At 75.7% G+C, this 112,892-nt stretch carries 107 protein-coding genes, 1 tRNA gene and 1 riboswitch (1 of these 109 cut by a window edge); of the genes, 58 read left to right on the top strand and 50 right to left on the bottom strand.

From position 1 onward, the window contains the following. Window positions 1-3 precede the first annotated feature (3 nt). Genes ftsH through ACWIX6_RS21000 form a run of 6 tightly spaced genes read left to right on the top strand, consistent with a single transcriptional unit; the run spans window position 4 to window position 4,943 of the window. Complete coding sequence (gene ftsH, locus ACWIX6_RS21025; RefSeq protein ID WP_448614385.1) at window positions 4-2,001, top strand: ATP-dependent zinc metalloprotease FtsH; 1,998 nt, start codon at window positions 4-6, stop codon at window positions 1,999-2,001. Next, window positions 1,998-2,606, top strand: coding sequence for a GTP cyclohydrolase I FolE (folE, locus tag ACWIX6_RS21020; protein ID WP_448614384.1), 609 nt, complete (start codon window positions 1,998-2,000; stop codon window positions 2,604-2,606). Before ftsH ends, folE begins: the two co-directional genes overlap by 4 nt. After that, on the top strand, window positions 2,603-3,496 hold the full coding sequence (folP, locus tag ACWIX6_RS21015) for a dihydropteroate synthase (RefSeq protein ID WP_448614383.1): 894 nt from the start codon (window positions 2,603-2,605) through the stop codon (window positions 3,494-3,496). The genes folE and folP overlap by 4 nt, the downstream gene beginning before the upstream one ends. Beyond that, window positions 3,489-3,929, top strand: a complete 441-nt coding sequence (folB, locus tag ACWIX6_RS21010; protein WP_448614382.1) for a dihydroneopterin aldolase — start codon at window positions 3,489-3,491, stop codon at window positions 3,927-3,929. The genes folP and folB overlap by 8 nt, the downstream gene beginning before the upstream one ends. Further along, entirely contained in the window at window positions 3,926-4,429 is a 504-nt protein-coding gene (folK, locus tag ACWIX6_RS21005) for a 2-amino-4-hydroxy-6-hydroxymethyldihydropteridine diphosphokinase (RefSeq protein ID WP_448614381.1), read from the top strand. Before folB ends, folK begins: the two co-directional genes overlap by 4 nt. A gap of 10 nt (window positions 4,430-4,439) precedes the next feature. Then, window positions 4,440-4,943, top strand: coding sequence for a DUF3180 domain-containing protein (locus ACWIX6_RS21000; RefSeq protein ID WP_448614380.1), 504 nt, complete (start codon window positions 4,440-4,442; stop codon window positions 4,941-4,943). Between the two features lie 48 nt (window positions 4,944-4,991). Here the strand turns inward: ACWIX6_RS21000 and ACWIX6_RS20995 are convergent, their stop codons facing one another. The 4 genes from ACWIX6_RS20995 to ACWIX6_RS20980 all read right to left on the bottom strand — a co-directional run bounded on the left by ACWIX6_RS20995 (window position 4,992) and on the right by ACWIX6_RS20980 (window position 8,714). Further along, window positions 4,992-5,957 (bottom strand): glycine betaine ABC transporter substrate-binding protein, encoded by a 966-nt coding sequence (locus ACWIX6_RS20995; protein WP_448614379.1) that lies wholly within the window; start codon window positions 5,955-5,957, stop codon window positions 4,992-4,994. Window positions 5,958-6,043: 86 nt separating this feature from the next. Beyond that, window positions 6,044-6,892 carry an ABC transporter permease gene (locus ACWIX6_RS20990; protein WP_448614378.1) on the bottom strand — a complete coding sequence of 283 codons (849 nt, stop codon included), beginning with the start codon at window positions 6,890-6,892 and terminating at the stop codon, window positions 6,044-6,046. Beyond that, window positions 6,889-7,581, bottom strand: a complete 693-nt coding sequence (locus tag ACWIX6_RS20985; RefSeq protein WP_448614377.1) for an ABC transporter permease — start codon at window positions 7,579-7,581, stop codon at window positions 6,889-6,891. The genes ACWIX6_RS20990 and ACWIX6_RS20985 overlap by 4 nt, the downstream gene beginning before the upstream one ends. Further along, window positions 7,578-8,714, bottom strand: a complete 1,137-nt coding sequence (locus ACWIX6_RS20980) for an ABC transporter ATP-binding protein (protein ID WP_448614376.1) — start codon at window positions 8,712-8,714, stop codon at window positions 7,578-7,580. The genes ACWIX6_RS20985 and ACWIX6_RS20980 overlap by 4 nt, the downstream gene beginning before the upstream one ends. 367 nt (window positions 8,715-9,081) lie before the next feature. Here ACWIX6_RS20980 and ACWIX6_RS20975 point away from each other — a divergent pair, with 367 nt between their 5' ends. The 4 genes from ACWIX6_RS20975 (at window position 9,082) to ACWIX6_RS20960 (ending at window position 13,904) form a co-directional block, all read left to right on the top strand. Next, window positions 9,082-10,644, top strand: a complete 1,563-nt coding sequence (locus tag ACWIX6_RS20975) for a DUF6779 domain-containing protein (RefSeq protein ID WP_448614375.1) — start codon at window positions 9,082-9,084, stop codon at window positions 10,642-10,644. A gap of 147 nt (window positions 10,645-10,791) precedes the next feature. Continuing rightward, entirely contained in the window at window positions 10,792-11,505 is a 714-nt protein-coding gene (locus ACWIX6_RS20970; RefSeq protein WP_448614374.1) for a hypothetical protein, read from the top strand. Between the two features lie 88 nt (window positions 11,506-11,593). Further along, window positions 11,594-12,220 (top strand): signal peptidase I, encoded by a 627-nt coding sequence (locus ACWIX6_RS20965; protein WP_448614373.1) that lies wholly within the window; start codon window positions 11,594-11,596, stop codon window positions 12,218-12,220. Between the two features lies 1 nt (window position 12,221). Further along, window positions 12,222-13,904 carry a LamG domain-containing protein gene (locus tag ACWIX6_RS20960; RefSeq protein ID WP_448614372.1) on the top strand — a complete coding sequence of 561 codons (1,683 nt, stop codon included), beginning with the start codon at window positions 12,222-12,224 and terminating at the stop codon, window positions 13,902-13,904. A 60-nt stretch (window positions 13,905-13,964) separates the two neighbouring features. Here ACWIX6_RS20960 and ACWIX6_RS20955 read toward each other — a convergent pair whose 3' ends face one another. Continuing rightward, window positions 13,965-14,720, bottom strand: a complete 756-nt coding sequence (locus tag ACWIX6_RS20955) for an SDR family oxidoreductase (protein WP_448614371.1) — start codon at window positions 14,718-14,720, stop codon at window positions 13,965-13,967. 308 nt (window positions 14,721-15,028) lie between these two features. On the opposite strand from ACWIX6_RS20955, the gene ACWIX6_RS20950 reads away from it, so the two are divergent. Genes ACWIX6_RS20950 through lysS form a run of 7 tightly spaced genes read left to right on the top strand, consistent with a single transcriptional unit; the run spans window position 15,029 to window position 22,243 of the window. Further along, window positions 15,029-15,997, top strand: coding sequence for a Rossmann-like and DUF2520 domain-containing protein (locus ACWIX6_RS20950; protein WP_448614370.1), 969 nt, complete (start codon window positions 15,029-15,031; stop codon window positions 15,995-15,997). Continuing rightward, complete coding sequence (panC, locus tag ACWIX6_RS20945; protein ID WP_448614369.1) at window positions 15,994-16,866, top strand: pantoate--beta-alanine ligase; 873 nt, start codon at window positions 15,994-15,996, stop codon at window positions 16,864-16,866. The genes ACWIX6_RS20950 and panC overlap by 4 nt, the downstream gene beginning before the upstream one ends. Window positions 16,867-16,874: 8 nt before the next feature. After that, window positions 16,875-17,285: an aspartate 1-decarboxylase gene (gene panD / locus ACWIX6_RS20940; RefSeq protein ID WP_448614368.1), complete on the top strand. Its 411-nt coding sequence runs from the start codon at window positions 16,875-16,877 to the stop codon at window positions 17,283-17,285. Further along, window positions 17,282-18,955, top strand: coding sequence for an L-aspartate oxidase (locus ACWIX6_RS20935; protein ID WP_448614367.1), 1,674 nt, complete (start codon window positions 17,282-17,284; stop codon window positions 18,953-18,955). Before panD ends, ACWIX6_RS20935 begins: the two co-directional genes overlap by 4 nt. Window positions 18,956-18,978: 23 nt before the next feature. Further along, window positions 18,979-19,896 carry a carboxylating nicotinate-nucleotide diphosphorylase gene (gene nadC / locus ACWIX6_RS20930; protein WP_448614366.1) on the top strand — a complete coding sequence of 306 codons (918 nt, stop codon included), beginning with the start codon at window positions 18,979-18,981 and terminating at the stop codon, window positions 19,894-19,896. Window positions 19,897-19,898: 2 nt separating this feature from the next. Further along, window positions 19,899-20,726 (top strand): type III pantothenate kinase, encoded by an 828-nt coding sequence (locus ACWIX6_RS20925; protein WP_448614365.1) that lies wholly within the window; start codon window positions 19,899-19,901, stop codon window positions 20,724-20,726. An 11-nt stretch (window positions 20,727-20,737) separates the two neighbouring features. Next, on the top strand, window positions 20,738-22,243 hold the full coding sequence (gene lysS, locus ACWIX6_RS20920; RefSeq protein WP_448614364.1) for a lysine--tRNA ligase: 1,506 nt from the start codon (window positions 20,738-20,740) through the stop codon (window positions 22,241-22,243). A 19-nt stretch (window positions 22,244-22,262) separates the two neighbouring features. On the opposite strand, the gene ACWIX6_RS20915 is transcribed toward lysS, so the two are convergent. From ACWIX6_RS20915 to ACWIX6_RS20885, 7 genes are all read right to left on the bottom strand, one after another. Beyond that, window positions 22,263-22,964 carry a PIG-L deacetylase family protein gene (locus tag ACWIX6_RS20915; protein ID WP_448614363.1) on the bottom strand — a complete coding sequence of 234 codons (702 nt, stop codon included), beginning with the start codon at window positions 22,962-22,964 and terminating at the stop codon, window positions 22,263-22,265. Continuing rightward, complete coding sequence (locus tag ACWIX6_RS20910) at window positions 22,957-23,511, bottom strand: hypothetical protein (RefSeq protein WP_448614362.1); 555 nt, start codon at window positions 23,509-23,511, stop codon at window positions 22,957-22,959. The genes ACWIX6_RS20915 and ACWIX6_RS20910 overlap by 8 nt, the downstream gene beginning before the upstream one ends. 113 nt (window positions 23,512-23,624) lie before the next feature. Continuing rightward, window positions 23,625-24,353: an HAD family hydrolase gene (locus tag ACWIX6_RS20905; protein ID WP_448614361.1), complete on the bottom strand. Its 729-nt coding sequence runs from the start codon at window positions 24,351-24,353 to the stop codon at window positions 23,625-23,627. Beyond that, a complete protein-coding gene (wecB, locus tag ACWIX6_RS20900) occupies window positions 24,350-25,498 on the bottom strand; it encodes a non-hydrolyzing UDP-N-acetylglucosamine 2-epimerase (RefSeq protein ID WP_448614360.1) in 1,149 nt (382 codons plus the stop codon). The genes ACWIX6_RS20905 and wecB overlap by 4 nt, the downstream gene beginning before the upstream one ends. Beyond that, a complete protein-coding gene (locus ACWIX6_RS20895; protein WP_448614359.1) occupies window positions 25,495-26,556 on the bottom strand; it encodes an ATP-grasp domain-containing protein in 1,062 nt (353 codons plus the stop codon). The genes wecB and ACWIX6_RS20895 overlap by 4 nt, the downstream gene beginning before the upstream one ends. Further along, window positions 26,553-27,746, bottom strand: coding sequence for a hypothetical protein (locus tag ACWIX6_RS20890; protein WP_448614358.1), 1,194 nt, complete (start codon window positions 27,744-27,746; stop codon window positions 26,553-26,555). The genes ACWIX6_RS20895 and ACWIX6_RS20890 overlap by 4 nt, the downstream gene beginning before the upstream one ends. Beyond that, on the bottom strand, window positions 27,746-29,194 hold the full coding sequence (locus tag ACWIX6_RS20885; RefSeq protein WP_448614357.1) for a glycosyltransferase: 1,449 nt from the start codon (window positions 29,192-29,194) through the stop codon (window positions 27,746-27,748). Before ACWIX6_RS20885 ends, ACWIX6_RS20890 begins: the two co-directional genes overlap by 1 nt. A gap of 387 nt (window positions 29,195-29,581) precedes the next feature. Here ACWIX6_RS20885 and ACWIX6_RS20880 point away from each other — a divergent pair, with 387 nt between their 5' ends. Further along, window positions 29,582-29,935, top strand: a complete 354-nt coding sequence (locus ACWIX6_RS20880; RefSeq protein ID WP_448614356.1) for a histone-like nucleoid-structuring protein Lsr2 — start codon at window positions 29,582-29,584, stop codon at window positions 29,933-29,935. Between the two features lie 371 nt (window positions 29,936-30,306). Then, entirely contained in the window at window positions 30,307-32,850 is a 2,544-nt protein-coding gene (locus tag ACWIX6_RS20875; protein WP_448614355.1) for an ATP-dependent Clp protease ATP-binding subunit, read from the top strand. Between the two features lie 231 nt (window positions 32,851-33,081). Here ACWIX6_RS20875 and ACWIX6_RS20870 read toward each other — a convergent pair whose 3' ends face one another. After that, on the bottom strand, window positions 33,082-33,984 hold the full coding sequence (locus ACWIX6_RS20870; RefSeq protein WP_448614354.1) for an A/G-specific adenine glycosylase: 903 nt from the start codon (window positions 33,982-33,984) through the stop codon (window positions 33,082-33,084). A gap of 135 nt (window positions 33,985-34,119) precedes the next feature. Between ACWIX6_RS20870 and ACWIX6_RS20865 the strand changes: the two genes are divergently transcribed. Beyond that, window positions 34,120-34,821, top strand: coding sequence for a MucR family transcriptional regulator (locus ACWIX6_RS20865; RefSeq protein WP_448614353.1), 702 nt, complete (start codon window positions 34,120-34,122; stop codon window positions 34,819-34,821). 71 nt (window positions 34,822-34,892) lie between these two features. Here the strand turns inward: ACWIX6_RS20865 and disA are convergent, their stop codons facing one another. From disA to ACWIX6_RS20850, 3 genes are all read right to left on the bottom strand, one after another. Then, the gene (gene disA, locus ACWIX6_RS20860; protein ID WP_448614352.1) at window positions 34,893-35,972 is read right to left on the bottom strand and encodes a DNA integrity scanning diadenylate cyclase DisA; all 1,080 of its coding nucleotides are present in this window, start codon (window positions 35,970-35,972) and stop codon (window positions 34,893-34,895) included. A gap of 114 nt (window positions 35,973-36,086) precedes the next feature. After that, complete coding sequence (gene radA, locus ACWIX6_RS20855; RefSeq protein WP_448614351.1) at window positions 36,087-37,448, bottom strand: DNA repair protein RadA; 1,362 nt, start codon at window positions 37,446-37,448, stop codon at window positions 36,087-36,089. A 55-nt stretch (window positions 37,449-37,503) separates the two neighbouring features. Next, window positions 37,504-38,247, bottom strand: a complete 744-nt coding sequence (locus tag ACWIX6_RS20850) for a hypothetical protein (protein ID WP_448614350.1) — start codon at window positions 38,245-38,247, stop codon at window positions 37,504-37,506. Window positions 38,248-38,457: 210 nt separating this feature from the next. On the opposite strand from ACWIX6_RS20850, the gene ACWIX6_RS20845 reads away from it, so the two are divergent. Further along, complete coding sequence (locus ACWIX6_RS20845; RefSeq protein WP_448614349.1) at window positions 38,458-40,017, top strand: cryptochrome/photolyase family protein; 1,560 nt, start codon at window positions 38,458-38,460, stop codon at window positions 40,015-40,017. Window positions 40,018-40,047: 30 nt separating this feature from the next. Here ACWIX6_RS20845 and ACWIX6_RS20840 read toward each other — a convergent pair whose 3' ends face one another. Then, entirely contained in the window at window positions 40,048-40,884 is an 837-nt protein-coding gene (locus ACWIX6_RS20840; protein WP_448614348.1) for a UbiA family prenyltransferase, read from the bottom strand. A 154-nt stretch (window positions 40,885-41,038) separates the two neighbouring features. Here ACWIX6_RS20840 and ACWIX6_RS20835 point away from each other — a divergent pair, with 154 nt between their 5' ends. Genes ACWIX6_RS20835 through rlmB form a run of 5 tightly spaced genes read left to right on the top strand, consistent with a single transcriptional unit; the run spans window position 41,039 to window position 45,116 of the window. Next, window positions 41,039-41,521 (top strand): CarD family transcriptional regulator, encoded by a 483-nt coding sequence (locus ACWIX6_RS20835; RefSeq protein ID WP_179649379.1) that lies wholly within the window; start codon window positions 41,039-41,041, stop codon window positions 41,519-41,521. Window positions 41,522-41,574: 53 nt separating this feature from the next. After that, window positions 41,575-42,249 carry a 2-C-methyl-D-erythritol 4-phosphate cytidylyltransferase gene (gene ispD, locus ACWIX6_RS20830; RefSeq protein ID WP_448614347.1) on the top strand — a complete coding sequence of 225 codons (675 nt, stop codon included), beginning with the start codon at window positions 41,575-41,577 and terminating at the stop codon, window positions 42,247-42,249. Further along, window positions 42,246-42,740 (top strand): 2-C-methyl-D-erythritol 2,4-cyclodiphosphate synthase, encoded by a 495-nt coding sequence (gene ispF / locus ACWIX6_RS20825; protein ID WP_448614346.1) that lies wholly within the window; start codon window positions 42,246-42,248, stop codon window positions 42,738-42,740. Before ispD ends, ispF begins: the two co-directional genes overlap by 4 nt. 10 nt (window positions 42,741-42,750) lie before the next feature. Continuing rightward, window positions 42,751-44,154 carry a cysteine--tRNA ligase gene (gene cysS / locus ACWIX6_RS20820; RefSeq protein ID WP_448614345.1) on the top strand — a complete coding sequence of 468 codons (1,404 nt, stop codon included), beginning with the start codon at window positions 42,751-42,753 and terminating at the stop codon, window positions 44,152-44,154. Beyond that, on the top strand, window positions 44,136-45,116 hold the full coding sequence (gene rlmB, locus ACWIX6_RS20815; RefSeq protein ID WP_448614344.1) for a 23S rRNA (guanosine(2251)-2'-O)-methyltransferase RlmB: 981 nt from the start codon (window positions 44,136-44,138) through the stop codon (window positions 45,114-45,116). Before cysS ends, rlmB begins: the two co-directional genes overlap by 19 nt. 3 nt (window positions 45,117-45,119) lie before the next feature. On the opposite strand, the gene ACWIX6_RS20810 is transcribed toward rlmB, so the two are convergent. From ACWIX6_RS20810 to ACWIX6_RS20795, 4 genes are all read right to left on the bottom strand, one after another. Then, window positions 45,120-45,512: a RidA family protein gene (locus ACWIX6_RS20810; RefSeq protein WP_448614343.1), complete on the bottom strand. Its 393-nt coding sequence runs from the start codon at window positions 45,510-45,512 to the stop codon at window positions 45,120-45,122. A 33-nt stretch (window positions 45,513-45,545) separates the two neighbouring features. Beyond that, the gene (locus ACWIX6_RS20805) at window positions 45,546-46,826 is read right to left on the bottom strand and encodes a DUF445 domain-containing protein (RefSeq protein ID WP_448614342.1); all 1,281 of its coding nucleotides are present in this window, start codon (window positions 46,824-46,826) and stop codon (window positions 45,546-45,548) included. Window positions 46,827-46,911: 85 nt separating this feature from the next. Next, a complete protein-coding gene (locus ACWIX6_RS20800; protein WP_448614341.1) occupies window positions 46,912-48,348 on the bottom strand; it encodes a trypsin-like peptidase domain-containing protein in 1,437 nt (478 codons plus the stop codon). A gap of 119 nt (window positions 48,349-48,467) precedes the next feature. Continuing rightward, window positions 48,468-49,232, bottom strand: coding sequence for an ABC transporter permease (locus ACWIX6_RS20795; RefSeq protein ID WP_448614340.1), 765 nt, complete (start codon window positions 49,230-49,232; stop codon window positions 48,468-48,470). Window positions 49,233-49,388: 156 nt separating this feature from the next. Here ACWIX6_RS20795 and ACWIX6_RS20790 point away from each other — a divergent pair, with 156 nt between their 5' ends. From ACWIX6_RS20790 to ACWIX6_RS20780, 3 genes are all read left to right on the top strand, one after another. After that, window positions 49,389-49,919 carry a hypothetical protein gene (locus ACWIX6_RS20790; RefSeq protein ID WP_448614339.1) on the top strand — a complete coding sequence of 177 codons (531 nt, stop codon included), beginning with the start codon at window positions 49,389-49,391 and terminating at the stop codon, window positions 49,917-49,919. Between the two features lie 63 nt (window positions 49,920-49,982). Continuing rightward, a tRNA-Thr gene (locus ACWIX6_RS20785) sits at window positions 49,983-50,057 on the top strand. A 111-nt stretch (window positions 50,058-50,168) separates the two neighbouring features. Continuing rightward, window positions 50,169-50,375, top strand: a complete 207-nt coding sequence (locus ACWIX6_RS20780) for a dodecin (RefSeq protein WP_448614338.1) — start codon at window positions 50,169-50,171, stop codon at window positions 50,373-50,375. A gap of 93 nt (window positions 50,376-50,468) precedes the next feature. On the opposite strand, the gene ACWIX6_RS20775 is transcribed toward ACWIX6_RS20780, so the two are convergent. Both ACWIX6_RS20775 and ACWIX6_RS20770 read right to left on the bottom strand, forming a co-directional pair. Then, on the bottom strand, window positions 50,469-50,888 hold the full coding sequence (locus ACWIX6_RS20775; protein ID WP_448614337.1) for a Rieske (2Fe-2S) protein: 420 nt from the start codon (window positions 50,886-50,888) through the stop codon (window positions 50,469-50,471). 22 nt (window positions 50,889-50,910) lie between these two features. Continuing rightward, complete coding sequence (locus ACWIX6_RS20770; protein WP_448614336.1) at window positions 50,911-51,309, bottom strand: DUF5313 family protein; 399 nt, start codon at window positions 51,307-51,309, stop codon at window positions 50,911-50,913. A 117-nt stretch (window positions 51,310-51,426) separates the two neighbouring features. On the opposite strand from ACWIX6_RS20770, the gene ACWIX6_RS20765 reads away from it, so the two are divergent. From ACWIX6_RS20765 to ACWIX6_RS20745, 5 genes are all read left to right on the top strand, one after another. After that, window positions 51,427-51,864 (top strand): CBS domain-containing protein, encoded by a 438-nt coding sequence (locus ACWIX6_RS20765; protein WP_448614335.1) that lies wholly within the window; start codon window positions 51,427-51,429, stop codon window positions 51,862-51,864. Window positions 51,865-51,906: 42 nt separating this feature from the next. Continuing rightward, on the top strand, window positions 51,907-52,821 hold the full coding sequence (gene rarD / locus ACWIX6_RS20760) for an EamA family transporter RarD (protein WP_448614334.1): 915 nt from the start codon (window positions 51,907-51,909) through the stop codon (window positions 52,819-52,821). Window positions 52,822-53,191: 370 nt separating this feature from the next. Beyond that, window positions 53,192-54,781, top strand: a complete 1,590-nt coding sequence (locus tag ACWIX6_RS20755; RefSeq protein ID WP_448614333.1) for a LytR C-terminal domain-containing protein — start codon at window positions 53,192-53,194, stop codon at window positions 54,779-54,781. A gap of 56 nt (window positions 54,782-54,837) precedes the next feature. Continuing rightward, the gene (locus ACWIX6_RS20750; protein ID WP_448614332.1) at window positions 54,838-57,741 is read left to right on the top strand and encodes an alpha/beta fold hydrolase; all 2,904 of its coding nucleotides are present in this window, start codon (window positions 54,838-54,840) and stop codon (window positions 57,739-57,741) included. Then, complete coding sequence (locus ACWIX6_RS20745) at window positions 57,738-58,613, top strand: ABC transporter permease (RefSeq protein WP_448614331.1); 876 nt, start codon at window positions 57,738-57,740, stop codon at window positions 58,611-58,613. Before ACWIX6_RS20750 ends, ACWIX6_RS20745 begins: the two co-directional genes overlap by 4 nt. Window positions 58,614-58,703: 90 nt before the next feature. Here the strand turns inward: ACWIX6_RS20745 and ACWIX6_RS20740 are convergent, their stop codons facing one another. Continuing rightward, window positions 58,704-59,525 (bottom strand): HAD family hydrolase, encoded by an 822-nt coding sequence (locus ACWIX6_RS20740; protein WP_448614330.1) that lies wholly within the window; start codon window positions 59,523-59,525, stop codon window positions 58,704-58,706. Window positions 59,526-59,631: 106 nt separating this feature from the next. After that, window positions 59,632-59,759, top strand: a riboswitch (SAM riboswitch). Window positions 59,760-59,771: 12 nt separating this feature from the next. Here ACWIX6_RS20740 and thrC point away from each other — a divergent pair. From thrC to groL, 3 genes are all read left to right on the top strand, one after another. Beyond that, on the top strand, window positions 59,772-61,073 hold the full coding sequence (gene thrC, locus ACWIX6_RS20735) for a threonine synthase (protein ID WP_448614329.1): 1,302 nt from the start codon (window positions 59,772-59,774) through the stop codon (window positions 61,071-61,073). Window positions 61,074-61,301: 228 nt separating this feature from the next. Then, on the top strand, window positions 61,302-61,502 hold the full coding sequence (locus ACWIX6_RS20730) for a cold-shock protein (RefSeq protein WP_448614328.1): 201 nt from the start codon (window positions 61,302-61,304) through the stop codon (window positions 61,500-61,502). A 258-nt stretch (window positions 61,503-61,760) separates the two neighbouring features. Beyond that, on the top strand, window positions 61,761-63,392 hold the full coding sequence (groL, locus tag ACWIX6_RS20725; RefSeq protein ID WP_448614327.1) for a chaperonin GroEL: 1,632 nt from the start codon (window positions 61,761-61,763) through the stop codon (window positions 63,390-63,392). A gap of 225 nt (window positions 63,393-63,617) precedes the next feature. On the opposite strand, the gene ACWIX6_RS20720 is transcribed toward groL, so the two are convergent. Both ACWIX6_RS20720 and ACWIX6_RS20715 read right to left on the bottom strand, forming a co-directional pair. After that, window positions 63,618-63,884 carry a VOC family protein gene (locus tag ACWIX6_RS20720; protein WP_448614326.1) on the bottom strand — a complete coding sequence of 89 codons (267 nt, stop codon included), beginning with the start codon at window positions 63,882-63,884 and terminating at the stop codon, window positions 63,618-63,620. Between the two features lie 85 nt (window positions 63,885-63,969). Beyond that, a complete protein-coding gene (locus ACWIX6_RS20715) occupies window positions 63,970-66,015 on the bottom strand; it encodes a fibronectin type III domain-containing protein (RefSeq protein ID WP_448614325.1) in 2,046 nt (681 codons plus the stop codon). A 274-nt stretch (window positions 66,016-66,289) separates the two neighbouring features. On the opposite strand from ACWIX6_RS20715, the gene ACWIX6_RS20710 reads away from it, so the two are divergent. After that, window positions 66,290-67,129 (top strand): DUF72 domain-containing protein, encoded by an 840-nt coding sequence (locus ACWIX6_RS20710; protein ID WP_448614324.1) that lies wholly within the window; start codon window positions 66,290-66,292, stop codon window positions 67,127-67,129. On the opposite strand, the gene ACWIX6_RS20705 is transcribed toward ACWIX6_RS20710, so the two are convergent. Further along, a complete protein-coding gene (locus ACWIX6_RS20705; protein ID WP_448614323.1) occupies window positions 67,087-68,082 on the bottom strand; it encodes a Gfo/Idh/MocA family protein in 996 nt (331 codons plus the stop codon). The two genes, ACWIX6_RS20710 and ACWIX6_RS20705, sit on opposite strands and share 43 nt — an antisense overlap. 41 nt (window positions 68,083-68,123) lie before the next feature. Here ACWIX6_RS20705 and ACWIX6_RS20700 point away from each other — a divergent pair, with 41 nt between their 5' ends. Next, window positions 68,124-68,390, top strand: coding sequence for a DUF4031 domain-containing protein (locus ACWIX6_RS20700; protein ID WP_448614322.1), 267 nt, complete (start codon window positions 68,124-68,126; stop codon window positions 68,388-68,390). A 7-nt stretch (window positions 68,391-68,397) separates the two neighbouring features. Here the strand turns inward: ACWIX6_RS20700 and ACWIX6_RS20695 are convergent, their stop codons facing one another. The 4 genes from ACWIX6_RS20695 to ACWIX6_RS20680 form a co-directional block, all read right to left on the bottom strand. Next, a complete protein-coding gene (locus tag ACWIX6_RS20695; protein WP_448614321.1) occupies window positions 68,398-68,646 on the bottom strand; it encodes a DUF6458 family protein in 249 nt (82 codons plus the stop codon). A 141-nt stretch (window positions 68,647-68,787) separates the two neighbouring features. Then, window positions 68,788-69,429 carry an HD domain-containing protein gene (locus ACWIX6_RS20690; protein ID WP_448614320.1) on the bottom strand — a complete coding sequence of 214 codons (642 nt, stop codon included), beginning with the start codon at window positions 69,427-69,429 and terminating at the stop codon, window positions 68,788-68,790. Further along, a complete protein-coding gene (locus tag ACWIX6_RS20685; RefSeq protein ID WP_448614319.1) occupies window positions 69,429-70,697 on the bottom strand; it encodes an ArgE/DapE family deacylase in 1,269 nt (422 codons plus the stop codon). The genes ACWIX6_RS20690 and ACWIX6_RS20685 overlap by 1 nt, the downstream gene beginning before the upstream one ends. Before the next feature lie 255 nt (window positions 70,698-70,952). Continuing rightward, window positions 70,953-72,368, bottom strand: coding sequence for a glucose-6-phosphate dehydrogenase (locus ACWIX6_RS20680; protein WP_448614318.1), 1,416 nt, complete (start codon window positions 72,366-72,368; stop codon window positions 70,953-70,955). Between the two features lie 145 nt (window positions 72,369-72,513). On the opposite strand from ACWIX6_RS20680, the gene ACWIX6_RS20675 reads away from it, so the two are divergent. The 4 genes from ACWIX6_RS20675 (at window position 72,514) to ACWIX6_RS20660 (ending at window position 77,735) form a co-directional block, all read left to right on the top strand. Then, the gene (locus ACWIX6_RS20675) at window positions 72,514-73,050 is read left to right on the top strand and encodes a DUF7282 domain-containing protein (RefSeq protein ID WP_448614317.1); all 537 of its coding nucleotides are present in this window, start codon (window positions 72,514-72,516) and stop codon (window positions 73,048-73,050) included. Window positions 73,051-73,133: 83 nt separating this feature from the next. Then, window positions 73,134-74,432 carry an MFS transporter gene (locus tag ACWIX6_RS20670; RefSeq protein ID WP_448614316.1) on the top strand — a complete coding sequence of 433 codons (1,299 nt, stop codon included), beginning with the start codon at window positions 73,134-73,136 and terminating at the stop codon, window positions 74,430-74,432. A 128-nt stretch (window positions 74,433-74,560) separates the two neighbouring features. After that, the gene (locus tag ACWIX6_RS20665) at window positions 74,561-74,686 is read left to right on the top strand and encodes a hypothetical protein (protein WP_448614315.1); all 126 of its coding nucleotides are present in this window, start codon (window positions 74,561-74,563) and stop codon (window positions 74,684-74,686) included. Between the two features lie 55 nt (window positions 74,687-74,741). Next, window positions 74,742-77,735 carry a helix-turn-helix transcriptional regulator gene (locus ACWIX6_RS20660; protein WP_448614314.1) on the top strand — a complete coding sequence of 998 codons (2,994 nt, stop codon included), beginning with the start codon at window positions 74,742-74,744 and terminating at the stop codon, window positions 77,733-77,735. A gap of 69 nt (window positions 77,736-77,804) precedes the next feature. On the opposite strand, the gene ACWIX6_RS20655 is transcribed toward ACWIX6_RS20660, so the two are convergent. The 4 genes from ACWIX6_RS20655 to ACWIX6_RS20640 form a co-directional block, all read right to left on the bottom strand. Next, the gene (locus ACWIX6_RS20655; RefSeq protein WP_448614313.1) at window positions 77,805-78,149 is read right to left on the bottom strand and encodes a PspC domain-containing protein; all 345 of its coding nucleotides are present in this window, start codon (window positions 78,147-78,149) and stop codon (window positions 77,805-77,807) included. Window positions 78,150-78,577: 428 nt separating this feature from the next. Beyond that, on the bottom strand, window positions 78,578-80,368 hold the full coding sequence (locus ACWIX6_RS20650; protein WP_448614312.1) for a DEAD/DEAH box helicase: 1,791 nt from the start codon (window positions 80,366-80,368) through the stop codon (window positions 78,578-78,580). 193 nt (window positions 80,369-80,561) lie between these two features. Beyond that, window positions 80,562-81,434, bottom strand: coding sequence for a CPBP family glutamic-type intramembrane protease (locus ACWIX6_RS20645; RefSeq protein WP_448614311.1), 873 nt, complete (start codon window positions 81,432-81,434; stop codon window positions 80,562-80,564). Window position 81,435: 1 nt separating this feature from the next. Then, the gene (locus ACWIX6_RS20640; RefSeq protein ID WP_448614310.1) at window positions 81,436-81,759 is read right to left on the bottom strand and encodes a hypothetical protein; all 324 of its coding nucleotides are present in this window, start codon (window positions 81,757-81,759) and stop codon (window positions 81,436-81,438) included. Window positions 81,760-81,861: 102 nt separating this feature from the next. On the opposite strand from ACWIX6_RS20640, the gene ACWIX6_RS20635 reads away from it, so the two are divergent. Together ACWIX6_RS20635 and ACWIX6_RS20630 are read left to right on the top strand one after the other, a co-directional pair. Beyond that, window positions 81,862-84,192, top strand: coding sequence for an ATP-binding protein (locus ACWIX6_RS20635; RefSeq protein WP_448614309.1), 2,331 nt, complete (start codon window positions 81,862-81,864; stop codon window positions 84,190-84,192). Window positions 84,193-84,342: 150 nt separating this feature from the next. Next, window positions 84,343-84,741, top strand: coding sequence for a hypothetical protein (locus ACWIX6_RS20630; protein WP_448614308.1), 399 nt, complete (start codon window positions 84,343-84,345; stop codon window positions 84,739-84,741). Window positions 84,742-85,008: 267 nt separating this feature from the next. Here the strand turns inward: ACWIX6_RS20630 and ACWIX6_RS20625 are convergent, their stop codons facing one another. Beyond that, the gene (locus tag ACWIX6_RS20625; RefSeq protein WP_448614307.1) at window positions 85,009-86,694 is read right to left on the bottom strand and encodes a DNA repair helicase XPB; all 1,686 of its coding nucleotides are present in this window, start codon (window positions 86,692-86,694) and stop codon (window positions 85,009-85,011) included. A gap of 176 nt (window positions 86,695-86,870) precedes the next feature. Here ACWIX6_RS20625 and ACWIX6_RS20620 point away from each other — a divergent pair, with 176 nt between their 5' ends. Further along, complete coding sequence (locus ACWIX6_RS20620; RefSeq protein ID WP_448614306.1) at window positions 86,871-87,257, top strand: VOC family protein; 387 nt, start codon at window positions 86,871-86,873, stop codon at window positions 87,255-87,257. 33 nt (window positions 87,258-87,290) lie between these two features. On the opposite strand, the gene ACWIX6_RS20615 is transcribed toward ACWIX6_RS20620, so the two are convergent. After that, on the bottom strand, window positions 87,291-88,571 hold the full coding sequence (locus ACWIX6_RS20615) for a class I SAM-dependent methyltransferase (RefSeq protein WP_448614305.1): 1,281 nt from the start codon (window positions 88,569-88,571) through the stop codon (window positions 87,291-87,293). Window positions 88,572-88,703: 132 nt separating this feature from the next. After that, window positions 88,704-90,965, bottom strand: a complete 2,262-nt coding sequence (locus ACWIX6_RS20610) for a helicase-associated domain-containing protein (RefSeq protein WP_448614304.1) — start codon at window positions 90,963-90,965, stop codon at window positions 88,704-88,706. Window positions 90,966-91,042: 77 nt separating this feature from the next. On the opposite strand from ACWIX6_RS20610, the gene ACWIX6_RS20605 reads away from it, so the two are divergent. The 4 genes from ACWIX6_RS20605 (at window position 91,043) to ACWIX6_RS20590 (ending at window position 94,223) form a co-directional block, all read left to right on the top strand. After that, window positions 91,043-91,564 (top strand): hypothetical protein, encoded by a 522-nt coding sequence (locus tag ACWIX6_RS20605; RefSeq protein ID WP_448614303.1) that lies wholly within the window; start codon window positions 91,043-91,045, stop codon window positions 91,562-91,564. A 127-nt stretch (window positions 91,565-91,691) separates the two neighbouring features. Beyond that, window positions 91,692-91,907: a hypothetical protein gene (locus tag ACWIX6_RS20600; protein ID WP_448614302.1), complete on the top strand. Its 216-nt coding sequence runs from the start codon at window positions 91,692-91,694 to the stop codon at window positions 91,905-91,907. 74 nt (window positions 91,908-91,981) lie between these two features. Further along, window positions 91,982-93,637 (top strand): AMP-binding protein, encoded by a 1,656-nt coding sequence (locus tag ACWIX6_RS20595; RefSeq protein WP_448614301.1) that lies wholly within the window; start codon window positions 91,982-91,984, stop codon window positions 93,635-93,637. A 202-nt stretch (window positions 93,638-93,839) separates the two neighbouring features. Next, the gene (locus tag ACWIX6_RS20590) at window positions 93,840-94,223 is read left to right on the top strand and encodes a cold-shock protein (RefSeq protein ID WP_448614300.1); all 384 of its coding nucleotides are present in this window, start codon (window positions 93,840-93,842) and stop codon (window positions 94,221-94,223) included. A 63-nt stretch (window positions 94,224-94,286) separates the two neighbouring features. Here ACWIX6_RS20590 and ACWIX6_RS20585 read toward each other — a convergent pair whose 3' ends face one another. Together ACWIX6_RS20585 and ACWIX6_RS20580 are read right to left on the bottom strand one after the other, a co-directional pair. Further along, window positions 94,287-94,769, bottom strand: a complete 483-nt coding sequence (locus tag ACWIX6_RS20585) for a DUF2771 family protein (RefSeq protein WP_448614299.1) — start codon at window positions 94,767-94,769, stop codon at window positions 94,287-94,289. Then, window positions 94,766-96,331, bottom strand: coding sequence for an MFS transporter (locus tag ACWIX6_RS20580; RefSeq protein WP_448614298.1), 1,566 nt, complete (start codon window positions 96,329-96,331; stop codon window positions 94,766-94,768). The genes ACWIX6_RS20585 and ACWIX6_RS20580 overlap by 4 nt, the downstream gene beginning before the upstream one ends. Window positions 96,332-96,399: 68 nt before the next feature. Here ACWIX6_RS20580 and ACWIX6_RS20575 point away from each other — a divergent pair, with 68 nt between their 5' ends. Further along, complete coding sequence (locus tag ACWIX6_RS20575; protein WP_448614297.1) at window positions 96,400-97,221, top strand: DUF3027 domain-containing protein; 822 nt, start codon at window positions 96,400-96,402, stop codon at window positions 97,219-97,221. Next, entirely contained in the window at window positions 97,218-97,826 is a 609-nt protein-coding gene (locus ACWIX6_RS20570) for a GNAT family N-acetyltransferase (RefSeq protein ID WP_448614296.1), read from the top strand. Before ACWIX6_RS20575 ends, ACWIX6_RS20570 begins: the two co-directional genes overlap by 4 nt. Here the strand turns inward: ACWIX6_RS20570 and ACWIX6_RS20565 are convergent. Beyond that, window positions 97,762-98,010 carry a DUF2530 domain-containing protein gene (locus ACWIX6_RS20565; RefSeq protein WP_448614295.1) on the bottom strand — a complete coding sequence of 83 codons (249 nt, stop codon included), beginning with the start codon at window positions 98,008-98,010 and terminating at the stop codon, window positions 97,762-97,764. The genes ACWIX6_RS20570 and ACWIX6_RS20565 overlap by 65 nt on opposite strands. A 143-nt stretch (window positions 98,011-98,153) precedes the next feature. Between ACWIX6_RS20565 and ACWIX6_RS20560 the strand changes: the two genes are divergently transcribed. From ACWIX6_RS20560 to thpR, 5 genes are all read left to right on the top strand, one after another. Then, window positions 98,154-99,722 (top strand): NCS2 family permease, encoded by a 1,569-nt coding sequence (locus ACWIX6_RS20560; RefSeq protein ID WP_448614294.1) that lies wholly within the window; start codon window positions 98,154-98,156, stop codon window positions 99,720-99,722. A gap of 103 nt (window positions 99,723-99,825) precedes the next feature. Beyond that, window positions 99,826-100,260 carry a MarR family winged helix-turn-helix transcriptional regulator gene (locus tag ACWIX6_RS20555; RefSeq protein ID WP_448614293.1) on the top strand — a complete coding sequence of 145 codons (435 nt, stop codon included), beginning with the start codon at window positions 99,826-99,828 and terminating at the stop codon, window positions 100,258-100,260. A gap of 41 nt (window positions 100,261-100,301) precedes the next feature. Next, window positions 100,302-101,675, top strand: a complete 1,374-nt coding sequence (locus tag ACWIX6_RS20550; RefSeq protein WP_448614292.1) for an MFS transporter — start codon at window positions 100,302-100,304, stop codon at window positions 101,673-101,675. A gap of 61 nt (window positions 101,676-101,736) precedes the next feature. Then, window positions 101,737-102,189, top strand: coding sequence for a hypothetical protein (locus ACWIX6_RS20545; protein ID WP_448614291.1), 453 nt, complete (start codon window positions 101,737-101,739; stop codon window positions 102,187-102,189). Then, window positions 102,186-102,779, top strand: a complete 594-nt coding sequence (thpR, locus tag ACWIX6_RS20540; RefSeq protein ID WP_448617017.1) for an RNA 2',3'-cyclic phosphodiesterase — start codon at window positions 102,186-102,188, stop codon at window positions 102,777-102,779. The genes ACWIX6_RS20545 and thpR overlap by 4 nt, the downstream gene beginning before the upstream one ends. Window positions 102,780-102,911: 132 nt before the next feature. On the opposite strand, the gene ACWIX6_RS20535 is transcribed toward thpR, so the two are convergent. Further along, a complete protein-coding gene (locus ACWIX6_RS20535; RefSeq protein ID WP_448614290.1) occupies window positions 102,912-103,880 on the bottom strand; it encodes an aldo/keto reductase in 969 nt (322 codons plus the stop codon). A gap of 27 nt (window positions 103,881-103,907) precedes the next feature. Here ACWIX6_RS20535 and ACWIX6_RS20530 point away from each other — a divergent pair, with 27 nt between their 5' ends. Next, on the top strand, window positions 103,908-104,744 hold the full coding sequence (locus ACWIX6_RS20530; protein WP_448614289.1) for a thioesterase family protein: 837 nt from the start codon (window positions 103,908-103,910) through the stop codon (window positions 104,742-104,744). Window positions 104,745-104,785: 41 nt separating this feature from the next. Here ACWIX6_RS20530 and ACWIX6_RS20525 read toward each other — a convergent pair whose 3' ends face one another. The 8 genes from ACWIX6_RS20525 to ACWIX6_RS20490 all read right to left on the bottom strand — a co-directional run. Beyond that, on the bottom strand, window positions 104,786-105,595 hold the full coding sequence (locus ACWIX6_RS20525; protein ID WP_448614288.1) for a hypothetical protein: 810 nt from the start codon (window positions 105,593-105,595) through the stop codon (window positions 104,786-104,788). Window positions 105,596-105,687: 92 nt separating this feature from the next. Continuing rightward, window positions 105,688-108,366: a hypothetical protein gene (locus ACWIX6_RS20520; RefSeq protein WP_448614287.1), complete on the bottom strand. Its 2,679-nt coding sequence runs from the start codon at window positions 108,364-108,366 to the stop codon at window positions 105,688-105,690. 68 nt (window positions 108,367-108,434) lie between these two features. Then, window positions 108,435-109,115, bottom strand: a complete 681-nt coding sequence (locus ACWIX6_RS20515) for an ABC transporter ATP-binding protein (protein WP_448614286.1) — start codon at window positions 109,113-109,115, stop codon at window positions 108,435-108,437. Beyond that, the gene (locus ACWIX6_RS20510) at window positions 109,112-109,861 is read right to left on the bottom strand and encodes an ABC transporter ATP-binding protein (RefSeq protein ID WP_448614285.1); all 750 of its coding nucleotides are present in this window, start codon (window positions 109,859-109,861) and stop codon (window positions 109,112-109,114) included. The genes ACWIX6_RS20515 and ACWIX6_RS20510 overlap by 4 nt, the downstream gene beginning before the upstream one ends. Next, on the bottom strand, window positions 109,858-110,598 hold the full coding sequence (locus tag ACWIX6_RS20505; RefSeq protein WP_448614284.1) for a TetR/AcrR family transcriptional regulator: 741 nt from the start codon (window positions 110,596-110,598) through the stop codon (window positions 109,858-109,860). Before ACWIX6_RS20505 ends, ACWIX6_RS20510 begins: the two co-directional genes overlap by 4 nt. Beyond that, window positions 110,514-111,308, bottom strand: coding sequence for an ABC transporter permease (locus ACWIX6_RS20500; protein WP_448614283.1), 795 nt, complete (start codon window positions 111,306-111,308; stop codon window positions 110,514-110,516). Before ACWIX6_RS20500 ends, ACWIX6_RS20505 begins: the two co-directional genes overlap by 85 nt. After that, entirely contained in the window at window positions 111,305-112,108 is an 804-nt protein-coding gene (locus ACWIX6_RS20495) for an ABC transporter ATP-binding protein (protein WP_448614282.1), read from the bottom strand. The genes ACWIX6_RS20500 and ACWIX6_RS20495 overlap by 4 nt, the downstream gene beginning before the upstream one ends. An 86-nt stretch (window positions 112,109-112,194) precedes the next feature. Beyond that, window positions 112,195-112,892, bottom strand: partial view of an NAD(P)/FAD-dependent oxidoreductase gene (locus ACWIX6_RS20490; protein WP_448614281.1) — the 3' portion only. The gene runs 268 nt beyond the window's last position; only the last 698 of its 966 coding nucleotides appear in the window; the start codon falls outside the window, past its right edge — the gene reads right to left on this strand; its stop codon occupies window positions 112,195-112,197.

The raw sequence follows: 112,892 nt of genomic DNA, 5'->3' as shown, positions 1-112,892 counted from the left end.
TGTATGGAGCGTAAGAAGATCGTCCGCTCGGTCTGGTTCTGGGTCGCCATCGTCGTCGTGCTGATGTTCGTGGCGTCCAGCTTCTTCCGGGGCAACGGCGAGTACGACGAGGTCCCCACGTCCACGGCGCTGGCCCAGTTCGCCGACGGCAACGTCGACCGGGTCACGATCAACGACAAGGAACAGACGCTCGACCTCGACCTCCGGTCCCCGGTGGACGGCAGCACCCAGGTGACGGCCTCCTACCCCCTGGGGGCCTCCGAGCAGGTGTTCGACCTGGTCCGCGGCGAGGGTGACGGCGACAGCGTCGCCTTCGACACCAACGTCACCCAGGACAACCTCCTGGTCAGCGTGCTGGTCAGCTTCCTCCCGTTCGTGATCCTGCTGCTCCTGCTGTTCTGGCTGTTCAACTCCATGCAGGGCGGCGGCCGCGGCGTGATGGCCTTCGGCAAGTCCAAGGCCAAGGTCGTCAGCAAGGACACCCCGAAGACGACGTTCGCCGACGTGGCCGGTGCCGACGAGGCGATCGAGGAACTGCACGAGATCAAGGACTTCCTGCAGAACCCGGTCAAGTACCAGGCGATCGGCGCCAAGATCCCCAAGGGCGTGCTGCTGTTCGGCCCGCCCGGGACCGGCAAGACGCTGCTGGCCCGCGCCGTCGCCGGCGAGGCCGGGGTGCCCTTCTACTCGATCTCCGGCTCGGACTTCGTCGAGATGTTCGTCGGCGTGGGCGCCAGCCGGGTGCGCGACCTGTTCGAGCAGGCCAAGAACAACGCCCCGGCGATCATCTTCATCGACGAGATCGACGCCGTCGGCCGGCACCGTGGCGCCGGCATGGGCGGCGGCCACGACGAACGCGAGCAGACGCTGAACCAGATGCTCGTCGAGATGGACGGCTTCGACGTCCGCGGCGGCGTCATCATGATCGCCGCCACCAACCGGCCGGACATCCTGGACCCGGCGCTGCTGCGCCCGGGCCGCTTCGACCGGCAGATCGCCGTCGACCGCCCCGACCTCGAGGGCCGCAAGGCGGTGCTGCAGGTGCACGCCACCGGCAAGCCGCTGGCCCCCGACGTCGACCTGGGCACCGTCGCCCGGCGCACCCCCGGCTTCACCGGTGCGGACCTGGCCAACGTGCTCAACGAGGCGGCGCTGCTCACCGCCCGGCACGGCGGCACGGTGATCACCGACGCGAACCTCGAGGAGGCGATCGACCGGGTCGTCGCCGGCCCGGAGCGCAAGACGCGGGCGATGAGCGACAAGGAGAAGAAGGTCACCGCCTACCACGAGGGCGGGCACGCGCTGGTCGCGCACGCGCTGCCCAACCTGGACCCGGTGCACAAGGTGACGATCCTGCCGCGCGGCCGCTCGCTGGGGCACACGCTGGTGCTGCCGACCGAGGACAAGTACACCCAGACCCGCTCGGAGATGATCGACACCCTGGCCTACGCGCTGGGTGGCCGGGCCGCCGAGGAGCTGGTGTTCCACGAGCCGACCACCGGCGCCGGCAACGACATCGAGAAGGCCACGAGCATGGCCCGCGCGATGGTCACCCAGTACGGGATGAGCGCCAAGCTGGGCGCGGTCAAGTACGGCAGCACCGACTCCGAGCCCTTCCTGGGCCGGGACATGGGCTCCCGGCCGGACTACTCCGAGGCCGTCGCCGCCGACATCGACGGCGAGGTGCGCGCCCTCATCGAGGCCGCCCACGACGAGGCCTGGGAGATCCTGGTCGAGTACCGGGCGGTCCTGGACGCGCTCGTCCTCGAGCTGATCGAGAAGGAGACGCTGTCCAAGGACGACATCGCGCGGATCGCCGCCGGTGTCGGGAAGCGGCCCTCGCTGGCGCCCTACAACGGCTTCGGCAAGCGCACGCCGTCCGACCGGCCGCCGGTGCTCACCCCGGCCGAGCAGGCCGCGGGGGACGGCCACAGCAACGGGCACGTGCGGGGCGGGGCGACCGCGGTCGGCGACGTCGGCGCCCCCGCACCGGGCCGGTGACCGCGGCGGACGACGCCCGTCCCGCCGCTCGCGTCCAGGCCGTCGACACCGCCCGCGCCGCGGCGGCGGTGCGGGAGCTGCTGCTCGCGGTCGGGGAGGACCCGGACCGTCCCGGTCTCGTGGACACCCCGGCGCGGGTGGCCCGGGCCTACGCCGAGACCTTCGCCGGGCTGCAGCAGGACCCGCTGGAGGTGCTGGCCACCTCGTTCGAGGAGGACCACGACGAGCTGGTGCTGGTCCGCGACATCCCGCTGTACTCCACCTGCGAGCACCACCTGGTGCCCTTCCACGGGACGGCCCACGTCGGGTACGTCCCCGGTGCCGACGGCCGGGTGACGGGCCTGTCGAAGCTGGCCCGGCTGGTCGACGTCTACGCCCGCCGGCCGCAGGTGCAGGAGCGGATGACCCGCCAGATCGCCGACGCGCTGATGGAGGGGCTCAAGCCGCAGGGCGCCATCGTGGTGATCGAGGCCGAGCACCTGTGCATGGCCATGCGCGGGATCCGCAAGCCGGGCTCCCGGACGGTCACCTCCGCGGTGCGCGGGGTGTTCCGGGACCACGCGCCGACCCGCGCCGAGGCGATGAGCCTCATCCTGGGCCGGTGAGCGCCGGCCTGGGCACCCGTCCGGCGGCGCTCGCCCGGCCGGGGCGCTGTGTGGTGATGGGCGTCCTGAACGTCACGCCCGACTCCTTCTCCGACGGCGGCTGCTTCGCCGACACCGCGTCCGCGGTGGCGCACGGGCTGGCCCTGCACGCCGCCGGCGCCGACTACGTCGACGTCGGCGGGGAGTCCACCCGCCCCGGTGCCGACCGCGTGGACACCGACGAGGAGTGCCGCCGCGTCGTCCCGGTGGTAGCCGAGCTGGTCGCCGCCGGGGTGCGGGTCAGCGTGGACACCACCCGCGCCGAGGTCGCGGCCGCGGCGCTGCGGGCGGGCGCCCAGCTGGTCAACGACGTCAGCGGCGGTCTCGCCGACGCCGGCATGGCCCGGCTGGTCGCCGACGCCGGCGTGCCCTGGGTGCTCATGCACTGGCGGGGCCACAGCCGGGAGATGTACGCCGCGGCACGCTACGGCGACGTGGTCACCGAGGTGTCCGCCGAGCTGACCGCCCGGGTGGAGGACGTGGTCGCGGCGGGCGTCGCCCCCGAGCAGCTGGTGCTCGACCCGGGGCTGGGTTTTGCCAAGCGCGCCGAGCACAACTGGGCACTGCTGGCCGGGCTGGACCGGCTGGTGGGCCTGGGCCTGCCGGTGCTGGTGGGCGCCTCCCGCAAGTCCTTCCTCGGCCGGCTGCTGGCCGGGGCGGACGGCGCGGCCCGCCCCGCCGAGCTCCGGGACGCCGCGACCCTGGCCACCACGGTGCTGGCGGCGGAGGCAGGTGCCTGGGGGGTGCGGGTGCACGACGCCGGCGCCTCTGCCGACGCCGTGCGCACCGTCGCCGCGGTGGGTGCCGCACGCGGCGCCGGTCCGGCGGGGCACGGGAGCGGCCGTGCTTGACCGGATCACCATCCACGGCCTCACTGGCCACGGCCACCACGGTGTGTACGACGTCGAGCGCGAGCGGGGGCAGACCTTCCGGGTGGACGCCGTCCTCGAGCTGGACACCGCGCCGGCCGCCGCCCGGGACGACCTGGCCCTGACCGTGAACTACGCCGAGCTCTCGCAGCGGCTGCACGCGCTGGTCACCGGTGAGCCGGTCGACCTGATCGAGACCCTCGCCCAGCGGCTCGCCGACGTGTGCCTGGGCTATGAGCTCGTGCAGGCCGTGGAGATCACCGTGCACAAGCCGGACGCCGACCTCGGCGTGCCCGCCGCCGACGTCACGGTCGCCATCCGGCGCGAAAGGACCCAGCTCCCCCCACCCCTCGCACGCTCGCCGCGGGCCCCTGAGCTGGGCCGAGAAGCAGAATCGAACAGGTCCCCTCGGTGAGCCGGGCGGTGCTGTCCCTCGGCAGCAACCTCGGTGACCGGGTGGGGCACGTCCGCCGGGCGCTGGTGTCGCTCAGGGAGCACGGGCTGGTCGCCCGCTCGATGCTGTACGAGACCCCGCCCTGGGGGCCGGTCGAGCAGCCCCCGTTCCTGAACGCGGTCGCCGTCGTGCGCGCCGACCGGGACGCCGCCGGCTGGCTGGCGCTGGCCCACGAGCTCGAGCAGGCCGCCGGCCGGACCCGCGAGGTCCGGTTCGGCCCGCGGACCCTCGACGTCGACGTCATCACCGTCACCGCGGACGACGGCACCCCGGTGCTGTCCCAGGACCCCGGCCTCACCCTGCCGCACCCCCGGGCGGCGGAGCGGGCCTTCGTGCTGGTCCCGTGGCTGACCCTGGACCCCGGCGCGGTGCTGCCCGGGCACGGGCGGGTCGCCGACCTGGTCCGGGCGCTGCCCGCCGCGGACGTGGCCGGCGTCGTCCGGTGGGAACAGCTGGCGTGAGGGCGGACCCGTGACGCCGGTGCGCCGCCGCGACCTGCTGGTGGTCGTGGCCGGGCTGACCCTGGGGTCCTGGTTCCTGGTCCGGTCCGCCTACGGTGCGCTGCCCGGGATGGACTGGTGGCTGCCGGTCCCGCTGGGCGTGCTCGCCGTCGCGGAGGCGCTGGGTGCCCGGACACTGCGGGTCCGGCTGGCCGCGGAGCGGGACCGGCGTCCGCGCCCCGGCCGGGCCTCCGCGGCGGCCGCCGCCCGACCGGTCGAGCCGCTGCTGGTCGCCCGGGCGGCGGTGCTCGCCCAGGCCAGCGCCTACGTGGGAGCGGTGTTCGCCGGCTGCTGGGCCGGGCTGCTGCTGCACACGGTCCCCGCCCTGGGGCGGCTGTCGGCGGCCGCGGGGGACACCCTGACCGGCGTCCTGGGGGTGCTGCTGTCCGCGGCCCTGGTGGGCGCCGCGCTGTGGCTGGAGCACGAGTGCCGGGTCCCGGAGGACGGCGAGGACGCCGGCACGCCGTCGTCCTGACGGGCCGGCGCCGGACCCGGGGTGACCGGGCCGGCGCCGGCCCGGCGGTCAGGGCTGCTTCGCCAGGTCGGCGATCGAGGTCAGGCCGTACTCCTCGGCGGTCTCCCGGGTGACGGCGATCGCGTCCTTGTCCTCGGCCTCGGCCTGCGCCAGCACGGTCAGCCCCTCCGGGAGGGCGTCGGGCAGGGCGGCGTAGACGTCCTCGCCGCTGACCGCGGTCGCCTCCTCGTCGAAGTAGCTGAGCAGGGCGCCGCTGTACTCCGGGAACAGGTCGAGCGAACCGTCCTGCATGCCCTGCATGTAGGTCTCGCGGCTGCCGATGTTCAGCTGGGTGGTGACCGTGGCGCCCTGGGCCTGCAGCGCCTGGGCGTAGACGTTGGCCAGGATGACGTTTTCCTGGAAGTTCGCCGACCCGATGGTGAGGTCGGCGCCGGCGGCCTGGGTGCCCGCGGCGTCGAGGCCCTTCTCCGCCAGCCACTGCCCGGCCACCGCGGCCGGGTCCTGCTGGTCGATGATGACCTGCTCGTTGAGCTGGAGGAGGTCGTCGGTGGTCAGTTGCGCGGACACGGCGTCGAGCACCGCCCGCACACCGTCGGTGGCTGCCTCGGTGCTGATGAGCGGCAGCACCCGCTGCGCCCTGAACAGGTCCTCCGGGTCCTCCAGCACGACGAAGTCGTTGACCGAGATGCTCGGGTCGGTGGTGAAGATGTCGGCCGCGTCGATCTGGCCGTTCTTCAACGCGTTGATCGTCAGCGGACCCCCGGCGTCCAGGGCGCGGAACTCCCCGAAGGTGACCCCGTAGACCTCCTCGAGGCCGACGACCCCCTCCGGACGGGTCTCGAACTCCGGCGGCCCACCGAGCACCATGCCGGCGGCGATCGTGTCACCTCCCTCGGCGGGGCTGCTCCCGGAGGCGCTGCCACCCGCGCTGCTGCTCCCGGACTCCCCACACGCGGTCAGCGCGGTGAGCAGGACGGTCGCGCCGGTCAGCGCCGTGGCCATCGTGCGGTTCATTCATCTTCTCCTGAGGTCAGCCGCGGCGCGGTGCACCGGGTCGCCGGGGTACCGGGCGGCGGATGCCGCCCGCGATCGGGGACGGGTCACCCCGGAGGGCGCTCGCCGGAGGGTTCCAGCACGGCCGCCGGGGTGCTCGTCCGCGGGCTGTCGGGCGCGGTGCCCGCTCCGTCCGCGTCGGGGAGGGGACCGGCCAGCTCGGTCACCGCCGCGGTGCGGCTGTCGCCGCCGGCCGCCCGGCGGGAGAAGCGGCCGGACACGCCCCGCGACACGGTGGCCCGCTGGACGAGGGACAGGACCAGGTCGACGAGCACGGCCAGGGCGGCCACCAGCACCGCGCCGCCGGCCATCTGGCCGAACTGCCTGCTGGCCAGGCCGTCGTAGACGTAGCGGCCCAGCCCGTCGAGGCCGACGTAGGCCGCGATGGTCGCGGTGGCGATCACCTGCAGCGTCGCGCTGCGCAGGCCGGAGAACACCAGCGGCAGCGCGTTGGGCAGCTCCACCCGGAACAGCACCTGCCGCCCGGTCATCCCCATGCCCTGCGCGGCGTCGCGGACGGCGGGGGACACGTTCCGCATGCCGGCGTAGGTGTTGGCCAGGATCGCCGGCAGCGCGAGCAGCACCAGCACGATCTCCGTGGGCACCAGGTAGACGGCGTCACCGCGGCCGCTCATCAGCGGGGACACCATGACGTAGATGAGGATCAGCAGGCCCACCGTCGGGAGCGAGCGCAGACCGTTGGCCACCGAGACCAGCCAGCCCGCCCGGCCGCTGTGGCCCAGCACCAGGCCCAGTGGGAAGGCGATGAGCCCGGCGACCAGCACGGCCAGCGCCGTGTAGGCCAGGTGCGCCACGACCTGGTCGCCGATCCCGGGGGTGACCCGGGTGCCGGTCCAGTTCTGCGGGTCGTTGAGCCAGACGACGAGGTCGTTCACCGGGCGGCCACCGCCCGCTGCCAGGGGGTGACCAGCCGGGCGCCGAGGACGATCAGGCCGTCCAGCACCAGCGCGAGGGCGAGGCACAGCACGATGCCCAGCGTGATCGGCGGGTAGTAGGGCCCGCTGACCGACAGCTGGAAGCCGGTGATGAACAGCTGGCCCAGCTGCGGGATGCCGATCGTCGCTGCGATGGCGACCAGGCTGACGTTGGCCACCGTGGCCACCCGCAGGCCGGCGGCGATGACCGGGACGGCGAGGGGCAGCTCCACGCTGCGCAGCCGTTGCAGGGGCGTGAGGCCCATCGCGGTGGCCGACTGCAGCACGTCGTCCGGGACGGCGGCCAGTCCGTCGGCCACCACCCGGACCAGCAGCGCGACGGTGTAGACGGTCAGCGCGGCGACCACGTTGACCGGGTCGAGGACCCGGGTGCCCAGCAGGGTCGGCATGACGACGAAGAGCGCCAGCGACGGGATGGTGTAGAGCAGGCCGGTCACCGAGACCACCGGCGGGTACACCCAGCGGTAGCGGCGGGCCAGCCAGCCGATCGGCAGGGAGACCGCGAGGCCGATGACCACCGGGAGGACCGAGAGCCAGGTGTGCGACCAGAGCAGGTCGAGGACCTCGGCGCGGTGCTCGGCGAAGTAGCCGAACAGGTCCCACGGCGCCGACCCGGCCGCGGTGGTCATGCCCGGCCCCTCGCGGGGGCGTCCGCGGCGCGGGCGGAGACGTGCTCGAGGACGGTGCCGGCGTCCACCGAGCCGGCGAGCCGGCCGGTGTCGTCGACCACCACGCCCCGCCCGCTGGGGGAGGAGAGCGCGGCGTCCAGCGCCTCCCGCAGGGTGCCGCCGACCGGGGCCAGCGTGCCACCGAGGTTGAGCAGCTCCGGGCCGACCGCGTCGCCCGGCGCCGGGCCGGGCCCCCCGTCGGGATGGGCCCGCAGGTGCAGCCAGCCCTGGGGCCGCTCGTCGGCGTCCACGACCAGCACCCAGTCGTCGAGGGCGACGTCGCGGGCGCGGGCCACCGGTGAGCCAAGGGCCACGGTGGGTTCCGGGCGCACGGCCACCTCGGCGGAGACGAAGCCCAGTGCCCGGTAGCCGCGGTCGCGGCCGACGAAGCCGGCCACGAACGGGTCCGCGGGGGTGGCGAGCAGGTCCGCGGGGGTGGCCAGCTGGGCCAGCTTCCCGCCGACGGCCAGGACGGCGACGGTGTCCCCGAGCCGGATCGCCTCGTCGATGTCGTGGGTGACGAACACGATCGTCTTGCCCAGTTCCTCCTGCAGCCGGAGGAACTCCCGCTGCAGCTGGTCGCGGACCACCGGGTCGACGGCGCTGAACGGCTCGTCCATCAGCATCACCGGCGGGTCGGCCGCCAGAGCCCGGGCCACCCCGACCCGCTGCTGCTGCCCGCCGGAGAGCTGGGCGGGGTAGCGGTCGGCGAACGCGGCCGGCAGGCCGACCCGCTCCAGCAGCTCCAGGGCCCGGGCGCGCGCCTGCCGGCGACCGGTCCCGGTGAGCATCGGCACGGTGGCGACGTTGTCCACCACGGTGCGGTGCGGGAACAGGCCCGCGTGCTGGATGACGTAGCCGATGCCGCGGCGCAGCTCGGTGGCCGGCACCGAGGTGACGTCCCGGTCGTCGATGGTGATCGTGCCGGAGGTCGGCTCGATCATCCGGTTGATCATCCGCAGGCTGGTGGTCTTGCCGCAGCCGGAGGGCCCGACCAGGGCGGTGATCTGACCCGACGGGGCGGTCAGGCTCAGCCCGTCGACCGCGACGGTGCCGTCGGGGTACGCCTTGGTGACCGTGTCGAAGCGGATCATCGGTGTCCTTCCTCGGGCGCCTGGCCGGTGGGCGCCTGCGGGGTCCGGTGCTGCCCGGTGGGCGGTGCGGATGCGACGTCCGGCGACGGCACGATGGGGCGGCACGGGGATGGGGCCACCGGCCCTCCTCGATCGGCTCGCGCTTCCGGGGCGGTCGACCGGCTCGTTCCAGCAGGTCGGGGACACGTGCCGTGCCATCGAAACACACCCGGTCGTGCACTCCGTAAGTCCTGGGCGAGCGGGAGGACCCGCCTGTGACCGGATCGTTGCCCGGCGGGAGGGGCCGGTCCCGGTCCTGGAGCCGCCCGGCGGCGCGCCTGGACGGTGAATGAGCGGGGTCGGCGGGAGCCGCCACTACCCTGGCCCCATGGCAGGTCGTCGGGACGACAGCACCGGCGACCGCACCCCCGCCACCCCGGCCGACGACGACGGCGGCCGGCCGGCCGGCCGGCGCTCCGCGGCGCACACCGCCGGGCTCGCGGTCGGGCTGTTGATGGCGGTCGGCGCCACCGTCGCGGTCCTCGCCAGCGACGACCCCCTGCACCTGCGGATCGGCCTGCTGGCGGCCTGCTGGGCCTTCCTCGTGGCCGCCTTCCTCGCCGGAGGCCGTCGCGCCGACCAGCTGGCGGCGCAGGCACGCGAGGCGGAGCTGCGGCACGCGTACGAGATCGAGCTGGAGCGCGAGGTGGCCGCCCGCGCGGCGTACGAGCGGGACCTCGAGCAGCGGTTGCGCCGGGAGAGCGAGCAGGGCGTGCTGCGCGAGCTGGCCGACCTCCGTGCCGGGCTGTCCGGCCTGTCCGGTCTGCGCGCTGACCTGGCGGGCCTCGGGGAGCTGCGTGCCGACCTCGGGCGGCTGCGCGGCGAGCTGGCCGAGCAGCTGTCCGGGGAGCTGCTGATCGAGCGCATGGTCATGCGGGCCCAGGCGGTCCGGCTGCCGGGGGAAGGGGCGGCCGACGGCGGACGCACCCTGGACGGCGTGACCGCCACCGGTGGCCCGGTCAGCGGGTCCTGGGAGCTGCACACCACCGTCGCGCGCTGGACCGGGGACGGCGAGCCCGCCGGACCCTCCGCCGGTGCGCCTCCCGCCCGCTCCCTGAGGCCCATCCCGAGCCGCACCCCGCCCCGGCCGCCCGCGCCGGGGGACGAGTCGACGCTGCGCCAAGCGCGGCTGGACGACGAGCCGGCGGCAGGCGCCCCGCCCGTCGGCGCCTCGCCGATCAGGGCCTCGCCGGTCGGGGCCTCACCGGTCGGGACTTCGTCACCTGCGGACGTGGCGGTCGGGGCCGTGCCGCCGGCCGCGCTCCCCGTGCCGGAGGTGGAGCGGCCGGTGCCGGTCCGCGAGTCCGACCTGCCGGTGGAGGAGGTCGCTCCGACCGTCGCCGTCCCGGCCGAGCCGGTGAACGACCCGGCCGTCGTCCCGGCCGTCGTCCCGGCCGGGCCGGTGGAGGAGCCGGCCGTCGTGGCACCCTCGCCGCCCGGCGTCGGGTCCGTCGAGCCGTCACCGGCGGCGTCCGCGTCGGCCGCCGACCGGCCGGTGCCGGGCAGCCGCCACCGGGTGGGCCTGGAGAGCGCCTCCGGAGGACCCGCCGCCGCGCCGCGCCGGCACCGTCGCGCGGCTGAGCCGGACGACGCGCCGCCGGTGGCAGCCGCCGGAGCCGCCGCGTCGACCGGGTCGCCCGGATCGCCGACGGAGGCGCCGGTGACCGCCGAGCCGCCCGGCACGCGGGAGCCTGCTGACGCGGCCCGGCCCAGGCCGGCTCCCGGAGCGGCGGGGGCGGCTCCGGGACATGCCCGGCTCGAGCAGATCCTGGCCGGGAGCGGGGTCGCGCCCGCCGAGGGCCGGCGTCGCCGCCGGTACCGGGACGAGACCGACCCGGAGCCGGCCGACGACGTCCTGGCCCGGGTCCTCGGTCACACCCCTCCGGTGTGAGCGGGGTCGGCCGGAGCCGGGTGCCCGGGGTGGTGCGGGTCCCCCGTACGGGTGACCCTCCGGCGGGAGGACGCCGAGCCGGTGCGTGAGGTCTCAAGCAGGCGGCAGGTGGTGCCGATGGGCTCGTAACAGCTCGAAGGAGGCACCGTGAACACCAGCCGTCGGCCAGCACCCCGCCCGACCACGACTCAGTACCGGCACGGCACGACCGTGACCCGGGCGCGCCGCAGGATCGCCGTCCTCGTGGCGGCCGTGCCGGTCGGCCTGCTCGCCTGCGGGACCCTGGTCTGGCAGTCCTCGGCCGCCGCGTTCACCGCCACGACCAGCACCCCCATGAACTCCTACGAGACCGGGGTCGTCCAGCTGGGCAACGACCGCAGCGCGACCGCCCTGTTCACGACCACGTCCGAGGGCCTGCTGGTGCCCGGCAGCACCGGGCACAAGTGCGTGACGGTCACGTACACCGGGAACGTCGACACCGCCGCTGCCGGGGTACGCCTGTACGGGACGCTGACGGCCGACTCCTCCGCCGAGCTCGCCGCCGCGCTGCGGGTCACGGTGCAGATGTCCACCACGGCGCTGAGCCCGGCGCCGGACGCCGACTGCCTCCCGGGCTTCCAGGCATCGCCGGTCACCTACCCCACCACGGCCTTCAGCGCCTTCCCCACCAACTACGGCGCGGGGCTCGGTGACGCGAACGGGGACGCGCTGGGCGACTGGCGGCCCTCCGCCACGACGGACAGGTCCCGGACGTACCGGATCTCCTACAGCCTCCCGACCGGTTCCTACCCCAGCACCGTCCAGGGGAAGAAGGTCGGGATGACCTTCACCTGGGAGGTCCAGAGCGCGCCCGGCGACTGACGCCGTCGGCGCCGGCTCAAGGACGTCGTCCGGACAGCCGAAGAAGGAGTCGGACTGACTCTGCACGCACCCCAGGAGACGAGGACGGATGTTCCAGCGGCGCGGGACGACGCAGGCCGACAGAGTCGGCCGCGACAGCGCGGGGCGCTCGCGGCGCCGTGGGGCGCTCCTCGCCGCCGCCGCCGGCATCGGCACCGTCTCCCTGGTGGCGGGCATGCTGGTCCTGACCGTGGTCCCGCCGGTCCTCGGCCTGCGGTCGGACGTGGTGCTGTCCGGGTCGATGCGCCCGGCGCTCGCGCCCGGTGACGTGGTCGTCTCCTCGCCCGTGCGGGCCGGGGAGCTCCTCGTGGGTGACGTCGTCGTGGTCCCCGACCCGGCGCGACCCGGCGAGACGCTGGTGCACCGGGTGGACGGCGTGGGGCCCGACGGCTCCCTCGTCACCCGCGGCGACGCGAACGCCGGCGCCGACTCCACCCCGGTGGCCCCGGACGACGTCCTGGGTCGCGGTCGGCTGCGAGTGCCCTACGTCGGCGTGGTGTCCCTGTGGTTGCAGCAGGGGCGCGTCCTGCCCCTCGTCGGTGCCTTGCTCCTCGTGGCCGTGGCGACGTGGGGGACGGCGACCGCGGCCACGTCCGCGTCCGCCGTCCCCCAGCGGGGACGCCGGGTGACACCTCCGCGTCCCCTCGGTCCCACTCCCGGGGAAGGCGTCGCCTGACGTGAGCTGGACCGACGACGCCCACCGGGCCGAGATGCGGCGCGCCCGGGTGTCCTGGCCGCTGCCTCGTGCGGTGGTGGCGGCCACCTGCGCGGCGGTGGTCACCGCTGCCCTCGCCGTTGCCGGACCCGGCGGGGCCTGGGCGTCGTTCACGGGGACGACGGTCAACACGGGCAGCGAGCTGAGGGCTCACGCCGCCTTCCCGGACTACCGCACTGCGGTCCTGAACAGCAACCCGGTCGTGTACCACCCCTTCGACGACCCCTACGGCAGCAGTGCCGCCGGGGCCATCCGAGGCACTGCCGGCACCTACAACGGTGCGGCCGTCGTGTCGTCCGTCCCCGCCGGAGCGATCGCGACGAGTGCGGGCGGCCCGCGGAGGGCCGTGAGGTTCTCCCCAGGGGCCTTCGCTGCGGCCAACAGCACCACCACGCTCAGCGCCGCCGCCGTGAACACGCAGCAGCTGACCCTGGAGGCATGGGTGCGCACCGGACAGGGCGGGGCGGTGGTGAGCCTGTTCCCCGAGGGCGCACCCACGACCCCGGGGAGGGCCCAGCTCTACGTCAACGGCTCCGGCATGGCCTGCGTCGGCCTCACCCTGGAGGGGGCTGCCCTGCAGGAGGTGTGCGGGTCCGACCCGGAGGACACCAGGGTCTGGACCTCCGCGGACCAGGCCTCCCCGGTGTGGCGCCACGTCGCCGCGGTCATCGAGCCCATCCCCTCCCGTGGCGCCGGCACCGAGGTGAGCGTCTACGTCGACGGCTCCGTCGTCTACGACCACCAGCTGACGGGCACCTGGCCCCAGACGCTCTCCGGGCGCTGGCGCGTGGGCAGCGCGCCGATCACGGCCGACACCAACGCCGCCCGTCCGGCTCCGGACACCTGGTCCGGGGACATCGACGAGGTCGCCGTCTACGCCACGGCGCTGCCCCCGCCCGAGATCAGCAAGCACCACCAACTGGGTCTGGGCAACCCCGCCGGCAGCAACTACGCCACCTACATCAGGGGCCTGCCGAACCTCCAGCTGTACTGGCAGCTGGAGGAGCAGCCGTCGGCCACGGCCCGGTCCGTGGCCGATGCCTCGCCCGGCGGGACCAGCGTCGGGACCTACCACAGCTACCCCGACCTCGAGCTGGCCGGCGCCCCCACCGGGACCACGCCGACCTCGACGGGGGTGGCCGTCGGCCTCTGGGGTGTCGCCGGCATCTCCGCCGGCGGCAACCGCAGCACCCCCGCGGCCTTCTCCGCCGAGGTCTGGTTCAAGTCCTCCGGCGGCACGGGTCCCCTGGTCGGCTTCACCCCGACGGCGGCGGGGAACGTCCCGGACCGGGCGGTCTACCTCACCGCCACCGGGGACCTGGCCTTCGGCATGAGCGTCCCGAGACGGACCCTCACCGCCGGCAGGAACTTCCGCGACGGGCAGTGGCACCTCGTGACCGCCACGATGGGCGCCGGCGGCCGCATGTCCCTGTACGTCGACGGCGAGCTGGCGGCGGCTGACGCCTCGGCCGCCGCGACGGCTTCCGACCCCGGTCTCTGGCGCTGGGGCGGCGGAGGCAACTACACGAGCTATCCGACCCAGCCGGGCGCGCCGTTGTTCACCGGTCTGCTCGACGAGGCGTCGGTGTACGACGTGGAGCTCTCGGCCGAGGACGTCGCCGTCCACTGGGGCGCCAAGTTCTGAAGAAGGACCTCCCTGCCCCCCACCCCTCGCGAGCTCGGCGCGGGCCCCTGCAGGGGGCCGCTAGCTGATGGGGCCGCGCGACAGTGCGCCGCCGTCGAGCACCAGGGTCTGCCCGGTCACCCACCCGGCGCCGTCGCCCAGCAGGTAGGCGGCGGCCTCGCCGATGTCCTCGGGCACGCCCAGCCGACCGGCCGGGTACTGGCGCGTGACCTCGTCCTCCCGCCCGCTGAACAGCGCCTCGGCGAAGCGGGTCTTCACCACCGCGGGGGCCACCGCGTTCACCCGCACCTTGGGGCCGAGCTCGACGGCCAGCTGGGTGGTCAGGTTGACCAGCGCGGCCTTGCTGACGCCGTAGGCCCCGATGCCCTCGCTGGACTTCAGCCCGGCCACCGAGGCGACGATGAGGACCGACCCGCCGTGCTCGGACATCCACGCCCGCCAGGCCTCCTGGACCAGACCCAGGCTGGACACGACGTTGGTGTCCAGGATCTTCCGGAAGGCGTCGAGCGGGGCCTCCATCAGCGGGCCGTACACCGGGTTGATCCCGACGTTGCCGACGAGGCAGTCCAGGCTGCCGAAGGTGTCGATCGCGGTGCGGACGGCCTCGGCGCGGTGCTCGGGGTCGGCGGCGTTGCCGGCCACGGCCACGGCCTTCTCGGCCCCGCCCAGGGCCTCGACGGCCTCGGCGAGCGCGTCGGGCTTGCGTGCGGTGAGCACCACGCGCGCCCCCCGCTGTACCAGGCTCGTCGCGATCGCCAGCCCGATGCCCCGGCTGCCCCCGGTGACCAGTGCGGTGCGTCCCTCGAACGTGCTCACCGTGCTCCTCCCGATCGGACCGGCCGCGGTGCCGGCGTCACAAGGTATCCGGCGAACCGACCGGCACCTCGGGGTGAGTCAGAGCACACCCGGGGCCGTTGCGGCCGGACCAGGGCCGTCCCACACTTGCCCCGGGTGCGACGTCTGCGTGGCACATCCGTCCGGTCCGGTCCGGCGGGTGGCCGCAGCAGGCGGGACACCCGGGAACGACCGCTCCGCCGCACGACCCTCACCGCCGTCCACGACGACGTGGGCGCAGCAACCCGAGTCCGGTACCCGCGAGGGACTGGAACGAGAGGTGCACCGGGATGCCTGGTCCCCTGCGCGCGCCACGGCGCGCGACCCCCACTGCCGCACTGCCAGCTCCCGGCCTCCCGCCGGCCGCCTCCGCCCCCGCCCGGCTCCGGGTGGGCGTCATCGGCGCCGGCCGGGTCGGCTCCGTCCTCGGCGCCGCCCTCACCGCGGCCGGCCACGACGTCGTCGCCGCCTCGGGGCTCTCCACCGCCTCCGCCGACCGGGCCGCCCGGCTGCTGCCCGGCGTCCCGCTGCTGCCGGCCGACGAGGTCGTCCGCGCCGCGGACCTGGTCGTCCTGGCCGTCCCCGACGACATCCTGTCCGGGCTGGTCGCCGGCCTCGCCGAGACCGGTGCCTGGCGCCGGGGGCAGCTGACCTTCCACACCTCGGGTGCGCACGGCCTGGCCGTGCTCGCCCCGGCGGGGCAGGCCGGGGTGCTCCCGCTGGCCCTGCACCCGGCGATGACCTTCTCCGGCGGCCCGGAGGACCTGCAGCGGCTGGCCGCCGCGCCGTTCGGCGTCACCAGCGCCCCCGAGCACCGGGCGGTCGCGGAGACCCTCGTGCTGGAGATGGGGGGTGAGCCCTTCTGGGTCGCCGACGCCGACCGCGGGCTCTACCACGCGGCGCTGGTGACCGGCGCCAACCACCTGGTCACCCTGGTCGCGGAGGCCGCCGACCTGCTCCGCGGCGCCGGGGTCGCCGACCCGGCCCGGGTCCTCACCCCGCTGCTGACCGCCGCCCTGGACAACGGGCTGCGCCGCGGTGACCGCGGGCTCACCGGGCCGGTCAGCCGGGGGGACGTCGGCACGGTCGCCGCCCACCTGCAGACGCTGACCGAGCGTGCGCCGTCCGCCGTGGACGCCTACGTGGCGCTGGCCCGGCGCAGCACCGAGCGCCAGCTGGCGGCCGGCCGGCTCAAGCGGCACGAGGGGGCGCCTCTGCTGGAGCTGCTCAGCGGCGACCCGGAGGAGGCGGCCCGATGACCGTCGGCACCACCACCCCCGCCGTCGCGGAGGACACCGCCCAGCTGCGCCTGCTGCGGGACGCCCTGCCCGCCCCGGTCGTCCTGGTGCCCACGATGGGCGCGCTGCACGAGGGCCACCGCAGCCTGGTCCGCGCGGCCCGCGGGTACGGCGGCAGCGTCGTGGTCTCGGTGTTCGTCAACCCCAGCCAGTTCGGGCCGGGCGAGGACTTCGACCGCTATCCCCGCACCTGGGACGCCGACCTGACGGCCCTGGCCGAGGAGGGCGCCGACCTGGTGTTCCACCCGCCGGTCGAGGAGGTCTACCCGCCCGGGGCGGTGGGGGTCACCGTGCAGCCCGGCCCGCTGGGCGAGGTGCTGGAGGGCGCCGTCCGGCCCGGGCACTTCGCCGGCGTGCTGACCGTCGTGGCCAAGCTGTTCGGGCTGGTGCGCCCGGACGTCGCCGTCTTCGGGGAGAAGGACTACCAGCAGCTCACGCTCATCCGGGCGATGGCCCGCGAGCTGGCGCTCGGCGTCGAGGTGGTCGGCGCTCCCACCGTCCGGGAGGACGACGGGATGGCGCTGTCCTCCCGCAACCGCTACCTGACCCAGCGCCAGCGGACGACCGCCGCGGCGATCTCCGCGGCGCTGCGGGCCGGCGCGGCCGCCGGGCCGCAGGGCGGGGACGCGGTGCTGGCCGAGGCCCGCCGGGTGCTCGCCGGGGCCCCGGACCTGGTGCCGGACTACCTGGAGCTCACCGGGCCCGACCTGGGGCCCGCGCCGGCCGCGGGCCCGGCCCGGCTGCTGGTCGCCGCCCGCGCGGGCAGCACCCGACTGATCGACAACACCGCCGTGACGCTGCACACCTCAGAGCTGGGGGACCCCCGATGATGCGCACCATGCTGAAGAGCAAGATCCACCGGGCCACGGTGACCCAGGCGGACCTGCACTACGTCGGATCGGTCACCGTCGACGAGGACCTGCTGGACGCCGCGGACCTGCTCCCGGGCGAGCAGGTCGCGATCGTCGACGTCACCAACGGCGCCCGGCTGGAGACCTATGTCATCCCCGGCGAGCGGGGCAGCGGCGTGATCGGCATCAACGGCGCCGCCGCGCACCTGGTGCACCCCGGCGACCTGGTGATCCTGATCAGCTACGGCCTGATGGACGAGACCGAGGCCAAGAGCCTCCTGCCCCGCGTCGTGCACGTGGACGGCGACAACCGGGTGGTCGAGCTGGGCGCGGACCCGGCCGCGCCGTCGCCGGGGGTGCTGGGGCAGGTGCGCGGCGACGTCGTCGCGCCCCGGTGACCACCCTGACCGCGGCCCCCGCCACCGGCCTGCCCGTGCGGCTGCGGGCCGCGGTCCCCGGCTGGGAGCTGACCGCCGACGTCTGCGTGGTGGGCTCCGGCGTGGCCGGTCTCTGCGTCGCGCTGCACGCCCGGGCCGCCGGTCTCAGCGTCGCCGTGGTCACCAAGGTCCGGGTGGACGACGGCTCGACCCGGTGGGCGCAGGGCGGCATCGCCGCGGTCCTGGACGCCGCCGACACCCCCGGTGCGCACGCCCGGGACACCGAGGTCGCCGGTGTCGGCCTGTGCGACCCCGACGCGGTCCTGACGCTGGTCACCGAGGGCCCGGAGCGGCTGCGCCAGCTGATCAGCTGGGGCGCCGCCTTCGACCGGGACGGCGCCGGGCGGCTGCTGCTCACCCGCGAGGGCGGGCACTCCACCGACCGGATCGTGCACGCCGGTGGCGACGCGACCGGCGCGGAGGTGCAGCGGGCGCTCACCGAGGCCGTCGAGGCCGACCCGGGGATCACCCTGGTCGAGCACGCGATGGTGCTGGACCTGCTGACCGACGCCGCCGGCCGGGCCGCCGGGGTCACCCTGCACGTCCTCGGGGAGGGCGCCGCCGACGGGGTGGGCGCCGTCCGGTCCCGGGCGGTCGTGCTGGCCACCGGCGGGATGGGCCAGGTCTACGCCGCGACGACGAACCCCGCGGTCTCCACCGGCGACGGCGTCGCGCTGGGCCTGCGGGCCGGCGCGGTCGCCACCGACCTGGAGTTCGTCCAGTTCCACCCGACCGCGCTGTACCTCGGGCCGGACGCGCGCGGCCAGCAGCCCCTGGTGTCCGAGGCGCTGCGCGGGGAGGGCGCGCTGCTGGTCGACGGTGCCGGTGTGCGGTTCATGACCGGCGTGCACGAGCTGGCCGAGCTGGCGCCGCGCGACGTGGTGGCCAAGGCGATCACCCGGGTGCAGCTCCGGGACGGCGTGGACCACGTGGAGCTCGACGCCCGGCACGTGCCCGGGCTGGCCGAGCGCTTCCCGACCATCGTGGCCAGCTGCCGGCGGGCCGGCATCGACCCGGTCACCGACCTGGTGCCGGTCACCCCGGCCGCGCACTACGCCTCCGGCGGGCTGGCGACCGACCTCACCGGCCGCACCACCGTGCCCGGGCTCTACGCCTGCGGGGAGGTGGCGTGCACCGGCGTGCACGGGGCCAACCGGCTGGCCTCCAACTCGCTGCTGGAGGGCCTGGTCTTCGCCGGCCGGATCGGTGGGTCGCTGGCCCGGGACCTGCCGGTGCCCAGCGCCGCGGTCCCGTCCCCGGCCCTGCTCGGCGGCCTGCTGGACCCCGCCGTCCGGGCCGGGCTGACCGCCACCATGTCCAGCCGGGTGGGCGCGCTGCGCAGCGGCCGGGGCCTGGCCGAGGCCGCCGGCCGGCTGGCCGCGCTGGCCGCCGACCGGGACGACGTCCGCCCGGGTGTGGACAGCTGGGAGGCCACCGACCTGCTCACCGTGGCCACCGCGCTGACCGCCGCCGCGGGAGCGCGGGAGGAGACCCGGGGCTGCCACTGGCGGGAGGACCACCCCGACGCCGACGACCGGTGGCGGGTCCACCTGGACGTGCGGCTCGACGCCGATGGCCTGGTGCAGCTGGCCCGCCGTCCGGTGGGCACCCCGGTGGCGGTGGACTGGTGAGTGTGCGGACGAGGGAGACACCGGTGGGCGGAGCGCTGCGGGACCCGGCGGACCTGGCCGGCACCGGCCTGGACGAGGCCTGGGTGACCGAGCTGGTGGAGCGCACGCTGGCCGAGGACCTCAGCGCCGGTGCGCCGCTGCCGGCCGACCCGGCCGCCGCCGTCGCGCTGGACGTGACCAGCGCGGCCACGGTGCCCGCCGACCAGCTCGGGACCGCGGACCTGGTGGCCCGCGCGCCGGGGGTCGTGGCCGGTCTGCCGCTGGCCGCCCGGGTCATCGGCCGGCTGGCGCCGGACGCCACCGTCACCGCCGCGGCTGCCGACGGCGACCGGGTGGGCCGCGGCGACGTCCTGCTGACCGTCACCGGACCGGTCCGCGCCCTGCTGGCCGCCGAGCGCAGCGCGCTGAACATCGCCAGCAGGGCCAGCGGGATCGCCACGGCCACCCGCGCCTGGGTGGACGCCGTCGCCGGCACCGGCGCCGTCGTCCTGGACACCCGCAAGACGACCCCGGGGCTGCGGCCGCTGGAGAAGTACGCGGTGCGCTGCGGCGGCGGGTCGAACAAGCGGATGGGCCTCTACGACGTGGCCATGGTCAAGGACAACCACGTCGCCGCCGCGGGCTCGGTGGCCGCGGCCGTCGCGCTGGTCCGGGAGCGGACCTCGGTCCCCGTGCAGGTCGAGGTGGACGAGGTCGCGCAGGCCCGGGAGGCGGTGGACGCCGGCGCGGACTTCCTGCTCTGCGACAACATGACGCCCGAGCAGCTGCGCGCGGTGGTGGCCGACGTCGGCGGCGAGGTGGAGATCGAGGCGACCGGCGGGCTCACCCTGGACGTCGCCGGCGAGGTGGCCGCGACCGGGGTGGACTTCCTGTCCGTCGGCGGGCTCACCCACTCCTCGCCGATCCTGGACCTGGCCCTGGACCTGCGGACCGGGGCCTGACCGTGCTGCTGACCGTGGACGTCGGCAACAGCCAGACGGTGCTGGCCACCTTCGACGGGGACCGGCGGGTCGACTGCTGGCGGGTCACCACGCACCCGCGGGCCACCGCCGACGAGCTGCACCTGCTGTGGCGCGGGGTGCTGCGGGACACCCAGGTCACCGGCGTGGCCGCCTGCTCCACGGTGCCAGCGCTGCTGCCGGCGCTGCGCCAGCTGCTCGACCGGCTCGCCGTCCCGGTGACCCTGATCGGCCCCGGCGTGCGGACCGGCGTGCCGCTGCACGTGGACAACCCGCGGGAGGTGGGCGCCGACCGGGTGGTCACCGCACTGGCCGCCCACGAGCTGTACGGGACCGCCCCGGACGGCACCGCGCGGCCGGTCGTCGTCGTCGACTTCGGCACCTCCACCAACGTCGACGCCGTCGGCCCCGCGGGCCAGTTCCTGGGCGGCGCGCTCGCGCCCGGGGTCGAGGTCAGCCTGGACGCGCTGGCCAGCGCTGCGGCCCAGCTGCGCTCGGTGGAGCTGACCGTGCCCCCGCACGCCATCGGCAAGAACACCGTCGCGGCCCTGCAGTCCGGGCTGGTGCTGGGCTTCGCCGGGCTGGTCGACGGGTTGGTCGGCCGGATCGCCGGCGAGCTGGTGGAGCAGTTCGGCGTCCCGCCCCTGGTCGTCGCCACCGGTGGACTGCACCGGCTGCTGGTGGACAGCTGCCGGACCATCGCCGAGCGGGAGCCGGACCTGACGGTGCACGGGCTGCGGCTGGCGTTCGCCCGGCACCAGGCCGGCGGGCACCCCGGTCCGGGTGGCCAGCCCGCGGGGCGGCGTCCGTAGGCTCCCGGACCGTGAGCGAGGAACCCCCCGGCCATCCCGACGACGAGCTCCCCGAGCAGCTGCGGGTCCGGCGGGCCAAGCTGGACCGGCTGCGCGAGGCCGGGGTCGACCCCTACCCGGTCGCCGTGGCCCGGACCACCTCGCTGGCCGAGGTGCGGGCCGCGCACCCCGACCTCGAGCCGGACACCCTGACCGGCGAGCAGGTCGGCGTCACCGGACGGGTGATCTTCTCCCGGAACACCGGCAAGTTGTGCTTCGCCACCCTGCGGGAGGGCGACACCGAGCTGCAGGTGATGCTGTCGGTCGACCGCGTCGGCGAGGACGCGCTGGCGGCCTGGAAGTCCGACGTCGACCTGGGCGACCACGTGCTGGTGACCGGCGAGGTGGGCACCTCCCGCCGGGGCGAGCTGTCGGTGTTCGCCGACTCCTGGCAGCTGGCGGCCAAGGCGCTGCGGCCGCTGCCGGTGGCGCACAAGCCGATGAGCGAGGAACTGCGCGTCCGCCGCCGCTACGTCGACCTGATCGTGCGGGACGAGGCGCGCCGCACCGTGCAGCAGCGGTCCACCGTGATGCAGACGCTGCGGTCGGGGCTGACCGCCCGGCGGTTCCTCGAGGTGGAGACCCCGATGCTGCAGACGGTGCACGGCGGCGCGGCCGCGCGGCCGTTCCGGACGCACATGAACGCCTTCGACCTCGACCTGTTCCTGCGGATCGCGCCGGAGCTGTTCCTGAAGCGGTGCATCGTCGGCGGGCTGGACCGCGTCTTCGAGATCAACCGCAACTTCCGGAACGAGGGGGCGGACTCCTCGCACTCACCGGAGTTCGCGATGCTCGAGACCTACGCCGCGTACTGGGACTACCAGGGGATGGCGACCCTGACCCGGGAGCTGGTCCAGGAGTGCTGCGCGGCGCTGTTCGGTGACCACGTGGCCCGCCACCACGACGGCACGGAGCTGGACCTCTCGGGGGAGTGGCCCCAGGTCCGGCTGTACGACGTGGTGTCCGCGGCAGTGGGCGAGGAGGTCACCCCGGAGACGCCGGTCGAGCGGCTGCGCGCCCTGGCCGAGCGGCACGACGTGGGTGTGGACCCGGCCTGGCTGCCCGGCAAGGTGGTCGAGGAGCTGTTCGAGGCGCTGGTCCAGGACTCCCTGCAGCGCCCGACCTTCGTGGTGGACTACCCGCTGGACACCTCGCCGCTGACCCGGGCACACCGGTCGGTCCCCGGTGTCGCGGAGAAGTGGGACCTGTACATCGCCGGGGTGGAGCGGGCCACCGCCTACTCCGAGCTGGTCGACCCGGTGGCCCAGCGCGAGCGCTTCTCGGCGCAGGCCCAGCTCGCCGCGGCCGGCGACCCCGAGGCCATGGCGCTGGACGAGGACTTCCTGGAGGCCCTGGAGTACGGCATGCCGCCCACCGGCGGGATGGGCATGGGCATGGACCGGCTGATGATGACCCTCACCGGGCTGGGCATCCGGGAGACCATCCTGTTCCCGCTCGTCCGGCCGCTCAGCAGCTGAGCCGCGGCCGGCGCCGCCATCAGCGGCCGGCGAGGGCCGGCGCGCCGGCCGGGGTGAGCTGGTAGGCCGACGGCAGCTCGGCGGCCGGCCTGGGCGCGACGGGCACCAGGTCGATGACCATGCGGGTCGGTGCGAACGCCTCGGCGTACCCGATCCGGGCCTGCGCGCCCCAGTGCCGGGCCGAGGCCACGACTGCGTCCGGCTCGACCATGGCCGACATCTCCACCTGCGACGCGTGCGCCCGCAGCGCGGCGAGCTTGCCGGACAGGAAGGCGGTGACGTCGACGTAGGTGGTCGGGCTGAACGTCAGCGTGGACGGGCTCTGGAAGTGCAGCACCCGGGAGAGCCGGCGCGCCGCCGACAGCGTCGCGGAGGCGACGGCCCGGTGGTCCTGGTGGCTGTCGTCGGGGGCGTGCACGTAGACGACGTCGGCGTCGGTCGCCTGGATCGCCCGCTCCACGACGGCGACCGTGGCGGCGTCCGCGGCGACCGAGCAGTCGCGCAGCCCGCCCCAGAGCAGTCCGGCGCCCAGCGTCCGGGCGGCCTGTTCCTGCTCGGCCCGGCGCCCGACGACCGCGGCGTCGTCGCCGGGGCCGTTCTCGCCGCCGGTCATGACCAGCATCGTCACCTCGTCGCCGGCCGCGGCGTGCGCCAGCAGGGTGGCGCCGCAGCCCAGCTCGATGTCGTCGGGGTGCGCCCCGACCGCGAGCACCCTACGCATCGTCGCGGCCCTCTCCGGTGCCCGCGGCTGCGGCCAGCGCCCGCCGGCGGACCCGGTCGACGGTGACCACGCCGAACACGCCGGCGAGCACCAGCGCGATCGCCGGCCCGGTCCCGTTGCCCTCCTCCGGCAGCTCCGTGGCGGCCGGGCAGGCCGGGGCCTCGGAGCGCTTGAGGTGCAGTCGCTCGTCACCGATCTTCCAGTTGGCGCTGCCACCCTGGACGGTGACCGTGAAGGCACCGTCGTGCCGGCCGGCCGCGAAGACCGTCGGCTGGGCGCCGTCGTACTTCCCGGGCACGATCCGGTTCTGCTTGCCGTGCGGGACGGTCACGTCCTGACCGGTGCCGTTGTCGTAGCCCACCACCGCGGTGAATCCGCCGCCGGCAGCCGGCGAGGTGCAGTTGAGGACAGGGGTGACGGCCCCGGCGGCCGAGGCCGTCCCGGGGGCGGCCACCAGTCCCAGGACCGTGACCACCGGGACCAGCGCGGCACGGCAGAGCCGGCGGCGGCTGCGCCGCACGGTAGAGAAGCTGCTCGGGCCGTCCATGGACGCGACCTCCGGTCCGGGGGCGGTGGACCCGCCCGACCAGACTCCATCGGCGTCCCGGGCACCCGGCTGTAGGGCCGCGGGGGATCTCCTCCGGACGGGTGAGGGGCGGCTCAGCGAGCGGCTCCCGCACCGACGCCCAGGAGGTCGAGCGCGACCGCCGCGGCCGCGGGGAAGTCCTCGGTGACGGCGTCGGCTCGCGGCACGTCCGGCGCTGACGCGTACTCGCCCTGCCGGACCCGGACGGCGCGGGCCCCCACCGCCGCGGCGACGGCGACGTCCTTGCCCGGCCGGTCGCCGATGACCAGCAGCCGGTCCGGCAGCACGCCCAGTCGCGCGGCGACGGCGAGCAGCCCTGCCGGGTGGGGCTTGCGGGCAGCGCGCCCGCCGAGTGAGTCGGTGACCACGACGACCGGGAGCAGCGGCTGCAGCCCGGTGGCGGCCAGCTTCGCCGCTTGGACGACCGGGTTGCCGTCGGTCAGGCAGCCCAGCGGCGCGGCGGCGCGGAGGGCCCGCAGCGCCTCCTCCACCCCCGGGTAGGGCGGCAGCCGCGGCGGGGTGTGCCCGGTGAACGCGGCCACCAGCGGCGGCACCAGCTCCGCCAGCGCCCCGGCCGGCGTCCCCACCGCCAGCAGCGCGCGGTCGATGGTGCCGCCGGTGTCGGACCCGGCGGCCAGCTCGCGCCGCAACGCGGCGTGCACCGCCGCGCCGTCCAGGCCGGCCAGCCCGGCCGCGGTCCCGACCGCCGCGGCCGCGGACGCCAGGTACTCGGCCTGCGGGTACAGCGTGTCGTCCAGGTCGACCACCACGCCCAGCGGAGCGGGTCCCGGCCGGCCGGTCACCATGGCAGCCGCCCGTCGGTGAAGTCCGGCTCGTCCAGGGCCAGCAGCGCATCGGTGCGCTCGTCGGCGAGGGCGGCGGCCACCTGGAGCCCGGTCGTCCCGTCCCCGTAGGGGCACGGCGTCGTCGCGGCCCGCTCCTGGCCCTCCGGCGCGGTGTGCCCGGCCGCCGCCGACAGCACCGCGGCGGCCGCGCTCTCGTCGGCCAGCCCGGCGAGCGTCGTCGTCCCGGCCTCCACCCCCTCCCAGCGCGGCGTGGAGCCGCGCAGCACGACCACCGGGACGCCCAGGTACGCCGCCTCCTCCTGGATGCCGCCCGAGTCGGTGACCGCCAGCCGAGCCGAGCCGAGCGCGGCCAGCAGGACGTCGTACTCCACCGGCCCGGTGAGGGTGATCGAGGGGTGGTCGAGGGAGCCGGTGAGCCCCGCCGCGGCGAGCCGCGCGGCGGTGCGGGGGTGCACCGGGAAGGTCACCGGCCCGACCTGCTCGGCCAGCGCCCGCACCACGCCGACCAGGCGGGCCAGGCGGGCCGGGTCGTCGACGTTGGTGGGCCGGTGCGCGGTGACCAGCACGCCGGACCGCTCCGCCGGCGGCACCGGCCGCACCCCGCGGGCCACGAGGGTGTCGATCACCGGGTTGCCGACGACCAGCACCCGCTCGGCGTCCACCCCCTCCGCGGCGAGGAAGGCCGCGGCCCGCTTCGTGGGCGCGAAGTGCAGGTGCGCGACCGCCGCGGCGACCCGCCGGTTCACCTCCTCCACGCTGCGGGGGTTGAGGCTGCGCAGGCCGGCCTCCAGGTGGGCGAAGGGCAGCCCCGCGCCGCGCGCGGCCAGCGCGTAGGCCGGCACGGTGGCGGTGTCGCCGAGCGCCAGCACCAGGTCGGGAGCGCAGCGGGCGACCGCCCGCGCGGCGTCGGCGTGCAGCGCGCCGATCCGCTCGGCCGGGTCGGCCGGCAGCTGGAAGCGGTGCCCGGGCGTGAGCCCCAGGGCCTCCTGCAGCCGCGAGCTGAGCGCGGGGTCGGTGTGCTGTCCGGTGTCCACCACGCTGACCCGGTGTCCCGCGCCCTGCAGGGCGGCGACCACCGGGGCCAGCTTGACGACCTCGGGCCGGGTGCCGAAGGGCACCAGGACGTGCCGGCTGCGGCTCACGCGGTCACCGCCGCGGGCGCGCACGGGTCGAGGACCGGCTCGCCGTCGCCGCTGGTGTACGTCTCGGCGAAGTAGCGGCTCATCGCGACCCCGGGCCGGAACCCCAGTGACGGCAGCGCCGTGCTCGGGTGGCGGACGCCGGCGAGGTAGGCGCTGACGACGTCGGCTCCGGCCGCGAGGGTCAGCGGCAGGCCGCCGGAGAACCGCGGGTTGATCTCGACGACCGTCGCGGTGCCGTCGTCGGCGACGAAGCCCTGCACGTTGGCCGGGCCGACCAGCCCGACCGCGGCCAGCGCGCGGGCGACGACGTCGGCCACCTCCGCGGAGGCGAAGGTCTCGCCCTTCACCGAGATGCCGGCCTTGGTCTCCGCCCGCCACCGCGGCACGGCGGCGCGCAGGCCGCCGTCCCGGTCGACGAGGGTGTCGGTGGTGAACTCGCGGCCGGTGAGCCGGGTCTGCACCAGGAGGTCGGGGTCCCCGGCGAGGGCGGCGACCACCGCGGCCCGGTCGTCGAGCAGCCGCACGCCGCGGCTGCCCCGGCCGGCCAGCGGCTTGACCACCCACGGCCCGGGGACGCCCTCGACCTCGTCCGGGCCGGCGGCGGTGGCCGGGTGCGGCACGCCGGCGGCGGCCATCGCCCGGGCGAACGCGGCCTTGTCGCAGCAGAGGTCGACGGCGGCGGGGGAGGGCAGCCAGGTGGCGACGCCGGCGGCGGCCAGCCGGCCGGCACCGGCGGCCAGGTGCGGCAGCTCCTCGGCGACCGTGCTGATCAGGGCGTCGACCCCGCCTGCCGCGCAGGCCGCGGCCAGCGCGTCGACGAAGCGGGGGTGGTCACCGCGGGGCACGGTGACGGCCGCGTGCGCGAGGGCGCACCCGGCCGCGGTGCTGTCGGCGTCGGCGGCGACCACCCGGTGGCCCAGGGCGACCAGCCGGCGGACCACCGCCACGCCCGCCGGGCCGCCGGCCCCGGTGACGAGGACGGCGGGGCCGGCCGGCCCGCCGTGGGACGGCGTCGGGGCGGGCGCGATCGGGCGGGACAGGGGCGGGGAGGAGGTCATCTGTGGTCCTGGGTCGTCGAGTGGGGGACGGTCGGGTACGGAGCGCCTGGTCTGCGGGGACCGGGCGGGACGGGCACGGCGGCCCGGGGCGAGGGCAACCGGACGGTCGGGGAGTGGTCGGGCCGTCCGGCCTGCTGCGCCGCAGGCGCGGCGACGCCTGGGGTGGCGTCCTCACGCGTCGGGTGCTGCAGCAGCCAGCCGCGCGCCCACAGCCGCAGGGCCGCCGACCGGTGGTCGGTGACCGGCTCCCACTGCCGGGCGGCGATGGCCTCGGCGAGGGCGTCGAGCACCACCGGGTCGTCGTCGTAGGTCGCCACGGCCACCAGGGACGCGGCGTGGGCGCCCAGCCCGTTCGCGGTCAGCGCCCGCACGCGCGCGGCCCGCTCGGCGGAGGGCAGGTGGCCGATCCGGTAGTCGATCCGCGTGGCCTCCCGGCGCGCACCCATCCACTGGGACACCCGGCGCGGGAGCACGTAGCGGTGCACCAGGCCGGCCAGGTTCACCCGCCGGGAGACCGCGCGCACGTCGTCGTCCGCCGGTCGGTACCCCAGACCGGGACGGGCCCAGCTGTCCGGACGCCGGGCGGTGTGCCGCCCGGCGACGTCCTGCTCGGCCCGCTCGGCCGTGGGCAGGGTGATGCAGACCATCAGCAGGAAGCCGCCGAGCGTGGCCGCGAGGTTCCACACCGTCCCCGCCCAGTCGTGGAAGAGCACCAGCGCCGGCGTCCCCCACACCAGGCCGGCGAGGGTGGAGGCGACCAGCCGGAGGTGGTTGAGCAGCAGCAGGACGGCGACGGCCACGACCAGCCCGGCGACCGCGTGCTGGCGGCGTCCCCGGAGCACGACCGCGGTGAGCGCGGTGAGGCCGAGGACCGAGAGGATGGACGAGCAGGACTCGGTGACCTCGGCCAGGATGATCTCGCCGCCGGGGCGGAAGACGAGGACGTGGCGGGGCAGGGAGCCCGAGACCGACCCGACGCCGACGGCGTCCAGCACGGCCGCCACCCAGCGGGCCTCGTGCACCTGGAGGAACCCGGCGCCGTAGCGGAAGCCCACGGCGCAGATGGCCACCGCCAGCCCGAGGTCCAGGAGCACCGCGAGGAGCCGGCGGCCACTGCCCAGGGGCCGGTACCGGTACCGGCGCCGAGGGGCCCGGTGGTACCTGGTGCGGACCGGGACCGGGGTGGCCATCAGGACCTCCCCGCGCCCAGCGGCGCCGACGGGTCGACCCGGACGGTCGAGGTCGCACCCGACCGCGAGGTCTTCACCCAGGTGTAGGGGCGGCCGAGCATGCCGTCGACGTAGGCGCGGGTGGTGATCCAGATGGACAGCGCGAAGGCGGGGAGGAAGCCGAGCAGCCGCCAGGCCGACCGGCGTTCCACCCGGCCGATGAGCAGGCCCACCGAGAGCTCGGCCAGCGGCCCCACGAACAGCAGCATCGACAGCGGCAGCAGCGCGACGACCGGCAGGTCACCGATGCCGAAGGAGCGCAGCACGGTGAGCAGCAGGCCGATGCCGCTGAGCAGCGGTACGTGGTAGACGAGCAGGAACAGCGTCGTCTCGACCTTCTCCACCACGGACAGGTGCGGGGAGGCCATCAGCGGTCGCCAGTAGTCGCGGAAGCACTTCTGGTGGCCTCGGGCCCACCGGTAGCGCTGCTTCCAGAACCGCTGGGCGGTGACCACCGCCTCCTCGAAGTCGACGGCGGAGAGGTCGTACCGGACGCGCTGACCGCCCATCAGCACCCGCAGCGTGAGGTCGGTGTCCTCGGTGACGGTGTGCGGGTTCCACCCGCCCAGCCCGCGGAGGGTGGACATCCGGACCGCGCAGTTCGCCCCGCCGTACGCGGGCAGCTCGAACAGCGCCTGCCGGCCGTACTCGTTGACCAGGTAGCCGGAGAGGAAGTCGACGAAGACGGTCGAGGCCATCGGTGAGTCCCGGCCGTTGCGGATGACGCAGCGGCCCATCACCGCACCCACGACGGGGTCGCGGAAGTGCCGGACGAGCCGGCGCACCGACGTCGGGTCCGGCTCGTGGTCGGCGTCGAAGACCACCGCGACCTCGGCGTCGACCAGGGCGAGGGCGTCGTTGAGGGCACCGGACTTCCCACCGCCCGAGCCCGGTGGCCGGTGCAGCACCCGCAGCCTCGGCTCCCGGGCGGCCCACGCGTCCAGCCGGTCGCCGGTGCTGTCGTCCGAGCCGTCGTCGACCACGACCAGGGTGAGCCGGTCGGCCGGGTAGTCCAGCCCGAGCAGCGCGGTGAGCATCCCGTCGACGACCAGTTCCTCGTTCTTGCAGCCGACGAAGACCGCGACCGAGGGCGTGTAGACCGACAGCCCGACGTCAGCGGCGAGCATGTCCTGCTCCGCCCACCGCGCGGCGGCCGCCGCGAACCCCAGGTGCCGGCAGAAGTAGACGGCGAAGACGACGTTCAGCACCCCGCCGAGGACGCCGAGCGTGCGGTCCAGCCCCAGGAAGAGGGACACCAGCACGAACCCGACGACGTAGGAGAGCAGGACCAGCCGCCGGCCCTCGGGCCGGTCGTCGTGCCCGGCGCGGGCCGCGTCGGCCTCCCCGCCGGCGGGTGCGTCGTCGGAGTGCCCGGACACGGGTCCGCCGTCGACCGTCCCGGGGTCCACGGCCTTCCTCCTCCGACGACGGGCGCAGGGCGGAGTGCACGGTCCGCCACGTGCCTCCATCGGCAGGGCGCGGAGCCGGATTGACCGCCGTCCCGGAGAAGTGGCCGTGCCGGGGCCGGCCGGCCTCCGGGAAAGAGTCGCGCTGCCGCATTCCCGGCATGGTCGGCGGAATGCGTCCGCGTCGGCGGACCCGTGTTCGCGTCCGTTTAGCCGGTAGGGAGCCGAATGTGGACCGGAATACGCGCACCGACCCGGTCGGGTGATTTCCCCGGACGCCGCGGCGCTGATTGGCTCATGGGCCGCGATCCGTGGTGCAATGGCGTTGTCGGAACACTGGGCAGCAATTCTCGACGGCCCAGATCCCCGCGAAACAGGAGTGAGCAGACAATGGCACGCAAGGTCCAGGTGATCCTGAGCGACGACCTCGACGACAGCATCTCCGCTGACGAGACGGTCACCTTCGCCCTCGACGGGACGACGTACGAGATCGACCTGTCGGAGAAGAACGCCTCGGAGATGCGCGACGTCCTCGGCAAGTACGTCTCGGCCGCTCGCAAGGTGAGCAGTCGCGGCACCCGGGCCTCCGGCGGCGGGCGTTCCCGCGCCACCGGTGGCGGCGGCCGGATGGACCGCGAGCAGGCCGGTGCCATCCGTGACTGGGCCCGCAAGAACGGCCACGAGGTGAGCGACCGCGGACGCATCCCGGCCAGCGTCGTCGAGGCCTACGAGGCCGCCCACTGAGAGAGGACCCCCTTGCCCCCCGGCACTCGCAAGCTCGTGCCGGGACCCTGCAAGGGGGCCGAAGAACGACCGGCTGAGCCTCTGCGCGAGGTCACCCGTCCCGGCGACCCGGCACCTCCTCGAGGGGTGCCGGGTCGTCGTGCGTCCGTGCGTCGTCCGCTGAGGGCGTAACGGGGGGTCGGAACAGCACTCGTGGGACGGGAGTTGGGACAGACGAGCCACCCCACCGTCCCGGATGCCGACGCCGGTGGCGTGGTGCGAACTACAGTGGAGCGACCGGTGCCCAGCGCGCCGACGAACGTCGGGTGTCCACAGTCCCCTGCCGGGGACACGAGCACAGCAGGTCCAGCCGGTCAGAGGAGATACAGCAGATGTTCGAACGGTTCACCGACCGAGCCCGTCGGGTGGTCGTCCTGGCTCAAGAAGAAGCCCGGATGCTCAACCACAACTACATCGGCACCGAGCACATCCTCCTGGGTCTGATCCACGAGGGTGAGGGCGTCGCTGCCAAGGCGCTCGAGTCCCTCGGCATCTCGCTGGAGGGTGTCCGTCAGCAGGTCGAGGAGATCATCGGCCAGGGCCAGCAGGCCCCGTCCGGTCACATCCCCTTCACCCCGCGGGCGAAGAAGGTGCTGGAGCTGTCGCTGCGCGAGGCGCTGCAGCTCGGCCACAACTACATCGGCACCGAGCACATCCTGCTCGGCCTGATCCGCGAGGGCGAGGGCGTCGCCGCCCAGGTCCTGGTCAAGCTGGGTGCCGACCTCAACCGCGTCCGCCAGCAGGTCATCCAGCTGCTGTCCGGCTACCAGGGCAAGGAGCCGGCCGCCGCCGGTGGCCCCGCCGAGGGCACGCCGTCGACCTCCCTGGTCCTCGACCAGTTCGGCCGCAACCTGACCCAGGCCGCGCGCGACTCCAAGCTCGACCCGGTGATCGGGCGGGCCAAGGAGATCGAGCGGGTCATGCAGGTGCTCTCCCGGCGGACCAAGAACAACCCCGTCCTCATCGGCGAGCCCGGCGTCGGCAAGACCGCCGTCGTCGAGGGCCTGGCCCAGGCCATCGTCAAGGGCGAGGTCCCCGAGACGCTGAAGGACAAGCAGCTCTACACCCTCGACCTCGGCGCCCTGGTCGCCGGTTCCCGCTACCGCGGTGACTTCGAGGAGAGGCTGAAGAAGGTCCTCAAGGAGATTCGCACCCGCGGCGACATCATCCTGTTCATCGACGAGATCCACACCCTCGTCGGGGCCGGTGCCGCCGAGGGCGCGATCGACGCGGCGAGCATCCTCAAGCCGATGCTGGCCCGTGGCGAGCTGCAGACCATCGGCGCCACCACGCTGGACGAGTACCGCAAGCACCTGGAGAAGGACGCCGCGCTCGAGCGCCGCTTCCAGCCCATCCAGGTCGGTGAGCCGACGCTGCAGCACACCATCGAGATCCTCAAGGGGCTGCGCGACCGCTACGAGGCGCACCACCGGATCAGCATCACCGACAGCGCGCTGGTGGCTGCCGCGACGCTGGCCGACCGGTACATCTCCGACCGCTTCCTGCCCGACAAGGCGATCGACCTGATCGACGAGGCGGGCGCCCGGATGCGGATCAAGCGGATGACCGCCCCGCCGGACCTGCGCGAGTTCGACGACCGGATCGCCGGCATCCGCCGCGAGAAGGAGTCGGCCATCGACGCCCAGGACTTCGAGAAGGCCGCGTCCCTCCGCGACAAGGAGAAGCAGCTGCTCGGCGAGAAGTCCGAGCGCGAGAAGCAGTGGAAGGCCGGCGACATGGACGTCGTCGCCGAGGTCGACGACGAGCAGATCGCCGAGGTCCTGGCGAACTGGACGGGGATCCCGGTCTTCAAGCTGACCGAGGAGGAGACCACGCGTCTGCTCCGCATGGAGGACGAGCTCCACAAGCGGATCATCGGCCAGGAAGAGGCCATCAAGAGCGTCAGCCAGGCGATCCGGCGCACGCGTGCGGGCCTCAAGGACCCGCGCCGTCCGGGTGGCTCGTTCATCTTCGCCGGCCCCTCGGGTGTCGGTAAGACCGAGCTGGCCAAGGCGCTCGCGAGCTTCCTGTTCGGCGAGGACGACGCGCTCATCCAGATCGACATGGGCGAGTTCCACGACCGGTTCACGGTGTCCCGACTCGTCGGTGCCCCTCCCGGTTACGTCGGTTACGACGAGGGTGGCCAGCTGACCGAGAAGGTGCGGCGCAAGCCCTTCTCGGTGGTCCTCTTCGACGAGATCGAGAAGGCGCACGCGGACGTGTTCAACACACTTCTGCAGGTGCTCGAGGACGGCCGGCTGACCGATGGCCAGGGCCGGATCGTGGACTTCAAGAACACGATCCTGATCCTGACCACCAACCTCGGGACGCGGGACATCTCCAAGGCCGTCGGCCTCGGCTTCCAGGCCGGGAACGACACCGCCAGCAACTACGAGCGGATGAAGCTCAAGGTCAACGAGGAGCTCAAGCAGCACTTCCGGCCGGAGTTCCTCAACCGCATCGACGACATCGTCGTGTTCCACCAGTTGACCGAGAACGAGATCGTCCAGATCGTCGACCTGATGCTCGCCCGGGTCGAGGGACAGCTGGCCAACAAGGACATGTCGCTGGAGGTCACCCCCGCGGCCAAGAAGCTGCTGGGTGCCCGCGGGTTCGACCCGGTGCTGGGGGCCCGGCCGCTGCGCCGGACGATCCAGCGCGAGATCGAGGACGCGCTCTCGGAGAAGATCCTCTACGGCGAGCTGGCCCCCGGCCAGATCATCGTGGTGGACGTCGAGGAGAACGCCGACCCGACGGCCTCGACCTTCACCTTCCGCGGTGAGGCCAAGCCGATCGACCTGCCCGACACGCCCCCGGTCGCCCTCACCGGCGCCGAGGGTGACGAGGAGGGTCCGGCGGCCGCTCAGGCCGACTGAAGGACCCCGTCCTCCTCACCCCTCGCAAGCGCGGGGGTGAGCCTCCGGACGGGGCCTGGGGCCAGACAGCACGAGGGCCGTCCCGCCAGCCGGCGGGGCGGCCCTCGTGCTGTTCCCGGCCCGGTGGCCCCGCTGCAGGGTCCCGCCGCGAGTGGAAGGACCCGCTCCTCCCCGACCCCGCAAGCTCGGGCCGGGCCCCTGGAGCGGGCCGGGGGGCAGCGGGGTCCTTCCTCAGCCGGGGAGGGTGAAGCGGCCGTCGTCGGTCTGGGCGACCAGGCCGTCGACCAGCAGCGAGTCCAGGCACCGGGCGCGCTGGGCGGCGTCGTCCCACACCTGGTCCAGCTCCACCGGCGCGACCGGTCCCGGGGCCGCCCGCAGTACGTCCAGCAGCCGGCCACGGACCTGCCGGTCCGTGCCGGCGAACTTCTGCACCCGCCGGGGCGGCCCGTCGTGCGCCGGCGACCCGGCCAGTCGCCAGGCGCACCGGTCGCGCACCGGGCAGGCGCCGCACCGGGGGGTGCCGGCCACGCAGACCAGCGCGCCGAGCTCCATCACGGCCACCGAGAAGCGGACCGCCCGGTCGTCGTCCTCGGGCGCGAGTGCCGCGATGTCGGTGAGGTCCGCGGCCCGGGCGGGAGCGGCCTCCGCGCGGCCGTGCACCAGCCGGGCGACCACCCGCCGGACGTTGGTGTCCACCACCGGCTGGCGCTGCCCGTGCCCGAAGCAGGCGACCGCCCGGGCGGTGTAGGTGCCGACGCCCGGCAGCGCCTCCAGCGCGGTCACGTCGGCCGGCACGATGCCCGCGTGGCGCTCGACGATCGCCAGTGCGGCCTCCCGCAGCCGCAGCGCCCGGCGCGGGTAGCCCAGCTTGCCCCAGGCGCGGATGACCTCAGCGGGTGAGGCGGCGGCCAGGTCGGCCGGCGCGGGCCAGCGGTCCATCCACTCCCGCCAGCGCGGCTCGACGCGGCTGACCGGGGTCTGCTGCAGCATCACCTCGCTGACCAGCACCGCCCACGGGTCGGTGCCCGGCTCCCGCCAGGGCAGGTCGCGGGCCGACCGGGCGTACCAGTCGACGATCGACTCACCCGGCGCTGTCGCGTCGGCGGCAGGGGACGGGCGGTGCGCTGCGCTCATCGGGTCCCAGTGTGCCGGGCGGCCGGTGACGCCGTGGGGCTCCCCGCTGGGTGTGTGACGGAACGGGTCCACAGCGGCCGGAAACGCCTGGCGTGGCGCGGCACGCCGAGCCGCACCGGCGGTTAGCGTCCTCCTGTGCTCCACCCGGTCGGCCCCCTGCCCGCCGCCGTCTACTGGCGGCGTCGTCTCCTGCTGCTCGGCCTCGTGCTCGCCGTGCTCGGCGGTGGTGGCTGGCTGGCCGTGATGCTGATGTCCGGGGACGCCGGCGCCGACCAGGTCGTGACCGCGGCCGCCGACGAGGCCGACCGCCCGGTCCAGCCGTCGGCCCTGGAACAGGTGGTGCCCTCCCTGGCCGCCGTGCGGGTGCCCACCGTCCCGCCGGCCTCGTCCGCGGCGGAGCCCGGGGACCCAGCTGCGGAGCCCACGGCGGCCGGTCCGGAGCCCGGCGGCCCGTGCGGGGACGACATGATCTCGGTCGAGGTGCGGACGGCGGAGTCGGCCGTCGCGGTGGGCAGCAAGCCCACGCTGGACCTGGTGGTCACCAACGTGTCGGCCGTGCCCTGCGTGCGGGCGCTGGACAAGGGCCTGCAAGAGATCGTGCTGCTCGACGCCGGCGGTGGCCGGGTGTGGGGGAGCAACGACTGCTTCCCCGAGGCGAGCAGTGACCTGCGCACCCTGGCGCCGGGTGAGGCCGCGGTGTTCCCGGTGGTGTGGGGCGGGATGACCAGCTCGCCCGACTGCGCCACCCCGCGGGTGGCGCCGGCACCGGGCGACTACGTGCTGCGCGGCCGGCTGGACACGAAGACCAGCGGCGACACCGCCCTCCGCCTGAACTGACGGCCGAAGGCCGTGCGGCCCCGTCCAGAGGCTCGCCCCGAGCGTGCGAGGGGTGAGGAGGACGGGGTCCTTCAGGAGTAGCGGTCGAGGATGGAAGTCTCAGCGAGCCGGGACAGGCCCTCGCGGATGCCCCGGGCGCGGGCCTCGCCCACGCCCTCGACGGCCAGCAGGTCCTCGATGGTGGCCGCCAGCAGCTTCTGCAGCCCACCGAAGTGGGAGACCAGCCGGTCGATGATCCCGGCGGGCAGCCGGGGCACCCGCGCCAGCAGCCGGTACCCGCGCGGGCTGACCGGGGAGTCCAGCGCGTCGGGCGAGGTGGGCAGGCCGTAGCAGCGGGCCACCGCGGACAGGTCGAGCAGCTCGGTCGCCGTCAGCGCGCGCAGGTCGGCGAGGACCTCCTCGCCGGTGCGCCGCCGGCCGCCCGGCAGGTAGTCGCGCACCAGCAGGCCGCGGTCCTCCTCGACCCCGGCCAGCATCTCGTCGAGCTGGAGGGCCAGAAGCCGGCCGTCGGTGCCCAGCTCGACGACGAAGCCCTCGATCTCGTCGGCGATCCGGCGGACCATCTCCAGGCGCTGGCTGACGCTCATCGCGTCCCGCACCGTGACCAGGTCCTCGATCTCCAGCGCCGACAGCGTGCTGGCGACCTCGTCCAGCCGCAGCTTGTAGCGCTCCAGCGCGGCGAGCGCCTGGTTGGCCCGGGCCAGGATCGTGGTGGGGTGCTCGAGGGTGTACCGGCGGCCGGCCACGTAGACGGAGATGATGTGCATCGACTGGCTGACCGAGAGGACCGGGAAGCCGGTCTGCAGCGCGACCCGCTCGGCGGTCCGGTGCCGGGTGCCGGACTCCTCGGTGGGGATGGTCGGGTCGGGCATGAGGTGCACGCCGGCGCGCACGATGCCGGTGCCGTCGTAGGAGACGATCACCGCGCCGTCCATCTTGGCCAGCTCGCGCAACCGGGTCGCCGAGAGGGCGACGTCCAGGGCGAACCCGCCGGTGCACAGCGACTCGACCACCCGGTCGTAGCCCAGCACGATCAGTGCCCCGGTGCGCCCGGCGAGGATGCGCTCCAGGCCGTCGCGGAGGGCGGTTCCGGGGGCGATCCGGCCCAGCAGCTCCCGCAGGGCGACCTCTGGGTCCACAGCGGGGGGCACGAGCGCTCCTGACGGTCGGGCGGTACAGCTGTCGATCCTACGTGGCGCCGACGGGGGACCGGTGACCTCGGGGGCCGGTGGGCCCCGCCGGCCGCGCCCCGGCCGCCCGGTCGCTCACCACAGCCGGGCGAACAGCGCGCCCAGGTCGGGCACCTCGATCAGCCGCATGCCCTGCGGCGCCGGTCCGGCGTCCTCGGGCACCAGGGCGGTGGTGTAGCCCTGGCGGGCTGCCTCGGCCAGCCGCCGGCTGGTCCCGCCCACCCGCCGGATCTCCCCGGACAGGCCCACCTCCCCGATGGACACCAGCCCGGAGGGGAGGGCGCGGTCCTTGGCCGCGGAGGCGATCGCCAGGGCCAGGGCCAGGTCGGCGGCGGGCTCGACGATGCGGACCCCGCCCACCGAGGCGGCGAACACGTCGGACTCGGCCAGCTTGACCCCACCGCGCCGTTCCACCACGGCGTTGACCATCGCCACCCGGGCGGGGTCGAGCCCGCTCACCGCCCGGCGCGGCGACCCGCCGCCCGCGGTGGCCACCAGGGCCTGCACCTCGGCCAGCAGCGGCCGGCTGCCCTCCATGGTCACCGTGACGCTGCTGCCCGGGACGGGGGCCGAGCGGCGCGACACGAACAGGTGGGAGGGGTCGGGCACCCCGATCACCCCGCTGTCGCCGATCTCGAAGCAGCCGATCTCGTCGGCCGGCCCGAAGCGGTTCTTGGTCGCCCGGACCATCCGCAGGGTGGAGTGCCGCTCGCCGTCGAAGGAGATGACCACGTCGACCAGGTGCTCCAGCGCCCGTGGGCCGGCGATGGCGCCGTCCTTGGTGACGTGGCCGACCAGGATGGTGGTCATCCCGCGCCCCTTGGCCACCGCGGACAGTGCCCCGGCCACGGCGCGGACCTGGGTCGCCCCGCCGTCGGTGCCGTCGACGGCGGGGGAGCGGACGGTCTGCACGCTGTCCAGCACCAGCAGCGAGGGGTTCACGTCCTCGACGTGCGACAGCACCGCGCTCAGCTCGGTCTCCGCGGCCAGGTACAGCTGGTCGTGCAGCGCACCGATCCGCTCGGCGCGCAGCCGCACCTGGGCGGCGGACTCCTCGCCGGAGACCACGAGCGTGGGGCCGTTGGCGGCGGCGACCCGGTGCGCGACCTCGAGCAGCAGCGTCGACTTGCCCACCCCCGGCTCGCCGGCGACCAGCAGGACGGCGCCGGGGACCAGGCCGCCGCCCAGCACCCGGTCGAACTCGGCGATGCCCGTGGGCACCGCCCGGGCGCCGGCCAGCTCGACCTCGGAGATCGGCCGGGCCTTGGCGCTGACCGGCCCGGCGCTCACCGACCGCAGCGGCGCGGCGACGGCACCGGCCTCGGCGATGCTGCCCCAGGTCTGGCACTCGGGACAGCGGCCGACCCACTTGGCCGAGGTGTAGCCGCACTCGGAGCAGCGGTGGGCGGGGCGGGTGGACTTCACGGACGGAGGCACCCGGCGATCGTGCCGGGGGGGTACGACAGTCCGGGGGTGCGGCGCTGCCGCGAGGTCACTCGGTGTCGCTGCCGCCGAGCTGCGTCTCGCCGCCGCCCTCTTCCTCGTGGTGGAAGTCGAAGGGCTCGCCGCGGGGCTGCTCCTCGGTCGCGACGCCGACCAGGACCCGGACCTGGACGTCCCCGGCCCGCTCGAAGGTCATGGTCACGTCGAGGGCCTGGCCGGCGGTGAGCTCGTCCTGGAGCCCGGTCAGCTCCACGGACGGGCCGTCACCGCCGATGAAGACGTTGCTGTTGGGCGGGATGACCACCTCCAGCTCGGTGGAGGCCGCACTGGTCGGAGCCGCAGTGGTGGGTGCCGCGGTGGTGGGTGCCGCCGTCGTGGGCGCCGGGGCCGCGGTCGTGGGCGCCGGGGCGGCCGTCGGGGCGGCGGCCGTGCCACCGGGCGCCGCGGTCGGGCTCGGCGTGGGGGTCGCCGTGGGCGTGCCGGTGGCGTCGACGTCGGTCGGCTCCGGTGTCGCCGGCGGGCCGACGAGCTCGGCGGCGGCGAAGCCCTCGCCGGAGATGCCGACCAGGGTGTCCTCCTCCTGGCCGGTGTTGGAGATGGCCACCAGGAGGGAGGCGTCGCTGCCGGCCTCGTACACGCCCTCGTCCGGGAACTCGAGCTGGGCGTCGCGGATCGTCAGGTCACCGATCGTCGCCGTTCCGCCGACCTTGTCCCGGACCTGGGTCGCGGTCTGGGCGACCTGGCCGGCGCTGCAGGCCGAGAGGGCCACCGGCGAGAGCAGCAGAGCACCCATCGCAGCAGCGCGCAGTGCGCGGTTCACAGCGTCGACCTCCAGGACGTGCCGGCCACCGGGGAGGGGTGACCTGAGTCGGGGAGAGCGTAACGGTCGGCCCCGGGTCGCCGCTGGGAGGCGGGCGGAGGCGGGCGGAGGCGGGCGGGCGCAGGACGCCCGCCGGACGGCCGTGGGGAGGCGGGGGACGCAGCCGCGGGGCAAGCTGGTCCGGTGGGAGCGGGGAACAGCAGGTCGGAGGTCCGGGACCCGGCGCTGGCGGACTTCCCCGCCCGGGCGCCCGAGACCCGGCGCTGGTGCTTCGCCGATCAGCTGGGCCCGCACTTCCTGGACGCCCCCGACCAGCCGGTGCTGCTCGTCGAGGCGCGCTCGGTGTTCCGGCGGCGGCGCTTCCACCGGCAGAAGGCGCACCTGCTGCTGTCCGCGCTGCGGCACCGGGCCGCCGAGCTGGGCGACCAGGCGGTGTTCCTGCAGACCGACACCTACGGCGAGGCGCTGGAGCAGGTGCGCGAGCCGCTGTCTGTCTGCGCGCCCACCACCTGGCCGGCCCGCGACTTCGTGCTCCGCCGCCCCGATCTGCGGGTGCTCGCCGCCCGCGGGTTCGTCACGGGGCAGGACGACTTCCGGCGCTGGGCGGACAGCAGGGGTCGGCAGCGGCTGCTGATGGACGACTTCTACCGGGTGGCCCGGCGCGTCCACGACGTCCTGATGGACGGCGCCGAACCGGTCGGCGGCACCTGGAACCTCGACCACGACAACCGGGAGCCACCGCCGGCGGACGGCCGGGTGCCGGTGCCGCCGCCCTGGCTGCCGGAGGAGGACGAGATCGACGCGCAGGTGCGCGCCGACCTCGACCGCTGGGTGGCCGACGGCGACGTCGCCTTCGTCGGGGACGACGGTCCGCGGCTGTTCCCGGCCAGCGCGGCGGAGACCGAGCTGCGGCTGCGCGACTTCCTCGACCACCGGCTCGGCGCGTTCGGCCCGCACGAGGACGCCATGCTGGCCGGCGACCCCTGGCTGGCGCACTCGATGCTGTCCGCGGCGTTCAACCTGGGACTGGCCGACCCGGTCGACGTCGTGCACCGCGCGGAGGCCGCGTACCGGGCGTCGGTCGCGGCCGGGGAGCCGCTGCCGTTGAACTCCGTGGAGGGGTTCGTCCGGCAGGTGATGGGCTGGCGCGACTACATCTGGCACCTCTACTGGTACCTGGGGCGCGACTACCGGCACGGCAACGCGCTGGACGCCCAGGAGGAGGTGCCCGCCTGGCTCGCCGAGCTCGACGCCGAGGCGGTGGACGCCAACTGCCTGTCCTCGGTGCTGGCCGACCTCCGGCAGCGCGGCTGGGTGCACCACATCCCGCGGCTGATGGTGCTGGGCAACTACGCGCTGCAGCGCGGCATCCGGCCGCTGGCGATGACCGACTGGTTCCACCGGCTGTTCGTCGACGGCTACGACTGGGTGATGGTCGCCAACGTCGTCGGCATGAGCCAGCACGGGGACGGCGGCGTGCTGGCCACCAAGCCCTACGCGGCCGGGGGCGCCTACATCGACCGGATGAGCGACTACTGCGGCGGCTGCCGCTACGACCCGAAGCAGCGGCTGGGCGAGGACGCCTGCCCGTACACCGCCGGCTACTGGGCCTTCCTGGACCGCAACCGCGAGCGGCTGGCCGGCAACCGGCGGATGCGCCAGCCGCTGGCCGGGCTCGGGCGGCTCAAGGGGCTCGAGGCCGTGGTCGACCAGGAGGTCCGCCGCGGCACCGACCCGCCGTAGGCCCCCCTGCAGGGGCAGGGGGGTCCTTCCTCAGCGCACCGCGGCGCCGCTGAGGAGCAGCAGGACGACGTCCAGCACGGTCAGCACCATGACCGCGGGGAAGGCGGCGCGGCGCCGGTGCGGGCTGCCGGCCAGGGCCGCCAGGACGACGGCCGGGACGGCGAGGACGACCGCGGCCCAGCCGGCGACCCCTGGCGGCCCGGCGGGACCCAGCACGAGCAGCAGGGTGGCCCCGCCCAGCAGCAGCGCCCCGGCCACCGCGGAGGGGACCGCGCCGATCCGGTGCGGCAGCCCGCGCACGCCGGTGGCCAGGTCGTCGGCGACGTCGGGGGCGACGTTGGCGACGTGCGCCGCGCCGCCCAGGGCCGCGCCGGCGGCCACCAGCCACCAGGGGGCGGCCGGGGTGCCGGGGGCGGCGGCCACCACGCCGGCCGGCAGCGCGCCGAACCCGGTCAGGTAGGGGAGCGGGGAGGCCGCGGTGCGCTTGAGCCCGGCGTTGTACGCCCAGCCGCTGGCGACCAGCCCGAGCAGCAGCAGGCCGGGGACGGCGCCCAGCAGCAGGGACAGCAGCAGGGCCAGGGCCAGCGCCCCGCCGGCCGCCGTCCGCAGCAGGGCCGGGGTCACCGCACCCTGGACCACCGGCTTGTCGGTCCGGCCGACGGCCAGGTCGCGGCCGGCGTCGAGCCAGTCGTTGCTCCAGCCGATCGACGCCTGACCGGCCAGGACGGCGACCCCGACCAGGGCCGTCCGGCCGGCGTCCGCACCGGCGGCGACGACCAGCAGCACCGCGACGACGGTCACCGCGAGCGCGGGTCCCGGATGGGTGGCCCGGGCGAGCGCGCGGAGGGTCGCCGGTGCTCCCGTCACGCCGCCCAGCGTGTGCCCACGCACACAGACCACCTCCCTGTCAACCCCCGGTTGACCTCGGTCGAGCCCCTGACCTGCGCGTTTGTCGGAGTTCGACGAGCCGGGCGGCATTCTCCCGTGGTAACCTGGGGTGAGCGAAAGGGGTCACACACACATGGGTTTCACTGTTGGCGAGACCGTTGTCTACCCGCACCACGGCGCGGCGCTCATCGAGGCGATCGAGCAGCGGACCATCAAGGGTGTCGAGAAGCGCTACCTCGTGCTGAAGGTCGCCCAGGGCGACCTCACGGTGCGGGTCCCGGCAGACAACGCAGAGATCGTCGGCGTCCGTGACGTCGTCGGTCAGGAGGGCCTGAACAAGGTCTTCGAGGTGCTGCGTGCCCCCCACACCGAGGAGCCGACCAACTGGTCGCGGCGGTACAAGGCCAACCTCGAGAAGCTGGCCTCCGGTGACGTGAACAAGGTCGCCGAGGTCGTGCGTGACCTCTGGCGGCGGGACAAGGACCGCGGCCTGTCCGCCGGGGAGAAGCGGATGCTCTCCAAGGCGCGGCAGATCCTGGTCAGCGAGCTCGCGCTCGCCGAGGGCACCAACGAGGACAAGGCCGAGGTCCTCCTCGACGAGGTCCTCGCCTCCTGAGTCGGGGCGTCCCCGGCGCCCGGCTCCACCCCAGAGATCCCCAGACCACTCCCGTGCACGCTGTCGGCATCGTCGCAGCGGCCGGGAGTGGTCTGCGTCTGGGGGCAGAACTCCCCAAGGCGCTGGTCCGGCTGGGTGGCCGGCCGCTGGTGTGCTGGGCGGTGGACGCGCTGCGCGCCGGGGGCGTGGACGAGGTGGTCGTCGCCGTGCCTGCCCCGCAGCGGGCCGCCTTCACCGCGGTGCTGCCCGACGATGTGCACGTCGTCGTCGGGGGCGACACCCGGACGGCGTCGGTCCGGGCGGCCCTCGCCGTCGCCCGCGAGCACGCCGCGGACACGGGCCGCTGTGCCGTGCTGGTGCACGACGCGGCCCGCCCGCTCACCCCGCCCGAGGTGGTCGCCCGGGTCCTCGCCGCGCTGGAGGACGGCGCGGACGCCGTCGTCCCGGTGCTGCCGGTGGTCGACACCACCGTGGTCGTGGACGACGACGGCGCGGTCACCGACGACGTGCCCCGCGCCCCGCTGCGTCGGGTGCAGACCCCGCAGGGCTTCGAACAGGCCACGCTGGTCGCCGCCTACGGCCGCGCGCACGGCACCGCCGCGGAGTTCACCGACGACGCCTCGGTGGTCCGGGCCGCCGGGACCCGGGTGCACACCGTCGCCGGCGACGAGCGGGCCGCCAAGATCACCGTGGCGCACGACCTGGCGCTGGCGGAGCTCCAGCTGTGACCACCCCCCTGCCGCGGGTCGGCATCGGCACCGACGTCCACCCGGTCGAGGCGGGGCGGCCGTGCTGGCTGGCCGGGCTGGAGTGGCCGGGGGTCGACGGCTGCGCCGGGCACTCCGACGGTGACGTCGCCGCGCACGCCCTCACCGACGCGCTGCTGTCGGCGGCCGGCCTGGGTGACATCGGCGGGCTGCTGGGCACCGACGACCCCCGCTGGGCCGGTGCCCGGGGTGCCGCGGTGCTCGAGCACGTCCGCGAGGTGCTCGCCGCGGCCGGCTGGGAGATCGGCAACGCGGTGGTCCAGCTGATCGGCAACACCCCGAAGCTGGCCCCGCGCCGGGCCGAGGCCGAGGCCGCACTGTCCGCCGCGCTGGGCGCCCCGGTGAGCGTCACCGCCACCACCACCGACGGGCTGGGCCTCACCGGACGCGGCGAGGGCAGGGCCGCGGTGGCCACCGCGCTCGTGGTCCGGAGCACGCCGGGCGCGCCGTAGACTCCGCGCAGTGAGCCTCCGCCTGTACGACACGGCCGCGCGTGCCGTGCGCGACTTCACGCCCCTGCGTGCGGGACGGGTCTCCATGTACGTCTGCGGCCTCACCGTGCAGGGCCCGCCGCACATCGGGCACGTCCGCTTCGCGATCGCCTTCGACGTGCTGCGCCGCTGGCTGCTGCACACCGGCAGCGAGGTCACCTACGTCCGCAACGTCACCGACGTCGACGACAAGATCCTCGCCAAGGCCGACGCCGCCGGGGTGCCGTGGTGGGCCTGGGCCTACGAGAACGAGCGGGCCGCCACCCGCGCCTACGAGGTGCTGGGCACCCTCCCGCCCACCTACGAGCCGCGGGCCACCGGGCACGTGCCCGAGATGGTGGAGCTCATCGAGCGGCTGATCGGCCGCGGCCACGCCTACGCGGTCGGCGGCGACGTGTACTTCGACGTCCGTTCCTTCCCCGGCTACGGGGAGCTGACCGGCCAGAAGCTGGGCGACCTGCAGCCGGCGGCGGACACCGACACCGACGAGCGGAAGCGGGACCCCCGCGACTTCGCGCTGTGGAAGGGCCACAAGGACGGCGAGCCGGACACCGCGTCCTGGCCCACCCCCTGGGGGCGCGGCCGGCCCGGCTGGCACCTGGAGTGCTCCGCGATGGCCGGGCGCTACCTCGGCCCGGAGTTCGACGTGCACGGCGGCGGCCTGGACCTGCGCTTCCCGCACCACGAGAACGAGCGGGCGCAGTCCCAGGCGGCCGGCGACGGGTTCGCCCGGTACTGGCTGCACAACGGCTGGGTCACCATGGGCGGCGAGAAGATGAGCAAGTCGCTGGGCAACACCCTGCTGGTCGACGAGGTCGTGCAGCGGGTGCGCCCGGTGGAGCTGCGGTACTACCTGGTCGCCCCGCACTACCGGTCGACGATCGAGTTCACCGAGGGGGCGCTGGCCGAGGCGGGGGTCGCCTACCGGCGGCTGGAGTCCTTCGTGCGCAAGGCCGCGGAGCGGGTGGGGGCAGACGTCGGCGCCCCCGTGCTGTGTGCCGACTTCACCAACGCCATGGACGACGACCTGGCCACCCCGGCGGCGGTCGCCGCGGTGCACGAGATGGTGCGTGAGGGCAACACCGCCCTGGCCGCCGGCGACGACCGGGCGGTGGCCGGTGTGCTGGGCTCGGTCCGCGCGATGCTGGGCGTGCTGGGCCTGGACCCGCTGGACCCGCAGTGGGCCGGCGGCGGCACCGACCGGCGGCTCACCGGGGTGACCGAGGGCCTGGTCGCCCTCGCCCTCGGGCAGCGCGCCGCCGCCCGGGCCCGCAAGGACTACGCAGCAGCAGACGCCATCCGTGACCAGCTCGGCGCTCTGGGCGTGCAGGTCGAGGACACCGCCCAGGGCACACGATGGGAGCTGACCAGCTGATGGCCGGCAACAGCCAACGACGCGGCCGCTCGGCCGGCGCCGGGAAGAAGACCGCCACGACCGGGACCGGCGGCAAGAACCGCAGGTCGCTGGCCGGCCGGGGCGCGACACCGCCGGCCGCGGCGCGGCCGAACCACCCGGCCTTCAAGAAGGCGCAGGCGGCCGTCGCCCGGCGGGACAACCGGCAGCGCGTGCAGCGGCGCAACGAGGAGGCCCCCGAGCTGCTGCTGGGCCGCAACCCGGTGCTGGAGGCGCTCCGCGCGTCCATCCCGGCCACCGCGCTGTACGTGGTCACCGGGGACACCAGCCGCGGCGGCACCGACGAGCGGATCGCCGAGTCGGTGCAGCTCGCCGCCGACCGCGGGCTGCCGCTGCTCGAGGTGGGCAAGGCCGAGTTCGACCGGATGAGCGACGGGGCGCTGCACCAGGGCATCGGCCTGATGGTGCCGCCCTACGACTACGCGCACCCCGACGACCTGCTCGACATCGCCCGCGACTCCGGCCGCCCGCCGCTCCTCGTCGCGCTCGACGGGGTCACCGACCCACGCAACCTGGGGGCCATCGTCCGCTCGGCCGCGGCGTTCGACGCGCACGGCGTCGTGGTCCCGCAGCGGCGGTCCGTGGGGATGACCGGCTCGGCGTGGCGCACCAGCGCCGGTGCGGCGGCCCGGCTGAAGGTCGCCCGCGCGGTCAACCTGGCCCGCACCCTGGGCGGCTACCAGGACGCCGGGCTGCAGACCGTCGGCCTGGCCGCCGACGGGGACATGGACATCCACGACTACGACGGCTTCGCCGACCCGATCGCGCTGGTGGTCGGGGCCGAGGGCGCGGGGCTGTCCCGGCTGGTGCGGGAGCGGTGCGACGTCGTCGTCTCCATCCCGATCACCCGGGCCACCGAGTCGCTCAACGTCAGCGTCGCCGCCGGGATCGCCCTGTTCGCCGCGGCAGCGGCGCGCCGCTGACCCTCAGGTCCGGGGCGACCAGGCGACCGCGGAGACCTCCACCAGGTAGGGCGGGACGAACCCGCAGGAGATGGTGGTGCGGATCGGCATCGGCGGGGTGAAGTACTCGCTGTAGACGGCGTTGAACTCGTCCCACCGGCCCATGTCGGTGAGGTAGCACGACGTCTCCACCACGTCGACGGGGCCGGTGCCCGCCGCCGTCAGCACCGCCACCAGGTTGTCCATCGTGGCCCGCACCTGGGTGCGGAAGTCGGTCAGCGAGCTCGGGCGCCCGGAGGTGTAGTCGATCCCGACGATGCCGGCGGTCCGCACCGTGTCGCCCAGCCGGACGGCGAGCGAGTAGGGGAACAGGCCAGGGAGCATCCCCGGGACGTCGGTGTGCACGGGAGCGGTCATGCCGGCACCGTAGGCGGTGCCCGCGCCACGCGATCAGGACAGCAGCTGCGCGACGGTGTAGATGACCAGGCCGGCCAGCCCGCCGACCACGGTGCCGTTGACCCGGATCCACTGCAGGTCCCGGCCGACCTGCAGCTCGATCCGGCGGCTGGTCTCGTCGGTGTCCCAGCGGGCCACCGTGGTGCCGACCAGGTCGGCGACGTCGCCGGAGAAGCGCTCGACGGCGTACCCGGCGGCCCGGCGGGTCTGCCGCTGCACCAGCTCGCGGACCGTCGGGTCGTGGGTGAGCAGGTCGGCGAGCTGCCGGATCACCGTGGCCAGCCGCGCCCGCAGCTCGGAGTCCGGGTCGGCGGCGGCGGTGACCACCGCGTTCTTCACCGTCGTCCACAGCGACCCCGACCAGGTGCGGACGGCGGGGTGGTCCAGCAGCTCGTCCTTGAGGTGCTCCACCCGGTCAGCCGTCGCCGGGTCGGTGCGCAGCGCGTGCACGTAGGCGCGCAGCCGGCCGTCGTAGGAGCGGCGCAGCTCGTGCCGGGGGTCGGCGCCGACCTCGGCCAGGAAGAGCTGCAGGCCGCTGAACACCCTGTCGAACACCCGGTCGTCGACCCAGTCGGGCACCCAGGGCGGGGAGGCGTCGCCCAGTTGGGCGCGGAAGACCACCCGGTTGTCCTCCAGGAAGCGGGCCAGGCCGTGCAGCGCCGCGGAGAGCACCTCCTGGTGCCGGTCGCCGTCGACGACCAGCTCCAGGGTGCGGGCCACGGCCGGCGCCGCCGGGGTCTCCCGCAGCTTGCGGTCGACCACCGAGGCCACCGCCGGCTGCAGGTCGTCGTCCCGGAGCAGCTCGGTCAGCGCGCCGAGGGCGGCACCGACGTCGCCGGCCAGCCGCTCGGCCCGGCCGGGTGCGGAGAGGAAGGCGCCCAGCCGGCCGGGGACGTCGGTGGCGGCCAGCCGCTCGTCGACGACCGCGCGGGTCAGGAAGTTGTCCTGGACGAAGGTGCCCAGGCTGGTGCCGATCTGGTCCTTCTTGCGCGGGATGACCGCGGTGTGCGGGATCGGCAGCCCCAGCGGGTGCCGGAACAGCGCGGTGACGGCGAACCAGTCGGCCAGCGCGCCCACCATGGAGGCCTCGGCGGTGGCGCGCACGTAGCCGACCCAGGCGCCGGCCTCCTCGCCGGCGAGGACGCAGGCCAGGAACACGGCGGCGGCCGCCACGAACAGGCCGGTCGCCAGGCGCTTCATCCGCGCCAGGTCGCGGGCGCGCTCCGGGTCGTCGAGGGAGCCGGTCAGCGGGACGGTCGACTGCGGGCCCGGCACGGGAGGAGCCTAAGGGGCTCGTCGCGGACGCCCGCCCGCCCCGCCCCCGCGGTGCGGGGACGGGGCCGGCGGTCCGCGGGGGAGGTCACTCGGCCGCGGCCAGCGTGACGTCCACCGTGTTGGTGTCCGACCCCCGCCGGACGGTCAGCGTCACCTCGTCGCCGGGCTGGGCGCTGCGCACGGCCGCGGTGAGCTCGGTGGAGGAGGTCACCGGCCGGTCGCCGACGGCGGTGACCACGTCACCGACCTGCAGTCCGGCGTCGGCGGCCGGGCTGCCGGCCTGGACCAGCACGACCTCCGCACCGGTGCCGACGGGGGAGTCCTGCGCCGCCGCGGTCCGGGCGCTCACGCCGAGGAGCGCGTGGGTGGCCGAGCCGGTGTCGATGATCTGCTGGGCGATCCGGGTGGCGGTGTTGGAGGGGATGGCGAAGCCAACGCCGATGTTCCCGCCCTGGGCCTCCTGGCCGGGCAGCTGGGTGGCCACCGTGGCGATGGCGGTGTTGATGCCGATCACCTCACCGGCCGCGTCCACCAGCGCGCCACCGGAGTTGCCCGGGTTGATCGCGGCGTCGGTCTGCAGGGCGTCGATGACCGTCTGCTCCTGGTCGGAACCGGTGGCGACGGCCCGGTCGGTGGCGCTGATGATGCCGTCGGTCACCGTGTTCGACAGCCCCAGAGGTGCCCCGATGGCCACTGCCAGGTCGCCGACCTGGACCTCGTCGGAGTCGGCGAACGTCGCCGGGGTCAGCCCGGAGGCGTCCTGCAGCTTCAGGACGGCGAGGTCCGAGGACGGGTCGGTGCCGACGACCCCGGCTTCGTACAGCGTCCCGTCCGCGGTGCGGACCTGGACGCCGGCGCCCTGACCGGCGCCGTCCAGCGAGACCACGTGGTTGTTGGTCAGCACGTAGCCGTCGTCGGAGAGGACGACGCCGGACCCCGAGCCCGAGCCGGACCCCGAGCTGACGTACACGGTGACCACGCTGGGCGCGGCCTTCGCGGCGGCCGCGGCGGCCGAGGTGGCCGTCTGGGGGTTGGTGATGGTGACGTCCTGCGCGCTCACCGTGGTGGCCCGGCCGGCGACGTCGTCGCTGATCACGGTGGCCACGCCGGCTCCGGCGCCGCCGCCGATCAGCGCACCGGCCACCAGGCCGGCCACGCCCATCCGCCACCGGCCGGCCCGGCGGGGTGCCGGCGCACTCGCGGCGGGGAAGGCGCCCGGCGCCCCGGGCGGCTGGAACACCGGTGGGACCCCGCCGGGGCCGCCGGGCCGCTGGCCCCAGCCGGCCGGCGGCCAGCCCTGGTGGGCCGTCGCGCCGGGACCCGCCGGGGTGGCGCCGGGGGCAGCCGGGCCGCTGACGGGCGTCGTGGGTGCGTCCTGCGCCCGGTACGGGTTGGCGGCGTGCGCCGCGGGCCGGTCGGTGGGCTGGTGCGGTGTCGGGTCGGCCGGCGGCAGCTGCGCCCCGGCGGCGGTCCGGTCGTCGTCCGGCCCGGTCTGGTCGCCGGGGCGGTTCTGCTCGGTCACTGGTCGTCCTCCCAAACCCGCGGCGGGCCGTCCCCGCTGCGATGACACCACTCTGCGGCGGCGGACTGGTCCGCGACTGGAGGTGCGCTGTGAGTTCCCTGGACGCGGCGGCGCCCGGGTCAGCCGCCCAGCTCACCCCGGGCGACCAGCTCCAGGGTGACCCACACGGCCAGGCACTGGGCGGCCAGCAGCCCGACCAGCACCAGCAGCTGGGCGGCGCCGGCCGCCACGGCGCTGCCACCACCGAGCAGCACGCCGACGAACGCGCCGGGGAGGGTGACCAGACCCACGGTGCGGGTCTGGTCCAAGGCCGGCACCAGCGCCGTGGCGGCGGAGGGCCGGGCGATCTCCAGGACCGCGTCGCGGGGCAACAGCCCCAACGCCAGCGCGGCCTCGACCTCCCCGCGCCGCTGCTGCAGCTCCTCGCGCAGCCGCCGACCGGCCAGCGACGTGGCCGTCATGGCGCCGCCGATCACGATCCCGGCGACCGGGATCACCGCGATGCCCCGCAGCGGCACGGCCCCGGTGGCCAGCACCAGCAGCACGACCGGCGCCGCGCCGGCGACGACGGCGGCGCCCGCGGCCACGGAGCGCCGCCGCAGGCCCGGGGCGCGCAGCGGCAGGCGGGTCACCCGGCCCGCCGCGGTGACCGCCGCGACGCTGAGCATGACCAGCACGAACAGTGCCGACAGCTCGAGCGACCCGACGACGGCGACCAGCACGGCCGAGACCGCGGCCAGCTGGCCGGTGGCCCGCAGCGCGGCGGTGACCACCGGCCGCTGCTGCCCCAGCCCGGACCCCCACCCGGCGGCGGCCGCGAGTGCGGTCAGCACCAGCAGGGCCGCCACCAGACCCGGTCCGAGGTCGACCACGGAGCTGCCCACGGCGCGCCATCGTGCCCGACGCGGTGGGCGCCTCCGGGGGGCCGGGACCACGACGAGCGGGATCGGCCGCGGTGGGGGACTCTCTGCACATCGGGTCGACGACGGGCCAGCACCCGGCCGGTCGGCGCGGCCCTGCTCATCCACCGGGAGGAAGCCGTGGCGGCACGCGGTCCGCTCACCCGCGCCGCGGTCCGGCTGGCGGCCGTCGCGGCCGGCGGCACGGCGGTGGTGCTGTCGGTGATGGCCGGGCGGGCGGCCGAGGCCGTCCTCGTCCTGTGCGCCGGCTCGGCCGCACTCGTCTGGTGGCTGCGTCGCCTGCCCGCCCCGGGACGCCGTCCGGGCGCGGCGATCGCGCCGCCGGCGGGCCCGCCGGCCACGCGCCGGTCCCTGCACCCCTCCGAGCGGGGTGCCCCCCCGGACACCCCGCGGCCGGCCCTGCCGCCGGTGGCGACCGCGTCGGTGGAGGAACTGGGCCGGGAGTGGCAGCGGACCGCGACGGTCCTGGAGACGGTGGTCGACCCCGTCATCCGGGGGCAGGTGGTCCGCCGCCGGGGCGAGGTGCTGGACGAGCTGGAACGCCGGGACCCCGCCGGCTTCGCCCGCTGGCTGGTGTCCGGGGCGTCGGTCGACGGTTCGCCCGCCCGGTACCTGCGTGGCGACTCGACGGCGGGCCCCGGCCCGAGCTGACCGGGGGACGGCCGGGGGCCGCAGCCGCCGGCCGACCGGTAGCCTCGCAGCCGGTCTGCACCCGCCCCATTAGCTCAGTGGTAGAGCACTCGCCTTGTAAGCGAAAGGTCGTCCGTTCAATCCGGACATGGGGCTCCACCAGGCCCGGGACGACGATCCGGGCACCCCGCGCGGACGCGCGTGGGGACGGCGACCGTGCCAAGGTCGGGTCCTCGCTGCCGACAGGGCAGCCGACCCCGAGGAGCAGCCTTGAGCGACCACGTCTACCGGCTGAGCGAGATCGTCGGCAGTTCCCCCACCAGCGTCGACGACGCCATCCGCACCGCCATCCGCAAGGCCTCGCAAACCGTGCGGAACATCGAGTGGTTCCAGACCCAGGAGATCCGCGGCCAGGTCGTCGACGGCGACGTCGGCTACTTCCAGGTCACCATGAAGATCGGCTTCCGGGTCGACTGAAGGACCCGCTCCTCCCCAGCCCTCGCACGCTCGGGCCGGGTCCCTGGAGCGGGCCGGCCCGGCGCGGGTCCTTCGACTCGGGACCGGGCCGGGTCAGGCCAGGACGACGTCGTCCCCGCGGACCTCCACCTCGACGGGGGTCAGCGGGGACGTCGCGGGCCCCTCCAGGACGTCGCCGGTCGCCGGGTCGAAGGCCGAGGAGTGACAGGGGCAGACGAGCCCGGCGTCGGTGGACCGGACGGTGCAGCCCTGGTGCGTGCACTCGGCGTCGAAGGCGACGACCTCGTCCTCCCGCGGCCGGGACACCAGGACCCGTCGCCCGTCCAGCGACAGCTCGTGGGCGCCGCCGACGGGCACGTCGGCCAGCGGCACCAGCACGTCCCCGGCGGCGGTCCCGGTCACCTCGGGCACGTCCGGTCCGCCGGCGCACCCGGCCAGGCCGAGCGCCCCGAGGCCCGCGCCCCCGGCGGCGAGCAGGGTCCGGCGGGACAGGCAGGGGGGCACGGACGTCACGGGCGCCATCCTGCCCCGTCGCTCAGTCGAAGCTGCCCGACCCGCCCTGGCGGTACCGGGCCTGTCGTTCCACCCGTTCCCGCTCGGCCCGTTCGGCCCGGACCCGGCCACTCGTCCCCGGCGGGTACCCGGCCTTGACCGCCCGGTGCTCGGTCGTCTCGGTCATGTAGGCGAGGGAGAAGAGCAGTCCGATCAGCGTCCCGCCGAGGGCGGCGCTGACCCGGAAGGCGAGGGGCACCGGTGCCACCGTCAGGCAGAGCACCACCACCGGGGCCAGTTGCACCAGCGCCCGGGCCAGGTGCCGCCACACCCACGTGCGCCGGGTGACGTCCTCCAGCACCCAGCCGGACAGGGAGCGGGGGAGCCCCCCGCCGTACGCGTACCAGAGCCACTGCCACGGGCTGGGTCGTCCAGCTGCCACACAGTCGACGGTAGGCGCACCGGCGGGCACGGCGCCGCTCCCGTGCACGCCGCGCGGACGGTTGTGCCGGAGGGTGAGCTGCGCCACACTTCGCCGAGGGTGACCGGAGGAGGACGCATGCGGGTCGAGGACGTGCTGCGACACAAGGTCGACGGAGTCGCGGTGGCCACGGTCCCGGGCGACGCGACGATCGGCGACGCACTGGCCCAGCTGGTGGAGCGCAACGTCGGGGCGCTGGTGGTGACCGCCGACGGCGAGCACGTGGACGGCGTGGTCTCCGAGCGCGACGTCGCCCGCGGGCTGCACGCCCGCGGCGGTGCGGTCCTCGGGGACCCGGTCAGCTCGGTGATGACGGCGCAGGTGCACACCTGCACCCCGCAGACCGGGGTCACCGACCTGACCCGGCTGATGACCGAGCGCCGGGTCCGGCACGTGCCGGTCGTGGTGGACGGCCGGCTGGCCGGCCTGGTGTCCATCGGGGACGTCGTGAAGGCCCGGCTCGACGAGCTGGAGACCGAGCGGGAGCAGCTGGTCGGGTACATCCAGACCGGCTGAGCCACCGCCGGCGCCCCGGCCGGTCCGACGTAGGGTCGTTGCATGGACCAACGCCGGGTGGGGGTGCTCACCGGGCTGGCGGCCTACCTGCTCTGGGGCCTGTTCCCGCTGTACTTCCCGCTGCTCGAGCCGGCCGGCGGCGTGGAGATCGTCGCCCACCGCATCGTCTGGTCGCTGCTGTTCGTCGCCGTGCTGCTCACCGTGGTGCGGTCCTGGACCCAGGTCCGCGCCGCCGTCACCGACCTGCGCACCCTCGGGGTGCTCGCCCTCGCGGCGGCGCTGATCGTCGTCAACTGGCTGGTGTTCGTCTACGGCGTCAACTCCGGGCACGTCGTCGAGACCTCGCTGGGCTACTTCATCAACCCGCTGGTCAGCGTGCTGCTGGGGGTGGTGGCCTTCGGTGAGCGGCTGCGCCGGATGCAGTGGGTGGCCGTGGCAACCGCCGCTGTGGCGGTGGTGGTGCTGACCGTGGACTACGGCCGGCCCCCGTGGATCGCGCTCGCCCTGGCGGGCTCCTTCGGCCTGTACGGCCTGATGAAGAAGCTGGTCCGGGTGGAGGCCGCTCCCGGGCTGTTCGTCGAGACCGCGCTGGTGGTGGTCCCGGCACTGCTGGTGATCGGCGTGATGGAGGCCCGCGGCACGGCCGTCTTCGGCCACGCCGGTGCCGGCAACGCGCTGCTCCTGGTGGGCTCCGGGATCGCCACCGCGATCCCGCTGCTGCTCTTCGCCGCCGCCGCCCGCCGGGTGCCGCTGTCGACCGTCGGGCTGCTGCAGTACGTCAACCCGCTCATGCAGCTGGCGATCGGCGTCTTCGTGTTCAGCGAGCCGATGCCCCCGGCGCGGCTGGCTGGGTTCGCCCTCGTGTGGGTGGCGCTGGTGGTCTTCACGGTCGACACGCTGCGCGCGGCGCACGGCAACCGCCGGCCGGCCGAGCCCCGGGTGCCGGCCACCACCTGAGGGACCGCCGCGCCCAACCGTGTGACCGGTGGGGCTGGCGTCCCGGATCACCCGGTGCTGCGCTGGGCACGAGCCCGCACGCGGGCTAGCCTTCATCACCGTGGGGAGGCATGCGGCGTCGGCGGGTGACGGACGGGGCTCGGAGGCCGTCGCCCTCGACCAGCGACCGGCCGCTCCGGCGACCTCCGCGCGCGCCGCCGTCCCCTCGCCGGACCGCCGCACGCCCCCGGCTCCTGCCGCCGCACCCCCGACGGCAGCCGCCCCCGCCCCGCTCCGGCCGGACGCCCCGCCGTGGCGGAGCCCGGAGCAACCCGGTCCGCCCGCGCGGCCGGTCGGAACCGGACCGGACACGGGCGCCGACGACGCCACCATGCCGCGGCGCAGCCGTGCCGAGCGGCGCCGGGAGGGACTGCTGCCGCCCGGCGAGGACCCCGTGCTCCGCCGCGCTCCGGCCACGGCCGCCCGGCCGGCGACGTCGACCCCGCCCGGTGGCGGACGGCGGCGCGGCGACCAGCCCGCTCCACCGCGCAGCCCGGCGACGGGCGCCGGTGCTCCGACCGGTGCCCGCCCCACCCCGGGCCCCCCGGCCCGCCGCCCGGCACCGGGACCCGCGTCCACGCCCGGGGCCTGGACCACTGCCGCACCCGTCGCCGCGCCGGCCCCGCACCCGACCGGTCCCGGACCGGCCGACGACCTGGGCTGGCTGCACGACCCGGTGGGCAGCTCGTGGCAGTCCACCGGCTGGGACCCGGCCGGCAGCGGGTCCGCCGCGTCCGACCCGGGCGGTCCCTGGGACCGGCCGGCTCCCGACGTCCCCGCGACGGTGGCTCCCCCCGGCGCGGGTCCGGCGCGCCGGTCCTCGACCCCGCTGGGCCCCGTCGGCCCCGTCGCCGGGCCGCCCACCTCGCTCGCCCCCGTCGCCGCGCCGGCCACCTCGCTCTCCTCCTCCGCCGGGCCGGGGTCACTGCCCGCTCCCGCCCTCGCCGCCCCGATGTCCGACCCGACGGCTCTCGTGCCGGTCGCCGGACCGCCCTCGGCGCCGGCCACCTCGCTGACCTCCACCGCCGGGCCCGGGCTGTCCCCGCGCACGGGGGAGCGCCCGCGACCCGGCCGCCGCACGGACTCCCCGGTCCCGCAGGTCCCGGGTCCCGCGTCGGCCGGCGTCCCGACGGGCGCCGCGTCCGCCGCCGAGCGCCCGCGGGAGGACGACGCCCCGGCGCCGGTCCCGGGGCCGGCCAGCGGGCCCGTCGGCGGCCGTGCCGCCGCCCGTCTGGAGCGCCAGGCCGCCGAGGCCGCGGCCCGCAAGGCCGGTCGCCGCGGCGGCACGGCGACGAACTCCCGGACCGCCCCGCCGCGCCGCGACCCCGCCGGCCGCGGACGCCGCGGCGGCTCCGCGCCGGACCCGGGCGCCCGCGACGTCGGCGCAGCCGCGCCGTCCGGGTCACCGCCCCGGCCGGTGCAGTTCGCGATCGCCATGGTGATCGTCGCGCTGGTGCTGCTGGGCGCCTGGTCCTTCGGTTCCCCGGCCACGCAGGAGGCGTCCTCCGGGGCGCTCAAGGCCGGGACCGGGGCCACCGCCACCGCGCCGGCCCCGTCCGCCACCGTCCCCGCTCCCGAGCCCTCCGCCGCGGTCCCGCCCGCCGAGGTCGCCCCGCCCACCCCGGTCCGCGCCCCGGTGACGGTGCTCAACAGCACCGGCATCACCGGCCTGGCCGGGTCGATCAGCGAGCTGATCGGCGCCGGCGGCTGGGAGCTGCGCGGCACCGGCCCCTACGCGGGCCCCGAGATCGCGATCACCACCGTCTACTACACCGAGGGCGACCCCGTGCAGCAGGCCGCCGCCGAGCAGCTGATCGAGCAGTTCCCCGACGTGTCCGGACCCGCGCCCCGCTTCTTCGACGTCCCCGATGTCCCCGACCCCGGGCTCGTGGTGGTCGCCACGGGGAACTGGCAGCCCTGACCGCACCCCGGCGCCTCCGGCGGAACCGACTCGGCCCGCCGTCCGTTGCCGCCCACGTGCGTCCCGTCCCCGGGCCCGCGCCCGTCGGCCCGAGCCCTGGTCCCCACCTTGGCACCCGGTCGGCGGTCGCCGCCCTGCTCACCGCCCTGCTCGCCGTCGCGCTCGTCGTGCTCACCCCGCCGGACGCGGCGCGTGCCGCCGAGGACGTCGGGACCGAGGACGCGCGGGTGCCGTCGGGGACCGGTCCCGACGCGGTCGAGCTGGACACCACCCTGTACCTCCCCGGCTCGGCCACCCCGGCGGACCCGGCCCCGGCCGTGCTGCTGGCCCACGGGTTCGGCGGCAGCAAGAGCTCGGTCGCCGCCGACGCCCAGGACCTGGCCGAGCGGGGCTACGTCGTCCTGGCCTGGTCGGCCCGCGGGTTCGGCGCCAGCACCGGCCAGATCGGGCTGGACGACCCCCGGTACGAGGTCGCCGACGTCTCCACGCTGCTCGACCTGCTCGCCGGACGCGACGACGTGCTGCTGGACGCCGCCGGCGACCCGCGCGTCGGCGTGGCCGGCGCCTCCTACGGCGGCGCGCTGTCGCTGCTGGCCGCGGCGCAGGACCGGCGGATCGACGCGATCGTCCCGCAGATCACCTGGCACTCGCTCACCTCGGCGCTGTTCCCCGAGTCAGCCGGCACCGTCGAGGACGCCGACACGCTCGCCGCCGCCCCGGTGAGCACCGATGCGGGGGTGTTCAAGCGGTCCTGGGCCGGGCTCTTCTTCGGCGTCGGCTCCGTGCCCACCGGTGGCGGGCTGCTCGGTGGCCTGGCCGGGTTCGGCGGGGGCGCCGCCGGTGGCGGGGGGAGCGCGGCGCGCGACGACGCGTCGGGTGCCCCCGACGTCGCGCCGGACCCCCAGAGGCTGACCTGCGGGCGGTTCCGGGCCGACGTCTGCGCCGCCTACCAGGCCGCTGCCTCCACCGGCACGCTGACCCCCGAGGTCGCCGCGGTGCTCGACCGCAGCAGCCCGGCCGCGGTGCTGGACCGGATCACCGCCCCGACGCTGCTCGTCCAGGGCACCCAGGATTCGCTGTTCGGCCTGGGCGAGGCCGACGCCAACGCCCGGGGCATCGCCGCCAACGGCACCCCGGTCAGCGTGGTCTGGTACGCGGGGGGCCACGACACGTCGGCCTCCGAGCGGGTCACCGCGGACCTGCGGGACCGGGTGGCGGGCTGGTTCGACGTGCACCTGCGCGGGCAGGAGCCCGCCGCCGGGCAGGACGCCGGCTTCAGCTACCCCGCGCCGACCGCGGTGGGCGGCGGGGTCACCGTCCAGGGGGGCACGCAGACCGTCGCCGCCGCGGCCTACCCCGGCCTGGACGGCGGCGACCCCGCGCAGCGCAGCGCCGTGTCCGTCCGAGGCCCCGCCCAGCCGGTGGTCACGCCGGCCGGCGGCAGCCCCGCGGCGCTCACCACCGTGCCCGGCCTGGGCGCGGTCGGCGCCGCGCTCGGCGGGGCGACGGTGGAGGTCCCCGGGCAGTTCGCCGCCTTCGACAGCTCGCCGCTCCCCGACGCGCTGGACGTGGTGGGGACGACCACCACCACCCTCGCGGTCTCCTCGCCCAGCGGGACGGCGACGCTGTTCGCCAAGCTGTACGACGTCGGTCCGGACGGCGGCACGACCCTGCCCGCCGGACTGGTGGCCCCGCTGCGGCTGACCGGGCTGTCCACCGACCCGGCCGCGCCGACCCGGGTCCCGGTGACGCTGCCGGGCATCGTGCACCGCTTCGAGGCCGGGCACACCATGCGGCTGCTGGTCTCCTCGACCGACCAGGGCTTCGCGCTCCCGGCCCAGGCGGCGGTGTACTCCGTCGGCCTCGGGACCGGTACCGCCGAGCTCGCCGTCCCGCAGGCCGGGGGCACCGTCGCCGGCACCACCGGGTCGGCCCGCTGGTGGGTGCTGCTCGGCGTCCTGGCGGCGCTGGGACTGCTCGGCTGGCTGACCGCGGTGCTGTGGGGCCGCCGGCGCCGGCGGCAGCTGTCCGAGGCCAGCCCCGACGGCGAGGACGTGCCGCTGCGCTTCGAGGGCGTCACCAAGGCCTACAAGGACGGCTTCGTCGCCGTCCGGGACCTGTCCTTCGAGGTGCGTCGCGGCCAGGTGCTCGGACTGCTGGGCCCCAACGGCGCGGGCAAGACCACCTCGCTGCGGATGCTGATGGGGCTCATCCGGCCGACCGAGGGGCGCATCTCGGTGTTCGGGCACGCCGCCCGGCCGGGCGCGCCGGTGCTGTCCCGGCTCGGCTCCTTCGTCGAGGGCACCGGCCTGCAGCCGCACCTGTCCGGCCGGGACAACCTCACGCTCTACTGGGCGGCGACCGGCCGGCCGCCCGCCGACGCGCACATGGAGGAGGCGATCGAGGTGGCCGGCCTGGGCGCCGCCATCGACCGCCCGGTGCGCCGGTACAGCCAGGGCATGCGGCAGCGGGTGGCCATCGCCCAGGCGATGCTGGGCCTGCCGGACCTGCTGGTCCTCGACGAGCCGACCAACGGGCTGGACCCGCCGCAGATCCACGCCATGCGCGAGGTGCTGCGCTCCTACGCCCAGACCGGCCGCACGGTGATCGTCTCCAGCCACCTGCTGGCCGAGATCGAGCAGACCTGCAGCCACGTGGTGGTGATGGCCAAGGGCCAGAAGATCGCCCAGGGCACCGTCGAGGAGATCGTCGGCACCGGCGGGGCGGTGCTCCTCGGACTGGCCGACGACGCCGACACCGACCGGGCCGTCGCCGTCCTCGCGGCGCTGCCCGGCGTGGGGCCGGTCGAGCGGGTCGACGAGGGGCTGGTCGTCGACCTCGGTCCCACCGGGCGGGCCGCCGCGCTGACCGCGCTGGTCGAGGCCGGCATCGGGGTGGACCAGCTGACACCCCGTCGCCGGCTGGAGGACGCGTTCCTGTCACTGGTGGGGGAGTCATGAGCACCGTCGAGCCGCACGTCCAGGCGACCGGAGCGGTCGCCGGGTACCGGCCGGAGCGGACGTTGCGACTGTCGGTCGAGCTGCGCCGGCAGTTCAAGCGCCGCCGGACCCTCGGCGTCCTGGCGCTGATGGTCGTGCTGCCGCACCTGCTCATCGGCGCGCTGAAGCTGGGTGGCAGCGAGGAGGCGGCGGAGAACGACCGGGTCAACCTCGTGGACGTCGCGACGGCGAGCGGCCTCAACCTGACGCTCTTCGTGCTCTTCGCCACCACCGGCTTCTTCCTCGTGGTGGTCTTCGCGCTGTTCTTCGGTGACACGGTGGCCAGCGAGGCGCAGTGGGGGTCGTTGCGGTACGCGCTGGCCACGCCGGTCCCGCGGGCCCGGCTGCTCCGCCAGAAGTGGCTGGCTGCCCTGGTGCTGTCGGTCGGCTCGCTGGTCGTGCTGGTCACCGTCTCGCTGGTCGCCGGCGGGGTCGCGTTCGGCTTCGAGGACCTGCAGACGCCGGTGGGCATCTCCCTGGACCAGGGGACGGCGCTGCTGCGGCTGGCCGGGATGGTCGGCTACCTCGCCGTCCACCTGCTCGTCGTCGGGACCCTCGCCTTCTGGCTCTCCACGGTGACCGACGCCCCGCTGGCCGCGGTCGGCGGCGCCGTGTTCACCACGGTCGTCTTCGCCGTGCTGGAGCAGGTCGAGCAGCTGGGCGGCATCCGCGACTGGTTCCCCACGGCGTTCAACTACGCCTGGACCGACCTGCTGCAGACCCCCGTCGACTCCGCCGACCTGTTCCGCGGCGTCGTCCAGGGGCTGGCCTACGCGGCGGTGTTCACCGCCCTCGCCGTCCGCCACTTCAGCCGCAAGGACGTCACCTCGTGACGGCCCCGTCCGGAGGCTCGCACCGAGCTCGCCAGGAGGACCCCGTCCTCCCCACCCCTCGCAGGCTCGGGGCGGTGCCCTGGACGGGGCCTACAGGCTGGCGAGGACGGCCTGGGCCCAGCCCTCGCCCATGGGGGCGTCGGTCACCGACGCGTTGGGGACGGCGGCCACCAGGCCGGTCATCCCCGGGACGGCGGCGCCGTTGGCGGTGATCCACAACCGGGACACCGCGGGGGCCATCTCCAGGTCGCTGACGCTGTCGCCGATCGCCACCGCGTCGGCGGGGTCCAGCCCGCGGCGGGCGAGGTCCCAGCTGATCCCCGCGCCCTTCGTGATGCCGCGCGGCATCAGGTGGTAGACCCGCGGCGGCCGCGCCTCTTCCGCCAGCGTCATCCGCGCGGTGGCCGGGATCTGGCCGTTGTCCTTCAACGTCAGCCAGCCCCAGCCGCGCCCGGCCAGCCACGCGTCGACGGCGGCGGCGTCCACCAGACCCCGCAGCAGGGCGTCGGCGGTGTGCGTCGCGTGCCAGGGCTCGTGCCACTCCAGCCGCCCGGCGTGGGCGGCGACCAGCTCCTCGACCACCCCGAGCTCGGCCATCACCGCCATCGGCGTGCGTCCGGCGTGCTCGCGCGGCAGCTCACCGGTGAGCAGGTGGGTCTCCCGGCCCCCCGCCCAGCTCACCAGCGACCCGAGTTCGGCGATCGACCCGTCGGCGGCGAAGATCCGCGCCGCCTCCACCAGCTGCTCGTGGGTCCGGCCGCTGACCAGCACCAGCGGGACCCCCGCCCGGTGCAGCTCGAGCAGGGCGGTGGCCGGCGTGGCGGTCAGCGCGCGGGCGGCGGTGTGCCAGAACGACCCGCGCGGGCCGACCATGGTGCCGTCGAGGTCGGTGTAGACGATGCGGGTGGGCACCCCGACATCCTGGCCGGTACCCGGCGGAGCGTCCTGTCCGATGCCCGGCGGGCCTCGTCGGCCGTTGCGGTCGGCCGCCCCCGCCGCGGGTAGGCTCTCCCCGTTCCACTCATCCAGAGGGGCAGAGGGACACGGCCCGACGAAGCCCCGGCAACCGCCGTCCGCACACCCGCGGCCGGAAGGTGCCAATTCCGTCCCGCGCGGCTCGACGGCCCGGCGCGGGGAAGATGAGGAGGTAGTCGTCGCATGACCATGACCGCTCCCGGTGCCGCCCAGGCCGACTCGTCGGCAGGGGGCCCGCTCACGCCCAACCCGGCCCGTGGCCTGGTCTGCCGCAACTGCGGCGCCACCTTCGGCCTCATCGCCGAGCACGCCTGCGCCGAGTGCTTCGGCCCGCTCGAGGTGGACTACGACGGCGAGCTGATGCGCGCGGTCACCCGCGGACAGATCGAGGCCGGGCCGCAGAACATCTGGCGCTACGCCCCGCTGCTGCCCGTCGGGCACGACCCGGCCGACCGGGTCACCCTCGACCCGGGGCTGACCCCGCTGGTGCGCGCCGACCGGCTGGCTGCCGAGCTCGGCATCACCGGCGGGCTCTGGGTCAAGGACGACTCCGCCAACCCCACGCACTCCTTCAAGGACCGGGTGGTCAGCCTGGCGGCCACCGCGGCACGGACGTTCGGCTACCGCAAGATCGCCTGTGCCTCGACCGGCAACCTGGCCAACTCCGTCGCCGCCCACGCGGCGCGGATGGGGCTGCCCTCGTTCGTCTTCGTGCCCAGCGACCTCGAGCCGGGCAAGATCGTCCAGTCCGCCGTGTACGGCCAGGCCCTGGTCGCCGTGGACGGGTCCTACGACGAGGTCAACCGGCTCACCAGTGAGCTCGCCGAGACCGACGAGTTCGAGGACACCGCCTTCGTCAACCAGAACGTCCGGCCCTACTACGCCGAGGGCTCCAAGACGATGGGCTACGAGATCGCCGAGCAGCTCGGCTGGCGCATCCCCGCCCAGGTCGTCATCCCGATGGCGTCGGGGTCGCTGCTGACCAAGGTCGACAAGGCCTGGCGCGAGCTGACCGCCGCCGGCGTCGTCGAGGCCACCGACTGGAAGGTCTTCGGCGCCCAGTCGGCCGGCTGCGACCCGATCGCCACCGCCTTCGACAACGGCTGGGACGTGGTCAAGCCGGTCAGGGCCACCGGCATCGCCAAGTCCCTCGCCATCGGCAACCCCGCCGACGGCCCCTACGCCCTGGACGCCGTCCGGCGCACCGGCGGCTCGGTCGGCCGGGCGGGGGACGAGGAGATCGTCGCCGGCATCCGTGACCTGGCCCGGACGACGGGCATCTTCGGTGAGACGGCCGGCGGGGTCACCGTCGCGGTGCTGCGGAAGCTGGTCGAGAGCGGTCGGCTCGACCCCAGCCGGGAGGTCGTCGTCCTCAACACCGGTGAGGGGCTCAAGACCCTCGACCCGCTGCTGCCGGTGGTCGGCCCAACGCACCGGGTCCAGCCGTCGCTGGCCTCGCTCCGGGCGGCCGGCCTGATCGGGTGAAGGACCCCGTCCCCCCCCCCCCCCACCCCTCGCGAGCTCGGGGCGGTGCCCTGGACGGGCCGTACCACAGTTCGGGTGAGACCGCGCGTCGGGCCCCTGGCCAGCGCTGTCGCCTGCTGTACCGTTCCGCGCGGTTCGGGTCCCACGTTCGTGTTCGACGGGCGGAAGAGCTGACACCCGGCTACCCGTCCCGGGGGCCGTCCGCACGCACGGAACGTGGGAGCACACGTGGCACAGGGCACCGTGAAGTGGTTCAACGCCGAGAAGGGCTTCGGCTTCATCGCCGTCGACGGCGGCCAGGACGTCTTCGTCCACTACTCGGCCATCCAGATGGACGGGTACAAGAGCCTCGACGAGGGACAGCGCGTCTCCTTCGAGGTCGTGCAGGGCGAGAAGGGGCCGCAGGCGGACGCCGTCCGCGCCGAGTGACGCGGTGACACCCGAGGCCCGGTCCCCGTCAGGGGGCCGGGCCTCCGGCGTCCCGGGGGCCTGCGTGGACCCCCGTTCTTGCACTCGGATGGGTCGAGTGCCAGACTCGTGGTTGGCACTCGGAGTACCTGAGTGCCAACCAGGTCGGAACGGTGAGACACCGGTCGTGGGCCGCAGGAGCGTCCACGCCGCCGGTGTCGTCCGTCGCGGGCGCCGGACCTGACCAGCCAGCGATCCACGCATGGAGGACATCACCACATGGCCAAGATGATCGCCTTCGAGGAAGAGGCTCGCCGCGGCCTCGAGCGGGGCATGAACACCCTCGCCGACGCCGTCAAGGTGACCCTCGGTCCCAAGGGCCGCAACGTCGTACTCGAGAAGAAGTGGGGCGCGCCCACCATCACCAACGATGGTGTGAGCATCGCCAAGGAGATCGAGCTCGAGGACCCCTGGGAGAAGATCGGGGCCGAGCTGGTCAAGGAGGTCGCCAAGAAGACCGACGACGTCGCCGGTGACGGCACCACCACCGCCACCGTGCTCGCCCAGGCCCTCGTCCGCGAGGGGCTGCGCAACGTCGCCGCCGGCGCCAACCCGATGGCCCTGAAGAAGGGCATCGAGAAGGCCGTCGCCGCCGTCTCGGACTACCTGCTCTCCACCGCCAAGGACGTCGAGACCAAGGAGCAGATCGCGGCCACGGCCTCGATCTCCGCCGCCGACCCGGCCATCGGCGAGCTCATCGCCGAGGCGATGGACAAGGTCGGCAAGGAAGGTGTCATCACCGTCGAGGAGAGCAACACCTTCGGTCTCGAGCTCGAGCTCACCGAGGGCATGCGCTTCGACAAGGGTCACCTGTCGGCGTACTTCGTCACCGACACCGACCGCATGGAGACCGTGCTCGACGACCCGTTCATCCTGGTCGTCAACAGCAAGATCTCCTCGGTCAAGGACCTGCTCCCGCTGCTGGAGAAGGTCATGCAGTCCGGCAAGCCCCTGGCGATCATCGCCGAGGACGTCGAGGGCGAGGCCCTCGCGACCCTGGTGGTCAACAAGATCCGCGGCACCTTCAAGTCCGTCGCGGTGAAGGCCCCGGGCTTCGGCGACCGCCGCAAGGCCATGCTGAACGACATCGCCATCCTCACCGGTGGCCAGGTCATCAGCGAGGAGGTCGGCCTCAAGCTGGACACCGCCGACCTGTCCCTGCTGGGCCGGGCGCGCAAGTTCGTCACCACCAAGGACGAGACGACCATCATCGAGGGCGCCGGTGACGCCGACCAGATCCAGGGTCGCGTCAACCAGATCCGCGCCGAGATCGAGAAGTCGGACTCCGACTACGACCGCGAGAAGCTGCAGGAGCGGCTGGCCAAGCTGGCCGGTGGCGTCGCCGTCATCAAGGCCGGCGCCGCGACCGAGGTCGAGCTCAAGGAGCGCAAGCACCGCATCGAGGACGCGGTGCGCAACGCCAAGGCCGCCGTCGAGGAGGGCATCGTCGCCGGTGGTGGCGTCGCCCTGGCGCAGGCCGCGGCCGTCGCCTTCGACAAGCTGGAGCTCGAGGGTGACGAGGCGACCGGTGCCAACATCGTGCGCGTCGCGCTCGAGGCCCCGCTGAAGCAGATCGCCATCAACGCCGGCCTCGAGGGCGGCGTCGTGGCGGAGAAGGTCCGCAACTCCGAGACCGGCTGGGGCCTCAACGCCGCCTCCGGCGAGTACGTGGACCTGGTCGCGGCCGGCATCATCGACCCGGCCAAGGTCACCCGCTCGGCGCTGCAGAACGCCGCCTCCATCGCGGCGCTCTTCCTCACCACCGAGGCCGTCATCGCCGACAAGCCGGAGAAGAACGCCCCGGCCATGGCCGGCGGCGGCGACGGTGGCATGGGCGGCATGGACTTCTAACCTCCTTCTAAGAGGACCCCCTCGCTCCCCGGGACACGCTCCGCGCGTCCCGGGGCCCTGCGAGGGAGCCGTTCCAGGCTCCACACCGCACCACCAGCACTGCCCGGCAGGGGCGGTCCCGCACTCGCGGGGCCGCCCCTGTCGGCGTCCCGGGGCGGTCGCGGGTGGTCACCGCGGGTCCAGCGGGGTCATCGGAGCCGGGTGACCACCCCCGGCCCGGGGTGGTCACCCGGGGGCGGAGCAGCAGAACTCGTTGCCCTCCGGGTCGGCGAGCACGTCCCAGGTGATCAGCCCCGCGTCGTGTTCGGAGGCGCGCACGTCGTCCCGCGCCCGGACCAGGGTGGCGCCGAGGGGGAGCAGCGCGGCGGTGTCCCTGACGACGTCGTGGTGCATGCGGTTCTCCGCCGCCTTCCGCTCGGCCACCCGGTCCACCCAGAGCGCCGGCCCGGCCCCCGCCGGGTCGGTCCTTGGAACGGCGGGCGCGTCGGCCATGGCCCGACCCCAGCACAGCCGGCCGGCCGCGGACAGCCCGAGGGCCCGCCACCGTGTGGTGACGGGCCCTCGGTCTGCTGTCGGGTCAGCGCGAGCGCGTCACCGCGGTCGTGAGCTTGGCGCCCGAGCTGGAGGTCACGACGATCCGGTTGTCGGCCGGCAGCGCCGGGCCGTTCCGGAGGTCGATCGACCAGCTGCCGTCGGCGGCGACCGGGACGCCGGCGCGGATGACGGCGCCGCCGGAGGTCGTCACCGTGACGGTGTTCTGCGTGGCGTCCTGGGCCGTGCCGAGGATCTTGTACTCCCGCTTGCCGTCCCGGTACTGGGCGCGGCTGACCGTCACCTGGTCGTTGGGGACGACGGTGGTGGACACGCCGGTCGCGAACGCGCCGGCCGGTCCCCGCAGGTCACCGGTCCTGGCGAAGACCTCCAGCCGGTAGGTGACCCCGTTGCGGAGCCCCGTGACCGTCCCGTTGGTGACCGCGCCGACCGGCACGGTGACCGGGGCGGCCCCGGTGGTCCCGGCGACCGGGGTGGCCACCAGGTCGTAGCCGGTGACCGGGCTGGCCGCGTTGCCGGCCGCGGCGGCGCGCCACTCCAGGGTGGTGGCCTCGTGTGCCGACAGCACCCGGGTCACCGTGGCCGCCCCGGGTGCGACCCGGGCCAGGGTGGTGGCCGTGGCGGTGGCCGACGGGCCGGCCCCCGCGGCGTTGGCGGCCCGCACCGACACGGTGTACGCCGTGCCCGCGCTCAGACCGGTCAGCGTCGTGCTGGTGGCCGGGGCCGTCACGGTGACCGGGGCCGGGACGACGGCGCCGGCCGCGGCGGAGCTCACGCTCACCTCGTAGGACGTGGCACCGGCCGCGGCGGCCCAGCTGACGTCCATGGTGTCGAGCCCGGTGGCCGTCGCGGTGACGCTGGTCGGTGCCGCGGGCGCCTCCAGCTGCTCGCCGCCGTCACCCCCGCCGGTGTCCCCACCGCCGCCACCGCCGCCGATGCTGCCTCCCGGGCCGGGGACGACGGTGCCGGTCACCAGGTCCACGGTGCCCAGGGGCTGGACCGGGCTCCACATGTGGCCGTTGTAGGCCTCCATGGTGATCTCGTAGCTCCGGCGCTCGAGGGCCTGCACGGTGACCTCGGTGGAGCCGGTGCGGACCGCCACCTCCTGGCCGAGGACGGCGTCGACGGCCGCGACCCGGTACTGCGAGATGGCCTTGGCGTCCGGGGCCTGCGTCGGGGCGGTCCACTTCACGGTGATCGAGTCGGTCCCGGCGGTCAGCTCCGCGCTGGTCGGGGGCACCGGGGGCTGCGTGCCCGGGCCGGCGGGGCAACCGCCGAAGCCGGGACCGTCGGACTCACCGAACTCGTACTGCGTGGCGCCGAGGGCGAGGTCGGCCGGGCCGTCGGCCAGCCAGGTCAGGACGACGTGCTCGCCGTCGAGGACCCGCTGCTGGTCGGCCGCCGACTGCAGGCCGAAGGTCGCGGTGAACCGGCCGTCGGCCGCCGAACCGGTGGCGGTGAAGCCGGGGCCGCCGTTGGGGTGCGCGGGGTCGTCGACCGGGATCCAGCCGATGGCCCGCTCGCCGATCGTGGTCGGCGGCGTGCTCGGGTCCGGACGCCGCATCTCCGGGTTGACGACCTCGACCACGAAGCGGGACAGGTCGACGTCCGCGCCGTAGGTGCCCGAGATGGTGACGGTCCCCTCGACGTCGCCGGCCACGTCGGGGGTGGCCTTGACCGGGCTGCCGGTCACCGAGGTGATGACCGCCGAGCCCACGGTGGCGCCGTCGACGAACGCCGACCGGTCGAAGGAGACCTCGACCAGGTCGCCGCCCTTGATGTCGGGGGTGACGCCGATCCAGCACTCGCCGCCGGGGTGGTTGAACTCCAGGAACCCGGTCTCGTCGACCGTCCCCTCGCCGATGCCGACGACCTGGCCGCCGCGGCTGACCGTGACGGTCGCCGTCTCACCGGCCTGGTCGGTGTACCCCTCCAACGCAACCATGTCGCGGTGGTTGAAGATCTCGATGTTGCCGGGGCCCAGGGGCGGGTTCTCGGCCTGGGCGATGCCGCCGAGGCCGACCACGGCCCCGCCGACCGCGAGGGTGCCGGCGAGGAGGGCCGAGCCCACCCGCCGGCCGGATCGGGGCTGCCGCGATGCGGACGGAGCCTCAGCTCCACGTCCGCTCCCGCGACCACCGGAAGAGGTCGAGCGTGTCCTGGTCATCGTCGTTCTCCGCAGGTCGACTGTCGCCACCTCCGGTCGGCTGATCGGGGGCGTGCCAAGACGGTCCTCGACGGCGGGCGGCCCCGGCAGCCGAGCGGAGGGGGAGCGACGGTCCCCAATCCAGGGGGGCGCGGCCGGTCCGCCGAGTGCGGGAGCCCCGGGCGGGTAGCCCGCCGGGGTGACGGTGGTGATCGGGACGTCGGGCTGGCAGTACCGCGACTGGCGGGGCCGCTTCTACCCGCCGGCGCTGCCCCAGCGGCTGTGGCTGGAGCACCACGCCGCCCACTTCGCCACCGTGGAGAGCAACAACGCCTTCTACCGGCTGCCCGAGCGCAGCACGTTCCAGGCGTGGCGCGAGCGCACCCCGCCGGACGTGCGCTGGGCGGTCAAGGCCAGCCGGTACCTGACCCACATCAAGCGGCTGCGCGAGCCGGCCGAGCCGGTCGCCCGGCTGATGGACCGGGTGGCGGGGCTCGGTGATCGGCTGGACGCCGTGCTGCTGCAGCTGCCGCCGACACTGCGCGCGGACGTCGACCTGCTGCGGGAGTGCCTGGGCCAGTTCCCGGCCGGCACCCGGGTGGCGGTCGAGCCGCGGCACGAGAGCTGGTGGACCGACGACGTCCGGGCGCTGCTGGAGCGGTACGGGGCGGCGCTGTGCTGGGCCGACCGGGCGGAGCAGCCGATCGCGCCGCTGTGGCGCACCACCGAGTGGGGGTACCTGCGGCTGCACACCGGCCAGGACGGCTGGGGGTACCGACCGGACACCCTGCGGCTGTGGGCGGACCGGCTGTCGGACACCTACGAGGACGACGACGTGCTGGTGTACTTCAACAACGACCCCGGGGGTGCGGCCACGGTCGACGCCGTGGTCTTCGCCGAGGCCGTCCGCGCCACCGGCCGCGAGCACACCCGGGTGCCCACGATGGCGGAGGCCAGCGGGGCCGCCTGGCCGCCGAAGCCGCCGCCCAAGCGGGCTCAGAGGACGGCGGGGTCCTCGGCGAACGTCACGCCGAGCTGACCGGCGGCCTGCTCGAGCACGTCCTGGACGGCGAGGGTGTCGACAAGCGGCATGACCGCGCTCTCACTGCGCCCGGCCCGCAGGCACTCGGTGACCTCGATCAGCTCGTGCGCGTACCCCGTCCCGAGCTGCGGGCGGGTGATCGGCTCGGGGTCGGCGTCGGGCCGGTGCAGCACGATCGTCTGCGGGTGGTGGAAGCGCGGCAGGACGTCGATCCACCCGGCGGTGCCGAAGACCCGGGCCTGCCCGGGCAGCCCGTTGCGCAGCGAGGTCATCAGCGTGGCCGACCGGCCGTCGGCGTAGCCCAGCAGCAGGGAGGCCTCCGCGTCGACCCCGGTCTCGAACCGCGACCCGGTGGCGGTGACCGAGTCGGGCGTGCCCAGCAGCATCTGGGCGAAGGAGACGACGTAGACGCCCAGGTCCAGCAGCGCCCCGCCGCCGAGCTCCTTGGCGAACAGCCGGTCGGCGGGGTCGAACTCGCGCTGCACGCCCAGGTCGGCCTGCACCGAGCGCACCTCGCCGATCGCGCCCTCGGCGACCAGCTCGCGCAGCCGGACGACGGCCGGCTGGAAGCGGGTCCACATCGCCTCCATGGTGAAGACGCCGGTCTCCCGGGACAGCGCAACCACCTCCCGGGCGCCGGCCAGCGTCGCGGTGAACGCCTTCTCCACCAGCAGCGCCTTGCCCGCGCGCAGCGCACCCAGCGCGACCGCGTGGTGCTGCGGGTGCGGCGTGGCGACGTACAGGACGTCGACGTCGGGGTCGTCCAGGACGTCGGCGTAGGAGCCGTGCGCGCGCTCGATGCCGTGCCGGTCGGCGAAGTGCCGGGCGCGGTCGGCCGACCGGGACGCGACCGCGGTCACCCGGGCGCCGTCGACCTCGGCGAAGTCGCGGACCACGTTCTCGGCGATGCGGCCGGGCCCGACGACGCCCCAGCGGATCTCTCGGCTCACCCGGCAGACGCTAGTCGGGCCCCCCGACGCAGACTGTCCCGGTGGCCGTGCTCATCGACACCCCGGTGTGGCCCTGGCGGGGGCGCCGGTGGTCGCACCTGGTCAGCGACGTCAGCCAGGAGGAGCTGCACGCCTTCGCCGCGTCCGCCCTGGACATCCCCCGGAGGGCGTTCCAGGGCGACCACTACGACGTCCCGGAGGAGCTCTACGACCGTGCGGTGGCCGCCGGCGCCGAGCCGGTGGGCTGCCGGGAGCTGCTGCAGCGGCTGCTCGCGGCGGGCCTCCGGGTCCGCAAGGCCCGCCGCTGAGCAGCGGTCAGTAGGTCTCGTCGGTCGTCGTCCGGCGGGTGGGCCCGGCGACGGGGGGCTGGCCGTAGCCCTCGTGCACGACCCGGGTGCGCCGGCGCGGCGCCCAGACCGCCAGCTCCAGCACGACGCCCAGCGCGCCGGCCAGCATCAGGATCCAGCCGACGACCCGCAGGTCGATGCCGCTGAGCTCGACGCGCAGGGCGAAGGCGAGGATGGCGCCGAGCGCGAGCAGGACGATCCCGGTTCCGAGCCGCATGACGTGTTCCTTGTCTGTGGGGTTCCGCGCCCGCACGAGGCGGGTCCGGCCGGGCGGCCGGGCGCACGGTGCGGGTGCCCACGCTCCGCCCGGCCGCACCCGGTCACCAGCGGCCCTGACCCCAAGGGGTGACCGCGGTGCTCAGGACTCCCCGGCGCCGGCCGCCCGGGCCCGCAGCAGGCGCAGCTCGGCGGTCAGGTTGGCCCGGGCCGGCCCGGTCCACGCCTGCGCGACCCTCGGCTGCCGGTACAGGGCAGGCAGGGCGAGCAGCTGCTCGAGCACCCGGGTGCGGCCGGCGGTGAACTCGGCGTCGGAGAGGTGCCCGTACTCCGCCCGCACCGCGGAGGCGTAGGCGGCGTACGCCGCGGGCGGCCCGGCGAGCACCGCCAGGTCGGCGTCGCAGAGCACCGCGCCGTCGGCGTCGTCCGGCTCGGGGTCGTGCCGGGCGGTGACCAGCACCAGCCGGGCCACCTCGGCCACCGTCGCGTCGTCCACCAGGCCGACCAGCCCGATCCGCGCGCGGGCGGCGCTGACCTCCTCGTTGTCGCTGCGCCGCGGGTCGTAGGCGACGTCGTGGTACCAGGCGGCGAGCTTCACCGCGGTCAGGTCCGTCGCGGCGGCGGCGAACTCCTCGACCAGGCCGAGCACCGCCGCCAGGTGGGCGAGGTCGTGGTAGCTGCGGTGCGGCTCGGACCAGGCGCCGACGACGGCGGCCCACTCGGTGCGCGAGGTGGGGGAGTTCCCGGCCAGCTCCGCCCACGACTCGAACGAGACGGTGGACATCACCGCACCCCGCAGCTGCGCAGCGCGGTGAGGGCGAGCGCCCGGGTCACGTGCACGACGTCGGCGACGGGCACGTTCTCCCGGGGTGCGTGGGCGAGCCCGAGGTCGCCGGGCCCCAGGTGCAGGGTCGGGATGCCGGCGGCGGCGTAGAGGCGCAGGTCCGTGCCGGCGGGCACCGCCTTCTCCGGCGGGCGCGGGCCACCGGCGTCGACCGCCGCCTGCTGGACCAGGGGCAGCAGCGGGGAGTCCTGGGCCAGCTGCCCGCTGGCGAAGCTGCCGCCGACCCACTCGACCCGCACCGGGTGCCCGGAGAGCCAGGGGTGGCCGGCGCAGGCCCGCGCGACGGTGGCCTCGAACTCCGCGCGCGCGTCGGCCACGGCCTCCCCGACCCGCACCCCGTACCGGCCCTCGGCGACGAGCCGGTCGGGCACGGTGCTCGCCCAGTCGCCGGCCCGGAGCCGGCCGATCGAGATGCCGTAGGGAAGGTCGGTGCCGGCGAACCGGCCCGCGGTGCCGTGCTGGCGCTGCGCCTCGAGCTCCCGCAGCGCGGCGTGCACGTGCTCGAAGAGCGTGATCGCGCTGACCCCCTGGTCGCGCATGGCGCCGTGCGCGGCCAGCCCGACGACGGTCAGCCGGAAGGTCAGCGCCCCGGCGCTGGCGGTCATCACCGTCCCGGCGGTGGGCTCGGGGATGACGCAGGCCGCGCCCCGGTGACCCCGGGCCAGAGTGGCCCAGGCGCCCAGCCCGCCGTCCTCCTCGCCCACGACGCTGTGCACCGCCAGCGGCCGGGCCAGCCGCACACCGGCGGCCCGCAGGGCCCGGACCACGCCCAGGGCAGCGACCACGCCGCCCTTCATGTCGCACGCCCCGCGGCCGTGCAGCCGCCCGTCGGCCACCCGTGGGGTGAAAGGGTCGGCCGGCCACAGGGCCGGGTCCCCGGCCGGGACGACGTCGGTGTGCCCGCTGAGCACCAGGCCGGGCTCGCCGTCCCCGCCGCCGACCGTGCCGACCACGCCCCAGGCCTCGGTGCGGTCGACCTCCTGACCGGGGGCGTCCTCGGCGGCCGCCGCGGCCTGCAGGTCGATCGGCCACACGTCGACGTCCGCGCCCAGCCCGGTCAGCCAGCCGGCGACCAGGTGCTGGGCCTCGCACTCCGCCGCCGTGCCGCCGACGGAGGGGACGGCGACCAGCTCCCGCAGCCGGTCGACCAGCCAGCTCTCCTCGACGGCGGCCAGCACCCGCGCCTCGGCATCGGTCAGGTCGGCCACGCCGGGAGTCTGGCACGCCGTCCGCCGGCGACCCGGCCCCGCCGGGACCGCGGTCGCAGGCACGTGCCGGCCACCGCGGGTACGGTGGACGACGTCCGGGCCGGGCGACCTGTGTCCCCGGGCTCCACTTGATAACTGCCGCCGCGGAACACCGCTCCGACCTCGGTCGGAGGCTGGAGCCGCGGATGTGCAAAGCGCCGCGAGGCGACCAGCGTCCGGTCCGGACCCAGACGCGAGAGGCCCCCGGGCCCGCGCTCAACGGCCGGGTCGGCCCACCAGCCAGCCGGTCGGCCCGGGCAGGGCGTCGGCCTCGGCCGGCCCCCAGCTGCCGGGGTCGTAGCCGTGCACCGGCGGCGGGGAGTCCAGCACGGGCTGCACCGCGGCCCAGGCGTGCGCCAGGCCGGCGGCGGTGGTGAACAGCGACCGGTCGCCGGTGAGCACGTCGTGCAGCAGCGACACGTACGGGGCCAGCGGTGTCCCGCCGGGCACGTCGCCGAGGTCCAGGGACGCGGTCGCCTCGGCCAGCCGCAGGTCCGGGCCGGGCTGCTTGGCGACCAGGCGGAGGTCCAGCGCACCGTCGCCGCTCAGCGACAGGGACACCACGTTGCCGGCGCCGGGGACGTCCCGGACCGGCCCGGCGGGGGGCCGCAGCAGCAGGCTGACCCGCTCCTGGCTCTCCGGCAGCCGCTTCCCGGTGCGCAGCAGGAACGGCACGTCCCGCCAGCGGTCGGTGTCCACGAGCAGCCGGGCGGCGACGTAGGTGTCGGTGCGACTGTCGTCGGCCACGCCGTCGATGTCGCGGTAGCCGTCGAACTGGCCCAGCACGACGTCCCCGGGGGACAGCGGCCGGAAGGCGGCGAGCACGGCCTCCCGGGCCTCCTGCAGGTCCTCGGCGCCCAGGCTCACCGGTGGCTCCATGGCCACCTCGGCGGCCACCTGGAACAGGTGCGTGACCAGCATGTCCAGGGTCGCGCCGGTGGCGTCGTAGAACTCGGCCCGGTCGGCGACGTCGAGGTCCTCCGGGACGTCGATCTGCACCTGGGCGACGTGCTCCCGGCTCCACAGGTGCTCGAACACGCCGTTGGCGAACCGCAGCACGTGCAGCGTCTGGGTGCCCTCCTTGCCCAGGAAGTGGTCGATCCGGAAGACCTGCTGCTCGTCGAAGACCTCGTGCACGAGCTCGTCGAGCTCGCGGAACGTCTCCGGGGAGGTCCCGTACGGCTTCTCGTAGACCACCCGGGCGCCCGCGGCGAGACCGTGCGCGTCGAAGGCGCGGGTCAGGTCGGCGAAGGCGGTGGGCGGGACGGCGAGGTAGTGCACCAGCTGGGCGTCCGCGCCGACCTCCTCGCGGGCCGCGGCCAGCACGTCGGGCAGCGTGCCCGGGTCCGCCGGGCCGAACCCGCCCCCGGCGAAGCGCAGCCGGGCGGCGAACTCCTCCCACGGACCCTCGTCCGGGTGCGGGCCGAACTCGGTCAGCGCGTCGCGGACCCGCTCGGCGAACTCCTCGGCGGACTCCTCGCCCCGCCCGCTGCCGACCAGCAGCCACTCCCGCGGCAGCAGGTCGTGGCGGGCCAGCTCGAAGAAGGCGGGCAGCACCATCCGGCGGGCGAGGTCACCGGTCGCACCGAAGAGCACGAAGACGGTGGGGGACAGGTCGGTGGCGTCGGCCACGGGGCTCCTCCCGGCGGGGACGGCGTCCGGTCGGCCGCCTCCTCCCCGGTGCCCCGGCGGTCCGCGGGTCACGCGCCGTCCGCGGATGAGGAACGCCTCATCCGCGGTCCATGCGCCCCTCATGGGGAGGACCCAGTATCGGGGCATGAACCGCTCCCGACTCCTGCTCGCCGCCGCCGTCTCCGCCCTCTTCGTGCTGCCCGCCTGCGGGGGAGCCGACGAGGAGGCCTCGGCGCCCGCCGCCGCCTCGATCAGCGTCCCCGGCGGTGCCTCCCCGACGTCCGGCGCGCCGGCCGCGCCGGCGGGCGGCGGCGGAGGCGCGGCGGCCGGCGACGCGGCGGCCGACGTGACGTTCGAGGACCAGGCCGGAGCGGGCGACCTCGCCGTCCTCGCCCGGGTGGCCCTGCCGGTGGCCGGTTTCGTGGTCGTCACCCGGGGCGATGACGACGACGACCGCGTGCTGGGCACCACCGTGCTCCCGGCCGGCGTCGTCACCGACGTGCAGGTGCCCCTCGACCCGCCGCTCACCGAGGACGACGACCTGGAGGCCACCCTCTACGCCGACACCGACGGCAACGGGGTCTTCGACCCCGCGCAGGACGACGTGGTGCCCGAGCCCGACGACGACGGGGACGACGAGGACGACGACGTGTCCGAGGAGGCGGACTACGACGTGTCCTGAGGTCTTCCGGCCCCCGTGCTGCCGTCCTCGCCGGTCATCACTACCGTGACCGGCGACACTGGCGTCGAGACGAGGAGCCTCTCATGGCCGGCACGACCCAGACACCCGGGACGGGCACCGAGCAGCACAAGCTGCCGATCCGCACCCTGGTCTCGGCCAGCATCGGCAACGCCGTCGAGTGGTTCGACTGGACGGTGTACGCGACCTTCGTGGTCTTCTTCGCCGGCCAGTTCTTCCCCTCCGAGAACGAGGCGCTGGCGCTGATCGGGGCGACGTCGACGTACGCGCTGGCCTTCTTCTTCCGGCCGCTGGGCGGGTTGCTGCTGGGCCGCTTCGCCGACCTGCGCGGCCGCAAGGCCGGGATGCTGCTGACCATCCTGCTGATGGCCGGCGGCTCCATGGTGATCGCCCTGCTGCCGACCTACGAGCAGGTCGGGTGGCTGGCGCCGATCGGGCTGCTGCTGGCCCGCATCGCGCAGGGCATGTCGCTGGGCGGCGAGGTCTCGAACGCGTCGGCCTACCTCGGTGAGATCGCCCCGCCGGCGCACCGCGGCCGCTACTCGGCCTTCTTCTACATCTCCACCGGTAGTGCGCTGCTGGCTGCCTCGCTGCTGGGCGTGCTGCTCACAAGCGTGCTGAGCGAGGACCAGCTGCAGTCCTACGGCTGGCGGATCGCCTTCTTCATCGGCGGCCTGCTGGGCTTCATCGGCATGTGGCTGCGCCGCTCGCTGGTGGAGACCGAGCAGTTCGAGGAGAACGCCGAGAAGGCGCGGGCGACGAAGAACCCGCTGCTGCAGACCATCAAGCACCACCCGAAGGCCGTCGTGCAGCTGATGGCGTTCACCCTGCTCTCGACGTTGTCGTACTACACGTTCTTCAGCGCCCTGACGCCGTTCGCGATCGCGTTCCGGGGCGCCGACAAGACCGACGTCTTCATCGCCCTCTCGGTCGGCACCGCACTGTTCGTCGCGCTGTGCTATCCGTTCGGCGCACTGTCGGACCGGATCGGGCGCAAGCCGCAGATGCTGATCTGGTCCGGGGCCATGGCGGTGCTGATCGTCCCGCTGTCCTTCCTGGTCCAGGACAACCTGTTCTCGCTGATCGTGGTGTTCTGCACCGGCCTGGGCCTCTACGCGCTGTTCGCCTCGATCGCCCCGGCGATCATGAGCGAGCTGTTCCCCACCGAGCTGCGGGCCACCGGGATCGGTGCCTGGTACAACCTCACCGTCGCGCTGTTCGGCGGCACCGCACCGCTGGTCATCACGGCGCTGTCGGAGGCCGGGCACCCGCTCTGGTTCTTCTGGTACGTGGCCGCCGGTGCCGCCATCGCGTTCGCGGTCATCCTCACCCTGCGCGAGAGCAAGGGCACCGAGCTGCGCTGACGTCTGAGGGGCCTCAGACCCGCCGGCGCCGGCCGGCGGGTCGGGTCCGCGTGGCCGACCGATGTGGGCGGCCACCCCTCAGGACGACCGTCCTCCTCGTCCACCCCGGACACCACGAGGAGACGGTCATGACGATGCGCTACCCCAACCCCGCCCTGGAGGCCGAGCTGGTCTACCGGCGCGAGCAGCTGGTGACGGCCGGGCGGCGTCCCGGGCGCCGGTCCTGGTCCCTCGGCCGGCACCGGGACGCCTGACGTCCCGGTGCCGGCGGCCCCGGTCCGGTCGGAGGCCCGTGCCACGATCGGTGCCGTGCCACGGTGGGACGACGCACCCCTGGTGGGCCGGGCGGCCGAGCTCGCCCGGCTGATGGCGCACGTCGACCGGGCGGTCGAGGGCCGCCCGTCGGCGGTGCTGCTCGCCGGCGACGCCGGCGTGGGCAAGACGCGCCTGCTCGACGAGCTCAGCGGGCGGGCCGCCGCGCGGGGCGTGCGGGTGCTCACCGGTCACTGCGTCGACCTGGGCGACGTCGGACTGTCCTACCTGCCCTTCGTCGACCTGCTGCGGCCGGTCCCGACCGACCCCGCCCTCGCTCCCCGGCTGGCCGGCCACCCGGTCCTCGCCGGGCTGCTCACCGGCCGGCCGGGCACCACGGCGCCGCCGGCTGCCGACGCCGACCGGGCGGGGGAGTCGGCGCACCCGACGCTGCGTCCACCGGCCGACGACGGCCGGTTGCAGCTGTTCGAGGCGGTGGCGTCCCTGCTCGCCGAGCTGGCCGAGGACGCGCCGCTGCTGGTGGTGCTGGAGGACCTGCACTGGGCCGACCGGTCCAGCCGTGACCTGCTCCGGTACCTGCTGGCCCGGCTCGTCGACGACCCCGTCGCCGTCGTCGCCTCCTACCGTGCCGACGACCTGCACCGGCGCCACCCGCTGCGCCCGCTGCTCGCCGAGCTGGTGCGCCTGCCGGGGGTGGAGCGGCTCGCCCTCGAGCCGCTGCCGGACGCCGACGTGCGGGAGCTCGTGCGCGGTCTCGCCGCCGCGGCCGGCGACCCGCCGCCCGGCACGGTGGACGACGTCGTGGCGCGGGCGGAGGGCAACGCCTTCTACGCCGAGGAGCTGCTGGCCGCCGGGCTGGCGGGAGAGGTGCTGCCGCTGGGCCTCACCGACGTGCTGCTGGCCCGCGTGGAGCAACTGGCGCCGGCCGCTCAGCAGGTGCTGAAGGCTGCTGCGGTGGCCGGCCGGCAGGTCCGCCACGAACTGGTGTCCGCCGTCGCCGGGCAGCCCCCCGCGGAGGTGGAGCAGGCGCTGGCCGAGGCCGTGCACCGGCACCTGCTCGTCGTCTCCGCGGACGGGCGCTACCGGTTCCGGCACGCACTGGTGCGGGAGGCCGTGCTGGCCGACCTGCTGCCCGGCGAGCGCGTCCGGCTGCACGCCGCGGTCGCCGCGCACCTCGCCGCGCACCCGGCCGCCGGCACCGCCGCGGAGCGCGCCCACCACGCGCGGGAGAGCAACGACCTGCCCGGGGCGCTCGCCGCCTCCCTCGAGGCCGCCGACGCCGCCCGCCGGGTCGGTGCGCCCGCCGAGCAGCTGCAGCACCTGGAGGCCGCCCTCGCGCTGTGGCCGGCGGTCCCCGACGCCGCCGACCGCGCCGGCCGGGCGCAGTGGCTGCTTCTGCTGGACACCGCGGCCGCCGCCCGGGCGGTCGGGGAGCTGCACCGGGCGGTGGCGCTGCTCCGCTCGGCGCAGGACCTGCTCGGCCCGGACGGCGACCCCGAGGCCCGGGCGCGGGTGCACTACACGCTGGCCCAGGGCCTCGCCCGGATCGAGCAGCAGGCGGAGGCGCTGTCCGAGAGCTCGGCGGCGATGCGGCTGGTCCCGGCGCAGCCCCCGTCGGTGGTGCGCACGTGGGCGGCGGCCACCCATGCCCGCACGCTCTACGCGCTGGGGCGGGTCGAGGAGGGGCTCGCGGTTGCCGAGGAGGCCCTCGCCGCGGCCGACGCGCTGGGCCTGGACAGCGCGTGGGCCGACACCGCCGTCTCGCTGGCCCGGCTGCGGGGGGCCGGTGACCTGCCGACGGTGCGGGCGCGGCTGCAGGAGGCGCGGGCGCGGGCGCAGCGGTCCGGTGACCCGGACGTCGAGATGCGGGTGTGGTTCAGCCTGGCGATCGTCGCCCACGAGGCCGGCGAGCTGGCCGAGACCCTCGAGCACACCGGCGCCGGCCTCGCCCGGGCAGAGGCGCTGGGCGTCGAGTGGTCCTTCTACGGCGCGGAGCTCCGGCACCTGGAGGTGGTGGCCCGCTTCGCGGCGGGCGACTGGGACGGGAGCCTCGCCGCCGCCGACCAGCTGGCCCGGGTGCCCGACATGGCCGCGCACGTGCGGGCCGACGCCCTGCTGGTGCTCGTCGGACGCGGCGACCCGGCGGCGCGGGCGCGACTGAGCTGGGCGCAGGGGCTCGCCGCCCGGTGGGACTCCCACGTGCTGCTGATGCTGGCCACCGTCTCGGCGGAGATCGAGCTGGCCGCGCAGGCCGGCGACGCCCGGACGGCCGCCGACCGGGCACGGTGGGCGGACCGCCGGCTCGAGCAGCTGTGGGGCGCCGACCGGCTGGCCACGGTGCGGCTGGCGGCGACGGCGCTGGCGGCAGTGGCCGACGCGGCGGCCGCGGCCCGGCTGACCGGGGACGCGACCGCCGAGGCGGGCTGGCTGGCCGAGGGGGAGTCCCTGGCCGAGCTGGCCCGGGCCGCGGCGCGGGTGCACGACCCGGTCACCGGACCGGCGGGGATCGAGGCGCGGGCCTGGGTGGCCCGGCTGGAGGCCGAGGCCGGCCGGCTGCGGGGGAGCACCGCGCCGGAGCCGTGGCGGCGGGCGGTCGAGCTGTTCGGCTACGGGCACGTCCACGAGCAGGCGCGCTCGCGGTACCGGCTGGCCGAGGCCCTGCTGGCCGCCGACGACCGGGCCGCCGCGGCGGCCGAGCTGAAGGCCGCGCACGAGGTGGCCCTGCGGCTGCGCGCCGAGCCGCTGCGCACGGCCGTCGAGGGGCTGGCCCGGCGCGGCCGGCTGGTCGCCGAGGTGACCGGGGAACGGCAGGTCGAGGTGTCCGACGTCCTGACGCCGCGGGAGGCCGAGGTGCTGGCCCTGATGGCGCAGGGCCGGACCAACCGGCAGATCGGCGCGGCGCTGTTCATCAGCGAGAAGACGGCCAGCGTGCACGTCAGCAACATCCTGGCCAAGCTGTCGGCGTCCGGCCGGACCGAGGCGGTCGCCATCGCCGCCGACCGCGGCCTGCTCCCGGCGCCGTCGCGTTGACCGCCGGCGTCCGGCTGCCCGGTCCGCTGACGAGGGCAGCCGTCCGCCGGTGGTCGCCGGGAGCAGTGGTCAGCCGGCGGCGGGGGGCGTGCGGTCGCTGCTGAGCCGGCCGCGGAGGCGCTCGACCCACTCGTCGAGCACGTTGGTCCGGTCGGCCGGGCCGGCGGGGGCCGGCGGCATGAGCAGCCAGAGCACCAGGTAGACCGGGATGCCCGCCCCGCCGGCGAGGGTGAGGCCGGCGAAGGCGACCCGCCACAGCAGGGCGTCGATGCCGGTGTGCTCGGCCAGCCCGCCGCTGACGCCGCCCAGCATGATGTCGGTGCGGCTGCGGCGCAGCGGCGGTCGGGCGGAGGGGCCGGACGGGGTCTGCGGCCCGGGACGGGTCCCGGCTGCCTCGAAGGGGGTCGATGTCATGCGTCGAGCCTGCTCGGCGCGGGGTCCGGCCGGTATCGGGGAACCCCCGGATCCGTCCCTGGTTCCCGCCCTGAGGGGATCCCCCGACCGGGACCCATGCCAGGAGACCTACGCCGGGAGACCCAGGCCGGAGGACCCACGCCGGGAGACCCACGCCTGGGGACCGTGAGGACTGGGGCCCGGAGGGTCCCGCGATCGAGCGGCGCAGCGGCTCAGCCCCGGCTCGTGACGCACGCCTGGGGACCGTGAGGAGTGGGGCCCGGAGGGTCCCGCGATCGAGCGGCGCAGCGGCTCAGCCCCGGCTCGTGACGCACGCCTGGGGACCGTGAGGAGTGGGGCCCGGAGGGTCCCGCGATCGAGCGGCGCAGCGGCTCAGCCCCGGCCGGGCACGGCACCTGGCCGCGGTGCGATCCGGGAGGATCGCAATGTCAGAGCATCGTGCGGAGGCGCTCCCGGCGGGCGCGCAGGACGTGCACCGGCGCGGACGCGGACGGCGGCCCGGGCACCGACTGGCGCAGCTGGGTGTGCACCACCGCGTGCGGGGTCGACGTCCGGGCGGACACCTTGCTCACCAGCCGGTTGATCTCCCGGCGCAGCTCGGCGACGTCCCGCCAGGAGCCGCCGGTCTCCACCTCGGGCAGCTCCTCGACCAGGTGACCGTCGTCGTCGCCGTCCTCGTGCCGGTGCGAGGCGGCGATCCGCAGCCGCAGCTCGTCGTCCCGCTTGGCCAGCAGCTCCGCCGTCTGCGCCGGGGTGAGCAGGCCGGGGATGCCGAGGAACTCCTCCTCCTCGGCGCCCAGCGGTACCGCGGCCGGGGTGCCCTCGCCGGTGTGCGCCGTCCCGCCGTGCAGCACGTGGGCGAACCGGGCGTCGGCCTCCAGCGCCTCCCACTTGGGCAGCTCGCCCTCGCGCTCCTCCCGCGGCGGCAGGTCGAGTGCCTCCAGGTCCTCGTCGTCGGTGGCCTTGGGCGGCGGCATCACGTGGTTGCGCTGCTCCTCCAGCGACGCGGCGAGCGTCAGCAGCGGCCGCACCGCGGGGAGGAACACCGTCGCGGACTCCTGCGGGTTGCGGGCCCGCACCACGCGGCCCACGGCCTGGGCGAAGAACAGCGGTGTCCGGTAGGAGGTCATCCAGGCCAGCACCGCGGCCCGCGGGATGTCGACGCCCTCGGAGACCATCCGCACGCAGACCGCGATCCGCGCCGACCCGGTGGCGAACCGCTCGATCTTCTTCGACGCCTTGGGGTCGTCGGAGAGGATCAGCTCCGGTGCCTTGCCGGTCACCCGGCGGACGATCTTGGCGTAGGCGCGGGCGTCGTCCTGGTCGCTGGCCAGCACCAGCCCGGCCGCGTCCGGGACGCCGGTCTCGCGCAGGTGGGTGATCCGGTCGTCCATCGCGGCGATCACGTGCGGCACCCACTGGCCCTTGGGGTCCAGCGCCGTCCGCCAGGCCTGCATCTCCACCGACCGGGTGCCGGCCTCGCTGAGCGAGGCGGCGACCACCTCGCCGGCGGAGTTCCGCCAGCGCGACGTGCCGGTGTAGGCGGCGAAGACCACCGGCCGGACGACGGCGTCGGCGAGGGCCTCCTTGTAGCCGTAGGTGTAGTCCGCCCGGCTGGCCAGCCCCACGCCGCCCTTGCCGTCGTCGCCCTCGAAGGTGTCCTCCTCGTAGCGCACGAACGGGATCCGCTCGTCGGCCTTGGTCCGGAAGGGCGTCCCGGTCAGGCACAGCCGGCGCGCGGCGAACCCGAACGCCTCCTCGATCGCCTCACCCCAGGACAGGCCGTCCCCGGCGTGGTGCACCTCGTCCAGGATGACCAGCGACTTGACGGCGGTGGCCCGGGCCGCGTGCAGCATCGGCTTGCCGGCCACCTGCGCGTAGGTGGTCACGTACCCCGACGTCCCCGGTCGCACCGGGCCGACGGCGTTGGTCAGCCCCGGGTCCAGCACCATGCCCATCCGATCGGCCGCGTCGGCCCACTGCAGCCGCAGGTGGTCGGTCGGGCAGACCACGACCACCCGGCCGACCTCGCGCCGGGACAGCAGCCGCGCGGCCAGGGTCAGCGCGAACGTCGTCTTCCCCGCACCCGGGGTCGCGGTGACCAGGAAGTCCTTGGGGGAGGAGTCCTCGTACTGGTCGAGCGCGGCCTGCTGCCACGCCCGGAGCGGTCGGCTGGTCCTCTGCGGGCCGATGGCCTCCGCTCGTGCTGCGCTCCCCATGTCGGGGTCCATCTTGGTCGGCGGGGAGGCAACACGCCCAACCGGGGGCCTGCGGCGCGCCCCCGCCCGGACGCCGTATAGGAGGTCGGCACACCGGCTCTGACCTGCGCGGACGTCCGGGCGGCGGCTCCGGTGTGTCGCGCGTCATGCCCGAGCGGGACCGGCTCGTCACGTCCCGCCGGTCCCGGCCTCCTCAGGCGTCCCGCCGGCCGGACCACGGGCGGACGACGGCCAGGACCAGGGCGGCGAACAGTGTGGCCGCGACGACCGCGAGGACGCTGGGCTGGCCGCCGCTGAGCAGGTCGTCGACGAGGTTGCCCTCGTTGTTCGAGGCGTTGAACACCGCGTGCACGAGCCCGGCCGCGAGCAGGCTCCCGCCCGTGGCCTGCACGGTCGCCCCGACCAGCAGCCGGATGACCACGGCGAGCACGAGCAGCAGCCCCACCTGGACGAGGACGGACCCGAGCGGGTCGTCGCCGATGAACTGCAGCGGCACGTGCACGCCCGCGAACGGGACGGCGGTCAGCGCGGCGGCGGCCAGGTAGCCGTGCCGCTGCTCCAGCCGGCCCTGGAAGAACCCGGCCCACACGGTCTCCTCCCACAGGTGCACGAGCAGCACGGCGGAGACCACGTTGACGACCGCGCCGCCGAGGACGGAGAGCACGTCGCCGGTCTGCAGCGAGCGGCCCGCGGCCAGGCCCAGCGCGATCGTCAGCACGGGCAGGGCCAGCAGCACCGCGGCCCACCAGCCGGCCCGGAAGCGCCACTGCACCGCCCGGCGCAGCAGCGCGCGGACGGCGCCGCGGCCGTCGGCGACCGAGGTGACCCACAGCGCGGCCGGCAGCATGACCAGCAGCGTGATGCCCAGCGCGAACGGTTCCTGGGGCAGCTCGCCGCCGGGGACGACGCCGTGCGCGGTCAGCGCCGGCACCGACATCAGCGGCAGGCCGAACAGGGCCACCAGGACCAGGAAGGCGGTCAGCGGGTGCCGGGCGGTGGCGCCGCGGAGGCCGCCGGTCGGTGGTGCCACCGTCCGGGTGCGGCGGGGGTCGTCGAGTGCGGACATGTCAGGACCTGCCTCTCCTGCCGGGGGACTGGGGGACGGCGGCGGTGCCGGCCAGCGCGTGCGCCGGGTGGACCGCCGCGGTGGGGAGCGCGGCCACGTCCCGGGCGAGGACGACGTCGGACCGTGAGGCCGCCGCCACCAGGCACAGGCACCGGCAGACGTCGGGCAGCAGCAGCGCGCCGCACCAGCGGATCGCCGTGCCGCCGGCCGCCAGGCGGGTCACCGCCGAGTGCAGCGCCCGGTGCATGGCGACCACGTCGCGGGACGACGACCGGCCCTCCACCACCACGAGGAAGAGGCCCTCGCCGTCCCGCTGGTCCACCACCAGGCCAACGTCCCGCCGGGTGGCGTCCGGGACATCGGGGACCTCCCGGAGAGCGGTACGGGTACTGCCGCGGACGCGTACCGGTCGCTACGGTCCCGGGGCATGGCGCGCGCCGGAGCTCCCCGGACCGGGCTGCCGCTGCCGGCCGAGCGCAGCTCCTTCGTCGGCCGGCGGGCCGAGCTCGCGGAGGTGCGCCGGCTGCTGTCGGCGGCCCGGGTGGTCACGCTGGTCGGGCCGGGCGGGGTGGGCAAGACCCGGCTGGCGCTCCGCGCGGCCGCCGACCTGCAGCGGTCCTTCCCCGACGGCACGGTGCTGGCCGACCTGGCCGCGGTCACCGACCCCGCGCTGGTGGCCCAGCAGGTGGCCGCTGCCTGCGACGTCCGCGACTCCTCCGGCCGGTGGCTGCCCGGCTCGCTGGCCGACGTCGTCGGGAGTCGCCAGCTGCTGCTGGTGCTGGACAACTGCGAGCACCTGCGCGACGCCTGCGCCGTCCTCGTCGACACCCTGCTCGCGGCCTGCCCGCGGCTGCGGGTGCTGGCCACCAGCCGCACCCGCCTGGACGTCGAGGGGGAGGCGCTGTTCGCCGTCCCGCCGCTGGGCGTGCCGGCGGCCGGGGAGCCGGGGTCCGCGGCCACCTCGGACGCCGTCGCGCTGCTGGAGCAGCGCGCGGCCGCGGCCGTGCCCGGCCTGGTGCTCACCCCGGCCGAGGGGTGGGACGTCGCCGAGCTGTGCCGCCGCCTCGACGGGATCCCGCTGGCCATCGAGCTGGCAGCCGGCCGGCTGCGCACCCTCACCCCGGCCGAGCTGGTCGCCCGGCTGGAGGACTCCCTCGGGCTGCTGCGCCGGCCGGGCACCGCGACCGCCGGACGGCACCGGACGCTGCGGGCGACGATGGAGTGGAGCGCCGACCTGCTGGGCGACGCCGAGCGGCGGCTGTGGCGCCGGGCCGCGGTCTTCGCCGGGGACTTCGACCTGGCCGCCGCCGAGGCGGTGTGCTCCGGGGACGGGCTGCCCTCCGGCGAGGTGGTCGACGCGCTCACCACCCTGGCGGAGGCGTCCGTCGTCGACGTCCGGCGGGGTCCGGCCGGGCCGCGGTTCCGCATGCTGCAGACGGTGCGGGCCTTCGGCCGGGAGCTCCCCGCGGCGTCCGGGGAGGAGGAGGTCGTCCGCCGGCGGCACCGGGACCGGTGCGTCCACCTGGTCGCCGCCGCGGCGCAGGACTTCCTCGGCCCCGGTCAGGTCGCCGCCTTCGACCGGCTCTCGGCGGAGCACGCCGAGCTGGGCGCGGCCCTGGAGCACTGCCTGGCCACCCCGGGGGAGCAGGCGGAGGGGCTGCGTACCGCCGCCGAGCTGTGGCTGTGGTGGGAGGCGCGTGGTCGTCTCGGCGAGGGGCGCCGCTGGCTCGAGGCGTTCCTCGGCGCCGTGACGGGACCCTCGCCGGTCCGCGCGCACGGCCTCGCCGTCGCCGGCTACCTGGCGCTGGTGGCCACCGACCCGGAGGGCGCGGAGCCGCTGCTGGAGGAGGCGCGCGCGCTGGCCGGAGCGGTCGGTGCGCCCGAGGTGGCCGCGCTGGCCACCCAGTACCTCGGGCTGGCGGCGCTGTTCCGCGGCGACCTGCCCTCCGCCGGCCGGCTGCTGCGGGAGGCCTTCACCGCGCACCGGGACCAGGGGGCACCGCACGCGGCCTTCTGCCTGGCCGACGTCGGGGTGGTCGCGCTGCTGGCCGGGGACCTGCCGGCGGCGGACGCCGCCCTCACGGAGAGCCTGGCCCTGGGCCGGGGAGGGGACCCGTGGACCCGCTCGCACGCGCTGTGGGGGCTGGGCCTGGTGCGGCTGGAGACCGGCGAGCCGGCCGAGGCGGCCCGGCTGGAGGAGGCCGCGCTCGCCCTCATGCGGGAGGTGGACGACCGCAGCGGGACCGCCCTGTGCGTCGAGGCGCTCGCCTGGGCCGCGGCCGAGGCGGGCGACGGGGACCGCGCCGCCCGGCTGACCGGAGCGGCCGAGGCGGTGTGGCGCTCGATCCCGGCCGAGCTGCCCGCCCCGCTGGCGCGCTTCCGGGAACGGTGCGCCGGATCGGTCCGGCGGGCAGCCGGGGAGTCCGTCTGGCTGGGGGGACGTGCGGCGGGCCGGGCGCTGTCCCGCGCACAGGCGGTCGCGCTGGCGCTGCGGGAGGACGCGGCGCCGCCCGCGGCCCCGAGCCCGCGCCGGCCGGGGACCGACGGCCGGCTCACCGGCCGCCAGCGGGAGGTCGCCGGCCTGGTCGCGCAGGGGCTCACCGACCGGGAGATCGCCGCCCGGCTGGTCATCTCACCCCGGACCGCGGAGTCGCACGTCGAGCAGATCCTCGCCCGGCTCGGCTTCCGGTCCCGGTCGGAGATCGCCGCCTGGCACGCCGTCCAGTGCCCGGTCGTCGCCCCCGACCCGCGACGGTGACACCGGGCGGGGGGCGGCGGGCGCCGCCCATCGGCCCGGCGAGGCGGCTCAGGCGCCGTGCCGTGGCCGTCGTCCACCACGGACGACCCCGCACACCGGCGGGCTCCCGGCCCGGCCGGCGCGGGCGCGGGACGACTACGGTCCCGCCTCGTGGCGCGGTACGTGATCGACGCACCCACGCTCCTCCACCTGGTGGCCGAGGGCGTCGTCGTCGCACCCGCGCACCAGCTCGTCGCGCCGAACCTGCTGCGGTCCCAGGCGCTGGCCGCGCTCTTCGACGACGTGCGCCAGGGCCGGCTCGGCGAGTCCGAGGCGCTGCAGCGACACGAGGCGCTGACGGCGGTGAAGGTGCGACTGCTCGGCGACCGGGTGTCCCGCCGCGTGGCGTGGCAGCTCGCCCGCGAGCACGGCTTCGACTCCACGGTCGATGCCGAGTACCTCGCGGTCACCCGGCTGCAGGCCGACGCCTACGTCACCGTGGACGGCGCCGCGCGGGCGCGCGCGAAGGGCGTCGTCCCGCTCGCGACCGTCGACGACCTGTCGGCGTGACCGCCGGTCCACCCTGGAGGGTCGGTCAGGTGGGGCGGGCGACCGGGAGCGGGACCCGGGCCGCTGCGTCGGCCAACCGGTCGTCGTAGACGACGGCGGCGGTCAGCTCCGGTCCCAGCATCGCCGCGGTCGCCAGGTGCTGCTCGCCCGAGCGAGCGACGGCCGGGGGCGAGGCCGGCCCCTCTGGCCCCCTCGCAGGAGCCGGCCGGCCCCTCTGCAGGGTCCCGCCGCGAGCGTGCGAGTGGTGGGGGGCAGAGGGGTCCTTCTTCAGTCGGCCGGCTCGTCCACCCAGCCGGGACCGTTGACCTCACCGGGACCGGCCAGGTCGGCGGCGTCGACGATCGTGTACGCGTAGCCCTGCTCGGCCAGGAACCGCTGCCGGTGCGCGGCGTACTCGCTGTCCAGGGTGTCCCGGCTGACCACGGTGTAGAAGTGCGCCTGCCGGCCGTCGGCCTTGGGGCGCAGCACCCGGCCCAGCCGCTGGGCCTCCTCCTGCCGCGAGCCGAACGTCCCCGACACCTGGACGGCGACGGCCGCCTCGGGCAGGTCGATCGAGAAGTTGGCGACCTTGGAGACCACCAGCGTGCGGATCTCGCCGGTGCGGAAGGCCTGGAACAGCCGCTCCCGCTCCTTGTTGGTGGTCGACCCCTGGATGACCGGGGCGTCCAGCGCCGTGCCGAGCTCCTCGAGCTGGTCGAGGTAGGCGCCGATCACCAGCGACGGCTCGTCGGGGTGCCGCTCGAGCACCCGGCGGATCACCGGCAGCTTGGACTGCGCGGTCGCGGCGATCCGGTACCGCTCCTCGGGCTCGGCGACCGCGTAGGTCATCCGCTCCTCGTCGTCGAGGGAGACCCGGACCTCGATGCACTCGGCCGGCGCGATGTACCCCTGCGCCTCGATGTCCCGCCACGGCGCGTCGTACCGCTTGGGCCCGATGAGGGAGAACACGTCGTCCTCCCGGCCGTCCTCGCGGACCAGCGTGGCGGTCAGCCCCAGCCGGCGGCGGGACTGCAGGTCCGCGGTCAGCCGGAAGATGGGCGCGGGCAGCAGGTGGACCTCGTCGTAGACGATCAGGCCCCAGTCCTGGGCGTCGAACAGGTCCAGGTGCCGGTACTCGCCCTTCCGGCGGGTGGTGATCACCTGGTAGGTCGCGATGGTGACCGGCCGGATCTCCTTGCGCTCACCGGAGTACTCGCCGATCTCCTCCTCGGTCAGCGAGGTGCGGGCGATCAGCTCGCGCTTCCACTGCCTCCCGGCGACGGTGTTGGTCACCAGGATCAGCGTGGTGGCCTTCGCCTCGGCCATCGCCGCCGCGCCGACCAGCGTCTTGCCCGCGCCGCACGGCAGCACGACGACGCCCGAGCCGCCGGCCCAGAAGCCGTCCACGGCCTGCTGCTGGTAGTCCCGCAGGTGCCAGTCGGCCTGGTCCAGCTCGATCGGGTGCGCCTGCCCGTCGACGTAGCCGGCCAGGTCCTCGGCCGGCCAGCCGACCTTGAGCAGCGCCTGCTTGAGCCGGCCGCGCTCGGAGGGGTGGACGACGACGCTGTCCCCGTCGATCCGGGCACCGAGCATCGGGGCGACGCGCTTGCTGCGCACGACCTCCTCGAGCACCGCCCGGTCGCTGCTGGTGAGCACCAGCCCGTGCACCGGGTTGTTGGCCAGGGTGAGCCGGCCGTAGCGGTCCATGGTGTCGGCGACGTCGACCAGCAGGGCGTGCGGCACCGGGTAGCGCGAGTAGCGGACCAGGGCGTCGACGACCTGCTCGGCGTCGTGCCCGGCGGCGCGGGCGTTCCACAGCGCCAGCGGGGTCACCCGGTAGGTGTGCACGTGCTCGGGGGAGCGCTCCAGCTCGGCGAACGGGGCAATCGCCGCCCGGCACTCCTTCGCCAGCGGGTGGTCCACCTCGAGGAGCAGGGTCTTGTCGGACTGGACGATCAGGGGGCCGTCACTCACGCGTTGTCTCACTCCGTCGCTGGAGGTGGGGGGCGGCGCGCACAGGCGGGCGCCGGACTGTCCACGGTAACGCCGCGACGGCGCCCGGCCTTCCGGACGGCGGTGTGCGGTGGCCCCCAGTACCGGCAGGTCCGGGACCGCCCGATCCGTCGTACCCGGCCACTACGTTGCCCGACATGTTGGACCACATCGGTGTCCAGGTCGCCGACGTCGAGACGTCGCTGGCCTTCTACGTCACGACCTTCGCGCCCGTGGGCCTGCGCGAGGCGATGCGTTTCCCCGTCGGGGAGTCCTTCGTCGTCGGGCTCAGCGGCCCCGACGGCGTCCCCGGGTTCTGGCTGAGCCCCGCTGCAGGCGCGGAGGACCGGGAACTGCACCTGGCCTTCCGCGCACCGGACCGGGCCGCCGTGGACGCCGTGCACGAGGCGGCCCGGTCCGCAGGGGTCGAGGTGCTGCACGCGCCGCGGGAGTGGCCGGAGTACCACCCCGGCTACTACGGCGTCTTCCTGCGCGATCCCGACGGGCACAACGTCGAGGCCGTGCACCACGGCACACCTGGCTGAGCCCGGCTGCGGGCTCGGCTCCCGCCGGCCCGGTCAGACCCAGTCGGTGCGGCGCAGCGGGGGTTCCTCGCCCCCCGGGCGGCGGAGCAGCACCTGGGCCACGCCCATGTGGCCGGCCTCGAAGGCCAGCGCGCAGGCCGCCATGTACAGCCGCCACACCCGGGCCCGCCCCTCGGAGGAGGCTGCGACCGCGTCGTCCCAGTGCGCCTCCAGCCGCTGCACCCAGGCGCGCAGGGTCAGCGCGTAGTGCCGGCGCAGCGCCTCCACGTCGAGCACCTCCAGACCGCTGCCCTCCAGCGCGCCGAGGGTCTCGGTGAGCGGCAGCAGCTCCCCGTCGGGGAACACGTACCGGGCGATGAAGGAGTCGTGGTCCCAGCGGGTCGGGCCGGCGTTCCAGGTGATCGCGTGGTTGAGCAGGCGGCCGCCGGGCCGGAGCAGGTCCCGCAGCCGCGCGGCGTAGTCCGGCATCGCGCCCCGGCCCACGTGCTCGGACATGCCGATCGAGCTGATCGCGTCGAACGGGCCGTCCCCGAGCGTGCGGTAGTCCTGGACCCGGATGTCGACGCGGTCGGTCAGGCCGGCCTCGGCCACCCGCTTGCGGGCGCTCCGGGCCTGCTCCTCCGACAGCGTGATCCCGACGACGGTCACGCCGTACCGCGAGGCGGCGTGGATCGCCAGGCTGCCCCAGCCGCAACCGACGTCGAGCAGCCGCGCCTCCGGCCTCAGGCCGAGCTTGCGGCAGACCAGGTCGAGCTTGGCCTCCTGGGCGGCGTCCAGGCCGGTGTCCGGGGACTCCCAGACCGCGCAGGAGTAGACCATCGACGGGCCGAGCACCAGCTCGTAGAAGTCGTTGCCCACGTCGTAGTGGTGCGCGATCGCCGCGGCGTCCCGGGCGCGGGAGTGCCGGCTGCCGCTCCGGCCGAGGTCGACCTCCTCCGGTGGCGGGGCCGGCTCGGGACCCAGCGCGCCGAGCCGGACGGCGGTGCGCAGCAACCCGAGCCGGTCGGCCGGGGTGGCGGCGGCCATCGGCCCCGTCCTGGCCAGCCGGCCGATCGAGCTCACCGCCGCGAAGGTGGCGAACACGTCGCCCTCGATGTCGATCTCCCCCGCGACGTACCCCCGGGCCAGGCCAAGCTGTCCGGGCGACCAGAGCAGCCGGCGCAGCGCCCGCCGCGACCGCACCGCCAGGACCGGGGCGCCCGCGGGGCCGGCGACCGACCCGTCCCAGCCCCGGAGCCGCACAGGGAGCTCCGTCGTGCCCAGGACGGCGCCCAGCGCCGTCGCCAACCGGTCCGCGACCGTCTGTCGTGCCATCCGCGCCACCTCGTGCCCGCAACCGGCGGCGACCGCGACGGGGCTGGCCCCGGTCACCGCACTCGTTGCAACGATCAACTGCATCCGCCTCAGCTACGGCGGACGCTTGATCATTCCCGGTCCGGGTGCCGATCAGGGGACGGCTGCGCGTCCCTCTTCGCCCTCGACCACCGCGACGGAGGTGATCCGGTGGACGGCGAACGTGCGGCTCTCCCCGCGGCCCTCGTCGAAGCCCTGCAGGAAGCCGCCGACCAGGGAGACCGGCTGCACCACCCGCTGGCTGCCGCTGCCTTGTGCGTCGACGTAGCCCAGCCACACCGGCAGGCCCTCGCGGACGGCCCGGGTCAGCAGCTCCAGGGTGCTCGCCGTGGTGACCCCGGGGACCTGCCGCACCGGGTCCCTGCGCCGGGCGGCCAGCGCGGCGTCGCCGGCCCGGATCTCGCGGACCGTGGCGGCCACGTCGTCCGGGGCCAGCGGGCGGGGACCGGTCGCCGGCGCCGTGCCCGGCCGGCGGCCGACGGCGCGCGGCCTGGCCGGCGGCCGGGTGAGCACGGCACCGCCGGCGGACTCCCCGGCCGGGGCGTACCCGGCCGCGCGCAGCACGCCGAGCACCTCGTCCGCGCCCAGACCGCTGACCAGCACGCCGGGCGCCAGCCGGCGCAGCTCGGCGTTGGCGGTGCGCCGGTCGTTCAGCACCTGGGACAGCAGGCCGTGGTCGTCCGAGCGCACGTAGCTCTCGATGGCGCCCACCCGCAGCCGGCCGTGCTGCCGGGCGACGTCGTCCACCAGGTAGTCCAGTGCCTGGGGAACCGGGGTGCGGGAGGCGCGGGCGAAGAAGTCGTGCAGGTCGGTCGCCGACCAGCCGTTGTCCAGTGCCCGCCGCACGCTCCCGTCGGTCACCCGGTACACCGTCGCCCCGCCGGAGGACTCGACGTCGGCCACCACCGCCAGCATCCCGGCCAGGTCGGCGACCAGCGGCCCGGGGGCGATCAGCGACAGGTCCGGCTGGGCCAGCACGTGGTCGACGGGTGCGGGCAACAGGCTCCGCATGCCGTCGGCGGCGCCGTCCACGCCGGCCTGCAGCAGCCCCCGGCCGCCGGCGGACAGCACACCGCCGACCGCCAGGCCCAGCCGTTCCGCCTCGGCCAGCAGGGCCGGCACGGGCGTGAGCCGGTCCGCCCGGCGCGGGGTGCGCCAGCGCAGCAGGGCGACCAGCTCGCCGGCGGGCAGCCCGGTGCCCGGCGGGTGCTCGGCGAGCACCGCCAGCGCCGACCGGCGCAGGGCCGGTGCGGTCTGCCGGACGGCGTCGGGGGCCAGCACGTTGACCGCCTTGCCGGCCACGTCCCGCTGCCCCACCAGGGAGATCAGCCGGACGCTGGTCAGCCACCCCTCGGCCAGGGCGGCCCAGCGGTCGGGGAGGTCCTGGTCCCGCCAGAGGTCGTAGCCCCGGGTGGGCAGCCACTCGTCCCGGTGCGCGCCCCCGACGTCGAGCAGCCCGGCGGCGTGGGCCACCTCCACGAGGAACGCCACGTCGGCCTCGCCGATCCGCAGTTCCCGCGCCAGCCGCTTCTGGTCCCGGACGCCGAGGCCGCCGCTGCGCAGCAGGCCGGCCGGCTCCTCCTCGAGGGCACCGAGGACGTCGGCCACCCGGCCGATCACCTCCAGCGCAGCGCCGGCGGCCTGCTGGTCCACCGCGGCCGGGTCCCGCCGGGTGACCTCGGCGTCCGGGCGGAGCCGCGGCGGGCCGTAGGGCCGGTCCCCACGCAGCACGAGGCCGAGCTCGCGGGGCAGTTCCACGTTGATCGCGTCGATGCGGGCCAGCAGACCCTGCTGCAGCAGGCGGCGGGCAGGGGTGAGCGCGCCCCCGGCGCTGTCGGGGAGGTGGCCGACCGGTCGCTCGCCGGCCAGCCGCTCCAGGACCGCGCGCTCCTCGGGCTCGAGCCCGGCCAGCGCCGCGCCAAGGTCGCCGGGCAGCGGCACCCGCAGGTCCGCCGCGCGCCGCCCCAGCCCGGCCGGGTAGCGCACCGCCCGGCGGACCTGGTCGGGGGCGCGCAGCTCGTCGTCGCCCCACAGCAGCGCCCGGGTGGTGAGGGTCTCCACGGCCTCGTCGACCACCTCGGCCGGCACGTCGGGCAGCGACCCGGGCAGGTCGGTGCGGGCCACGCCGTCGGTGGAGGACAGCAGCACCACGTCGAGGACCTGGAGGGTCGCGGCGTCCAGCTCGTCCAGCGCCCGGTCGACCGAGACCGGCACCGCCAGGCGGGTGGCCAGCGAGACGACGTCGGAGGGCGCGGGCCGCGCCACGTCGGGACGGGTGACCAGCAGCGCGCCCAGTTGCTCGTCGGAACGGGTCCGCAGCCAGGCGGCCAGCGTGGCGGGCAGGTCGGCAGGCATCCGGCCCACGTTACGTCGCGGTCGGCGGGGTCGCGCCGGGAGCACGGCCGGCCCGCGGACTCTGCGAGCATCCCGGGGTGGCCGCCCTCGACGACCCGCAGACCCGGACCGCACTGGCCGCGCACCAGGCCGGTGCGCTGCGCTGGGTGGGCGGTGGGGCGGTCGCCGTCGTCCTCGGCGTGCTGCTGGCCGCGGCCGCCGTCCGGATCGCCCGCGACTCCGGGGAGCCGCTGCCCGGCGCCGGGCTGGTCGTGCTCGGCCTGGTGCTGGGCGGTGCGGTCGCGGTGGGGGTCGGGATCGGTGCGTTGGTGCGTACCCGCCGCTGGGCCCGCGCGCTGGCCGCGACGTCCTGGCGGCCGGGCCGGCTCCGGGTGGCCGGCCCCTCGGTGCTGCACGTCGAGCCGGCCGGTTTCGACGAGCTGACCGACGAGCCGCTCCGGCTGCGGCTGATGTCCACCGCGGCGTGGCGGGCCCGTGCGGTCCAGCGGCTGGCGGACGCCGAGGTCGCCTACGCGCCGGTCTCGGCGCGGGAGTGGGTGCTCACCGCCGACGGGGCCGGCACGGTCTTCGGTGCCCGCGGGGCCGGCGGACGGGACTGACCGGCCGCGTCGACGCGCCGGCCGCGGCTGCGGGTGTGCCAGGTGCGTTCCGGGTGCCCTTCGCGCGAAGATGTGCCCGAGCGCCCTGCGGAGGACCCGCCGGGACGGCATCGCAACTGGAGGCGACATGGCCAAGCGCAAGGACAAGCACGCCCACCTGGTCGAGCCGACCTGGGGGGAGTCCGAGGACGGCGGGCCGCCGCTGACCGAGCTGGTGAGCGAGATGGCCGGGTCCCTGTCGCCGTTCGGCGAGGACCACGCCTTCCCGATCCCGCCGGAGCGGCTGCGTTACGCGCACCCGACGGACCGGCCGAACCGGGCCGGGAAGCAGGCGGGCAAGTAGCAGGCCCCGCTGCGCCCCGGAGCTGGCAGGCTCGCACCGGGCCCCAGCAGGGGGCCGCCGACGAGGAGGAAGACATGACCCAGCCCGCGCTGCCGTCCTACAGCAACGGCACCTCCACGGTGCCGTTGCTCGGCGAGACGATCGGGGCGGACCTCGACCGGACGGCCGCGCGGGTGGGCGACCACGAGGCGCTCGTCGAGTGCGCGACCGGTCGCCGCTGGACCTACCCGCAGCTGGTCGCCGACGTGGACGCCTGCGCCCTGGGCCTGGACGCGCTCGGCGTGCAGCAGGGGGACCGGGTCGGCATCTGGGCGCCGAACTGCGCGGAGTGGGTGTTCGTCCAGTACGGGACGGCGAAGCTCGGCGCGATCTTGGTCAACGTCAACCCCGCCTACCGCACGCACGAGCTGAGCTACGTGCTGCGCCAGGCCGGCATCTCGGTGCTGGTCGCCGCGCCGTCCTTCAAGACCAGTGACTACCGGGCCATGGTCGCCGAGGTCCGCGGGGACTGCCCTGGCCTCCGCGAGGTGGTCTTCCTCGGCGACCCCGAGTGGGAGCGGCTGATGGGGACCGGCCGGGCCGCGGACCGGGGCCGGCTGGCCGAGCGCGCGCAGCTGCTGTCGGCCGACGACCCGGTCAACATCCAGTACACCTCCGGGACGACCGGCTTCCCCAAGGGCGCAACGCTCACCCACCACAACCTGCTCAACAACGGGTTCTTCGTGGGCGAGGGCTGCGGCTACACCGAGGCCGACCGCATCTGCATCCCGGTGCCCTACTACCACTGCTTCGGCATGGGCATGGGCAACCTGGCGGCCACCAGCCACGGCGCGACGATGGTCGTCCCGGCCCCCGGCTTCGACCCCGCGCTGACCCTCAAGGCCGTGCAGGACGAGCGGTGCACGTCGCTCTACGGCGTCCCGACCATGTTCATCGCCGAGCTCGGGCTGCCCGACTTCGCCGACTACGACCTCTCGTCGCTGCGCACCGGGATCATGGCCGGCTCCCCGTGCCCGGTCGAGGTGATGAAGCGCGTGGTCAGCGAGATGGGCATGACCGAGGTGACCATCTGCTACGGCATGACCGAGACCTCGCCGGTGTCCACCCAGACCGGCGCCGACGACGACCTGGACCGGCGCACCTCCACGGTCGGCCGGGTGCACCCGCACCTGGAGGTCAAGATCGTCAACCCGGAGACCGGCCGGGTCGTGCCCCGCGGCGAGGCCGGGGAGTTCTGCACCCGCGGCTACTCGGTGATGCTCGGCTACTGGGAGGAGCCGGAGAAGACCGCCGAGGTCATCGACGCCGCCCGCTGGATGCACACCGGCGACCTCGCCGTGATGGACGCCGACGGCTACCTCAACATCGTCGGCCGGATCAAGGACATGGTCATCCGCGGCGGGGAGAACGTGTACCCGCGGGAGGTGGAGGAGTTCCTCTTCACCCACCCCGACATCGTCGAGGCGCAGGTGATCGGCGTGCCGGACGAGCGCTACGGCGAGGAGCTGATGGCCTGGGTGCGGCTCCGCCCCGGCGCCGAGCCGCTCACCGCGGAGGCCCTCCGCGAGTTCTGCGACGGCAAGCTGGCCCACTACAAGGTCCCGCGGTACGTGAAGCTCGTCGACTCCTTCCCCATGACCGTCACCGGCAAGGTGCGCAAGGTGGAGATGCGCGAGGTCTCGGTGCAGGAGCTCGGTCTGCAGGCCGCGGCGGCCGTCCGCAACGCCTGAAGGACCTCCCTGCCCCCCACCGCTCGCAGGCTCGCGGCGGGCCCCTGCAGGGAGGCCGGGGGCGGCCGGCCGGTGACGCTGCCGGGGAAACGTCGGCGCCGCGCCGCTGTCGGCCGACTAACCTGGGCTGACGGCACCGTGGGCATCCCCGCGGCGCCACCCCGGGCACCGGTCCGGGGACATCGACGAACGAGGGATCGACGTGCCCAGCGGCAAGGTGAAGTGGTTCAACGCGGAGAAGGGCTTCGGCTTCCTCGCCCGCGAAGGCGGCCCCGACGTGTTCGTGCACAAGGACGCGTTGCCGGCCGGGACCGCGGAGCTGAAGCCCGGGCAGCGGGTGGAGTTCGGGATCGTGCAGGGACGGCGCGGCGACCAGGCGCTGCAGGTCCAGGTGCTCGACCCGCTCCCGTCCGCGGTCGCCGCCACCCGCAAGAAGCCCGACGACCTGGTCCCGATCATCGAGGACCTGATCAAGCTGCTGGACAACGTGTCCGAGGGGCTGCGGCACGGCCGGCACCCCGACCGGCAGGTCTCCCGCAAGGTCGGGTCGGTGCTGCGCGCCGTCGCCGACGACCTGGAGTCCTGATCAAGGGCCCCCCTGCGCCCGACCACTCGCAAGCTCGTGGCGGGCCCCTGCAGGGGGGCCGGGTCAGCCGGCGGGTCCCGCCGGGGTCCCCCCGGCGCGGATGAAGCCGATCGGCCACGCGCCGGCCAGGCCCTCGCAGGCGTCGGCGTCCGGCTGCTGGACGACCACCAGGTAGAAGGCCGGCGGGACGACGTCGGAGGAGCTGATGCCGTCGAACACCGGCGAGCCCGGCTCGACCTCCACCTCCCCGATCAGCTCCTCCAGCCGGTCGTCGAAGACCTGCACGCTCCAGCCCTCCTGGGCCAGTGCGTCGGGGACCCGCAGGACGATCGCGGTGTCGGCCGGCACCTCCAGGATCGGCGGCGTGGAGCTGTAGCGCTGTCCCTCGCCGGCCAGGCAGTACTGGGTGGGGTCGACCGTCACCTCCTGTTCGCCGACCTGCGCGGTCACCGGGGGAGGCGCGGTCTCCTCGGCCGCGGCGCCGCCGCAGCCGGCGAGCACGGTGACCAGCCCGACCAGGACGGCGGCGCGGCGGCTCGCGGTCACGCCCACTCCTCCGCCGGGACGGGCCGGCCACCACGGCGCCGGCCCAGCAGGGTCAGCGCCACCGCGAGCACCAGCAGCGCGGCGGCGACGGTGAAGCCGAGCCAGCCGGTCGTCGGCAGCGCGATGGCGAGCACGCCGCCGGCCACCCAGGCCAGCTGCAGGACGGTCTCCGAGCGGGCGAACGCCGAGGCGCGCAGCGCGTCGGGCACCTCCCGCTGCACGATCGCGTCCAGCGCGGCCTTGCCCAGCGCGTTGGCCACCGCGGACACCCCGGCCACCACCGCGGCCATCGGGAAGCTGTAGGAGGCCGCGGCCAGCACGGTGACCGCCGCGGCGCCGCCCGCCGAGCCGAGCACCAGCCGGTCGGGGCTGGTGCCGTGCAGCCGCGAGGCGACCGCGGTGCCGGCGAAGCTGCCCACCCCGGCCGCGGCCGCGATCCCGCCCAGGGCCAGTGTCGCCGCCCAGCCGTCGGCCACCGTGGCCTGCACCAGGAACGCCGAGAAGACCGTCAGGAAGCCGGCCAGGCCGCGCAGCGCCGCGGTCGCCCGCAGCGCCGTCACCACGTGCGGGCCGGCCGGCGGGCGGCGACCGAGCACCGGGATCTCCGCGGTGGTCAGCACGTTGGCCGGCTGCTCGCCGGTCGACACGTCCACCCGGGCGGGCAGCCGGACGGCCAGCACCGCCGCGACCGTGAAGACCACGGTCGCGGCGCCCAGCTCCCAGCCGAACCCGAGCAGCGCGGCCAGCCCGGCGCCGAGTCCGCCGAACACCGCGCCGGCGGCGAGCCCGAACACCGACAGCCGGGCGTTCGCCGAGGTCAGCGACATCGCGGAGGGCAGCAACCGGGGGACGACGGCCGCGCGCAGCACGGTGAACCCCTTGGACAGCACCAGCGCGCCCAGGGCCGCCGGGTAGAGCGCCAGCTCGTCGGCGGCGGTGGCCATCAGCACCGCGAGCAGGGCGCGGCCGCCGAGGCCGGCCGCCAGCGCCCAGCGGCGGCCGTGCCGCAGCCGGTCCAGCGCCGGGCCGATCACCGGGGCGAGCAGCACGAACGGCGCCATGGTGACCAGGAGGTACAGCGCCACGTTGCTGCGCTGCGTGTCGGCCGGCGCGGCGAAGAACAAGGTCCCGGCGAGGGAGACGGCGATCATCGCGTCGCCGGCGGTGTGCAGCGCGTTGACCCACACCAGCCCGGAGAGCCCGGTCTCCCCGGCGCCGTCGGCCCGGCCCGCCGCCCGGACCCACCGGACGGCGGCGGCCGTCAGGTCCCGACTGCGCACCGCCGCGACCCGGGTGACCGTCAGCTTGCGCGGTGCGCGGGGGCCGGGCGCGGGGGCCGCCGGTGGGGGAGGCGCGGCACCTCCGGCCGGGACGACGACCGGGTCCGCGACCAGGGTGGGGCCGTCCTCGCCCGTCGGCTGGGCGGGAGCCACCGGGAGCGGCCGGGTCTGGGCCCGGCGCACCGGCAGCGGCGCGGTGTCCACGCCGTCGGTCGCCGTCCCCGCGGAGCCGCGGGAGGTGCGCAGCCGACGGCGTCGGTGCGGACCGGTGGACGAGCTCACCACCCCATCGTGCCGCACCCCGGGGACGGGCCGGCTGCGCCGGCTCGACCATCCGGGACAATGGAGCCGTGTCCGACACCCCGCACCCCGCTGCGCACGGCTCCACCCCGGACGACGTCCTGGCCGCGGCCGTCGAGCAGGCCCGCGCCGCCGCCGTCGAGGTGGCCGGCCACCCGGCCGAGGTCGGGGACCACCTCGGCGTGCTGCCCGAGCCGGTCGACCCCGAGGTCGCCGCCTCCGCGGCGGCCGGTGAGCTGGGAGCGGTGGCCACCCACACCTTCGCCGCCGCGCTGCCGGGCTACGTGGGCTGGCACTGGGCGGTCACGGTGGCCCGGGTCCCCGGCGATGACCGGGTGACCGTCGACGAGGTGGTCCTGCTGCCCGGCGACGAGGCGCTGCTGGCCCCGGCGTGGGTGCCGTGGCACGAGCGGCTGCGGCCCGGTGACCTGTCGGTGGGCGACGTCCTGCCCACCACCGAGGACGACCCGCGGCTGGTCCCCGCCTACCTGGCCGACGACGACTCCGCCGACGACCCGGCCGGCCGCGTGGTCGCCGCCGAGATCGGCATCGGCCGGGAGCGCGTGCTGTCGGTGGAGGGGCGCGCCGAGGCGGTGGCGCGCTGGCGCGGGGGCGACTTCGGGCCCACGTCGGCGATGGCCCGCCACGCCCCTGGGCCGTGTGCCACCTGCGGCTTCTTCCTCCCGCTGGCCGGTTCCCTCCGGATGTCGCTCGGCGCCTGCAGCAACGTCTTCGCCCCCGCCGACGGCCGGGTGGTGACCGCCGACCACGGCTGCGGCGCCCACAGCCAGGCCAGCAGCGAGGGCTCCGGGGAGCCGGTGGAGGTCACCACCACCGCCCGCTACGACACCGCCGACTTCGACGTGCTGTGAGCGCGGGGGCCGCCCAGGCCACCCTGCGGACCCCTCGCCTGCTGCTCGTCCCGCTCGGGGACGAGCACCTGGCCGGCGAGGTGGAGCTGGACGCCGATCCGGAGGTGATGCGGTACCTGACCGGTCGCGCCCGCACCCGGGCGGAGGTCGAGGCACTCCACCGCCACCGCCTGGCCGAAGCGGCCGTCGTCCCCGGACTGGGCTCCTGGGCCGGGCTGGTCGACGGGGAGTTCGTCGGCTGGTGGGTGCTCGGACCGCCGAGCCGCCCGGACCAGGGGCCGGTCGCCGGACAGGCCGAGCTGGGCTACCGCCTGCTGCGCCGGCACTGGCGCCGCGGACTGGCGTCGGAGGGGTCCCGGGAGCTGCTCCGGCACGGCTTCGAGGACCTGGGGCTGGCGCGGGTGTTCGCGGAGACCATGGCCGTGAACGCGGCGTCCCGGGCGACGATGGCCGCGGTCGGGCTGACCCACGTGCGCACGTTCTCCCGCTCCTTCGACGACCCGCTGCCCGGCACCGAGCTCGGTGAGGTCGAGTACGCGATCACCCGCGTGGAGTGGCGGGCCCGCCGGCCCGGTCCCGGCGGGTCTGGCCCTGCCAGCGCATGACGCCCAGCCCCAGCAGGGCCAGTCCGATCGCGGCCAGGCAGGTCCAGGTCCACACCCGGTCGACCCGGTCGCCGAGCACCAGCAGCACCACCAGGGCCCCCGCCCACAGCGCCGTCCCGGCCAGGACGACGCGTGCGGTGTCCACCTGCAGCGGCGGCGGGGACGGACGGGTGGGCCGGGGCACGGACCGAGCCTAGAGACAGCCCGCGGACGTGGCCCATCTCGCGAGGTCCGGGAGTGCCGGTCGCGGCCGGGCATGTGGCACGCTGTCGCCGCTCGACGCCGTCCGCGCTGCCGGCCCCCGCCCACCTGCCCCGGGAGTCACCCATGCCCGACAAGTCCCGACCCAGCGCCCGCAAGGCATCCGGTGCCCGCAGCGGCGCGGCCAGGGGCGACCGGAGCGGCGGCGCCACGGCCACCGCCGGCACCCCGGACGAGACGCAGGGTCCGGCCACACGGCGCAGCCCCGGGCCCACCGTCCGGCCGAAGAACGGCCTGGACCGCTACTTCGAGGTCACCGCCCGGCGCTCCACGGTCGGCCGGGAGATGCGCGGCGGCCTGACCACCTTCTTCACGATGGCCTACATCGTGGTGCTCAACCCGATCATCCTGTCCGGCGTCGACGTCGCCGGGAACAGCCTGCCCTTCGGGTCGGTCGCCGCGGTGACCGCGCTGGTCGCCGGGGTGCTGACCATCGCCATGGGCGTCATCGGGCGGTACCCGTTCGCGCTGGCGACCGGCCTGGGCATCAACGCGATCGTCGCCGTCTTCGCCGCCACCCAGCTGACCTGGCCGGAGATCATGGGCCTGGTGGTGCTGGAGGGCCTGCTCATCACCCTGCTGGTGCTCACCGGCTTCCGCCGGGCGGTGTTCGAGGCCATCCCCGCGCAGCTGAAGACGTCGATCGCGGTCGGCATCGGGTTCTTCCTGACCATCATCGGGCTGGCCGACGCCGGGGTCGTCCGCCCGGGCGTCCCGCTGATCAGCTTCGGCGTGAACGGGCAGCTGGCCGGGTGGCCACTGCTCACCTTCGTCGTCGGGCTGCTGATCACCGCCGTCCTGGTGGTGCGCAAGGTCCGCGGCGCGCTGCTGATCGGCATCGTCGTCACCACCCTGTTCGCCATCGTGGTCGAGGCCGTCGCCGACGTCGGTCCCCGCTTCGGCACCGACGGCGCCGAGGCCAACCCCCGCGGCTGGGCCCTGCAGGTGCCGTCCTGGCCCGACTCGTGGGTCGGCGTCCCGGACCTCTCGCTCATCGGGCAGTTCTCGCTGTTCGGCGGGTTCTCCCGGATCGGCGTGCTCGCCGCCGTCCTCATCGTCTTCTCGATCATGATCGCGGACTTCTTCGACACGGTCGGCACCGTCACCGCCGTCGGCGCCGAGGCCGGCCTGCTCGACGAGGACCGCAACCTGCCGCGCTCCCAGCCGGTGCTGCTGGTCGACTCCGTGGCCGCCGCGGCCGGTGGCGCTGCCGGCATCTCCTCCAACACCACCTACATCGAGAGCGCCTCCGGCGTCGCCGACGGCGCGCGCACGGGCCTGGCCAGCGTGGTCACCGGCGCGCTGTTCCTCGCGGCCGCCTTCTTCACCCCGCTGGTGGCCGTCGTCCCCTCCGAGGCGGCCGCCCCCGCGCTGGTGATCGTGGGTGCGCTGCTGATCAGCCAGATCCGCGACCTGGAGTGGGGGGACCTGTCCCTCGTCATCCCGGCCTTCCTGACCATCGCCCTGATGCCGTTCACCTACTCCATCACCAACGGCATCGGTGCCGGGGTGATCAGCTACGTGCTGCTGCGGGTGGCGGTCGGCCGCCGGCGGGACGTCCACCCGCTGATGTGGGTGGTGGCCGCTGTCTTCCTCGTCTACTTCTTCCTCGAGCCGCTGCAGCAGCTCTTCTAGAGGAAGGACCCCGCTGCCCCCGGTCTCTCGCAGGCTCGGGGCGGGACCCTGAAGGGGGGCCTGACGCGGGCCACCGGGCGGCATCGTTAGGTAGGCTATGGAGGTGACCCGGACGACGCTGGACACCGCGGCGCTCGCCCATGACCTGCGGCTGGCCGTCATGCGCTTCTCCCGGCGGCTGCGCAACCAGCGCGTGGACACCTCGGTCACCCTGACCCACCTGGCCGCGCTGTCCACGCTCAAGCGGCACGGCCCGATGAGCCCCGGTGAGCTGGCGGCCCACGAGCGGGTCCAGCCACCGTCGATGACCCGGGTGGTCGTGGCGTTGGAGTCGCGCGGCCTGGTGACCCGCACGCCGCACCCCACCGACGGCCGGCAGGTGGTCATCGACCTCACCCAGGCCGCGGAGGACCTGCTCGGCGAGGAGGTGCGGGCCCGCGAGGCGTGGCTGTCCGGCCAGTTGCACCAGCTGACCGCCGAGGAACGGTCGGTGCTCCGCGAGGCGGCGGTCATCATGGACAAGCTCGCCAGTGGGTGACGCACACGCCTGAGGCAGATGCCCTCCCGAGGCGGACGGCGATGTTCGCCGCACTGCGCGTACGCAACTACCGGCTGTACGCCGCGGCGAACCTGGTCAGCCTCACCGGGACGTGGATGCAGCGGATCGGCCAGGACTGGCTGGTGCTCCAGCTGTCCGGGGGCAGCGGCGTGGCGCTGGGCGTCACCACCGCCCTGCAGTTCGCCCCCACGCTGTTGTTCAGCTTCTCCGGCGGGGTGCTCGCCGACCGGTACGACAAGCGGCGCGTGCTCATGGTCACCCAGGCGGTGATGGGTGCGCTGGCGCTGTGCCTCGGCCTGCTGGTCGCCACCGGCGGTGTGGACCTCTGGCACGTGTACCTGCTGGCCGCCGCCCTGGGCGTGGTGTCCTCGCTGGACATGCCGGTGCGCCAGTCCTTCGTCTCGGAGATGGTCGGGCCCGAACGGCTGGCCAACGCCGTCAGCCTCAACTCCACGGTCTTCAACGGCGCGCGGCTCGTCGGACCGGCCCTCGCCGGCGCGCTGGTGGCCGGAGCCGGCGGCGACACGGCGCCGGCGTTCCTGGTCAACGCCGCGACGTTCGCGGTGACCATCGGGTCCCTGCTGGCCATGCGGGTCGACGAGCTGCGGCGCAGCACCCCGGTGGCCCGCGCCCGCGGTCAGGTCCGGGAGGCGCTCGCCTACACCCGCCGGCACCCCGACCTACAGCTGGCGATGCTGCTGGCGTTCGTTGCGGGCACCTTCGGCTTCAACACCCAGATCACCATCGCGCTGATGGCCCGCGAGGAGTTCGGCCTGGGCGCCGCCGCGTTCGGCCTGCTCTCCACCTGCTACGCGGTCGGCTCCCTGTCCGGGGCGCTGCTGTCCACCCGGCGCAGCGGCCGGCCGCTGCAGCGCTTCCTGATCCTCTCCTCGGTCGCCTTCGGCGCCCTGCTGGTGGTGTGCGGCCTGATGCCCGGTGTGCTGACCTTCGCCGTGCTGCTGGTCCCCACCGGTGCCGCGGCTCTGGTCTTCAGCGTGGCCTGCAACAGCTTCGTCCAGCTCGGCGTGGACGCCCAGATGCGTGGCCGGATCCTCGCGCTGTACTTCATGTGCTTCCTGGGCGGGACGCCGGTGGGGGCGCCGCTGATCGGCTGGGTGTCCGAGCACCTCGGCGCGCGGTGGGGGCTCATCGCCGGCGGCCTGGCCTGCATCGTGGTCGCGGTGGTCGCCGGTGCGGTGCTGTCCAGGGGACGGCGGGTGCGCCTGGAGATGCACGTCGTCCCGCCGACCGTGCACCTGCACGTCGCCGGCCCGCCCGCCGTCGCCCCGGCCGGGGCGACGGCCCCGGCCCCGGCCGAGCCAGCCGCCGGCGAGGTGCCCGGAAGCAGCCGGGGGCCCGCGAGCTCCTCCCCGGGCGGTGGTCCCCGGCGCTGACCTGCGGGCGCAGGGGCGAACGGCCGTTGTCCCGCCCCGGCGACGGACGTACCGTGCTGGTGTGCCGGAGCAGGCGGCGGCGTCCGGGAGCGTCGTCACGTCGTTGCTGGGTCTCGCTGCGCTCACGGCCGCCCTCGGCGGCGGCTTCGCCCTGCTCGGCGTGCTGTTCCGGCTGTTCACCGGCCAGCTCCGCCTCCCGCAGCTCCGGCCGGCTCGCCGTCCCTGCCCGGACGGGGACGAGGCGCTGCCCCTGGCCGGTCCGCCGCACCGCCCGGTGCAGTCGGTGGCCGCCGACCTCCGCCGGCTGGCGCACGAGCTGGCCGTGGTGCCCAGCGGGACGCCGGTCGCCCGCCGGCGCGGTCTGCTCGCCGCCTACGACGACGTGCTGGTCGAGGCGGCCGAGCTGCTCGAGGTGCCGCACCAGCTGACCACGGTGCCGGAGTCGGGCCGGGAGGTCGAGCGGCTACGGCTGCTGGCCTCGCTGGAGGCCGCCGGGCTCGTGGTGTCCGGCTGAGCGCCGGGCCCGCGCCCGACCCGGCGCCGGGGCGGGGGTCCGGGCGACTGTTCCTCGCCGTCGACCCGTCCCCGGAGGCCGTCCGGGACCTCGACCGGGCACTGACCCCGCTCCGCGACGCCCCCGGCGCGCCCCGCTGGACGTCGCCGGACCGGTGGCACGTGACGCTGCAGTTCCTCGGGGAGGTCCCCGACGGTCGGGTGACCCCGCTCCGGGACGCCGTCGCCCCCGCGGTGGCCGCGGCCCCGCCGATGTCGCTGGAGGTCGCCGGGGCGGGCTCCTTCGGCTCCCGGCGCCGTCCCGCGGTGTGCTGGGCGGGCCTGGCCGGCGACGTCGTCCCGCTGGCCGCGCTGGCCGGCCGGCTCGGCGCCGCCGCCCGCGCGGTCGGCCTGCGCACCGAGGACCGGCCGTTCCAGCCGCACCTCACCCTCGGCCGCTGGCGTCCCGGGGGGCCGGCGGACGGCGGCCTGCCCGGGCGGCTGGCCGGCTACCGGGGGCCGGCCTGGCCGGTCACCGAGGTGGTGCTGTGGCGCAGCCACCTCGGCCCGGTCCCGCGCTACGACCGCCTCGCCGCCTGGCGGGTCGGATGAACACCCAGCCTGGTGGCCCCTCCCGGTCGTGGCCTGAGCTTGCGAAGGGCTCGTGGGGAGGGGTCCTTCAGCCGAGCTCGCGAGGGGTGAGGGGAGCGGGGTCCTTCCGGGGGAGGACGGGGTCCTTCTACTTCACCAGGCGTAGTCCATCGGGGCCGGCTCCTTGCCGGGGAAGATCTCGTCCAGCCGGTCGAGCTGCGCCTGCTCCAGGACGATGGAGGTCGCGCCCAGCGCCCCCTCGAACTGCTCCATCGTCCGCGGCCCGATGATCGGCGCGGTCACGCCGGGCCGGCTGAGCAGCCAGGCGATGCCGACGTCGGCCGGGGCCAGGCCCCACTCGCGGCAGGCGTCTTCGTAGGCCTGCACGGCCGGGCGGTGCCGTTCCAGCCGCTCCTGCGCGTGCTCGGCGCTGCGCCGGTCACCCTCGGCCTTCGCGAGTACCCCGGCGAGCAGGCCGCCCTGCAGCGGGCTCCACGGGATGATCCCGATGCCGTAGTGCTGCGCGGCCGGGAGGACCTCCAGCTCGATGTCGCGCACCAGCAGGTTGTAGATCGACTGCTCGCTGACCAGGCCGGTGAAGTGCCTCGCCCGAGCCGCCTCGTTCGCGGCGGCGAGCTGCCAGCCGGCGTGGTTCGACGACCCGACGTACAGGACCTTGCCCTGCGCGACCAGCGTCTCGCAGGCCTGCCAGATCTCCTCCCACGGCGTGGACAGGTCGACGTGGTGGAACTGGTAGAGGTCGATCCAGTCGGTCTGCAGCCGGCGCAGCGACGCATCGCACGCGCGCACGATGTTCCGGGCGGACAGGAAGGTGTCGTTGGGCCAGTCGGACATCCCGCCGTAGACCTTGGTGGCCATCACCGTGCGCTCCCGGCGTCCGCCGCCGGAGGCGAACCAGGTGCCCAGGACCTCCTCGGTGCGGCCCTTGCCGGCGTCGAAGCCGTAGACGTTGGCGGTGTCGAAGAAGTTGACGCCCTCGGTGTGCGCGCGGTCCATGATCGCGTGCGAGTCGCCCTCGTCGGTCTTCCAGCCGAAGTTCATCGTGCCGAGGCACAGCCGGGAGACCGAGAGTCCGCTGCGGCCGAGGTGGGTCTGGTCCATGCCGGCCAGCCTGGCACCCTGTCCCTCGTGCCGCAGACCGACGACCTGACCTCCGAGTTCGACCGCACCACCGCCGTCGCCGACGCCGGCGACGGGCCGATGACCGCCGAGCTCGACCCTGGCTGGGAGGTCGGCGGCGGCGTCCTCAACGGTGGCTACCTGCTCGCGGTGGTCGCCCGGGCAGCCGTCGCGCGGTCACCGCACCCGCACCCGGTGGCGCTCTCGGCCGGCTACCTGCGGGCGGCCTCGGCCGGGCCGGCGCAGCTGCACGTCACCCCGGGGACGGTGGGGCGCACGGTGGCGCACTCGTCCGTGGTGCTGGCCGACGACCGCGGGCCGCTGATCTCCGTGCAGGCGACGACGGGGACGCTGGCCGGCGACGAGCCCGCCTACCGCTCGGCCGGGACGCGGATGCCGGCGGTGCCCCCGGTGGAGGACTGCCTGGACATGACGGCGCACGACGTGGAGGGACACGGCGGGCTGGTGGCGCCCGGGCTGCTGACCCGGCTGGACACCCGGCTCGACCCGGCCACGGCCGGCTGGGTGACCGGCCGGCCGGCGGGTGAGCCGGTGATGCGGGCCTGGGTGCGGCTGGCCGGTGGCCGGGACCACGACCCGCTGTCGCTGATCGCGCTCGCCGACTGCCTGCCGCCGAGCATCTGGGCGTTGGGCACCCTGGGCTGGGCACCGACCGTGCAGTTGCAGGTGCTCGTCCGCGCCGTGCCGGCGCCGGGCTGGTGCCTCGTGGAGGCGCGGTCCGGGGAGATCGCCGGGGGCTGGATCGACGAGGACTACCGGATCTGGGACGCCACCGGCCGGCTGGTGGCGCAGAGCCGGCAGTTGGCGCGGGCCCCGCGCGGCTGAGCCCGACCCGCGCGGGCCGCTGCCCGGTGCCCGACCGCGGGTCAGGCGGGGGCGGTGGTCCCGGGCGCGGTCGGCGCGTCCGCCGCACCCTGGCCGCGGGGGGCCGCCTCGCCGAACGCCCGCCCGTCGCGGGCGCCGCGGGCCAGCAGGAAGGCGAACAGTGCCAGCGCCAGGGCGAAGCAGAGCTCCGGCCACTCGCCGTACTTCACCACCGCCTGGCCGGTGGAGTCGTAGACGAAGCGGACGGCGCGGTAGGCGAAGAGCAGGCCGAAGCACGTCGTCGCCATCAGCGGCGGGGACAGCAGCCGGAGCAGTCGGGCCGACACCACCGGCCGACGCACGCGGGTCAGCCACGGCAGCAGCATGCCCGCGAAGCCGAGGACCAGCTGCAGGTAGTTCCCGATCCGCTGGACCGGGAAGGTGGTGATGTTGTGGATGTTGATCTCGTTCTGGTGGTTGGCCTCGGCCAGCGACTCCGGCGTCTCCAGCCCGAGCAGGCGCTGCCCCCAGGAGATCTCCTCCCCGGCGATGCCCAGGATGCCCAGCGCGCCGAACGCGATGAGCACCGCGGCCACCAGCTCCCCGGAGCGGGCGAGCCGAAAGGCGGCGACGGCGAAGAGGACGCCGGCGGCGGCGAAGGCGGCGAACTGCGCCCACTCGACGACGCGGTCCTCCGCCATGACCCAGAGGAACAGCGGGCGATGGACCAGCGTCGCCGCCGCCAGGACGGCGCCGATGAGCGGCGCCACCAGCACCCAGCGGGCCAGCCGCCGGTCGACGCCCTCCTGGGCGGCGTCGCGGTCGACCTCCGCCAGGGCCGTCGCCAGGGGGCCACCCCGGCGGTCGGTCACGATGTACTCCCCGCGTAGCACCACACGACGGGGAGCATGCCTCACCGTGGTCAGGAAGTGAACCCGCGGTGAGGTGGGTCACCCGAAGGAGGTCAGGCGTCCTCGCGCAGGACGGTCGCCGGGTCGGCGCGGTCCGCGGCGCGCTGGGCGTACAGGCCGGCCAGCGCGCTCACCGCGAGGGTGCCCAGCGCGGTCGCGGCCAGCGCCGTCCACGGGACGTCGAGCAGCGGGGTCGGCGGGCGCAGCAGGTCGACGTCCAGCCGGCGGTACACCAGGGCCACCGCGCCGGCGGCCAGCACCGCGCCCAGCACCAGGCCGGTGACGGCGACGCCGGCCAGTTCGGCCAGCAGGGAGCGTAGGTGCGCCGCGCGGCTGAGCCCGAGCCGGCGGGCCATCACGTAGCCGGACACGCGGCTGCGCGAGCGGGCCTCGAGGTGCAGCAGCAGACCGCCGACGGCGATCACGCCCACGAAGACGGCGAGCGCCGACAGGTAGCCGAACGTCCAGGTGATGCCCAGGAAGTTGGCGCTCTGCACCACGCCGGCCGGTTCCAGGGTGCGGCCGACGGAGCCCCCGGCCGCCACGAGGGCGTCGACCGCCGGTCCCCGGTCGCCGTCGGTCCAGATCTCGGCGACCCGCGCGGCGCCGGCGGTGCGCGGCACCTCCGGCACCCGGTCGGCGGCGACCAGGACCACCGGGTCGGCGGTCCGGCGCCCGGGCAGCACCCGGGCCGCGGCGACGACCTCGGCCGGCAGCTCCGCGCTGCCCAGCCGCAGGTCCGGGTCGCCCGGGGGCAGCCCGGCGGCCACCACGGGCACCCGGCCGTCGACCTCGGGGCCGCGCAGGGCGGCCATCAGCTCGGCCAGCGGTGCGTCGGCGAACGAGTCGTCCCAGAACGCGGTGCCGGCGAAGTCGTCGGGGTCCACGGCGAGGACCTGCACGTCGCGCCGGTCGGCCGAGCCGCCGTCCCCCCGGTCGGCGTCCGCGCTGCCGTCGTACCGGACGACGAGGGTCCCGACCCGGTCGATCTCGGGGGTCGGCGCGAAGCGGGAGACCGAGAGCACCGCCCGCTCCGCCCCGATCTGCACGCCGACCTTGGCGTCCAGGGTGGTCCGCGCACTGGAGGTCAGCGTCGCCGTGTAGCCCAGCACGGCCACCGGCAGGGTCACCGCGGCCAGCAGGCTGGCGGTGGCCAGCCGGGCCGCGGCGAGCCGGTTCCCGGCCAGGAAGACCCCCGGTCCGCGGCGGCCCGCCCAGCGGCGGACCCGGGGGAGCAGTGCGGTGAGCAGCCGGGCCAGCAGCACCGCCGCGCCGGCCACGGCGAGCAGCGGGAAGGCCACCAGCAGCCCGTTGACCTGCGCCACCCCACCCTCGCTGACCACCGCCTCGCGGCTGCCCAGCAGGACCCAGCACCAGGCCGCCGCGGCGAGCAGGGCCACCTCCCACGGCACCCGAGAGGGCCACCGCGGCGCCGCGCCCAGCGGCCGCTCGGCCGTCCCCCGGGCCCGCAGCCCGGCGACCACGGCCGCGGCGGCCAGCCCGACCACGAACGCGGCCACCCCCGCCAGCGCCGCCGCCGTGGTGGCCGCCGGGTCCAGGTCGTCGGCCGGTCCCAGCCCGGCCACCAGCAGCCGGGACGCCGCCCAGCCCAGCGCCGCGCCGGCCAGCGCCGGCAGCCCGAGCTCGAGCGCCGCCTTGCCGGCGAGCGGCGCCGGCCCGACCCCGCGGGCGGCGAGCAGCCGCACCTCCGAGGCCCGCCGGTCGGCCCAGAAGCTGCCCGCCGCGGCCACCAGGACCAGCGCCAACAGCCCACCGGCCACCGCCACCGGCACGACCGGCCCCCGCAGCCCGGACTCGATCAGCTCCGCGCGCCCGACGGCGTCCGGCAGCCGGTCGTTCGAGCCGCTGCCCAGCACCTCGACGCCGCCGGTCGGCGGAGGGGCCGCGGCGACGGCCCGCTCCTGGGCCGCGGTGAGCGCCCGGGCCCGGGTCGCGGTGAGCGACGCCGCGTCGACGGGCACCTGCTCGACGACCTCGGCCTGCCCGGCGGCGGCCGCGAGCCGGGCGAACGTCGCCTCGTCGGTGGCCAGCGCCAGGGCCGGCGGTGGGACGTCCGCCGACCCGAGGTTCAGGTAGAGGTCGGCGGAGTCGCACCAGTACGGGCCCGGGTCGGTCTCGAACAGGTCGGTGTAGACACCGGTCACCGGCACCGGCTGTCCCGACATGGTGACCGTGTCGCCGACCCGGGCCCCGGCGTCGCGGGCGTAGGAGGCCGGCAGCCACACACCCGGGCCGTCGTCCGCATCGACGACCTGCACCTGCCCGGTGACCCCGGCCCGCCAGAAGAGGTTGGCCGGCTGGGTGACGGGTGCGCCGTCGGGACCGCGGACCAGCATCCCGGACTGCGGGTTGCCGCCGGCGCCGACGGCCCGGGTGATCCGGAGGACCCGCTCGCTGTCCCGTCCCTCGGTCGCCCAGCCGGCCCGGAGCCCGTCGAGCGCCGCTGTCACCTCCGCCGGCGGGGTGCCGGGCGGCACGGCGAAGGAGGCCCCCGTCTGCGGCCACCCGGCCTCGGCGCACTGGGCGGCCAGCTGCTGCTGCAGCGCGGCGGAGCGGGCGGAGGAGAGGAACAGCGACGCCGAGGCGACGGCGCAGGCCAGGATGGCGCTGGTCACCACCACGGCGAGGACGGCGGCGGGCCGGCGGAGCCCGAGCAGCGGCGCGCGGGTCCACGGTGCCAGCCGCCACAGCGGGGACCGGGTCCGCGTCATCGGTCCACTCCCGCGGCGCGCTCGGCTCCTCGCTCGTTCCTCGCTGCGATGCTCACGTGCCTGTCCGCTCACGCCGGCGGCCCGTCGGCGAGCCGGCCGTCCCTCATCGACAGCACCCGGTCCGCCCGGGCCCAGGCCTGCTGGTCGTGGGTGGCGACCAGCACGGCGGTCCCCAGCCGGGCCGCGTCGGTGAGGGCGTCCAGCAGCCCGTCGGCGTGCCCGCGGTCCTGGTGCGCGGTGGGCTCGTCGGCCAGCAGGACGGCCGGCCGGAGCAGCAGCGCCCGGGCGACGGCGACCCGCTGCTGCTCGCCGAGCGATGCCTGGGCGGGGTACCGGTCGGCCAGGTGGGAGAGGCCGAGGTCCCCGAGCAGCCGCTGCGCCCGGGGCCGGTCGGCGGTCAGCGTGCCGCGGAGCCGGGCGGGCAGCAGCAGGTTGTCGGCCAGGCTCAGGTCGGCGACCAGGCCGAGGGCCTGCGGCACCAGCGCCAGCTCGGGCCAGCCGAGGGTGTCCGGTCGCCGGTCGGCCAGTGCGCCGCGGTAGGTCAGCCGGCCCTCGTCCGCGGTCTCCCAGCCGCACAGCAGCGCCAGCAGGGTGCTCTTCCCCGACCCCGACGGGCCGACCAGCGCCACGAACTCCCCGGCCGACACCTCCAGGTCCACCCCGGCCAGCGCGGACACGGTCTCCGCGCCGCGCCGGTAGCGCTTGACCAGCCCGGTCCCGGTGAAGCCGCCGGACGCCGTCGTCGTCACCCGGCCACCAGCCGGCCGTGGTCGAGCCGGATGAACCCGTCGGCGACCGCCATCACCCGCGGGTCGTGGGAGGACAGCACGAAGCCCACGCCGTCCTGCGCGAGGTCCTCCATGGCGGCCAGCACTCGTTCGGCGGCGGCGGTGTCGAGCTCCGCGGTGGGTTCGTCGGCGACCACCAGGGCGGGGGAGCCGACCACCCCGCAGGCGACGGCGAGCCGCTGCTGCTCCCCACCGGAGAGCTGGGCCGGCCGGTGGTCGGCGCGGCCGGCGAGCCCCAGCCGGTCCAGCAGGGCCAGCGCCTCGTCGTCCCCGACCGCGGCGCCGCGGAGCCGGCCGGCGAGCTGCACCTGGGCCACCGCGTCGAGGTAGGGCAGCAGGTTCTCGCCGGGGCGCTGGAAGAGGTAGGCCACCTGCTGCCGGCGGAGCCGGCGGCGGGCCCGGGCGCCGAGCCGGTCGACCCGCTGGCCGGCGATGGACACCTCGCCGGTGTCCGGGCGGTCGATGCAGGCCAGCAGCCGCAGCAGCGAGGACTTCCCCGACCCCGACGGGCCCACCACCACGGTCACCTGGGCACGGGGGACGGCGAGCGTCACGTCCGCCAGTGCGGTCACCGACTCGCTCGCCGTCCGGTAGGTCTTGCCCACGCCGCGGCAGACGGCGGCCGACGCGGCCGGGGGAGCGGCGGTGAACACCGCGGCGGACAGCGGGTCGTCGGCGAACCGGAACCCGCCGCCTGGATCGCTCATCGGGGCGTGAGCCCGTCGGCCGCCCGGGAGCCGGGGAGGTCCACCGGCCCGGTCAGGTAGCGCTGCACGGTGGGGCCGACGGCGGCCACCACCTCCTCCGGGGACGCCGACGCCAGCGGCTCCACCCGGAGCACGTACCGGGTCATGACCACGCCGATCAGCTGGGAGGCCGCCAGGCCGCCGCGGGCGTCCCGCTCGGCCTGCGGCAGGTCCAGGGTGCTGACCACCCGGCGCAGCACCCGGGTGGTGAGGAACTCTCGGAGCAGCCGCGCGGTCCACTCGTTGCTCACCGCCGAGCGGACCAGCGCCAGGCCGCCGGCCTGCGCCGGACCGTCCCACACCCGCAGCAGCATCCGCACCACGTTGGCGCCCAGGTCCGCCGTCCCGCCGGCGAGCACCTCGGGGAGCAGCTCGTCCGGGTCGGCCGGGGCCTCGACGGCGGCCAGGAAGAGCTTCTCCTTGCTGCCGAAGTAGTGGTGCACCAGCGCCGGGTCCACCCCGGCCGAGGAGGCGATGACCCGGATCGAGGCGTTGTCGAAGCCCCGGTCGGCGAAGACGGCGCGGGCCGCGGCGAGGACGCCGTCCCGGGTGTCGGGGTTGCCGGGACGGCGTCCGGAGGGCCGGGCGCGGCGCGGCCGGGCGGCGGGTTCGCTCAGCTGGTCCTCCTCCGCAGGGTGGCCGCGGCCGCGCCCAGGGCCAGCAGGGCCGCGCCGGCCACGACGGCGACGTCGACCCACATGGTGCCCGACGCAGCGCTGGAGGTGCCGACCTCCCGCAGCGCCTCCACGGCGTAGGTGAGCGGCAGCACGTCGCTGACCGCCTGCAGCCAGCCGGCCATCTGCTCCCGCGGCACGAGCAGGCCGCAGAGGAAGAACTGCGGCAGCACCACCACCGGCATGAACTGCACGGCCTGGAACTCGCTGCGGGCGAAGGCGCTGGCCAACAGGCCCAGGGCGACGCCGAGGACGGCGTCCACCACGGCGATCAGCACGACCAGGTACGCCGGCCCGGCCACGTCCAGGTCGTACAGGGTCGTGGCGACGGTGACCGTGACCACCGCCTGGGCGGCCGCCGCCAGGCCGAAGGCGAGGCCGTAGCCGAACAGGAGCGCCGGCCGGGACAGCGGCGTGGTGAGCAGCCGCTCCAGCGTGCCGGAGGTCCGCTCGCGCAGCATGGCGATGCTGGTGACCAGGAACATCACCACGAACGGGAAGACACCCAGCATGGTCAGCCCGACCCGGTCGAAGGTGCTCGGCCGGCCGGGCACGGTGGGCAGGTCGGCCCACAGCAGGTAGAGCAGGCCGAGCAGCGCGCTGGGCAGCACCAGCATCATGCCCACCGTCCGGTGGTCGTGCCGCAGCTGGCGGAGCACCCGCCCGGTGGTGGCCCAGGTCAGTCGCGCACCGGACGCCGGGAGGAGCGGCCGGGTCGCCGTCGGGGCGTTCACGCCTGGCCCACCTGTTCGCTCCCGCGGGGCGCTCCGCTCCTCGCTCGTCCCTCGCTGCGATGCTCACGCCCCGGTCCGCTCACGCCCACCTCCTCGCCCGAGCGCACCAGGGTGAGGAAGGCCTCTTCGAGGTCCTCGGTGCCCGTTCGGGCCCGCAACTCCCGCGGCGTGGAATCGTCGAGCAGCCGGCCCTCGCGCATCAGCAGCAGCCGGTCGCAGCGGCCGGCCTCGTCCATGACGTGGCTGGAGACCACCAGCGTCGTCCCGGCCGCGGCGAGGGCATGGAAGTGGTCCCACAGTTCCACCCGGAGCACCGGGTCCAGACCCACGGTCGGCTCGTCCAGCACGAGCAGTTCGGGGGAGCCGACCAGCGCGCAGGCCAGCGAGACCCGGCCCCGCTGGCCACCGGAGAGGTCGGCGACCAGCTGGCCGGAGGCGCCGGCGAGCCCCACGTCGGCCAGCGCCGTGTCGGCCGCCGCTGCGCCCAGGCCGTGGAGGGCGGCGAAGTAGCGGACGTTCTCCCGGACGGTCAGGTCGGGGTAGACGCTCGGCGCCTGGGTCACGTAGCCGACCCGGGACCGCAGCCGCGCCGACCCGGCGGGCTCGCCTAGCACGGTCACCGTGCCGGAGCGCACCAGCTGGACCCCGACCAGCGCCCGCATCAGCGTGGTCTTCCCGCTGCCGCTGGGACCCAGCAGCCCGGTGACCTGGCCGCGGGGGACGGCGGCGGACAGGCCGTGCAGCACCGGGCGACGGCCCCGGTACACGACGAGATCGGTGACGGTGACAGCGGCGTCCATGCCGGCCTCTCCAACTCAACGAGTGATGAACTCAACGCTAGATGAGTTCTGTGCCCATGGTCAAGGGGTGCCGGTACGAGCGGGGATCAGGCGGGCAGCGTGCGGGCGAGCTCCCGGCCCAGCGCGGTGCCCGAGCGCCAGGCGCTCTCCACCCGGGACGGCGCCGACCACCCGTCGCCGCACACCCCCACCCGGCCGGCCAGGGCGAACGCCCGCTCCGAGGGCTGTCCCGGCTTGGCGAAGGTCCAGCGGTGGACGTGCGTCCACTCCGGGTCGGTGCCGATGCCGAGCACCCGCCGGACGGCGGCCACCACCTCGGGGACCGCCCCGTCCGGCTCGGCGAGGTGCCGGGCGGACAGCGCCGGGATGGCGTGCGCGACCAGCACGGGGGCCCCGTCGCCGCGCCGGTCGCCGTCGTCGGCCAGCCAGTCCAGCGTCGGGGAGTCGTGCACGAAGGCCCCGTGCAGGTCGGCCGGCCAGTACCGCTGGGACCAGCCCAGCGCGACGGAGAGCGTGGGCTGCCAGCCCTCGGGACGCACCGCCGGGCCGGTGCCCGGGCCGAGCAGCCGCTGCGCCTGCGGGTCGGGCATGGCCAGCACGGCCGCGTCGACCGCCTCGCCGTCCACCGCCGGCCGGCCGTCGTCCCCGACGGTCACCGCCGTGACGGTGCGCTCCTGCACCAGCGGCAGGCCGGTGGCGAGGTCGGCCACCAGTCCCCGCAGGCCGCCGGGGGTGCCGTAGCGGACCGGGCCGGTCGTCGTCCGGGTCACCCCGTCCGGGCCGG

It is taken from the genome of Modestobacter sp. URMC 112, assembly GCF_053502575.1.
Note: the sequence above shows the minus strand (reverse complement) of the source record. Positions and strands in the feature narration are given on the sequence as shown.

Coding starts and splice junctions, on each gene's coding strand:
- ACWIX6_RS20895 (WP_448614359.1), bottom strand. CDS start 26,556: ATGACCTCCTCCCCGCCCCTGTCCCGCCCGATCGCGCCCGCCCCGACG.
- ACWIX6_RS20695 (WP_448614321.1), bottom strand. CDS start 68,646: ATGCGGCTCGGAACCGGGATCGTCCTGCTCGCGCTCGGCGCCATCCTC.
- ACWIX6_RS20670 (WP_448614316.1), top strand. CDS start 73,134: ATGGCCGGCACGACCCAGACACCCGGGACGGGCACCGAGCAGCACAAG.
- rlmB (WP_448614344.1), top strand. CDS start 44,136: ATGGGAGCTGACCAGCTGATGGCCGGCAACAGCCAACGACGCGGCCGC.
- ACWIX6_RS20870 (WP_448614354.1), bottom strand. CDS start 33,984: ATGAGCGCAGCGCACCGCCCGTCCCCTGCCGCCGACGCGACAGCGCCG.
- ACWIX6_RS20645 (WP_448614311.1), bottom strand. CDS start 81,434: ATGTCCGCACTCGACGACCCCCGCCGCACCCGGACGGTGGCACCACCG.
- ftsH (WP_448614385.1), top strand. CDS start 4: ATGGAGCGTAAGAAGATCGTCCGCTCGGTCTGGTTCTGGGTCGCCATC.
- groL (WP_448614327.1), top strand. CDS start 61,761: ATGGCCAAGATGATCGCCTTCGAGGAAGAGGCTCGCCGCGGCCTCGAG.
- ACWIX6_RS20620 (WP_448614306.1), top strand. CDS start 86,871: ATGTTGGACCACATCGGTGTCCAGGTCGCCGACGTCGAGACGTCGCTG.
- ACWIX6_RS20655 (WP_448614313.1), bottom strand. CDS start 78,149: ATGACATCGACCCCCTTCGAGGCAGCCGGGACCCGTCCCGGGCCGCAG.
- ACWIX6_RS20560 (WP_448614294.1), top strand. CDS start 98,154: ATGCCCGACAAGTCCCGACCCAGCGCCCGCAAGGCATCCGGTGCCCGC.
- rarD (WP_448614334.1), top strand. CDS start 51,907: ATGGACCAACGCCGGGTGGGGGTGCTCACCGGGCTGGCGGCCTACCTG.
- ACWIX6_RS20635 (WP_448614309.1), top strand. CDS start 81,862: ATGGCGCGCGCCGGAGCTCCCCGGACCGGGCTGCCGCTGCCGGCCGAG.
- ACWIX6_RS20510 (WP_448614285.1), bottom strand. CDS start 109,861: ATGAGCGATCCAGGCGGCGGGTTCCGGTTCGCCGACGACCCGCTGTCC.
- ACWIX6_RS20765 (WP_448614335.1), top strand. CDS start 51,427: ATGCGGGTCGAGGACGTGCTGCGACACAAGGTCGACGGAGTCGCGGTG.
- thrC (WP_448614329.1), top strand. CDS start 59,772: ATGACCATGACCGCTCCCGGTGCCGCCCAGGCCGACTCGTCGGCAGGG.
- ACWIX6_RS20745 (WP_448614331.1), top strand. CDS start 57,738: ATGAGCACCGTCGAGCCGCACGTCCAGGCGACCGGAGCGGTCGCCGGG.
- ACWIX6_RS20995 (WP_448614379.1), bottom strand. CDS start 5,957: ATGAACCGCACGATGGCCACGGCGCTGACCGGCGCGACCGTCCTGCTC.
- ACWIX6_RS20910 (WP_448614362.1), bottom strand. CDS start 23,511: ATGGACGGCCCGAGCAGCTTCTCTACCGTGCGGCGCAGCCGCCGCCGG.
- ACWIX6_RS20610 (WP_448614304.1), bottom strand. CDS start 90,965: ATGCCTGCCGACCTGCCCGCCACGCTGGCCGCCTGGCTGCGGACCCGT.
- ACWIX6_RS20595 (WP_448614301.1), top strand. CDS start 91,982: ATGACCCAGCCCGCGCTGCCGTCCTACAGCAACGGCACCTCCACGGTG.
- ACWIX6_RS20880 (WP_448614356.1), top strand. CDS start 29,582: ATGGCACGCAAGGTCCAGGTGATCCTGAGCGACGACCTCGACGACAGC.
- ACWIX6_RS20615 (WP_448614305.1), bottom strand. CDS start 88,571: ATGGCACGACAGACGGTCGCGGACCGGTTGGCGACGGCGCTGGGCGCC.
- ACWIX6_RS20550 (WP_448614292.1), top strand. CDS start 100,302: ATGTTCGCCGCACTGCGCGTACGCAACTACCGGCTGTACGCCGCGGCG.
- ACWIX6_RS20985 (WP_448614377.1), bottom strand. CDS start 7,581: ATGACCACCGCGGCCGGGTCGGCGCCGTGGGACCTGTTCGGCTACTTC.
- ACWIX6_RS20875 (WP_448614355.1), top strand. CDS start 30,307: ATGTTCGAACGGTTCACCGACCGAGCCCGTCGGGTGGTCGTCCTGGCT.
- ACWIX6_RS20675 (WP_448614317.1), top strand. CDS start 72,514: ATGAACCGCTCCCGACTCCTGCTCGCCGCCGCCGTCTCCGCCCTCTTC.
- panC (WP_448614369.1), top strand. CDS start 15,994: ATGACCGTCGGCACCACCACCCCCGCCGTCGCGGAGGACACCGCCCAG.
- ACWIX6_RS20755 (WP_448614333.1), top strand. CDS start 53,192: ATGCCGCGGCGCAGCCGTGCCGAGCGGCGCCGGGAGGGACTGCTGCCG.
- ACWIX6_RS20720 (WP_448614326.1), bottom strand. CDS start 63,884: ATGGCCGACGCGCCCGCCGTTCCAAGGACCGACCCGGCGGGGGCCGGG.
- ACWIX6_RS20835 (WP_179649379.1), top strand. CDS start 41,039: ATGGGTTTCACTGTTGGCGAGACCGTTGTCTACCCGCACCACGGCGCG.
- ACWIX6_RS20520 (WP_448614287.1), bottom strand. CDS start 108,366: ATGACGCGGACCCGGTCCCCGCTGTGGCGGCTGGCACCGTGGACCCGC.
- ACWIX6_RS20915 (WP_448614363.1), bottom strand. CDS start 22,964: ATGCGTAGGGTGCTCGCGGTCGGGGCGCACCCCGACGACATCGAGCTG.
- ACWIX6_RS20975 (WP_448614375.1), top strand. CDS start 9,082: ATGGCAGGTCGTCGGGACGACAGCACCGGCGACCGCACCCCCGCCACC.
- ACWIX6_RS20850 (WP_448614350.1), bottom strand. CDS start 38,247: ATGGGTGCTCTGCTGCTCTCGCCGGTGGCCCTCTCGGCCTGCAGCGCC.
- ACWIX6_RS20665 (WP_448614315.1), top strand. CDS start 74,561: ATGACGATGCGCTACCCCAACCCCGCCCTGGAGGCCGAGCTGGTCTAC.
- ACWIX6_RS20495 (WP_448614282.1), bottom strand. CDS start 112,108: ATGGACGCCGCTGTCACCGTCACCGATCTCGTCGTGTACCGGGGCCGT.
- ACWIX6_RS20690 (WP_448614320.1), bottom strand. CDS start 69,429: ATGTCCACCGTCTCGTTCGAGTCGTGGGCGGAGCTGGCCGGGAACTCC.
- ACWIX6_RS20535 (WP_448614290.1), bottom strand. CDS start 103,880: ATGGACCAGACCCACCTCGGCCGCAGCGGACTCTCGGTCTCCCGGCTG.
- ACWIX6_RS20650 (WP_448614312.1), bottom strand. CDS start 80,368: ATGGGGAGCGCAGCACGAGCGGAGGCCATCGGCCCGCAGAGGACCAGC.
- panD (WP_448614368.1), top strand. CDS start 16,875: ATGCTGAAGAGCAAGATCCACCGGGCCACGGTGACCCAGGCGGACCTG.
- ACWIX6_RS20600 (WP_448614302.1), top strand. CDS start 91,692: ATGGCCAAGCGCAAGGACAAGCACGCCCACCTGGTCGAGCCGACCTGG.
- ACWIX6_RS20965 (WP_448614373.1), top strand. CDS start 11,594: ATGTTCCAGCGGCGCGGGACGACGCAGGCCGACAGAGTCGGCCGCGAC.
- ACWIX6_RS20890 (WP_448614358.1), bottom strand. CDS start 27,746: ATGGCCACCCCGGTCCCGGTCCGCACCAGGTACCACCGGGCCCCTCGG.
- ACWIX6_RS20810 (WP_448614343.1), bottom strand. CDS start 45,512: ATGACCGCTCCCGTGCACACCGACGTCCCGGGGATGCTCCCTGGCCTG.
- ACWIX6_RS20980 (WP_448614376.1), bottom strand. CDS start 8,714: ATGATCCGCTTCGACACGGTCACCAAGGCGTACCCCGACGGCACCGTC.
- ACWIX6_RS20950 (WP_448614370.1), top strand. CDS start 15,029: ATGCCTGGTCCCCTGCGCGCGCCACGGCGCGCGACCCCCACTGCCGCA.